General features: G+C 37.2%; 126 protein-coding genes and 1 tRNA gene. 51 read left to right on the forward strand and 76 right to left on the reverse strand.

Going from position 1 to position 111,422, the window contains the following annotated elements; genetic code table 11:
* The first annotated feature begins 530 nt into the window (after window positions 1–530).
* The 5 genes from fmt to ACYIAJ_RS04920 all read left to right on the forward strand — a co-directional run bounded on the left by fmt (window position 531) and on the right by ACYIAJ_RS04920 (window position 4,343).
* Entirely contained in the window at window positions 531–1,508 is a 978-nt protein-coding gene (gene fmt / locus ACYIAJ_RS04900; RefSeq protein WP_483564416.1) for a methionyl-tRNA formyltransferase, read from the forward strand.
* A 175-nt stretch (window positions 1,509–1,683) separates the two neighbouring features.
* Complete coding sequence (fabI, locus tag ACYIAJ_RS04905; RefSeq protein WP_091347759.1) at window positions 1,684–2,472, forward strand: enoyl-ACP reductase FabI; 789 nt, start codon at window positions 1,684–1,686, stop codon at window positions 2,470–2,472.
* A gap of 201 nt (window positions 2,473–2,673) precedes the next feature.
* Complete coding sequence (slyD, locus tag ACYIAJ_RS04910) at window positions 2,674–3,246, forward strand: peptidylprolyl isomerase (RefSeq protein WP_483564417.1); 573 nt, start codon at window positions 2,674–2,676, stop codon at window positions 3,244–3,246.
* A gap of 167 nt (window positions 3,247–3,413) precedes the next feature.
* On the forward strand, window positions 3,414–4,085 hold the full coding sequence (gene radC, locus ACYIAJ_RS04915; RefSeq protein WP_483564418.1) for a RadC family protein: 672 nt from the start codon (window positions 3,414–3,416) through the stop codon (window positions 4,083–4,085).
* 54 nt (window positions 4,086–4,139) lie between these two features.
* Window positions 4,140–4,343, forward strand: a complete 204-nt coding sequence (locus ACYIAJ_RS04920; RefSeq protein WP_091347767.1) for a SlyX family protein — start codon at window positions 4,140–4,142, stop codon at window positions 4,341–4,343.
* Window positions 4,344–4,555: 212 nt separating this feature from the next.
* On the opposite strand, the gene rplQ is transcribed toward ACYIAJ_RS04920, so the two are convergent.
* The 35 genes from rplQ to iscR form a co-directional block, all read right to left on the reverse strand.
* Complete coding sequence (gene rplQ / locus ACYIAJ_RS04925; RefSeq protein WP_483564419.1) at window positions 4,556–4,942, reverse strand: 50S ribosomal protein L17; 387 nt, start codon at window positions 4,940–4,942, stop codon at window positions 4,556–4,558.
* 29 nt (window positions 4,943–4,971) lie between these two features.
* The gene (locus tag ACYIAJ_RS04930) at window positions 4,972–5,961 is read right to left on the reverse strand and encodes a DNA-directed RNA polymerase subunit alpha (RefSeq protein WP_091347769.1); all 990 of its coding nucleotides are present in this window, start codon (window positions 5,959–5,961) and stop codon (window positions 4,972–4,974) included.
* Between the two features lie 25 nt (window positions 5,962–5,986).
* Window positions 5,987–6,607, reverse strand: coding sequence for a 30S ribosomal protein S4 (gene rpsD / locus ACYIAJ_RS04935; RefSeq protein ID WP_034911134.1), 621 nt, complete (start codon window positions 6,605–6,607; stop codon window positions 5,987–5,989).
* A 44-nt stretch (window positions 6,608–6,651) separates the two neighbouring features.
* On the reverse strand, window positions 6,652–7,041 hold the full coding sequence (rpsK, locus tag ACYIAJ_RS04940) for a 30S ribosomal protein S11 (protein WP_025314405.1): 390 nt from the start codon (window positions 7,039–7,041) through the stop codon (window positions 6,652–6,654).
* Window positions 7,042–7,056: 15 nt separating this feature from the next.
* Window positions 7,057–7,413, reverse strand: coding sequence for a 30S ribosomal protein S13 (gene rpsM / locus ACYIAJ_RS04945; protein ID WP_091347772.1), 357 nt, complete (start codon window positions 7,411–7,413; stop codon window positions 7,057–7,059).
* 169 nt (window positions 7,414–7,582) lie between these two features.
* Complete coding sequence (rpmJ, locus tag ACYIAJ_RS04950) at window positions 7,583–7,696, reverse strand: 50S ribosomal protein L36 (protein ID WP_025314403.1); 114 nt, start codon at window positions 7,694–7,696, stop codon at window positions 7,583–7,585.
* A gap of 26 nt (window positions 7,697–7,722) precedes the next feature.
* The gene (gene secY / locus ACYIAJ_RS04955; protein WP_483559691.1) at window positions 7,723–9,063 is read right to left on the reverse strand and encodes a preprotein translocase subunit SecY; all 1,341 of its coding nucleotides are present in this window, start codon (window positions 9,061–9,063) and stop codon (window positions 7,723–7,725) included.
* Between the two features lie 8 nt (window positions 9,064–9,071).
* Complete coding sequence (gene rplO / locus ACYIAJ_RS04960) at window positions 9,072–9,506, reverse strand: 50S ribosomal protein L15 (RefSeq protein ID WP_483559693.1); 435 nt, start codon at window positions 9,504–9,506, stop codon at window positions 9,072–9,074.
* A 5-nt stretch (window positions 9,507–9,511) separates the two neighbouring features.
* Window positions 9,512–9,691 (reverse strand): 50S ribosomal protein L30, encoded by a 180-nt coding sequence (rpmD, locus tag ACYIAJ_RS04965; protein WP_025314400.1) that lies wholly within the window; start codon window positions 9,689–9,691, stop codon window positions 9,512–9,514.
* 6 nt (window positions 9,692–9,697) lie between these two features.
* The gene (rpsE, locus tag ACYIAJ_RS04970) at window positions 9,698–10,198 is read right to left on the reverse strand and encodes a 30S ribosomal protein S5 (protein ID WP_025314399.1); all 501 of its coding nucleotides are present in this window, start codon (window positions 10,196–10,198) and stop codon (window positions 9,698–9,700) included.
* A gap of 14 nt (window positions 10,199–10,212) precedes the next feature.
* Window positions 10,213–10,566 (reverse strand): 50S ribosomal protein L18, encoded by a 354-nt coding sequence (gene rplR / locus ACYIAJ_RS04975; RefSeq protein WP_025314398.1) that lies wholly within the window; start codon window positions 10,564–10,566, stop codon window positions 10,213–10,215.
* A 9-nt stretch (window positions 10,567–10,575) separates the two neighbouring features.
* On the reverse strand, window positions 10,576–11,109 hold the full coding sequence (gene rplF, locus ACYIAJ_RS04980) for a 50S ribosomal protein L6 (protein ID WP_065638311.1): 534 nt from the start codon (window positions 11,107–11,109) through the stop codon (window positions 10,576–10,578).
* 11 nt (window positions 11,110–11,120) lie between these two features.
* Window positions 11,121–11,513: a 30S ribosomal protein S8 gene (gene rpsH, locus ACYIAJ_RS04985; RefSeq protein WP_065567155.1), complete on the reverse strand. Its 393-nt coding sequence runs from the start codon at window positions 11,511–11,513 to the stop codon at window positions 11,121–11,123.
* Between the two features lie 17 nt (window positions 11,514–11,530).
* Complete coding sequence (rpsN, locus tag ACYIAJ_RS04990; RefSeq protein ID WP_025314395.1) at window positions 11,531–11,836, reverse strand: 30S ribosomal protein S14; 306 nt, start codon at window positions 11,834–11,836, stop codon at window positions 11,531–11,533.
* An 11-nt stretch (window positions 11,837–11,847) separates the two neighbouring features.
* A complete protein-coding gene (gene rplE / locus ACYIAJ_RS04995; protein WP_065558584.1) occupies window positions 11,848–12,387 on the reverse strand; it encodes a 50S ribosomal protein L5 in 540 nt (179 codons plus the stop codon).
* A gap of 17 nt (window positions 12,388–12,404) precedes the next feature.
* Window positions 12,405–12,719 (reverse strand): 50S ribosomal protein L24, encoded by a 315-nt coding sequence (rplX, locus tag ACYIAJ_RS05000; RefSeq protein WP_065561017.1) that lies wholly within the window; start codon window positions 12,717–12,719, stop codon window positions 12,405–12,407.
* 10 nt (window positions 12,720–12,729) lie between these two features.
* Complete coding sequence (rplN, locus tag ACYIAJ_RS05005) at window positions 12,730–13,101, reverse strand: 50S ribosomal protein L14 (protein ID WP_025314392.1); 372 nt, start codon at window positions 13,099–13,101, stop codon at window positions 12,730–12,732.
* Between the two features lie 195 nt (window positions 13,102–13,296).
* Entirely contained in the window at window positions 13,297–13,557 is a 261-nt protein-coding gene (rpsQ, locus tag ACYIAJ_RS05010) for a 30S ribosomal protein S17 (protein ID WP_034911151.1), read from the reverse strand.
* Window position 13,558: 1 nt separating this feature from the next.
* On the reverse strand, window positions 13,559–13,750 hold the full coding sequence (gene rpmC, locus ACYIAJ_RS05015; protein ID WP_034902373.1) for a 50S ribosomal protein L29: 192 nt from the start codon (window positions 13,748–13,750) through the stop codon (window positions 13,559–13,561).
* Window positions 13,751–14,161 (reverse strand): 50S ribosomal protein L16, encoded by a 411-nt coding sequence (gene rplP / locus ACYIAJ_RS05020; RefSeq protein ID WP_034911153.1) that lies wholly within the window; start codon window positions 14,159–14,161, stop codon window positions 13,751–13,753.
* A gap of 12 nt (window positions 14,162–14,173) precedes the next feature.
* The gene (gene rpsC, locus ACYIAJ_RS05025; protein ID WP_025314388.1) at window positions 14,174–14,911 is read right to left on the reverse strand and encodes a 30S ribosomal protein S3; all 738 of its coding nucleotides are present in this window, start codon (window positions 14,909–14,911) and stop codon (window positions 14,174–14,176) included.
* 14 nt (window positions 14,912–14,925) lie between these two features.
* Window positions 14,926–15,258: a 50S ribosomal protein L22 gene (gene rplV, locus ACYIAJ_RS05030; RefSeq protein WP_034947997.1), complete on the reverse strand. Its 333-nt coding sequence runs from the start codon at window positions 15,256–15,258 to the stop codon at window positions 14,926–14,928.
* 13 nt (window positions 15,259–15,271) lie between these two features.
* Window positions 15,272–15,550: a 30S ribosomal protein S19 gene (gene rpsS / locus ACYIAJ_RS05035; RefSeq protein ID WP_024496505.1), complete on the reverse strand. Its 279-nt coding sequence runs from the start codon at window positions 15,548–15,550 to the stop codon at window positions 15,272–15,274.
* Between the two features lie 19 nt (window positions 15,551–15,569).
* Window positions 15,570–16,394, reverse strand: a complete 825-nt coding sequence (gene rplB, locus ACYIAJ_RS05040; RefSeq protein WP_091347782.1) for a 50S ribosomal protein L2 — start codon at window positions 16,392–16,394, stop codon at window positions 15,570–15,572.
* Window positions 16,395–16,412: 18 nt separating this feature from the next.
* Window positions 16,413–16,715: a 50S ribosomal protein L23 gene (rplW, locus tag ACYIAJ_RS05045; protein ID WP_034885052.1), complete on the reverse strand. Its 303-nt coding sequence runs from the start codon at window positions 16,713–16,715 to the stop codon at window positions 16,413–16,415.
* Window positions 16,712–17,314 carry a 50S ribosomal protein L4 gene (gene rplD / locus ACYIAJ_RS05050; RefSeq protein WP_065586696.1) on the reverse strand — a complete coding sequence of 201 codons (603 nt, stop codon included), beginning with the start codon at window positions 17,312–17,314 and terminating at the stop codon, window positions 16,712–16,714. The genes rplW and rplD overlap by 4 nt, the downstream gene beginning before the upstream one ends.
* Window positions 17,315–17,330: 16 nt before the next feature.
* A complete protein-coding gene (gene rplC, locus ACYIAJ_RS05055; protein WP_483559699.1) occupies window positions 17,331–17,957 on the reverse strand; it encodes a 50S ribosomal protein L3 in 627 nt (208 codons plus the stop codon).
* A 31-nt stretch (window positions 17,958–17,988) separates the two neighbouring features.
* Complete coding sequence (rpsJ, locus tag ACYIAJ_RS05060) at window positions 17,989–18,300, reverse strand: 30S ribosomal protein S10 (protein ID WP_006120582.1); 312 nt, start codon at window positions 18,298–18,300, stop codon at window positions 17,989–17,991.
* 367 nt (window positions 18,301–18,667) lie between these two features.
* Complete coding sequence (gene fdx / locus ACYIAJ_RS05065; protein ID WP_065638308.1) at window positions 18,668–19,006, reverse strand: ISC system 2Fe-2S type ferredoxin; 339 nt, start codon at window positions 19,004–19,006, stop codon at window positions 18,668–18,670.
* 14 nt (window positions 19,007–19,020) lie between these two features.
* On the reverse strand, window positions 19,021–20,880 hold the full coding sequence (gene hscA, locus ACYIAJ_RS05070) for a Fe-S protein assembly chaperone HscA (RefSeq protein ID WP_483559700.1): 1,860 nt from the start codon (window positions 20,878–20,880) through the stop codon (window positions 19,021–19,023).
* 36 nt (window positions 20,881–20,916) lie between these two features.
* The gene (gene hscB / locus ACYIAJ_RS05075) at window positions 20,917–21,435 is read right to left on the reverse strand and encodes a Fe-S protein assembly co-chaperone HscB (RefSeq protein ID WP_483559702.1); all 519 of its coding nucleotides are present in this window, start codon (window positions 21,433–21,435) and stop codon (window positions 20,917–20,919) included.
* A gap of 15 nt (window positions 21,436–21,450) precedes the next feature.
* On the reverse strand, window positions 21,451–21,774 hold the full coding sequence (gene iscA / locus ACYIAJ_RS05080) for an iron-sulfur cluster assembly protein IscA (RefSeq protein ID WP_483559704.1): 324 nt from the start codon (window positions 21,772–21,774) through the stop codon (window positions 21,451–21,453).
* Complete coding sequence (iscU, locus tag ACYIAJ_RS05085) at window positions 21,774–22,160, reverse strand: Fe-S cluster assembly scaffold IscU (RefSeq protein ID WP_065586702.1); 387 nt, start codon at window positions 22,158–22,160, stop codon at window positions 21,774–21,776. Before iscU ends, iscA begins: the two co-directional genes overlap by 1 nt.
* 15 nt (window positions 22,161–22,175) lie before the next feature.
* Complete coding sequence (locus ACYIAJ_RS05090) at window positions 22,176–23,390, reverse strand: IscS subfamily cysteine desulfurase (RefSeq protein ID WP_483559707.1); 1,215 nt, start codon at window positions 23,388–23,390, stop codon at window positions 22,176–22,178.
* 44 nt (window positions 23,391–23,434) lie between these two features.
* Window positions 23,435–23,890, reverse strand: a complete 456-nt coding sequence (gene iscR, locus ACYIAJ_RS05095; RefSeq protein ID WP_160403052.1) for a Fe-S cluster assembly transcriptional regulator IscR — start codon at window positions 23,888–23,890, stop codon at window positions 23,435–23,437.
* Between the two features lie 162 nt (window positions 23,891–24,052).
* Between iscR and sltY the strand changes: the two genes are divergently transcribed.
* Both sltY and trpR read left to right on the forward strand, forming a co-directional pair.
* On the forward strand, window positions 24,053–25,993 hold the full coding sequence (sltY, locus tag ACYIAJ_RS05100) for a murein transglycosylase (protein ID WP_483559709.1): 1,941 nt from the start codon (window positions 24,053–24,055) through the stop codon (window positions 25,991–25,993).
* 11 nt (window positions 25,994–26,004) lie between these two features.
* Window positions 26,005–26,295 carry a trp operon repressor gene (trpR, locus tag ACYIAJ_RS05105; protein ID WP_483559711.1) on the forward strand — a complete coding sequence of 97 codons (291 nt, stop codon included), beginning with the start codon at window positions 26,005–26,007 and terminating at the stop codon, window positions 26,293–26,295.
* Window positions 26,296–26,336: 41 nt separating this feature from the next.
* Here trpR and robA read toward each other — a convergent pair whose 3' ends face one another.
* The 3 genes from robA to ACYIAJ_RS05120 all read right to left on the reverse strand — a co-directional run bounded on the left by robA (window position 26,337) and on the right by ACYIAJ_RS05120 (window position 28,710).
* Complete coding sequence (robA, locus tag ACYIAJ_RS05110; protein ID WP_483559713.1) at window positions 26,337–27,260, reverse strand: MDR efflux pump AcrAB transcriptional activator RobA; 924 nt, start codon at window positions 27,258–27,260, stop codon at window positions 26,337–26,339.
* A 96-nt stretch (window positions 27,261–27,356) separates the two neighbouring features.
* On the reverse strand, window positions 27,357–27,938 hold the full coding sequence (nfuA, locus tag ACYIAJ_RS05115; RefSeq protein ID WP_180214359.1) for a Fe-S biogenesis protein NfuA: 582 nt from the start codon (window positions 27,936–27,938) through the stop codon (window positions 27,357–27,359).
* 100 nt (window positions 27,939–28,038) lie between these two features.
* Window positions 28,039–28,710, reverse strand: a complete 672-nt coding sequence (locus tag ACYIAJ_RS05120) for a phosphoribosyltransferase family protein (protein WP_483559714.1) — start codon at window positions 28,708–28,710, stop codon at window positions 28,039–28,041.
* A gap of 277 nt (window positions 28,711–28,987) precedes the next feature.
* On the opposite strand from ACYIAJ_RS05120, the gene ACYIAJ_RS05125 reads away from it, so the two are divergent.
* Window positions 28,988–29,554, forward strand: coding sequence for a peptidylprolyl isomerase (locus ACYIAJ_RS05125; RefSeq protein ID WP_483559716.1), 567 nt, complete (start codon window positions 28,988–28,990; stop codon window positions 29,552–29,554).
* Window positions 29,555–29,610: 56 nt separating this feature from the next.
* On the opposite strand, the gene pepB is transcribed toward ACYIAJ_RS05125, so the two are convergent.
* Window positions 29,611–30,891: an aminopeptidase PepB gene (gene pepB / locus ACYIAJ_RS05130; protein WP_483564420.1), complete on the reverse strand. Its 1,281-nt coding sequence runs from the start codon at window positions 30,889–30,891 to the stop codon at window positions 29,611–29,613.
* A gap of 101 nt (window positions 30,892–30,992) precedes the next feature.
* Between pepB and ACYIAJ_RS05135 the strand changes: the two genes are divergently transcribed.
* Window positions 30,993–31,766 (forward strand): tyrosine-protein phosphatase, encoded by a 774-nt coding sequence (locus tag ACYIAJ_RS05135; RefSeq protein ID WP_483559719.1) that lies wholly within the window; start codon window positions 30,993–30,995, stop codon window positions 31,764–31,766.
* A 50-nt stretch (window positions 31,767–31,816) separates the two neighbouring features.
* Here ACYIAJ_RS05135 and ACYIAJ_RS05140 read toward each other — a convergent pair whose 3' ends face one another.
* Window positions 31,817–32,437: a 4'-phosphopantetheinyl transferase family protein gene (locus ACYIAJ_RS05140; RefSeq protein ID WP_483559721.1), complete on the reverse strand. Its 621-nt coding sequence runs from the start codon at window positions 32,435–32,437 to the stop codon at window positions 31,817–31,819.
* Window positions 32,438–32,541: 104 nt separating this feature from the next.
* Between ACYIAJ_RS05140 and metC the strand changes: the two genes are divergently transcribed.
* Both metC and tilS read left to right on the forward strand, forming a co-directional pair.
* Window positions 32,542–33,759: a cystathionine beta-lyase gene (gene metC / locus ACYIAJ_RS05145; RefSeq protein ID WP_483559722.1), complete on the forward strand. Its 1,218-nt coding sequence runs from the start codon at window positions 32,542–32,544 to the stop codon at window positions 33,757–33,759.
* A 32-nt stretch (window positions 33,760–33,791) separates the two neighbouring features.
* A complete protein-coding gene (gene tilS, locus ACYIAJ_RS05150) occupies window positions 33,792–35,078 on the forward strand; it encodes a tRNA lysidine(34) synthetase TilS (protein WP_483559815.1) in 1,287 nt (428 codons plus the stop codon).
* A gap of 89 nt (window positions 35,079–35,167) precedes the next feature.
* Here the strand turns inward: tilS and ACYIAJ_RS05155 are convergent, their stop codons facing one another.
* The 4 genes from ACYIAJ_RS05155 to ACYIAJ_RS05170 form a co-directional block, all read right to left on the reverse strand.
* Entirely contained in the window at window positions 35,168–37,348 is a 2,181-nt protein-coding gene (locus ACYIAJ_RS05155; protein WP_483564421.1) for a heavy metal translocating P-type ATPase, read from the reverse strand.
* Window positions 37,349–37,469: 121 nt separating this feature from the next.
* Window positions 37,470–38,273 carry an inositol-1-monophosphatase gene (gene suhB, locus ACYIAJ_RS05160; RefSeq protein ID WP_174787092.1) on the reverse strand — a complete coding sequence of 268 codons (804 nt, stop codon included), beginning with the start codon at window positions 38,271–38,273 and terminating at the stop codon, window positions 37,470–37,472.
* A 1,119-nt stretch (window positions 38,274–39,392) separates the two neighbouring features.
* Window positions 39,393–41,081, reverse strand: coding sequence for a hypothetical protein (locus ACYIAJ_RS05165; protein ID WP_483564422.1), 1,689 nt, complete (start codon window positions 41,079–41,081; stop codon window positions 39,393–39,395).
* Between the two features lie 390 nt (window positions 41,082–41,471).
* Window positions 41,472–42,821: a hypothetical protein gene (locus ACYIAJ_RS05170; RefSeq protein WP_483564423.1), complete on the reverse strand. Its 1,350-nt coding sequence runs from the start codon at window positions 42,819–42,821 to the stop codon at window positions 41,472–41,474.
* A 658-nt stretch (window positions 42,822–43,479) separates the two neighbouring features.
* On the opposite strand from ACYIAJ_RS05170, the gene ACYIAJ_RS05175 reads away from it, so the two are divergent.
* Window positions 43,480–43,815 (forward strand): zinc ribbon domain-containing protein YjdM, encoded by a 336-nt coding sequence (locus ACYIAJ_RS05175; RefSeq protein WP_483559727.1) that lies wholly within the window; start codon window positions 43,480–43,482, stop codon window positions 43,813–43,815.
* Between the two features lie 175 nt (window positions 43,816–43,990).
* On the opposite strand, the gene fliR is transcribed toward ACYIAJ_RS05175, so the two are convergent.
* The 13 genes from fliR to fliF all read right to left on the reverse strand — a co-directional run bounded on the left by fliR (window position 43,991) and on the right by fliF (window position 54,849).
* Window positions 43,991–44,785, reverse strand: coding sequence for a flagellar biosynthetic protein FliR (gene fliR / locus ACYIAJ_RS05180; RefSeq protein WP_483559729.1), 795 nt, complete (start codon window positions 44,783–44,785; stop codon window positions 43,991–43,993).
* Window positions 44,786–44,790: 5 nt separating this feature from the next.
* Window positions 44,791–45,060: a flagellar biosynthesis protein FliQ gene (gene fliQ, locus ACYIAJ_RS05185; RefSeq protein WP_091347846.1), complete on the reverse strand. Its 270-nt coding sequence runs from the start codon at window positions 45,058–45,060 to the stop codon at window positions 44,791–44,793.
* Window positions 45,061–45,068: 8 nt separating this feature from the next.
* Window positions 45,069–45,791, reverse strand: coding sequence for a flagellar type III secretion system pore protein FliP (fliP, locus tag ACYIAJ_RS05190; protein ID WP_483559817.1), 723 nt, complete (start codon window positions 45,789–45,791; stop codon window positions 45,069–45,071).
* A 21-nt stretch (window positions 45,792–45,812) separates the two neighbouring features.
* Window positions 45,813–46,250, reverse strand: coding sequence for a flagellar biosynthetic protein FliO (gene fliO, locus ACYIAJ_RS05195; protein ID WP_483559731.1), 438 nt, complete (start codon window positions 46,248–46,250; stop codon window positions 45,813–45,815).
* Window positions 46,250–46,630 carry a flagellar motor switch protein FliN gene (gene fliN / locus ACYIAJ_RS05200; RefSeq protein WP_483559733.1) on the reverse strand — a complete coding sequence of 127 codons (381 nt, stop codon included), beginning with the start codon at window positions 46,628–46,630 and terminating at the stop codon, window positions 46,250–46,252. The genes fliO and fliN overlap by 1 nt, the downstream gene beginning before the upstream one ends.
* Window positions 46,623–47,684 carry a flagellar motor switch protein FliM gene (gene fliM, locus ACYIAJ_RS05205; RefSeq protein WP_483559734.1) on the reverse strand — a complete coding sequence of 354 codons (1,062 nt, stop codon included), beginning with the start codon at window positions 47,682–47,684 and terminating at the stop codon, window positions 46,623–46,625. The genes fliN and fliM overlap by 8 nt, the downstream gene beginning before the upstream one ends.
* A gap of 5 nt (window positions 47,685–47,689) precedes the next feature.
* The gene (locus ACYIAJ_RS05210; RefSeq protein WP_483559736.1) at window positions 47,690–48,157 is read right to left on the reverse strand and encodes a flagellar basal body-associated FliL family protein; all 468 of its coding nucleotides are present in this window, start codon (window positions 48,155–48,157) and stop codon (window positions 47,690–47,692) included.
* Window positions 48,158–48,337: 180 nt separating this feature from the next.
* Entirely contained in the window at window positions 48,338–49,522 is a 1,185-nt protein-coding gene (locus ACYIAJ_RS05215; RefSeq protein ID WP_483559737.1) for a flagellar hook-length control protein FliK, read from the reverse strand.
* Window positions 49,512–49,973: a flagellar export protein FliJ gene (gene fliJ / locus ACYIAJ_RS05220; RefSeq protein ID WP_091347862.1), complete on the reverse strand. Its 462-nt coding sequence runs from the start codon at window positions 49,971–49,973 to the stop codon at window positions 49,512–49,514. The genes ACYIAJ_RS05215 and fliJ overlap by 11 nt, the downstream gene beginning before the upstream one ends.
* A gap of 12 nt (window positions 49,974–49,985) precedes the next feature.
* Window positions 49,986–51,329: a flagellar protein export ATPase FliI gene (gene fliI / locus ACYIAJ_RS05225; protein ID WP_483559819.1), complete on the reverse strand. Its 1,344-nt coding sequence runs from the start codon at window positions 51,327–51,329 to the stop codon at window positions 49,986–49,988.
* A 31-nt stretch (window positions 51,330–51,360) separates the two neighbouring features.
* Window positions 51,361–52,149, reverse strand: a complete 789-nt coding sequence (locus tag ACYIAJ_RS05230; protein ID WP_483559739.1) for a flagellar assembly protein FliH — start codon at window positions 52,147–52,149, stop codon at window positions 51,361–51,363.
* The gene (gene fliG / locus ACYIAJ_RS05235; protein WP_483559741.1) at window positions 52,136–53,134 is read right to left on the reverse strand and encodes a flagellar motor switch protein FliG; all 999 of its coding nucleotides are present in this window, start codon (window positions 53,132–53,134) and stop codon (window positions 52,136–52,138) included. The genes ACYIAJ_RS05230 and fliG overlap by 14 nt, the downstream gene beginning before the upstream one ends.
* Window positions 53,131–54,849 carry a flagellar basal-body MS-ring/collar protein FliF gene (gene fliF, locus ACYIAJ_RS05240; RefSeq protein ID WP_483559742.1) on the reverse strand — a complete coding sequence of 573 codons (1,719 nt, stop codon included), beginning with the start codon at window positions 54,847–54,849 and terminating at the stop codon, window positions 53,131–53,133. Before fliF ends, fliG begins: the two co-directional genes overlap by 4 nt.
* Before the next feature lie 174 nt (window positions 54,850–55,023).
* On the opposite strand from fliF, the gene fliE reads away from it, so the two are divergent.
* The gene (gene fliE / locus ACYIAJ_RS05245; protein WP_483559744.1) at window positions 55,024–55,335 is read left to right on the forward strand and encodes a flagellar hook-basal body complex protein FliE; all 312 of its coding nucleotides are present in this window, start codon (window positions 55,024–55,026) and stop codon (window positions 55,333–55,335) included.
* 138 nt (window positions 55,336–55,473) lie between these two features.
* Here the strand turns inward: fliE and fliT are convergent, their stop codons facing one another.
* Genes fliT through fliD form a run of 3 tightly spaced genes read right to left on the reverse strand, consistent with a single transcriptional unit; the run spans window position 55,474 to window position 57,657 of the window.
* Complete coding sequence (fliT, locus tag ACYIAJ_RS05250; protein ID WP_483559746.1) at window positions 55,474–55,821, reverse strand: flagellar protein FliT; 348 nt, start codon at window positions 55,819–55,821, stop codon at window positions 55,474–55,476.
* A gap of 12 nt (window positions 55,822–55,833) precedes the next feature.
* Window positions 55,834–56,217: a flagellar export chaperone FliS gene (gene fliS / locus ACYIAJ_RS05255; RefSeq protein ID WP_483559748.1), complete on the reverse strand. Its 384-nt coding sequence runs from the start codon at window positions 56,215–56,217 to the stop codon at window positions 55,834–55,836.
* Window positions 56,218–56,223: 6 nt separating this feature from the next.
* Window positions 56,224–57,657 carry a flagellar filament capping protein FliD gene (gene fliD / locus ACYIAJ_RS05260; RefSeq protein WP_483559750.1) on the reverse strand — a complete coding sequence of 478 codons (1,434 nt, stop codon included), beginning with the start codon at window positions 57,655–57,657 and terminating at the stop codon, window positions 56,224–56,226.
* Window positions 57,658–57,994: 337 nt separating this feature from the next.
* On the opposite strand from fliD, the gene ACYIAJ_RS05265 reads away from it, so the two are divergent.
* The 8 genes from ACYIAJ_RS05265 to flgL all read left to right on the forward strand — a co-directional run bounded on the left by ACYIAJ_RS05265 (window position 57,995) and on the right by flgL (window position 65,444).
* Window positions 57,995–58,807 carry a flagellin N-terminal helical domain-containing protein gene (locus ACYIAJ_RS05265; RefSeq protein WP_483559752.1) on the forward strand — a complete coding sequence of 271 codons (813 nt, stop codon included), beginning with the start codon at window positions 57,995–57,997 and terminating at the stop codon, window positions 58,805–58,807.
* 177 nt (window positions 58,808–58,984) lie between these two features.
* Window positions 58,985–59,701, forward strand: coding sequence for an RNA polymerase sigma factor FliA (locus tag ACYIAJ_RS05270; RefSeq protein WP_483559754.1), 717 nt, complete (start codon window positions 58,985–58,987; stop codon window positions 59,699–59,701).
* A gap of 190 nt (window positions 59,702–59,891) precedes the next feature.
* Entirely contained in the window at window positions 59,892–60,212 is a 321-nt protein-coding gene (gene flhD / locus ACYIAJ_RS05275) for a flagellar transcriptional regulator FlhD (RefSeq protein WP_483559821.1), read from the forward strand.
* Window positions 60,213–60,225: 13 nt separating this feature from the next.
* Window positions 60,226–60,831: a flagellar transcriptional regulator FlhC gene (gene flhC / locus ACYIAJ_RS05280; RefSeq protein WP_483559755.1), complete on the forward strand. Its 606-nt coding sequence runs from the start codon at window positions 60,226–60,228 to the stop codon at window positions 60,829–60,831.
* Between the two features lie 60 nt (window positions 60,832–60,891).
* Window positions 60,892–61,779, forward strand: coding sequence for a flagellar motor stator protein MotA (gene motA, locus ACYIAJ_RS05285; protein WP_483559757.1), 888 nt, complete (start codon window positions 60,892–60,894; stop codon window positions 61,777–61,779).
* Complete coding sequence (gene motB / locus ACYIAJ_RS05290) at window positions 61,779–62,672, forward strand: flagellar motor protein MotB (protein WP_091347911.1); 894 nt, start codon at window positions 61,779–61,781, stop codon at window positions 62,670–62,672. Before motA ends, motB begins: the two co-directional genes overlap by 1 nt.
* 149 nt (window positions 62,673–62,821) lie before the next feature.
* The gene (flgK, locus tag ACYIAJ_RS05295; RefSeq protein WP_483559759.1) at window positions 62,822–64,465 is read left to right on the forward strand and encodes a flagellar hook-associated protein FlgK; all 1,644 of its coding nucleotides are present in this window, start codon (window positions 62,822–62,824) and stop codon (window positions 64,463–64,465) included.
* A gap of 22 nt (window positions 64,466–64,487) precedes the next feature.
* The gene (flgL, locus tag ACYIAJ_RS05300; protein WP_091347916.1) at window positions 64,488–65,444 is read left to right on the forward strand and encodes a flagellar hook-associated protein FlgL; all 957 of its coding nucleotides are present in this window, start codon (window positions 64,488–64,490) and stop codon (window positions 65,442–65,444) included.
* 54 nt (window positions 65,445–65,498) lie between these two features.
* Here flgL and ACYIAJ_RS05305 read toward each other — a convergent pair whose 3' ends face one another.
* Window positions 65,499–65,708 carry a hypothetical protein gene (locus tag ACYIAJ_RS05305; RefSeq protein ID WP_483564424.1) on the reverse strand — a complete coding sequence of 70 codons (210 nt, stop codon included), beginning with the start codon at window positions 65,706–65,708 and terminating at the stop codon, window positions 65,499–65,501.
* A 313-nt stretch (window positions 65,709–66,021) separates the two neighbouring features.
* On the opposite strand from ACYIAJ_RS05305, the gene ubiU reads away from it, so the two are divergent.
* The 4 genes from ubiU to csdE all read left to right on the forward strand — a co-directional run bounded on the left by ubiU (window position 66,022) and on the right by csdE (window position 69,697).
* Window positions 66,022–67,017, forward strand: coding sequence for a ubiquinone anaerobic biosynthesis protein UbiU (gene ubiU, locus ACYIAJ_RS05310; protein ID WP_483559761.1), 996 nt, complete (start codon window positions 66,022–66,024; stop codon window positions 67,015–67,017).
* Between the two features lie 156 nt (window positions 67,018–67,173).
* Window positions 67,174–68,052 carry a U32 family peptidase gene (locus ACYIAJ_RS05315; RefSeq protein ID WP_483559763.1) on the forward strand — a complete coding sequence of 293 codons (879 nt, stop codon included), beginning with the start codon at window positions 67,174–67,176 and terminating at the stop codon, window positions 68,050–68,052.
* Entirely contained in the window at window positions 68,009–69,232 is a 1,224-nt protein-coding gene (gene csdA / locus ACYIAJ_RS05320; protein WP_483564425.1) for a cysteine desulfurase CsdA, read from the forward strand. The genes ACYIAJ_RS05315 and csdA overlap by 44 nt, the downstream gene beginning before the upstream one ends.
* A gap of 69 nt (window positions 69,233–69,301) precedes the next feature.
* Entirely contained in the window at window positions 69,302–69,697 is a 396-nt protein-coding gene (csdE, locus tag ACYIAJ_RS05325; RefSeq protein ID WP_483559766.1) for a cysteine desulfurase sulfur acceptor subunit CsdE, read from the forward strand.
* A gap of 48 nt (window positions 69,698–69,745) precedes the next feature.
* On the opposite strand, the gene dolP is transcribed toward csdE, so the two are convergent.
* Window positions 69,746–70,324 (reverse strand): division/outer membrane stress-associated lipid-binding lipoprotein, encoded by a 579-nt coding sequence (gene dolP, locus ACYIAJ_RS05330; RefSeq protein WP_091350478.1) that lies wholly within the window; start codon window positions 70,322–70,324, stop codon window positions 69,746–69,748.
* A 242-nt stretch (window positions 70,325–70,566) separates the two neighbouring features.
* Between dolP and ACYIAJ_RS05335 the strand changes: the two genes are divergently transcribed.
* Together ACYIAJ_RS05335 and ACYIAJ_RS05340 are read left to right on the forward strand one after the other, a co-directional pair.
* Window positions 70,567–71,265, forward strand: coding sequence for a DUF1266 domain-containing protein (locus tag ACYIAJ_RS05335; protein WP_483559768.1), 699 nt, complete (start codon window positions 70,567–70,569; stop codon window positions 71,263–71,265).
* Window positions 71,262–73,970, forward strand: coding sequence for a J domain-containing protein (locus ACYIAJ_RS05340; protein ID WP_483559770.1), 2,709 nt, complete (start codon window positions 71,262–71,264; stop codon window positions 73,968–73,970). The genes ACYIAJ_RS05335 and ACYIAJ_RS05340 overlap by 4 nt, the downstream gene beginning before the upstream one ends.
* A gap of 67 nt (window positions 73,971–74,037) precedes the next feature.
* Here ACYIAJ_RS05340 and ACYIAJ_RS05345 read toward each other — a convergent pair whose 3' ends face one another.
* The 3 genes from ACYIAJ_RS05345 to xthA all read right to left on the reverse strand — a co-directional run bounded on the left by ACYIAJ_RS05345 (window position 74,038) and on the right by xthA (window position 78,004).
* Complete coding sequence (locus ACYIAJ_RS05345) at window positions 74,038–75,708, reverse strand: Hsp70 family protein (protein WP_483559772.1); 1,671 nt, start codon at window positions 75,706–75,708, stop codon at window positions 74,038–74,040.
* 124 nt (window positions 75,709–75,832) lie between these two features.
* Window positions 75,833–77,167 (reverse strand): exodeoxyribonuclease VII large subunit, encoded by a 1,335-nt coding sequence (gene xseA, locus ACYIAJ_RS05350; RefSeq protein ID WP_483559773.1) that lies wholly within the window; start codon window positions 77,165–77,167, stop codon window positions 75,833–75,835.
* 30 nt (window positions 77,168–77,197) lie between these two features.
* Window positions 77,198–78,004, reverse strand: a complete 807-nt coding sequence (gene xthA, locus ACYIAJ_RS05355; RefSeq protein ID WP_160402382.1) for an exodeoxyribonuclease III — start codon at window positions 78,002–78,004, stop codon at window positions 77,198–77,200.
* Window positions 78,005–78,117: 113 nt separating this feature from the next.
* On the opposite strand from xthA, the gene tyrA reads away from it, so the two are divergent.
* The 10 genes from tyrA to ACYIAJ_RS05405 all read left to right on the forward strand — a co-directional run bounded on the left by tyrA (window position 78,118) and on the right by ACYIAJ_RS05405 (window position 87,354).
* On the forward strand, window positions 78,118–79,239 hold the full coding sequence (gene tyrA, locus ACYIAJ_RS05360) for a bifunctional chorismate mutase/prephenate dehydrogenase (RefSeq protein WP_483559775.1): 1,122 nt from the start codon (window positions 78,118–78,120) through the stop codon (window positions 79,237–79,239).
* A gap of 87 nt (window positions 79,240–79,326) precedes the next feature.
* Entirely contained in the window at window positions 79,327–80,658 is a 1,332-nt protein-coding gene (gene glmM / locus ACYIAJ_RS05365) for a phosphoglucosamine mutase (RefSeq protein WP_483559777.1), read from the forward strand.
* Between the two features lie 269 nt (window positions 80,659–80,927).
* The gene (gene atpB, locus ACYIAJ_RS05370; RefSeq protein ID WP_483559779.1) at window positions 80,928–81,710 is read left to right on the forward strand and encodes a F0F1 ATP synthase subunit A; all 783 of its coding nucleotides are present in this window, start codon (window positions 80,928–80,930) and stop codon (window positions 81,708–81,710) included.
* A 36-nt stretch (window positions 81,711–81,746) separates the two neighbouring features.
* Complete coding sequence (gene atpE, locus ACYIAJ_RS05375) at window positions 81,747–81,977, forward strand: F0F1 ATP synthase subunit C (protein ID WP_034901511.1); 231 nt, start codon at window positions 81,747–81,749, stop codon at window positions 81,975–81,977.
* Between the two features lie 24 nt (window positions 81,978–82,001).
* A complete protein-coding gene (gene atpF, locus ACYIAJ_RS05380; RefSeq protein WP_085247556.1) occupies window positions 82,002–82,472 on the forward strand; it encodes a F0F1 ATP synthase subunit B in 471 nt (156 codons plus the stop codon).
* 13 nt (window positions 82,473–82,485) lie between these two features.
* Window positions 82,486–83,019, forward strand: coding sequence for a F0F1 ATP synthase subunit delta (gene atpH, locus ACYIAJ_RS05385; protein ID WP_483559782.1), 534 nt, complete (start codon window positions 82,486–82,488; stop codon window positions 83,017–83,019).
* 11 nt (window positions 83,020–83,030) lie between these two features.
* Complete coding sequence (atpA, locus tag ACYIAJ_RS05390) at window positions 83,031–84,572, forward strand: F0F1 ATP synthase subunit alpha (protein ID WP_483559783.1); 1,542 nt, start codon at window positions 83,031–83,033, stop codon at window positions 84,570–84,572.
* A gap of 14 nt (window positions 84,573–84,586) precedes the next feature.
* A complete protein-coding gene (gene atpG, locus ACYIAJ_RS05395; protein WP_483564426.1) occupies window positions 84,587–85,456 on the forward strand; it encodes a F0F1 ATP synthase subunit gamma in 870 nt (289 codons plus the stop codon).
* A gap of 47 nt (window positions 85,457–85,503) precedes the next feature.
* Window positions 85,504–86,886, forward strand: coding sequence for a F0F1 ATP synthase subunit beta (gene atpD, locus ACYIAJ_RS05400; protein WP_065635973.1), 1,383 nt, complete (start codon window positions 85,504–85,506; stop codon window positions 86,884–86,886).
* Between the two features lie 42 nt (window positions 86,887–86,928).
* The gene (locus ACYIAJ_RS05405) at window positions 86,929–87,354 is read left to right on the forward strand and encodes a F0F1 ATP synthase subunit epsilon (protein WP_091350461.1); all 426 of its coding nucleotides are present in this window, start codon (window positions 86,929–86,931) and stop codon (window positions 87,352–87,354) included.
* Between the two features lie 413 nt (window positions 87,355–87,767).
* Here ACYIAJ_RS05405 and ACYIAJ_RS05410 read toward each other — a convergent pair whose 3' ends face one another.
* The 4 genes from ACYIAJ_RS05410 to ACYIAJ_RS05425 all read right to left on the reverse strand — a co-directional run bounded on the left by ACYIAJ_RS05410 (window position 87,768) and on the right by ACYIAJ_RS05425 (window position 89,614).
* Window positions 87,768–88,229 carry an SMI1/KNR4 family protein gene (locus ACYIAJ_RS05410; protein WP_483559787.1) on the reverse strand — a complete coding sequence of 154 codons (462 nt, stop codon included), beginning with the start codon at window positions 88,227–88,229 and terminating at the stop codon, window positions 87,768–87,770.
* A gap of 175 nt (window positions 88,230–88,404) precedes the next feature.
* Window positions 88,405–88,896 carry a hypothetical protein gene (locus ACYIAJ_RS05415; RefSeq protein WP_483559789.1) on the reverse strand — a complete coding sequence of 164 codons (492 nt, stop codon included), beginning with the start codon at window positions 88,894–88,896 and terminating at the stop codon, window positions 88,405–88,407.
* Entirely contained in the window at window positions 88,897–89,175 is a 279-nt protein-coding gene (locus ACYIAJ_RS05420; RefSeq protein WP_483559791.1) for an EndoU domain-containing protein, read from the reverse strand. It abuts the gene before it with no gap.
* Entirely contained in the window at window positions 89,099–89,614 is a 516-nt protein-coding gene (locus ACYIAJ_RS05425) for a hypothetical protein (protein ID WP_483559792.1), read from the reverse strand. The genes ACYIAJ_RS05420 and ACYIAJ_RS05425 overlap by 77 nt, the downstream gene beginning before the upstream one ends.
* 553 nt (window positions 89,615–90,167) lie before the next feature.
* On the opposite strand from ACYIAJ_RS05425, the gene recC reads away from it, so the two are divergent.
* The 13 genes from recC to lysS all read left to right on the forward strand — a co-directional run bounded on the left by recC (window position 90,168) and on the right by lysS (window position 104,234).
* A complete protein-coding gene (gene recC / locus ACYIAJ_RS05430; protein WP_483559794.1) occupies window positions 90,168–93,377 on the forward strand; it encodes an exodeoxyribonuclease V subunit gamma in 3,210 nt (1,069 codons plus the stop codon).
* A 10-nt stretch (window positions 93,378–93,387) separates the two neighbouring features.
* Window positions 93,388–94,179: a TatD family hydrolase gene (locus ACYIAJ_RS05435; protein WP_483559796.1), complete on the forward strand. Its 792-nt coding sequence runs from the start codon at window positions 93,388–93,390 to the stop codon at window positions 94,177–94,179.
* 53 nt (window positions 94,180–94,232) lie between these two features.
* The gene (gene panS, locus ACYIAJ_RS05440) at window positions 94,233–95,198 is read left to right on the forward strand and encodes a ketopantoate/pantoate/pantothenate transporter PanS (RefSeq protein ID WP_091350450.1); all 966 of its coding nucleotides are present in this window, start codon (window positions 94,233–94,235) and stop codon (window positions 95,196–95,198) included.
* A 129-nt stretch (window positions 95,199–95,327) separates the two neighbouring features.
* Window positions 95,328–96,731, forward strand: a complete 1,404-nt coding sequence (locus tag ACYIAJ_RS05445; protein ID WP_483559797.1) for a DHA2 family efflux MFS transporter permease subunit — start codon at window positions 95,328–95,330, stop codon at window positions 96,729–96,731.
* A 4-nt stretch (window positions 96,732–96,735) separates the two neighbouring features.
* Complete coding sequence (locus tag ACYIAJ_RS05450; protein WP_483559798.1) at window positions 96,736–97,368, forward strand: MBL fold metallo-hydrolase; 633 nt, start codon at window positions 96,736–96,738, stop codon at window positions 97,366–97,368.
* A 153-nt stretch (window positions 97,369–97,521) separates the two neighbouring features.
* Window positions 97,522–98,109, forward strand: coding sequence for a biotin transporter BioY (locus tag ACYIAJ_RS05455; RefSeq protein ID WP_483559799.1), 588 nt, complete (start codon window positions 97,522–97,524; stop codon window positions 98,107–98,109).
* Window positions 98,093–98,668 carry a YiiX/YebB-like N1pC/P60 family cysteine hydrolase gene (locus ACYIAJ_RS05460; RefSeq protein WP_483559800.1) on the forward strand — a complete coding sequence of 192 codons (576 nt, stop codon included), beginning with the start codon at window positions 98,093–98,095 and terminating at the stop codon, window positions 98,666–98,668. Before ACYIAJ_RS05455 ends, ACYIAJ_RS05460 begins: the two co-directional genes overlap by 17 nt.
* Window positions 98,669–98,754: 86 nt before the next feature.
* A tRNA-Asn gene (locus ACYIAJ_RS05465) sits at window positions 98,755–98,830 on the forward strand.
* A gap of 215 nt (window positions 98,831–99,045) precedes the next feature.
* Complete coding sequence (locus ACYIAJ_RS05470; protein WP_483559802.1) at window positions 99,046–99,774, forward strand: type 1 glutamine amidotransferase; 729 nt, start codon at window positions 99,046–99,048, stop codon at window positions 99,772–99,774.
* A 35-nt stretch (window positions 99,775–99,809) separates the two neighbouring features.
* Window positions 99,810–100,637 carry a VanW family protein gene (locus ACYIAJ_RS05475; RefSeq protein ID WP_483559803.1) on the forward strand — a complete coding sequence of 276 codons (828 nt, stop codon included), beginning with the start codon at window positions 99,810–99,812 and terminating at the stop codon, window positions 100,635–100,637.
* 136 nt (window positions 100,638–100,773) lie between these two features.
* Entirely contained in the window at window positions 100,774–101,400 is a 627-nt protein-coding gene (locus ACYIAJ_RS05480; protein ID WP_091350432.1) for a Fe-Mn family superoxide dismutase, read from the forward strand.
* Between the two features lie 187 nt (window positions 101,401–101,587).
* Window positions 101,588–102,686, forward strand: a protein-coding gene (prfB, locus tag ACYIAJ_RS05485; protein ID WP_483564427.1) for a peptide chain release factor 2 whose coding sequence is annotated in 2 segments (ribosomal slippage) — window positions 101,588–101,662 and window positions 101,664–102,686 — 1,098 coding nt in all. Because the reading frame shifts where the segments join, the coding sequence is not laid out codon by codon here.
* 30 nt (window positions 102,687–102,716) lie between these two features.
* Complete coding sequence (gene lysS, locus ACYIAJ_RS05490) at window positions 102,717–104,234, forward strand: lysine--tRNA ligase (protein ID WP_483559806.1); 1,518 nt, start codon at window positions 102,717–102,719, stop codon at window positions 104,232–104,234.
* Window positions 104,235–104,686: 452 nt separating this feature from the next.
* Here lysS and ACYIAJ_RS05495 read toward each other — a convergent pair whose 3' ends face one another.
* The 4 genes from ACYIAJ_RS05495 to ung form a co-directional block, all read right to left on the reverse strand.
* The gene (locus tag ACYIAJ_RS05495) at window positions 104,687–105,922 is read right to left on the reverse strand and encodes a uracil-xanthine permease family protein (RefSeq protein ID WP_483559823.1); all 1,236 of its coding nucleotides are present in this window, start codon (window positions 105,920–105,922) and stop codon (window positions 104,687–104,689) included.
* 126 nt (window positions 105,923–106,048) lie between these two features.
* The gene (upp, locus tag ACYIAJ_RS05500; RefSeq protein WP_091350428.1) at window positions 106,049–106,675 is read right to left on the reverse strand and encodes a uracil phosphoribosyltransferase; all 627 of its coding nucleotides are present in this window, start codon (window positions 106,673–106,675) and stop codon (window positions 106,049–106,051) included.
* Between the two features lie 163 nt (window positions 106,676–106,838).
* Entirely contained in the window at window positions 106,839–107,843 is a 1,005-nt protein-coding gene (gene gntR / locus ACYIAJ_RS05505; RefSeq protein WP_483559808.1) for a gluconate operon transcriptional repressor GntR, read from the reverse strand.
* The gene (gene ung, locus ACYIAJ_RS05510; RefSeq protein ID WP_483564428.1) at window positions 107,840–108,529 is read right to left on the reverse strand and encodes a uracil-DNA glycosylase; all 690 of its coding nucleotides are present in this window, start codon (window positions 108,527–108,529) and stop codon (window positions 107,840–107,842) included. The genes gntR and ung overlap by 4 nt, the downstream gene beginning before the upstream one ends.
* A 203-nt stretch (window positions 108,530–108,732) precedes the next feature.
* Between ung and grcA the strand changes: the two genes are divergently transcribed.
* Window positions 108,733–109,116, forward strand: coding sequence for an autonomous glycyl radical cofactor GrcA (grcA, locus tag ACYIAJ_RS05515; protein ID WP_483559810.1), 384 nt, complete (start codon window positions 108,733–108,735; stop codon window positions 109,114–109,116).
* Between the two features lie 143 nt (window positions 109,117–109,259).
* Here grcA and darG read toward each other — a convergent pair whose 3' ends face one another.
* The 3 genes from darG to ACYIAJ_RS05530 all read right to left on the reverse strand — a co-directional run.
* The gene (darG, locus tag ACYIAJ_RS05520; protein ID WP_483564429.1) at window positions 109,260–110,327 is read right to left on the reverse strand and encodes a type II toxin-antitoxin system antitoxin DNA ADP-ribosyl glycohydrolase DarG; all 1,068 of its coding nucleotides are present in this window, start codon (window positions 110,325–110,327) and stop codon (window positions 109,260–109,262) included.
* The gene (gene darT / locus ACYIAJ_RS05525) at window positions 110,327–110,977 is read right to left on the reverse strand and encodes a type II toxin-antitoxin system toxin DNA ADP-ribosyl transferase DarT (protein WP_160402356.1); all 651 of its coding nucleotides are present in this window, start codon (window positions 110,975–110,977) and stop codon (window positions 110,327–110,329) included. The genes darG and darT overlap by 1 nt, the downstream gene beginning before the upstream one ends.
* Window positions 110,978–111,311: 334 nt before the next feature.
* Window positions 111,312–111,422: IS3 family transposase (locus ACYIAJ_RS05530; RefSeq protein WP_483564297.1), on the reverse strand; the 111-nt coding region annotated here is incomplete at its 5' end.

Genomic DNA, 111,422 nt, shown 5'->3' on the forward strand with positions numbered 1-111,422 from the left:
ACTGCTCGACTAATGAGCACTCCCTTGCTTTGAAAGCGCTTAAATTATAACCGATTGAGTAATTATGCGCTAGGTTTTTTGTTAAAAATTTGTAAAGTTTTGTTAATTGCGGGCGGTTAAGCTTTTGTTGGCGTGTTTTGGGAAATGGTTTTGGTGAGTTTTTTTTGAATAAAAAACATTAAATAAAAACTTGAATAAAATCAATACCTTTTCTGACCGATTTTTGGGTGGTAATTGTGTTGTTTTTTAACAAAAAAACTCACCAAAAAACACCCCAAGGTTATGTTGTTTGCCTTGCTCCGGCGTCAGAATATGCCAACAGCAAAGTGAGTTTGGCCATTGGCCACATTTGCAACCCAAGCATGGGCGTTAGGATGTTCGTTTTAATTCCCTGATTCGGTCAGGCCTTTGTCGCCATTTTGATCACTTAATCATAAACCTCCGAAACCATTCCCCCTAAACTAAACCGTCCCCTTTTGCTTAAAGATTCTTAATTAAGTTTCGGGTATAATTAGTGTTATTTTTCGATTATGGATACAATACTTATGCCTAATGCCGCTAAACCATTAAATATTATTTTTGCCGGTACCCCCGATTTTGCCGCCACTCATTTAAAGGCGCTTGTTGGTTCTGAACATAATGTGATTGCCGTTTTTACCCAACCCGATCGTCCAGCGGGGCGTGGCAATAAGCTGACGGCTAGCCCTGTTAAGCAACTCGCAATGGAATATAATCTGCCCGTTTATCAACCTGTAACCCTTAAAAAAGAAGAAAATCAAAAAATCATTGCTGATCTCAATGCCGATATTATGATTGTGGTTGCCTATGGGTTGATTTTGCCACAAGCGGTATTGGATATGCCTAGATTAGGCTGTCTAAATGTGCACGGTTCGTTATTACCCCGTTGGCGTGGTGCGGCACCAATTCAGCGTGCATGTTGGGCAGGCGATGAGCAAACAGGTATTACCATTATGCAGATGGATGCAGGGCTTGATACGGGTGATATGTTATATAAGCTGACCTGTCCAATCGAGCAAACCGATACCAGTGCATCACTATACGATAAACTGGCACAATTAGGACCGCAAGCGTTGCTCGATACGTTGGCGCTCATTACTGAACAAAAAATCCAACCCGAAAAGCAAGATCCGTCACAAGCAACTTATGCCGAAAAATTATCAAAGCAAGAAGCTAAACTCGATTGGAATTTGCCTGCCGAGCAACTTGAGCGTTGCGTTCGGGCTTTTAACCCATGGCCTGTTAGTTTTTTTGATGTTAACGGTGAATCGGTTAAGGTGTGGCAAGCTCATGTTGTGAAAATGGACTCAAAACAGCCGGCGGGGACGATTTTGCAAGCCAATAAAAATGGTATTTGTATTGCCACTAGCCAACATGCTTTGAATATGACGCTTTTACAACCTGCAGGGAAAAAGCCGATGTCGGCACAAGATTTGTTAAACTCACGTCAATCTTGGTTTTCTGTTGGCGAAAAACTTAATACCGATTAGGCACAGCAATCTAACGGTGATGGTTGGTTATTAAGGTTGTAAACCATCGTTGATCACTTTGTTTTCAATTGAAAGCAATTTGCTAAAAATGAATTTATTGTGGCGAAGTTGACTTGATCAACATATAATCGTCACCATCCTAGACTATATAGTGAAAACATTAGAGGAATAATTTATGGGATTTTTAACAGGTAAACGTATACTCGTTACTGGTGTTGCAAGTAACCGTTCAATTGCTTACGGTATTGCACAAGCAATGCATCGTGAAGGTGCTGAACTTGCTTTTACTTACCAAAACGATAAATTAAAAGGTCGTGTTGAGGAGTTTGCCGCTGATTTTGGTTCAAAAATCGTGCTACCTTGTGATGTCGCGCACGATGAAAGCATTACTGAACTATTTACTGAACTTGCAAAAACATGGGATAAATTCGATGGTTTTGTTCATGCTATCGCTTTCGCACCAGGTGATCAATTAGATGGCGATTATGTTAATGCCGTTACCCGTGAAGGTTTTGCTATTGCTCACGATATTAGCTCTTATAGCTTTGTGGCTATGGCTAAGGCATGTCGTTCAATGCTAAATCCAAATTCAGCGTTAGTGACACTTTCTTACCTTGGTGCTGAACGTGCAATCCCTAATTATAATGTGATGGGTCTTGCTAAAGCATCATTAGAAGCCAATGTGCGCTATATGGCAAATGCAATGGGGCCTGAGGGTGTTCGTGTTAATGGTATTTCTGCTGGTCCAATCCGTACGCTTGCAGCATCTGGCATTAAGGACTTTAAAAAGATGCTATCTCACTGCGAATCAGTCACGCCAATTCGTCGTACTGTGACAACCGAAGATGTGGGTAATTCAGCGGCATTTTTATGTTCTAATTTAGCTTCAGGTATTACCGGTGAAGTCATTCATGTCGACGGTGGATTTAGCATTGCGGCAATGAATGAGTTAGAACTTAAATAAGATTAATTTTTAAAACTCAAAAAAGGCATCAACCATTATTTTGATGCCTTTTTTAATGATAGTAAATAACCAATTATTATCTTACTGCGTTATGTTATTCTTTTGTTAGTTTTGGGCGAAATAGAAAATTTAGAATACATAACTTCTTTTTTCCGCTAAAATCTAAAGTAATTTGCTCAATACAAGTCTGTTGGAGAAAAAATGAAAATAGCAAAAAATAAAGTAGTCAGTTTAGCATACCAAGTGCGCACTAAAGATGGTGTGTTAGTTGATGAAGCTACAGCTGCTGCACCACTTGAATATTTACAAGGTGCCGGTAATTTATTACAAGATTTAGAAAAAGCATTAGAAGGCCATCAAGTTGGCGATAAATTTGATGTCGAAATCATTAACGCTTATGGCGATTTTAATGATGCACTGGTCCAAAATGTTCCACGCGATGTGTTTGTTGGTGTTGATGAGCTAGAAGTCGGTATGCGATTTTTTGCTGATACCGATCACGGCTCTTTACCCGTTGAAATCACGGCCATTGATGGTGATACGGTGACGGTTGACGGTAATCATATGTTAGCAGGACAAGATTTGCAGTTTAATGTTGAAGTTCTCGCTATTCGTGATGCAACAGAAGAAGAAATCGCACACGGTCATATTCATGGTGCTCACGGTCACGATCATGGGCACGGTGGTTGCGGTTGTGGCGGTCATGATCACGATGATGATGATGAAGCTCACGGTTGCTGTGGTGGTGGCCATGGCGGATGTGGCTGTCACTAGTTTTTATCACTTATTGATATTAAAAAGCGCTATACAGCGCTTTTTCTTTTTGTGCAAAACTGGTTAGTTTTTTGTGAAATAAGTCGTAATATTTTCTTTATTGAGTTTATCTAATTAGCCAATCTATTAATAATTTACTTTTAGTCATTAAATAAAATAAAAGTACAATGTCCTTAGAACATTCCCAATTAATGCCGCGTGAAAAGCTGTTGAAGTTTGGTGTCGAAACATTAAGTGATGCTGAACTGTTGGCTTTATTTTTACGGACAGGCACTCATAATTCGCCTGTTTTGGAATTATCACAAAATCTATTAAATGATTTTGGCTCTTTGTATAATTTAATTAATGCAAGTCATCGTGATTTTTGCCAAAAACATGGCCTAGGCACGGCTAAATATACGCAGCTAAAAGCAGTTGTTGAACTCTCATCCCGTTATTTGAAAGTGAAAATGACGCACGAAAATTCACTTTCTTCACCATCTGTCACACACCACTATTTAGCAAGTCGATTAGCCAATAAAGATCGTGAAATTTTTATGGTGATTTTTTTAGATAATCAACATCATGTCATTTCGTCAGAAGAGATGTTTGTCGGTACCTATAATTGTGTAGAAGTACACCCACGCGAAGTAGCAAGACGAGCATTACAACATAATGCAGCCGCATTAATTTTAGCCCATAATCATCCCTCAGGTATGGCGGAGCCCAGTCAAGCAGATCGTCATCTTACTCAAAAAATAGAAGAAGTTTGTGAATTAATTGATGTTCGAGTTATAGATCATATTGTTATTGGTAAGGGCGAATATGTCTCTTTTGCTGAACGCGGATGGATTTCGTAGCTGTTTTTACTTACAATGTAACTTGATCGACTAACTTATATATGAATCTATGCTATGAATAAACAATTAGAATTACTTGAAACCAAAGTCGCTTTTCAAGAAGTCACCATTGAAGAACTTAATCAGATGGTTACCAATCTTCAAGCTGATGTGAGTAAATTAAAAGAACAGTTGGTTTTATTGTCCCAAAAGCTACAAGCAACGCAACCATCAAATATTGCTAATTTATCTGAAGAAACACCACCACCTCATTATTAATAACATTTGAATCGTCCATCAATCACTGCTATTTAATAATTTGACTATCCAACAGGTAATCATGCATGGTATTGCCATTGATAGTAGCAAGTGGATGGATTGATAGCCTATCTTATATAAGCTTATCAATTAGTCAATCAAGGTATAATGAATATAAATTTAGAAAATAAAAAACCGGCACAAAGCCGGTTTTAGTTCACAATGATTTAAAACTATTCAGCTGTTGCTTCTGCTTCTACTGCAGGACGATCAACTAACTCGATATAAGCCATTGGAGCATTATCTCCATCACGGAAACCACATTTTAAAATACGTACATAACCACCAGAACGGGTAGCAAAACGTGGACCTAAATCTGAAAATAATTTTTTAACTGTATCTTTATCACGGATACGAGCAAAAGCCAAACGGCGATTAGCTACGCTATCGCTTTTGGCTAGCGTAATTAACGGTTCAACAACACGACGCAACTCTTTTGCTTTAGGCAATGTAGTTTTGATGATTTCATGTTCAACAAGTGAACTAGTCATGTTACGAAACATTGCTTGACGATGGCTGCTATTTCGGTTCAGTTGACGACCACTTTTACGATGGCGCATAACTTTATCCTTCTTATATAAATTTTATCTTAGTCTTCAACAATACTTGCTGGTGGCCAGTTCTCAAGACGCATGCCTAAAGATAAACCACGAGATGCGAGTACGTCCTTAATTTCAGTAAGTGATTTCTTACCAAGATTAGGGGTTTTAAGTAACTCAACTTCAGTACGTTGTACTAAATCACCAATATAATGAACTGCTTCTGCTTTTAAGCAATTAGCAGACCGAACAGTTAATTCCAAATCATCTACTGGACGTAATAGAATTGGATCAAATTCCGGTTTATCTTCTTTAACTTCTGGTTGACGTACATCACGTAAATCAACGAAAGCTTCAAGTTGTTCAGCCAAAATAGTCGATGCACGACGAATAGATTCTTCAGGATCGATAGTACCATTGGTTTCCATATCGATAACTAGTTTATCTAAATCCGTACGTTGTTCCACACGAGCAGCATCAACAGAATATGCAATGCGCTCTACAGGACTATAACATGCATCAACTAACAGACGACCAATTGGTCGATCTTCATCTTCTGACTTAACGCGAGCAGAAGCAGGGACATAACCACGTCCTCGTTGTACACGAATACGCATACTAATTGAAGCATTGGCATCAGTAAGATGACAAATTACTAAATCAGGATTAACAATTTCAACATCACCATCATGAGTGATATCTGATGCGGTTACTGCACCAATACCTGATTTATTTAAAGTCAGCATAACATCATCTTTAGTATGTACACGTACTGCTAATTTTTTCAAATTAAGCAGGATATCAAGTACATCTTCTTGAACGCCTTCTTTAGTACTGTACTCATGCAGAACACCGTCAATTTCAACTTCGGTTACTGCATATCCCGGCATAGATGATAATAAAATGCGGCGTAGTGCATTACCTAAAGTATGGCCAAAACCACGCTCAAGCGGCTCTAAAGTCACTTTGGCATGTGTCTGACTGTATTGAACAACATCAACTAGGTGAGGTTTTAAAAACTCTGTTACAGAACCCTGCATTATGTCCTCTCTTAAGTGCTAAACTTTACTTAGAGTAAAGTTCGACGATCAAATGTTCGTTGATGTCAGCTGATAAATCTGAACGTTCTGGTAAGCGTTTAAACACACCTTCCATTTTGCTAGCATCAACTTCTAACCATGTTGGTTTTTCACGTTGTTCAGCTAGCTCTAAAGCGGCTTTAATACGTGCTTGTTTTTTTGATTTTTCGCGAACACTAATCACATCTTCAGGTGATACTTGATAAGATGCAATGTTCACAACGCGACCATTAACAAGAACAGCTTTATGACTAACTAATTGACGAGCTTCAGCGCGAGTTGCACCAAATCCCATGCGATAAACAACGTTATCTAAGCGACGTTCTAAAAGACCAAGTAGGTTTTCACCAGTGTTGCCTTTAATACGCGCTGCACTTTTGTAGTAATTACGGAATTGACGTTCTAAAATTCCATAAATACGTCTAACTTTTTGTTTTTCACGTAACTGAACACCATAATCGGATAAACGCGGTTTACGCGCACCATGCTGTCCAGGAGCTTGTTCTAATTTACATTTACTATCAATCGCTCGGACGCCAGACTTAAGGAATAAATCTGTACCTTCACGGCGACTTAATTTGAGTTTTGGTCCCAAATATCTTGCCATTTTATTTCTCCAATAATCCTAAACATTCAATGTTTAATAAAAAATTAAACACGACGTTTCTTTGGTGGACGACAACCGTTATGAGGAATCGGAGTAACATCAGTAATGTTAGTGATGCGATAACCCGCTGCATTTAATGCACGAATTGTTGACTCACGACCAGGACCAGGTCCTTTAACCATAACTTCTAGATTCTTAATTCCGTAATCTTTGACGGCTTCAGCACAACGTTCTGCGGCCACTTGAGCTGCAAAAGGTGTTGATTTACGAGAGCCACGGAAACCAGAACCACCAGCGGTTGCCCAACCTAACGCATTACCTTGACGATCGGTAATAGTTACGATTGTATTGTTGAATGATGCATGAATATGAGCTATACCATCAGAAACTTGCTTTTTTACACGTTTACGTGTACGAACAGGTGTCTTTGCCATTTAATTATACCTCAATTATTTCTTGATTGGCTTACGCGGTCCCTTACGGGTACGAGCGTTAGTCTTTGTGCGTTGACCACGGACTGGAAGTCCACGACGGTGACGCATGCCACGATAACAACCAAGGTCTAATAAACGCTTGATACTCATAGTTACTTCACGACGTAAATCACCTTCAACTGTGAATTTAGCGACTTGTTCACGTAACTTTTCAATCTGATCTTCAGATAGTTCTCTGATCTTCACATGTTCAGCAATACCAGCTTCAGCACAAATTGTCTTAGCGCGGGTACTTCCGATACCATAAATAGCTTGTAAAGCAATTACAGCATGTTGTTGATCAGGAATGTTAATGCCTGCTATACGGGCCACTATGCACTCCTTTATTGTTAATGTTTAGTGAATTCACCATACTGAAAAGCCCGTTTTCAGGATACTCAAACAGTGAATTCACAAATAAATCTAGGCTGGCTATTCTAGCCAGCTTTACTATACTTTGGCAAGTAAAATATGCAAAAGCACAACTTTCCAGTTAAATAAATTAACCTTGACGTTGTTTATGTTTACCTTCAACGCAAATAACACGAACAATGCCATTACGTTTGATGATTTTACAATTTCTGCATAATTTCTTGACTGAAGCACGAACTTTCATGTTTTTCTCCGTAACTTCTGGCTAACTTATCGGCCGTAGCCTTTAAGGTTCGCTTTCTTTAACACTGACTCATAACGATTTGGCATCATTAAAGTCTGTACTTGTGCCATAAAATCCATGATTACAACAACAACGATTAATAAAGATGTTCCGCCAAACTGAACAGGAACTTTCATCGCGCTTGTCATAAACATTGGAACCAAACATACAAAAGTAATGTAGATTGCGCCAATTAGCGTTAAACGAGTCATTACTTTGTCAATATACTTAGATGTTTGTTCACCTGGACGAATACCTGGAATAAATGCACCAGATTTTTTAAGCTGATCTGCTGTTTCTCTAGGATTGAAAACCAATGCTGTATAGAAGAAACAGAAGAAAATAATCGCTACTGCAAAAAAGATTATGTATAACGGTTGATCATGAGAGAAATATTGATTGATAAGTACCATAATATATCTCCATCCTTCACCATCTCCTTGGAACCAAGCAGCCATCATTGATGGTAACATAGCAATTGTTGAAGCAAATATTGCAGGAATAACGCCTGCCATATTAATCTTTAATGGTAAATGCGTACTTTGCGCAGCGTAAACACGACGACCTTGTTGTCGTTGTGCATAATTAACAACAATTCGTCGTTGACCACGCTCAACAAACACAACAAAATAAGTTACACCGACCACTAATGCAGCAACAACTAATAATAAAATCGGATGCAATGAACCAGAGCGAGCTTGTTCAATTGTTTCATAAATAGCATGAGGAAGACTTGCCACGATACCTGCAAAGATAATGATTGAAATACCATTACCTACACCTCGTTCAGTAATCTGCTCACCCAACCACATAAGAAACATAGTGCCAGTAACTAAGCTAACCGATGCAATAAAATAGAAAGAAAATCCTGGATTAATCACAACGTGACCATAATCAGGAATATTCGGTAAACCAGTCGCAATACCAACAGCCTGTATAATCGCTAAAGCTAATGTGCCATAACGAGTGTACTGACTAATTTTTTTACGACCAGATTCACCTTCTTTCTTTAATTCTGCTAATTTAGGGCTAATTGCCGTTAATAACTGTACAATAATTGATGCAGAAATATAAGGCATTATCCCTAAAGCAAAAATTGAAGCACGGCTTAAAGCACCACCAGAGAACATATTGAACATACCCACAAGACCATTTGATGATGCTCGTGTTAGTAAGTCCGATAACGCTTTAGTATCAATACCAGGAACAGGAATGTAAGAACCAAGACGAAAAACAATAAGCGCTAAAAGCACAAACATCAAACGCCTTTTGAGTTCACCACTGCCACCTCGTGCACTTTGAAAATCTAATCCTGGTTGCTTTGCCATCTTTCTACTTATTCCTCAATTTTTCCGCCAGCAGCTTCAATTGCAGCTTTAGCACCTTTAGTTACACGAATACCACGAACAGTTACTGGTTTAGTTACTTCACCAGATAACATGATTTTTGCATATTCAATTTGTGAGTTAATCACATTTGCAACTTTTAAGCTATTTAGGTCAACAATATCGCCTTCAACTTTCATTAGATCTGAAAGACGAACTTGAGCTGTAACTTGAGCTTTACGAGAGGTAAAACCAAATTTAGGTAAGCGACGATATAAAGGCATTTGACCACCCTCAAAACCGCGACGAACGCCACCGCCTGAACGAGATTTTTGACCTTTAATACCACGAGTACCTGTTTTACCTAAACCAGAACCGATTCCTCGGCCTAGACGTTTTGGTGCATGCTTTGAACCTTCAGCAGGAGATAAAGTATTTAAACGCATTACTATTACTCCTCTACTTTAACCATGTAATAAACTTGGTTTACCATACCGCGAATCGCAGGTGTATCTTCACGCTCAACAGTATGACCAATACGACGTAATCCAAGACCAACTAACGTCGCTTTATGCTTCGGTAGACGACCAATAGAACTACGGGTTTGTGTAATTTTAATTGTTTTTGCCATGGCTAATTACCCCAAAATTTCTTCGACGGTTTTACCACGCTTAGCAGCAACCATTTCAGGTGATTTCATATTTTCTAAGCCATCAATTGTTGCACGAACCACATTAATTGGGTTAGTAGAACCATATGCCTTAGCTAAAACGTTACGAACACCTGCAACTTCTAAAACAGCACGCATTGCACCACCGGCGATAATACCAGTACCTTCTGACGCTGGTTGCATATAAACACGAGAACCTGTGTGAGCACCTTTAACAGGATGCTGTAAAGTATCGTTATTTAAAGCAACGTTAATCATGTTACGACGTGCTTTTTCCATTGCTTTTTGAATTGCTGCTGGCACTTCACGTGCTTTACCATATCCAAAACCTACGCGGCCATTACCGTCACCAACAACTGTTAGTGCAGAAAAACTAAAAATACGACCACCTTTTACGGTTTTAGAAACTCGGTTAACTGCGATTAGTTTTTCCTGCAGTTCACCAGCTTGTTTTTCGATGTTTGACATCTTTAACTCCTACCTTAGAACTGTAGGCCAGCTTCGCGAGCAGCATCTGCTAGCGCCTGAACTCGACCATGATATTGGAAACCCGAACGATCAAATGAAACTTCTTTGATATCTTTCGCTAATGCACGTTCAGCAATTGCTTTACCAACCGCTGCTGCTGCATCTTTGTTTCCGGTGTATTTTAAACTTTCACTGATAGCTTTTTCTAATGTAGAAGCGGCTGCCAGTACTTCTGATCCGTTTGGTGCGATAATCTGCGCATAAATATGACGCGGAGTGCGATGAACCACTAAGCGAGTTGCAAGTAGTTCATGCATCTTGCGACGCGCTTTAGTTGCACGACGGATACGAGCTGATTTCTTATCCATAGTGTTACCTTACTTTTTCTTAGCTTCTTTAGTACGCACAACTTCATCTGCGTAACGAACACCTTTACCTTTATAAGGCTCAGGACGACGATAAGCACGGATATCAGCAGCTACTTGTCCAATTAACTGTTTATCAGCACTTTTTAGTACGATTTCAGTTTGAGAAGGACATTCAGCTGTTACACCTGCAGGTAATTGATGTTCAATTGGATGTGAATATCCAAGAGATAAACCAATTGCATTACCTTTTACTTGTGCACGATAACCGACACCAACTAGCTGAAGTTTTTTAGTAAAACCTTCAGTAACACCAATAACCATTGCGTTAATCAATGCACGAGCAGTACCAGCTTGAGCCCAAGCATCTGCAAATCCATCACGAGGAGCAAATTTAATTTGACCTTCTTCTTGATTAATCACAACAGCATTATTTATTGTGCGAGATAACTCGCCATTTTTACCTTTAATCGTAATTACCTGACCATTGAGTTTTACCTCTACGCCAGCAGGAACAACGACAGGTGCTTTTGCAACACGAGACATCTTTTTCTCCCTTACGCTACGTAGCAGATAATTTCACCACCAAGACCTGCTTGGCGTGCTGCACGATCAGTCATAACACCTTTAGAAGTAGAAACAACCGCAATACCTAGTCCAGCCATAACTTTTGGTAATTCATCTTTACGTTTATAAATACGTAAACCTGGACGGCTAACACGTTTGATACTTTCTACAACAGCTTTGCCTTGGAAATATTTTAAAGTGATTTCCAATTCTGGCTTAGTGTCACCAACAACTTTATAGTCCCCAATATAACCTTCTTCTTTTAGCACATTGGCAATTGCCACTTTTAGCTTAGAGGAAGGCATGGTGACTGCAACTTTATTCGCAGATTGACCGTTACGAATACGGGTCAACATATCTGCTATAGGATCTTGCATGCTCATCTATAACACTCCCCTGATTACCAACTTGCCTTTTTAAGACCAGGAATCTCACCACGCATGGCTGACTCACGAACCTTAATACGGCTTAAACCAAACTTACGAAGGACGCCATGAGGACGACCAGTTTGACGACAACGACGACGTTGACGTGATGGACTAGAATCACGAGGAAGCGTTTGCAATTTAAGCACTGCATTCCAACGATCTTCATCTGATGCATTAAGATCAGAGATAATCGCTTTTAATTCTTGACGCTTTGCAAAATATTTTTCTGCTAGCTTTACGCGTTTCTTGTCGCGTTCAATCATTGATTGTTTAGCCATTATGCCCTACCTTACTTACGAAATGGGAAGTTAAAGGCAGATAATAAAGCTCGGCCTTCTTCATCTGATTGTGCACTTGTTGTGATAGTAATATCTAAACCACGAACACGATCAACTTTATCATAATCGATTTCAGGGAAAACGATTTGCTCACGAACACCCATGCTATAGTTACCACGACCATCAAAAGATTTTGCGCTTAAACCACGAAAATCTCGAGTACGAGGAAGAGCAATATAAACTAGACGTTCAAAAAATTCCCACATACGTTCGCCACGTAAAGTGACTTTACAACCAATAGGATACCCTTGACGGATTTTAAAACCAGCAACTGATTTGCGTGCTTTTGTGACAAGTGGTTTTTGACCACTGATTGCAGCTAAATCTGCAACCGCATTATCTAATAATTTCTTATCAGTAATTGCTTCACCCACACCCATATTCAAGGTGATCTTTTCGATCCGAGGGACTTGCATGACAGATTTGTAGCCAAACTGTTCTTGCAGTTTATTTACTACCTGTGCTTTGTAGTAATCATGCAGTTTCGCCATCGTACACTCCAAATTACTTAATTGATTAATTCATTAGTAGACTTATAAAAACGGACTTTTTTGCCGTCTTCAATACGAAAGCCTACGCGATCTGCTTTGCCTGTAGCTGGGTTGAAAATTGCTACGTTAGAAACATTAATTGCTGCTTCTTTTTCAACAATTCCACCTTCTTGATTTAATGCAGGTACTGGTTTTTGATGTTTTTTCACCAAATTAATACCTTCAACAATCACTTTGCCTGTAGACAAAACGCTTTTTACTTTACCGCGTTTACCTTTATCTTTACCGGTTAACACGATAACTTCATCTTCTCGACGGATTTTCGCTGCCATTACCCGCTCCTTACAGTACTTCTGGTGCTAATGAAATGATCTTCATAAACTTCTCAGAACGAAGTTCACGAGTGACCGGTCCAAAAATACGCGTACCAATCGGTTGCTCACTGTTATTGTTTAAAATAACACAAGCGTTACGATCGAAACGAATGACAGATCCATCAGGACGACGAACACCTTTTCTAGTGCGCACTACAACAGCTTTAAGCACATCACCTTTTTTAACTTTACCACGTGGAATTGCTTCTTTAATGGTAACTTTGATGATATCACCAACCGCTGCATAACGACGGTGCGATCCACCGAGAACTTTGATACACATTACACTACGTGCGCCAGAGTTATCGGCAACATCTAGCCTTGTCTGTTCTTGGATCATTTTAATGCTCCGTATAAATAAATTATTGTCTAATCTACCTTCATCCACCTCAACTACCATGGATAAGAATAGACAACCAAAAACCCACTTACGTGAGGGCGCATAGTATAACACCACTCAAATAAAATGGATAGCATAAAATAAACGGCCACTCAGCCGTTTATTATATTATGTACAGTTTTTAATCAAAAAAGATTAGATAACTGCTTTTTCAACGATTCGAACAAGAGTCCAAGATTTGGTTTTTGATAATGGACGACACTCTTTAATTTCTACAGTATCACCAATACCACACTCGTTGTTTTCATCATGTACATGCAATTTAGTCGTACGTTTAATGAACTTACCATATAACGGATGCTTCACTTTACGTTCAATAGCAACAGTAATAGATTTATCCATTTTGTCGCTAATAACACGACCTTGCTGAGTACGAATTTTTACTTCAGTAGTCATATTACGCACCCGCCTTCTCAGTTAATAACGTTTTAACACGTGCAATATTACGACGCACTTGTTTTAACATATGAGTCTGTGTTAACTGACCTCCAGCTAATTGCATACGTAAGTTAAATTGCTCACGTAATAAATTAAGAAGTTCAGTATTTAACTCTTCAACGCTTTTTTCGCGTAGCTCTTTTGCTTTCATTTACATCACCGTCTTAATCACAAAGGTGGTTTTAATTGGCAGTTTTGCAGCTGCCAACGCAAATGCTTCACGAGCAACTTCTTCCGGTACACCGTCCATTTCATAAAGGACTTTACCTGGTTGAATCTGAGCAACCCAGTATTCAACGTTACCCTTACCTTTACCCATACGCACTGCAAGTGGTTTTTCGGTAATTGGTTTATCAGGGAAAACTCGAATCCAGATTTTACCTTGACGCTTAACTGCACGAGTCATTGCACGACGTGCTGCTTCGATCTGGCGCGCAGTCAAACGACCACGACCTACAGCCTTAAGACCGAATGTACCGAAACTAACATCAGTACTTACAGCAAGACCACGATTGCGGCCCTTGTGCACTTTACGGAATTTTGTACGCTTTGGTTGTAACATCAGCGACGCTCCTTATTGTTTTCGGCCTTTTCGCTGCTTTTTCGGTTGAGCAGCAGGTTGTTTTTCTGCTTGTTCAACGGCAGCCATACCACCAAGGATCTCACCTTTGAAGATCCACACTTTAACACCAATAATACCATAGGTAGTTAATGCTTCAGACAAACCATAGTCGATGTCCGCTCGTAATGTGTGTAAAGGTACACGACCTTCACGATACCATTCGCTACGAGCAATTTCAGCGCCGCCTAAACGACCACTTACTTCAACTTTGATACCTTTAGCACCCGCCTTCATTGCATTTTGAACCGCACGTTTCATAGCACGACGGAACATAACACGGCGTTCTAATTGAGAAGTGATACTATCAGCAACTAATTTTGCATCAAGTTCTGGTTTACGAACTTCAGCAATATTAATTTGTACTGCAACATCACGTTTTTCTCTTTTGTCTTTATATTTATTGACAATAGAAGCTACGGCATTACGTAATTTTTCAACGTCCTCGCCTTTTTTACCAATCACAATACCCGGACGAGCAGTGTGGATAGTAATACGAACGTTAGTTTCTGCTGAACGGTCGATCACAATCTTAGAGATTGACGCTTGTGCTAATTCTTTGTTCAAGAATTCACGCACTCTAAAATCACTTTCTAAATTATCAGCGAATGTCTTTGTACCCGAATACCATGTAGATGTCCAAGGCTTGACGATGCCTAAACGGATACCATTTGGATTTACTTTTTGACCCATTGCTATTCTCCAGCCTAGCGATCTGAAACGATCACGGTGATGTGACTCGTACGCTTCAAAATTCGATCTGCACGACCTTTCGCACGAGGCATAATACGCTTCATGGTTGGGCCTTCATCTACGAAAATTTTCGCAACTTTTAGATCATCAATATCAGCACCATCGTTATGCTCTGCATTAGCAATAGCAGACTCTAATACTTTTTTAACAAGTACAGCCGCTTTTTTATTGGTGTACGTTAAAATATCTAGTGCCTGAGACACATTCTTACCGCGAACAAGATCTGCAACTAAGCGAACTTTTTGTGCAGAAGAACGAGCGTGGCGGTACTTTGCAATTGTTTCCATCTCTTTCTCCTACTTATTTCTTCTTAGCTTTCTTATCGGCTGCGTGACCGCGATAAGTACGAGTCGGCGCGAATTCACCCAATTTATGACCAACCATTTCGTCGGAAACATAAACTGGAACGTGCTGACGACCATTATGGACAGCGATGGTCAATCCGATCATATTAGGAAAGATCGTTGAACGACGGGACCAAGTACGAATTGGTTTCTTGTCCCCGCTTTCCACCGCTTTCTCTACCTTCTTCAGCAAGTGTAGGTCAATGAAAGGACCCTTCTTGAGAGAACGTGGCATAGCTAATCCTCTATATTAATTATTTCTTATTGCGACGGCGAACAATATACTTATCAGTACGTTTGTTGCTACGCGTTTTCAATCCTTTGGCTTTTTGACCCCATGGAGACACAGGATGTTTACCAAAGTTACGACCTTCACCACCACCATGTGGATGGTCTACCGGGTTCATTGCTGTACCACGAACAGTAGGACGAATACCACGCCAACGCGATGCACCCGCTTTACCTAATACGCGAAGCATATGCTCTGAATTACCCACTTCACCAACAGTGGCGCGGCAATCAGATAATACTTTACGCATTTCACCTGAACGTAGACGTAATGTTACATAAGCACCATCACGCGCAACGATTTGAACATAACTACCAGCAGAGCGAGCAAGTTGTCCGCCTTTACCTGGTTTCATTTCAATATTATGCACGGTAGAACCTACTGGAATATTGCGCATTGGTAAACAGTTACCTGTTTTAATCGATGCATCAACACCAGATTGGATCTGATCACCTGCTTTTAAGCCTTTAGGCGCTAAAATATAACGACGTTCACCGTCTTTATATAAAACCAATGCAATATTTGCACTACGGTTTGGATCATATTCCAAACGCTCAACAACTGCTGGAATACCATCTTTATTACGCTTAAAATCGACAATACGATAATGTTGTTTATGACCACCACCAATATGACGGGTAGTGATACGACCATTATTATTGCGACCACCAGTTTTGCTTTTTGAATCAAGCAACGGTGCATAAGGCTTACCTTTATGCAACTCTGGGTTAACCACTTTAACAACGTGGCGACGACCCGGAGATGTAGGTTTACACTTAACAACTGCCATTGTTCTTACTCCTCCGAATTACTCAGCGACGCCAGCAAGGTCTAAATTTTGACCTTCTGCTAAAGTAACGTAAGCTTTTTTCCAGTCGCTACGGCGACCGATTTGTTGACCACGACGTTTAACTTTACCTTTAACAACAAGAGTATTAACGTCATCTACTTTAACTTCAAATAGTTGTTCAACTGCGGCTTTAATCTCTCTCTTAGTAGCATCTTTAGCAACTTTCAATACTAATGTATTTGTTTTTTCCATTGAAATAGATGCTTTTTCAGAAACATGTGGTGCTCGCAGGACTTTAAGCAGACGCTCTTCACGAATCATGCTAACATCTCCTCTACTTGTTTAACAGCATCAACAGTGATAACCACTTTGTCAAATGCAATCAAACTAACTGGATCAATACCTGCCACATCACGCACATCAACTTTATGTAAGTTGCGTGCTGCTAAGAAAAGATTTTCATCAACTTCAGAAGCGATAATAAGAACATCATTAAGGTTCATATCATTTAATTTCTGAGTTAATAATTTAGTCTTAGGTGCTTCAACAGTAAATGTTTCAACCACAACTAAACGTTCTTGACGCACTAATTCAGAGAAAATACTCTTTAATGCACCACGATACATTTTACGGTTAACTTTTTGGCTATGATCTTGTGGTTTTGCTGCAAATGTCACACCACCACTACGCCAAATTGGGCTCTTAACAGAACCTGCACGAGCACGACCTGTGCCTTTTTGACGCCATGGTTTTTTGCCTGAACCAGCGATTTCTGCACGAGTTTTTTGTGCGCGAGAGCCCTGACGAGCAGCAGATGCATAAGCAACAACTACTTGATGAACTAACGCTTCATTAAACTCACGTCCGAAGGTAGTTTCGGAAACAGAAAGCGCTTGCGCGTCTTTTACTACTAATTCCATCTCTATCTCCTCGACGTTAAGCCTTGATTGCCGGTTTAACAATTACGTCACTATTGATTGCGCCAGGAACTGCACCTTTAATTAATAAAAGATTGCGTTCAGCATCAACACGTACAATATCTAAGTTTTGAACGGTTACACGTTCATTACCTAAGTGACCTGCCATTTTACGACCTTTGAACACTTTACCTGGAGTTTGGTTTTGACCGATAGAGCCATGACCACGGTGTGCCAAAGAGTTACCATGAGTTGCATCTTGAGTACGGAAATTCCAACGTTTAGTTACGCCAGCAAAACCTTTACCTTTAGATGTTCCAGTAACATCAACTTTTTTAACGTCTGTGAAAATATCAACGTTAATACTTTGACCTACAGTAAATTCGCCTTCTTCAAAACGAAACTCCCATAGACCACGACCAGCTTCAACGCCAGCCTTAGCGAAATGACCTGCTTCAGGCTTGTTTACGCGACTTGCTTTTTTGCTGCCAGTAGTAACCTGAATAGCTTGATAACCATCATTATCAAGTGTTTTAACTTGAGTAACACGGTTGCTTTGAACTTCAACTACGGTGACAGGAATAGAAACACCTTCTTCAGTGAAGATACGTGTCATTCCTACTTTACGACCGATTAAACCAATCATTGTTTCGACCTCTCAATCATTCAGCTTAGGATTAACCTAAACTGATCTGCACATCAACACCGGCAGCAAGATCTAGACGCATTAAAGCATCAACTGTTTTTTCAGTTGGCTCAACAATATCAACTAGACGTTTATGAGTGCGAATCTCGTATTGATCACGCGCATCTTTATTAACGTGCGGAGAAATCAATACAGTAAAACGCTCTTTGCGTGTCGGTAATGGAATAGGACCACGAACTTGCGCACCAGTGCGCTTCGCAGTTTCTACAATTTCAGCAGTTGATTGATCAATCAAACGATGATCAAACGCTTTTAACCGGATACGGATTCTTTGGTTCGACATGAGACCAGAGCTCCATTATTTAAAAGTTATAACAAAAGACTACTCCTCTTGCCCTGTTTCGATTGACAGGAGAGTGTAATCCGTTCTTTTTCGTAACCCCCAGATCGGGAGTATTGTTGATATAATTAGCTATTTTCTACATAACGATTATATCTTTTTATCATTTGCTTATATAAAGGCAATAAACAAAGTGGATAGATTATACTCCTTTAGTTAACTAACGGCAAGAAATAAATACAGATATTTAGATTTAAAGATAAAGCGATTTTTCTGGTTATTGATTTATCGGTATCAAATTTCAATCAACTAACCAGATTTAATATTTATTTTTATATAGTGGGTAATCATTCGTTATTATGATAACGAGTTAATGATCTTCTTTGGCATGATTAAGGCTATATCTAGGAATTTCGACCTCTAGATCTTGATTCGTGACACGAGCTTGACAACTTAAACGGCTATGAGGTTCAACACCCCACGCTTTGTCTAGCATGTCATCTTCTTGCTCATCACTTTCTTCTAAAGAATCGAACCCTTTGCGAACAATACAATGGCATGTAGAACAAGCACATGACATTTCACACGCATGCTCAATTTCAATATCATTGCGCAATGCCACTTCTAAAATAGATTCGCCTTCTTGTGCCTCAACAGTTTTTCCATCTGGGCAAAGATCGGCATTCGGTAAAAAAGTAATTTTTGGCATAATAATCTCGTTAGTTAAATATCATCAATTTTATGACCAGTTAAAGCATGACGAATAGACCTATCCATTCGCTTGGCAGCAAAATCTTGTGTCACGTTATCTACAATTTTTATTTGCTTTTCAATTGCGTAACTATTATCTGATTCACTCGCTACTTGTAATTGATGCTTAGCTGCTAAAATCAGGTTCAGTTCCTTTTCATTTAATAAGTCAGCATCTTTATCTAAGGCACTTTGTAAGCTTTCAAGCACTCTAGCAGCCTCAACTTTTTGTTCAGCAAGCATTCGAATCTGTTTATCTTGCTCTGCATTACTGATGGAATCTTGAATCATATCAGCAATTTCATTATCAGTTAATCCATATGAAGGTTTTACTTGGATAGTGGCTTCAATACCCGTCGATTTTTCCATTGCTGTAACATTTAATAAACCATCGGCATCAACTTGAAAAGTCACCCTAATGTGCGCGCCGCCGGCTGGCATTGGTGGGATACCTTGCAATGTAAAACGAGCCAACGATCGACAGTCAGCAACACTTTCACGTTCTCCTTGTAAAACATGAATCATCATCGCAGTTTGACCATCTTTAAAAGTGGTAAATTCTTGAGCCCTTGCACACGGGATCGTACTATTACGTGGAATAATTTTTTCAACCAATTCGCCCATGATTTCAATGCCTAACGACAATGGGATCACATCAAGCAATAACATATCCGAATCAGGTTTATTTCCAACTAAAATATCAGCTTGAATAGCTGCACCAATAGCAACTACTTTATCCGGATCAATAGATGTTAACGGATGTGTTTTAAAATAATTCGCGACTGATTGTCGTACTAACGGCACGCGAGTTGAGCCACCAACCATAACAACTTCAACCACTTCATCCACACTAATCTCGGCATCTTTTAACGCTCGGCGACAAACAGCCAAAGTACGTTTAACCAATGGCTCAATTAATTGTTCAAATTGCTGGCGGGTAATAGTCAATGACTGATTATCAAGCGACAATACAGCCGAATCTTGACGACTCAGTAAAATCTTTATTTCAGTCGCTTGGTTACTGATTTTTTGATTAATATAAGGGTCTATATTATTAACTAACCCTAATTCCCTCTTTATATAGTCAGCTAGTAACCGATCAAAATCATCACCACCAAGTGCAGAATCACCACCGGTTGCTAGGACTTCAAAAACACCTTTATTTAAGCGCAAAATAGAAATATCAAAAGTACCACCACCTAAATCATAAACAGCGATAACACCTTCCTTTCCTGAATCTAAACCATAGGCAATAGCAGCAGCTGTAGGCTCATTAAGTAAACGCAATACATGCAAGCCAGCTAATTTTGCAGCATCTTTCGTTGCTTGCCGTTGTGCATCATCAAAATAGGCAGGCACAGTAATAACTACACCATCAATTTCACCTTGCAAGCTCTCTTTTGCTCGCTCAGCTAAAGCTGTCAGAATTTCTGATGAAACTTGTATTGGATTGACTTGATCATTAGGCAAATTTAATAAAGGAACACCATTTTCAGTTTGTGAAAAAGTATAAGGAAAATGTGATAAGTCTATATCAGATAAACTTCGCCCCATTAATCGTTTAATAGAGCTGACTGTATTTTGCGGATCATTAACGGCGTTGTCTTTGGCATTTTTTCCAATCGTAATAATGGGGTTATCATCATGATCAACACCATAATGCACAACAGATGGCAACAGTGAATTACCTTCTAAATCAGGCAATACCTCTGCTTGTCCACTTCTAACCGTTGCTACTAATGAATTCGTTGTGCCAAGATCAATCCCCACCGCAAGGCGACGCTGATGTGGTAGTGGAGTTTGTCCTGGTTCACTGATCTGTAATAATACCATTTAATCTATCTCTATCGATACGTTACTTATTTTAAATTATAAATCAAATTGCTTTTCTTGTAACTTTTCGATTTGTTCAATCAACCTAGCAAGATAGCGGATTTTATAGATCTGATTAAGTGCAGCTGACCAATTTTGATTAGTAATAAATTGTAATAATTCGTTATAAACTGTATTTTGACGCGCAACAATTTCATCATGAAAATCATCTAATAATTCAAAATTCCCTTTGCTCTCGATTTCATCAAGCTTTTCACGTAAAACAAATTGCTCCATTAAAAAATCGGCATCATGAATAATATTTTGTTCAGTTGCCACATCAAAACCTTGTAGAGATAAAAAATACTCGGCAGCTTTGATTGGATTTTTTAACGTATGGTAACCATCATTAATGGTTGCTGATTTTTGAACAATTGCCACTTTATCATTATCGGTTGCAACAGCAAAATTATCTGGGTGATATTGCCTTTGCAATTGCTGATAATGAGTTGTTAGCTCAGCTATATTCACAGGTAATTGAACCGGCAAATTAAATAGCTCAAAGTAATTAACCATAATTATTGTGTCCAATTACACATTAAAGCTTTCACCGCAACCACATTCGTGTTGCACATTGGGATTATTAAACTTGAAACCTTCGTTTAATCCTTCTTTAACAAAATCAAGTTCAGTACCATCAATATAGACTAAACTCTTTTTATCCACGATAACTTTGACTTGTTTATCTTCAAAGACACTATCATCATCATTAATCACATCGGCAAACTCTAAAACATACGCCATACCAGAACAACCTGATGTTTTAACACCTAATCGTAACCCAACACCTTTTCCTCGATTAGCAAGGAAAGCTTGGACACGATTAGCTGCGCTATTAGTCAATGTGATTGCCATTAGCGTTGTCCTTTTTTCGTTTTATAGTCTTCAATAGCTGCTTTAATTGCATCTTCCGCTAAAATCGAACAATGAATTTTTACTGGAGGTAAAGCAAGTTCCTTAGCAATATCCGTATTTTTGATCGCTCCTGCTTCGTCTAATGATTTACCTTTTATCCACTCTGTAACCAAGGAACTTGATGCAATTGCACTACCACAACCATAAGTTTTAAACTTAGCATCTTCAATAATCCCATTATCATTCACTTTGATTTGTAAACGCATCACATCCCCACACGCTGGCGCGCCAACCATACCGCTACCGACATTAGGATCATTTTGATCAAATGAACCAACATTACGTGGGTTTTCATAATGATCAACAACTTTTTCACTATATGCCATAATTTACTCCTAATTTTAATGTGCTGACCATTTAATTTTTGTTAAATCAACGCCATCTTTAAACATTTCCCAAAGTGGCGATAAATCTCTTAGTTTATCTATAGAATCTTTAATTAATTTAATGACGTAATCAACTTCTTCTTCAGTACTAAATCGCCCAAATGAAAAACGAATTGAACTATGTGCAAGCTCATCATTAAGACCCAATGCTCGAAGTACATAAGAAGGTTCCAAACTTGCAGATGTACAAGCTGAACCTGATGATACGGCTAAATCTTTTAAAGCCATCATCAATGATTCACCTTCAACATAAGCGAAGCTTACATTCAAGATATTTGGCACTCCATGTTCTAAAGATCCATTAAGATAGACTTCTTCAATATCTTTTAAACCATCCCATAAACGATTTTTTAAAGCTAATAAGCGTGGCATTTCGGTCGCCATCTCTTCTTTTGCAATACGGTATGCTTCGCCCATACCCACGATTTGGTGTACAGGTAAAGTACCTGAGCGCATCCCACGTTCATGACCACCGCCGTGCATTTGTGCTTCAATGCGCACACGTGGTTTACGTCTTACATAAAGCCCACCAATACCTTTTGGTCCATAAATCTTATGGCCCGAAAATGACATCAAATCAACTTTTAAGTTGGCTACATCAATGGGTAATTTACCAACAGATTGTGTTGCATCAACATGAAAAACAATACCTCGTTCACGACACATCTCGCCAATTTTTTCAATGTTTTGTATTACACCTGTTTCGTTATTAACATGCATAATTGATACAACAGTTGTATCACTGCGCATTGCTGCTGCAAGTTTATCTAAATCGAGTATACCATTAGATTCTGGTGCTAAATAAGTCACTTCATAACCTTCTCGCTCAAGTTGGCGACAAGTGTCAAGCACAGCCTTGTGCTCAGTTTTACAAGTAATAATGTGCTTACCTTTGGCTTGATTAAAATGAGCAGCACCTTTGATTGCTAAATTATCGGCTTCAGTTGCACCTGATGTAAAAACGATTTCGCGAGAATCAGCTCCAATAAGATCAGCTATTTGATTACGTGCAATATCAACCGCTTCTTCAGCTTGCCAACCAAATTTGTGGGAACGAGATGCCGGATTACCAAATATACCGTCTGGCGTTAAATATTGCATCATTTTTTCAGCAACTCTAGGATCTACAGGCGTTGTCGCTGCATAATCCATATAAATAGGTAGTTTCATTAATTACTCCCAATGACAAATTCTGTATTGTATATTGTATTTTATTAATTAATTTGAAGGTGTTGTATATTACTTTGTCGATTAGCTACGGCTTTAACTTCTTTATTATTGACCAATTCGCTCAGTGTAATACTAGTTAAAAAGTCCTCAATTCGTTCACTTAAATCATTCCATAGTGTATGAGTTAAACACCTAACACCGCCTTGGCATCCGTCTTGCCCATGGCATTTTGTTGCATGCACTGTCTCATCGACAGCTTTAACAATTGAACTAATAGCAATTTGATCCATAGAACGACTCAGAATATAACCACCGCCAGGACCTCTGACACTTAGAACCAAACCATTTTTTCGTAATCGAGCAAACAATTGTTCCAGATAAGAAAGTGAAATTTCTTGACGCTCTGAAATATCAGCAAGTGATACCGGTCCTGAATCAGCGTGTAGAGCAACATCAAGCATTGCCGTCACCGCATATCGTCCTTTTGATGTCAGTTTCATTGATTATTCCCCTATATTTATTAACACTTATTGTATATATCCTTTTAATTTAGTCAAGTATTTAGTTGAGTGTTTTAGTAGGAATTAAGGTGTAGTTCATCATCGACGAATCATAGCTTAATATGCTAATCTAATAAAATGAATTCTTATAAGGATTAAAGAATGAAATTAGTTTTACGTTATTTTTTAGTAATAGGCCTACTGTTCACCAGCAATACTTACGCCGCTGATTCTCAAAAGACTCTACGAGAAAATTATCAAAAATGGCTTGATTCTTATCAATCACTGACTTTTGAAGAACAGCAAACATTGCTCACCGCCATAAAAGATTATCCTTTATACCCTTATGCTGCCATTCAGTTTTTTCAGAATAATATTAGATTAGTTCCACCGCAAATGGTAAGTGATTTTGTCAACCAATATAAAGACTTTCCGTTAACGGCTTCATTAACACAATCTTATCTAACGGAATTAAGCAATCGTCAAGATTGGAATGCAATCATTGCATTCCCCAAAGATAATTCCACACTATCTAATTGTCGCTATCAATATGCATTACTACAGCAAGGAAATAACGAGGCGGCCTTTAACGCTATTGAATCCCTTTGGGTGACCGGTAAAGAACTTCCTTCTGCGTGCGATCCATTACTCGATGCATGGGATCAAGCAGGTAAGCTAACAGCCAATTTAGTATTATCACGTATTGAACTAGCTATTGAAGCAAATAATTTAAAATTAGCCAAATATCTAGCTAACTTACTTGATGACAAGTACAAAACAATCAAAAGTAATTTACTCGCTGTACTTGATAATCCTAAAAAATTAGAAGCTTTTTCAAAAAATATTAAAGCTAGCTCTTTCACTAAAAAGATTGTCTTAGCATCATTTTCTCGCTTAGTAAAAGCAGATATGAACTTAGCTGCATCATTATTGCCAAAATTGGTTAAACAGCAGGCTTTAAATGAAGTGGAGCAAGTTGCGTTACAAAAAAGTTTGGCCAACAGCTACTTTAATGATTCTGCAACTGATGAACAAATTAAATGGCGTGATAACTATATTGCCAAATATCATGATACAACATTAGTCGAAAAACGTATTCGCCTTGCTATCGATAACTATAACTTTACTGATATTGCTTATTGGATAGCACAATTATCGCCAGAAGATCAATTAAAAGAAGAATGGCAATATTGGCAAGCTCGAGTATTACTCAGTAAAAATCAAAAAAATGAAGCTAACCAAATTTTACAAACACTAACAACTAAACGTGGATTTTATGGCATGATAAGTGCACAAACACTTAACCAGCCTTATTCGCTCAACAACCAATCTGAAAAGATTACACCATCTGAAATATCAACACTAAAAGCTAAATATGATAATCAACCCTATGTAAAAAGGATTAACGAATTATACTATTTTGGTATGGCATCAGAATCAAGCAACGAATGGCGATATATGCTAAATAAGCAAACCAATAAAAATGAATATTTAACATTAGCTCAATATGCCTTACAAAAAGGCTGGGGTGATCTTAGTATTCAAGCAACTATTGTTGGCAAGCTTTGGAATAACTGGACTGAACGTTTACCAATTATGTACAAAGACTTATATAACAACGCATTAAAAGACAAAGCGATTGCGTTATCTTATGCTTTAGCTATTTCTCGTCAAGAAAGTGCACTTGACACTACAGTCAAATCACCTGCAGGTGCTCGAGGATTAATGCAATTAATGCCGGCTACAGCTAAAGAAACAGCCAAAAAAGTTAATTCAGTCACTTATGTTTCGTCTACACAATTGTTTGATCCTAAAACAAATATAGAATTAGGTACTTCCTATTTAAACACTGTTTATCTACAAAATGAAAATAATCGTATATTGTCTTCAGCAGCTTATAATGCAGGCCCTAATCGTGTAAAAAGATGGCTTAATAATAGTCATGGAAAACTGGATGCTGTTGCATTTATTGATAGCATACCGTTTACTGAAACGCGTAATTATGTGAAAAATGTATTGGTATATGATTATATTTATCAAATAATTTTAGGGCAAAAAGATGTCAATATTCTTAATTCAAATGAATTTAATAAACAATATTAATGGTGATTATAATGAAAACTAACGAATGGAAAGACACAGTTGAAATATTACACCAAGCATTTAACGATGGCTATTCACTTGATATATTAAAGCTATTAATGACCGCTGATGAACGCAATGCTTTAATTACTCGTGTCAAAATTGTACATTCACTACTTGATGGTTCAATCAATCAGCGACAACTTAAAGAGCAACTGAAAATTGGTATTGCAACAGTCACTAGAGGATCTAATAGTCTTAAAGAAGCGACGCCTGAATTCAAAAAATGGTTAGAAAATATTTTGTTAAAATCAGTAAATTAAACCGACCAGTCAATATCTATCAACAAATTGTATACTTCTGGTTATAACGATAAATTTGATTGGATATTGACGTTACTCTCTGCCACAACCGGCACACAATAATCACACTCCATACTTGTAATATCCTTAACCGATTCGGCGGTGCCATCATGATGGTTATGATGAATTTCAATTACACAACTAGAGCTACGCAAACGTACTTTTAATGCTGGCATGGCGGCTAAATGCACTTGCGAAATAAAATCACTAAACTCATCAGGAGAACCAATATATTTAAAACAAAGATACAAGCCACCTTCACTCACAACCTGTTCAATATTTTCAAGATTATTATTATGATCTAAAGCAATGGTATAAAAAAGCTCTTGTTCATTAGCATTATCTTTGCTTTTCAATATACGACTAAAAGCATAAATTTTGTCTGGTAGATTTTCACTTTTATGGTTACAGCGAGATATATAATTATAAAAAAATTGCGATCTTAGCTTATTTTCTTCATCTAATAATTGACTCAAATTACAATTATTCTTAAAAGTGATACCCCAAAAAGTTTTTTGAGGCATATTCACAAATTTTGGCTCGGGCAATGAAAGCCGGTTTTTATTAAGCTCAATAGCCGGTGTTAACCCTGTAGGATCCCAAAATTCCCCCCTACGGTAACTTGCTGGAGTTTCATTGAATTGTTTTTTAAAAGATCGGGTAAAAGTTTGCTGGGAATCAAAACGATATTGCATCGCAATATCTAAAATTGGTTTACTTGTCATACGCAAAGCGAGTGCGGCATAAGTTAAACGACGATGACGAATATAAGTACCAAGAACTTGACCTGTTACATCTTTAAACATACGTTGTAAATGCCACTTAGAATAACCTGATTTTTGTGCAACATGATCAATAGATAATGGTTGTTCCAAATTTTTTTCAATCCAAACGATAAGATCTGAAATAATACTAACTTGATTCATAAAACTCCATCACAATATCAAATGGCAAACGTTTATCGATTATGACTTAATCTTAGTAATAAGCAAGGTTTAAATAAAAATTATTTTCAGCTATTTCTAACAAAAAGAATGCGCTCCGGCTTGATGTTCAGTGATGTCTTTTACACCAGCCAGTTCAGGAAACTCTGCCATTAATTGTTTTTCAATACCTTCTTTCAAAGTATAATCGACCATTGAACAACCATTACAACCACCACCAAATTGTAATATAACATAATTATCTTCGGTCAACTCAACTAAACTCACATGCCCACCGTGGCTAGCCAATTGTGGGTTAACCTGCGCTTGAATTGCATAATTAACACGCTCAATGAGTGGGGCATCGTCTGCCACTTTTTTCATTTTTGAATTTGGTGCTTTTAATGTTAACTGCGAACCTAATTCATCTGTTACATAATCGATAACAGTTTCTTCTAGAAATGGTGCACTAATTTCATCTATATAAACTGAAAAATCAGCATACTTTTCTTCTATGTCGCCATCTTCTACTGTATCAGCCGGACAATACGAAACACCACATTCTGCGCTTGGCGTACCGGGATTAATAACAAATACCCGAATTTGAGTTCCATCGGGTTGATTAGCTAGCAATTTTTTAAAGTGCTGTTGAGCTGATTCAGAAATAGTGATAATAGACATAATCCCTCACTTCAATGTAATTAGGCAATAAACAGACCTAACATCATTTATAATAATAGTTGACTAACTTTCTTGGTTATTATAGAGGGTGTTTAAGATTTTACAATACTGTACGGCATAAACAAACGACATAAACACGTATTGCACCGCATTTTTTCAGTTGCTGGCTAATGGCATTAATTGTATTACCAGTTGTTACAATATCATCAATAAGCATGACCGATTTGTGTGAAAGATCTTGATTGCACATAAAAAGCGTTTCGACATTAGAGATTCGTTCAGTAAGAGTCAGCTTTTTTTGATCTAATCCTCTTTTCTTTCGAGACAACAAATGAGGATAAAAGTCACGATTTAACCATCTAGCAATAGGCTTGGCTAATAACTCAGCTTGATTAAAACCACGAGACCAATAACGAATATGATGTAACGGCACACAAGTGACCAAATCAGGTTTAATTAAAGCATCCATTTCTCGCCGTTGATACCAAGCCAAAAACATTAATCTTGCTAATGCCATATTTAGTTCAATTTTGTTATAAAATTTTAAATGATGAATCAACTTTTTCAGCGGATTAATATATTCAGAAACAGCAATAAGCTCATCCCAGTACGGTTTTTTTGTACGGCAACGATAACATATATCAGTCGACAAAGAATGCGGCAAACAGCACTGATGACAGACCTTATTAAATTTAGGTAGATTTTTAACACATTGGCTACAAATACCCTGATGGGGCAAAGATAAAGGCATATCACATAAAATGCATCGCATAGTATCACATACTTATTTGTAAAAATAATTTCAGGTAATATGACATTTCAATATAAAAACTGAAGTCATAAAAAAACATTTTTTATAAACCACTGACTTTTGTTTTTCTTATCAAGAAATACAAATATAATAGGGCAAACTAATTTTGTAACTGCATACAATTAAATACTTCTACGATCTACAACACAAAAAATTATCTGATTTTTCATAATAATTATTCAAAATAATTAAATATTCGGTATAATCAGCCTCACACCTAGATTCAAGGAATTAATATATGAAAAAAATCAAACTATTATTTATTACAATATTACTAACTTTGCTTTCTACTGTTGCGTTAGCAGATACTAAGGTGTTATTACAAACTAGCATGGGCGATATTGAAATTGAACTAGATAGCGAACATGCCCCAATTACCACTAAAAACTTTCTTGATTACGTTAATAGTGGATTTTATGAAAATTTAACTTTCCATCGCGTCATTCCTGGATTTATGGTTCAAGGTGGTGGTGCTGATGATCAACTAAAATTCAAAGATAATAACCCACCCATCAAAAATGAAGCGGATAACGGTTTAAAAAATGATCGCGGCACCATTGCAATGGCAAGAACCAGTGAAGTAAATAGTGCTACTAGCCAATTCTTTATCAATGTCGTTAACAATGATTTTCTTAATTACCAATCTCCAGAGCAATATGGTTATGCTGTATTTGGTAAAGTGATTAAAGGAATGGAAGTCGTTGACAAAATTGTTAATGTGCCAACTAAACGCGTAGGGCCACATAAAAATGTACCCGTTGAGCCAATTTACATTAAAAAAGCGACTGTTATTGAAAGCAATTAACTAATTGATAATATCGAAATAAAAAAACCACTTTTTCAAGTGGTTTTTTTTCGGTCTTATTTAAGTTTGCTAAGTAAATTAGCAATTGTTCTAATCCCAACGCCTGTTGCACCTGTTGCCCATAATGCTGTAGCGCTTTTGCGGAATGTTGCAGAGCAATCAATATGTAACCAATTTTGCTGATAATTTTTAATAAAATGTGATAAAAAAGCCGCTGCAGTACTTGCTCCTGCGGTATTAGGTAACCCTGAATTTGCCATATCAGCAAACGATGACGGAAATTGAGAACGGTGAAATTCTGCCAAAGGTAATCGCCAGAACGCTTCATGTTCCAAGTTGCTACTTGCTAACAATTGATTAGCAAAATTATCATCAAAAGAGAGCAGGGATTGATAATCGTTTCCCACTGCAATTTTAGCAGCACCAGTGAGCGTTGCGCAGTCAATAATATAATGAGGTTTGTCATTATCGGCACAAATCAAACCATCAGCTAAAACAAGGCGTCCTTCGGCATCGGTGTTATCAACTTCAACCGTCTTGCCATTACGATAACGAATAATATCGCCAAGTTTAAATGCATTGCCACTGACTAAATTATCGGCACAACATAAATAGAGTTTGATGCGATGATGTAGCCCTCGTGCAATCGCTAGCGCTAAAGCCCCTGTTACTAATGCTGCACCGCCCATATCTGAACGCATAGACTCCATAAAGCTACTTGGTTTTAAGCTATAACCACCCGAATCAAATGTAATTCCCTTGCCGACTAAACAAGCGATAATAGGTGCGTTAGGATCTTTAGTAGGATTATAATCAAGCTCAAGTAACGTAGCCGGCCTATCTGACCCCTTACCTACCGTATAAATCCCCATATAATCGTGCTCTTTTAAAGCCTCGCCTGAAATGATGTTATAAGTGATATCAGATGAATAAGCACTAACCAATTTTGCACTTTGGGTTGCTAGTGCTAACGGACTTAATGTTTCGGCTTGCTCATTAACAATATCCCGACACCAATCAATAATCGCTAAGCGATTTTTTAGTTCTTGCTTATCTTTGCTATTGAGTTTTGGCCAAGTTACCTTGGTACTTTTTTTGGCATTACGATAACCTAACCAAAAATGCCAACAAGCTTCAAGATCCCAATTTTCACCACTTAATTTAACTGAACTTATCCCTTGGTTATCTAGCTTTCTTCCTGCGCGTTGAATTGCACCTAAGCGATGTTCCGACTTATAGTGAATAGTAATAATATTATCGGAAAAACTCAGAAGAGCATCCTTTCCCCATTGCGTTGGAGCTGATTGATCAGAAAGTAAAATAGATAACGTCGACATAATAAATACCTTAATTATGAGTTAAGCCAAAACAGTGGCTTAATTCTAATCAGAAACATGTTAATATAGCAAGCGAAGTTAAGAATAAATAAGGGTGAATGATGACAACCGTTGTACAAATAAAAAATGGGATTAATTTTCGCGATTTAGGTGGAATCAAAACAACTGATGGTCGTCATATTCGCTCTGGCATGCTATACCGTTCTGGTGCATTTTCACTGATCACGCCAGAAGAACAGACTTTTTTATCTAATGAGTTAAACCTGCATTATATTTTAGACTATCGCGATCCTGATGAAATTGCCCGAAATCCAGATAAATTATGGCAAAACACTCATTATATTAATGTACCTGCTAACCCTTTGAGCGATACAGTCACCGCAAGTTTAACAAGCGATCTAGGCAATACCCACCAAACACTTAAAAAAAATGCGCCATTTGATTTTATGGTTAAGCTTTATCAACTACTCCCATTTAATAATCCAGCTTACCAACAACTTTCATCAATCCTACTAAACTCACAAGGTAAACCACTAGTGCAACATTGTGCGGTGGGGAAAGATCGTACGGGTGTTGGCGTCGCATTAACGCTGTTTGCTTTAGGTGTGAGTGAAGAAGCTATCATGCAAGATTATTTATTGACTGAACAACTATTGTCAGATTATCGTGAAAATCTATTACGCCAATACCAACATAAGATTACTCCTGAGGAATTTGAAAACCGCAAATTAATTTTTGCCGCCAAAAAAGAGTATTTAACGGCCGCATTTGACGCAATTAAAACACGTTACGATACCATTGACAATTGGTTATCACAGGAATATCAATTAAACGCACGCAATAGAAAAATAATCCAAGATATCTATTTAGTTTAATAAATAGCAATGATTTATTTTACCCTAATAGATAATAGCAAAAGGCTATATTAAGATAACAAAATCAATTTAGAAATCGGTTGATTACTGTTCACAGAAAGATGAACATCGCCCACTTGACGATATTGATAATAAAAATCTTGCCCAAAAGGCGCTGTAATCATCTGCTGTTTTAAGTTAACTTTAACCGATTTTATTTGCCAAACCCCTTTAGCATACAGTTTTAATGCTGACTCTTTCAACGTCCATAATTGCCAAAAAGCCGCTAATGTATCGTCTTGCTTAAGCATCCATTGATATTCATCATCCGCAAAAAAATTTTTAGCCACGTTTAAATAATTTTTGCGCGGGCGTGCCACTTCAATATCGAGCCCAATCATCCCCGTTAATGAAATCGCCACCGCCACAGCATCTTGGCTATGACTAATATTAAAGTCAGGTAAATGACGTTCTAAAAAACAAGGGCGACTATTATCGCCAATGACCATTTCCGGTAAAGTTGGAATATGACAGTACTGCTTAAGCAAATTGGCCAATATTGAGCGACACACTAAAAACTGTTTTTTGCGTTCATCATTGAATTTATCAGCTTCAGCAACAATTTGTGGAGGCAATAATGAAAAGTCAATTTCGGTATGATTCAAATTAGCAAGTTGAATTATTAGTGTCATCGGTCAGTGAGCATTCACAAAAATTATTTTTTACTATTTTAGCAGCATGCTATTCTAACTGTTATAAAAATATAAAAATTTATAAAATTGCAAAAGGAATCATTATGTCATTACCAACAAAATTAGTTCACGCAGGACGCAAAAAGCGTTATACACAAGGTGCGGTTAATTCGGTTATTCAACGTGCATCATCACTCGTTTTTGATTCTATTGAAACCAAAAAAGAAGCCACAAAAAACCGTGCTAATGGCGCATTATTCTACGGTCGCCGCGGCACATTGACTCATTTTGCACTACAAGATGCGATGGTTGAAATTGAAGGCGGTGCCGGTTGTTACCTTTATCCATGTGGTGCAGCAGCTATTACTAATGCTATTTTGGCTTTTGTGAAAACGGGTGATCATATTTTAGTATCAGAAGCCGTTTACGAACCCACTCAAGATTTTTGCCAACACATTTTAAAAGATTTTGGTGTTCAAACTGATTACTTCTCACCATTAATTGGTCGCTATATCGCAAATCACATTAAGCCAAATACTAAAGTCGTGTTTCTTGAATCGCCAAGTTCAATAACCATGGAAGTTCAAGACATCCCCGCCATTGTTAAAGCCATTCGAAGTGTTAATCCTGAAATCATCATTATGATAGATAACACATGGGGCGCGGGTATTTTATTTAAAGCGTTAGAGCATGATATTGATATCTCAATACAAGCCGGTACCAAATATCTTATCGGCCATTCTGATGCCATGATAGGCACGGCGGTTGCTAACGAGCGCTGTTGGGAAACATTGCGCGAACGTTCTTACTTAATGGGACAAATGTGTGATGCGGACACCGCCTATATGGCTGCGCGTGGTTTACGCACATTAGCAATAAGATTAAAACAACATCACGAAAGCGGTTTAAAAGTAGCAAAATGGCTAGCAAGTCATCCAAAAGTGGCAACCGTCAATCACCCAGCATTAGAAAGCTGTAAAGGACACGAATTTTTTAAACGTGACTTTTCAGGCGCAAGTGGCTTATTTTCATTTATACTCAAAGATCGATTAACCGACGTGCAATTGTCTGATTTTCTTGATAACTTAACTTATTTCTCAATGGCTTATTCATGGGGTGGATTTGAGTCATTAATTTTAGCCAATCAACCTGAAGAACTCGCAAATATTAGACCTGTATCTGGCATAGACTTTACAGGAACACTTATTCGACTACATATAGGTCTTGAAGATCCTGATGATTTAATTGCCGATCTTGCTGCTGGTTTAGATAGAATCAAACAACATAAAAATAAAGCCAATGCATTACAAAGCTTAGTGTAATTAAATAGAAGATGAATAACCCACACCCAACAATGTTTGATGAAAGCATCAAACAAACAATTATGCATAAAATAACACACCACAAAGCACTACTGGTTGCTTATAGTGGTGGTGTTGATTCAACCGTATTAATGGATGCGCTAGTTGCACTCAAACAGCAATTGTTACCTGATTTAAAGCTAAGAGCGATCTATATTCACCATGGTTTAAGCAACAATGCTGACAACTGGGCAATGCATTGCCAAAAACAATGCCAAGCATGGCAAGTGCCGCTAATCATTGAAAAAGTCAAACTCGACCCTAGCGCAGGAAACATCGAAGAACAAGCCAGAAACGCACGTTACCAAGCTATCTATCGTCACTTAACAGATGATGAAACGTTATGCACTGCACAACACCTTGATGATCAATGCGAAACATTCCTTTTAGCATTAAAACGCGGGAGTGGTCCAGCGGGGCTAGCTGCCATGCCACAGGAAAATCAGCAACATCTTCGCCCTTTATTAACCATTTCACGCGCACAAATTGAAACTTATGCTAATCAGCATCAACTCAACTGGATAGAAGATGAAAGTAACCAAGATGATCGTTATGACCGCAATTTTTTACGCTTAAAGGTCTTACCAACATTGAATCAACGTTGGCCACATTTTTCGCAAATGGTGGCACGCAGTGCTGAATTATGTCAGCAGCAAGAAGCGTTAATTAATGAATTATTATTGGCTGATTTTCAACAGATGGTTAGCCAACAAGGACAGCTAAATCTAGCGCCTTTAATGGCGTGTTCAGAATATAAACGCAATGCTATAATGCGCATGTGGCTACGATCCCAACAAATCACTATGCCAAGCCAAAAACAATTAGCACTCATTTGGCAAACGGTTGTGCTAGCAAAAGAAGATGCCAATCCTAAATTCATACTACACGACAAGCAAATTCGTCGCTATCAAAATCAACTCTATTTATTACCGTTATATCAAGATATTGAACAACAAATCCTTAATTGGGATTTGGCTTTGCCCTTAATTCTTCCTGATAGTATTGGTCAATTACAGGCTAATTATCAAACTGATTTATCTTGCCGTTTACCCCATGCAGATGAACAAGTCACTGTACGATTTCATGCTCAAGGACAATTTCAAATTATCAATCGCCATGGTTCACGATCAATAAAAAAGCTATGGCAAGAACATAACATTCCACCGTGGATGCGTACACGAATCCCATTGATTTACTATAATGAACAACTGATCTGCGCGGTTGGCGTGTTTATTACCGAACAAGGGAAAGGCACACAAATCAGTTTTAGCCTAATTTAATTATCTATACAGTCAAACGCACAAATAACTAAGGCGGTAATTAGCCGCCTTAGTGTAAAAATTAAAATCCTAACGATTACCCTACAAGATTAAGCTCTTGCTTTCCAACGTTTAAGTAACAACGCATTAGTAACCACACTCACGCTACTTAATGCCATAGCGGCACCAGCTATCATTGGATTTAAAAAACCGAATGCCGCTAGCGGAATGCCAATCAAATTATAGAAAAATGCCCAAAATAGATTTTGTTTGATTTTATTATAGGTTCGGCGCGAAATATCGATTGCATCAGCAATTAAAAACAGATTACCACGCATAAGGGTAATACTTGCTGCATGCATAGCCACATCGGTACCCGTGCCCATCGCAATACCAATATCCGCAGCCGCCAATGCTGGCGCATCATTAATCCCATCCCCCACCATTGCCACTCGATGATGGGTATTAACATGACTTTCTTTTTGTAATTGATAAACATAATTGGCTTTATCTTGCGGTAACACTTCAGCAATGACTTTATCCAAGCCTAACTGCTGCCCAACGTAATTCGCCGCTTTCTGGTTATCCCCAGTTAACATAACGTTTTTTACATTTAACTGATGCAACGCTTCAATGGCGGTTTTCGCTTCTGGCTTGATTACATCAGCAAAACCAAATAGCGCTAATATCACCACATTACCTTCTAATTGCTGTTTAGCTAAAAATGAAATGGTGTAACCTTTACTGGCTAACTCATTAATCTTATCGTCCATGCCAACAAAATAGGCATTTAATGATTTCATCCATCGCAAGCTACCTAAATAATACTGCGTATTATCAACAGTTGCCATCACCCCCGATCCCGCTACCGAGGTAATATTTTGAGCATAACCATACTCTTTAGCCTTACTTAAAATGGCTTTAGCAAGTGGATGCTCACTACCGGCTTGTAATGATGCGGCTAGCGATAAAATTTGATCGGGCGTCTCACTACCTATAATATCCATTTCGACTAATTCAGGCTTACCTATGGTGAGAGTACCGGTTTTATCAAATGCGACCGTATTAACATTGTGCAACGTTTCTAACGCTTCGGCATCTTTAATTAAAATACCATGGCGAGCAGCCACCCCAGTCCCCACCATAATCGCGGTTGGTGTTGCCAAGCCTAACGCACATGGGCAAGCAATCACTAACACCGCAACGGCATAAAGTAATGCTTGCTGCCAATCATGCAATATCACTCCCCAAGCCAATAGCGTAACTAGTGCAATCAATAAAATCACCGGCACAAAAATCGCACTAATGCGATCAACAATTCGTTGAATCGGTGCTTTCTTGGCCTGAGCCGATTCAACCATTGCAATGATTTTGGATAACGTAGAATCGGCCTGAATAGCTGTAGTTTGAACAAGCAATAAGCCTTCACCATTAATCGTACCACCTGTCACCACATCGTTAACGGATTTATTTACAGGAAAGCTCTCACCGGTTAACATTGACTCATCGCTACTTGATGCGCCTTCAATCACAATACCATCAACCGCAATACGCTCGCCGGGCTTAACAATAACAATATCCCCGACATTCACTTGGCTAATGGGTAAACTCACTTCTTGATCACCTTGCTTAACTAACGCAACATCAGGCCGTAGCGCACCAAGCGCTGCAATTGCTTGGGTGGTTTGATGTTTAGCGCTTGATTCTAGCCATTTACCGATCAAAATTAAGGTAATAATAATAACTGACGATTCAAAATAAAGATGTTCACCCTTGCCAGTCATCACCTGATAAACTGATAATCCATACGCAGCACTTGTGCCGATAGCAACCAATAAATCCATATTGCCAGCCCCTGCTTTAACCGCACTAAAGCCACTTCGATAAAATTTAGCCCCCAAGCCAAATTGTACAACCGATGCAATCCCCCATTGCAACCAAGCCGGCATCATCCAATTTATCCCAAACGGCGCTAATAACATAGGCAGCACAAAAGGAACAGCCAGTATTACAGCGGTGACAATAGTCCAGTGAGGTGATGGTTTTTTCGATTTTTGTGGATCACCTGCTGACTCAGTAATTTTAACCGCATGATAACCCGCTTTATCAACCGCAGACATCAATTTTTCGAGCTTTACATGTGCATCAGCGTCAACCGTTGCTTTTTCAGTCGCCAGATTAACGCTAACATCAATCACCCCATCGACTTTTTTGAGTGCTTTTTCAACGCGCCCAACACAAGATGCGCAGCTCATATCTTCAACAATAAAATGATATTGGACCGTTTTCATGATATATACCTTATATGGTTTATCGAGTTTAAAGTTAGTATATACTGAATATTAAAGGTTATGCACAAAAATAAAGCGGTGATCACAGGGCTTATATAACCCTGTGAAAAAAGAAAGGAAATTAGTTACGTAATTTTTCTGGCCAATCGTTTTGGGTAGAAACTAATAAATCTTTTACAATTCTAGGATTACCAGCCACAACATTGCCCGAAACCATATAATTATTACCACCAGCAAAATCGGTAATAACGCCACCAGCCTCACGCAAAATCAGCTCACCAGCAGCGATATCCCATGGTTTTAAGCCAATTTCAAAAAAGCCATCTAAACGACCTGCGGCAACATAAGCCAAATCTAAAGCAGCCGAACCTGCGCGACGAAAATCGCCACACTTAACAAACAACTTTTGCAAAACGGCAAAATAGCTGTCGCTGTATTGTTTAGCTTTAAACGGGAAAGCTGTTGCCAGTACGCTGCCGTCTAAATCTTTGGCATTACTCACACGAATGCGGTAACCATTAAGTTGAGCACCTTTACCACGAGCAGCCGTAAACAGCTCATTACTCATTGGATTATAAACCACAGCGATTTCGGTTTTACCTTTAACTCGCGCCGCGATTGACACAGCAAAATGAGGGATATTTTTGATAAAATTGGTCGTACCATCAATTGGGTCGATTATCCATTGTGTATCCGCATCATTACCTTTAACAAGGCCACTTTCTTCGGCAATAATAGTGTGGTCAGGATGAGCTTTTTTGATTGTTTCCACAATTAAAGCCTCGGCCGCACGGTCCACATTAGTGGCAAAATCATTAGCGCCTTTGGCTTCGATCTCGATTGAACTAGGGTTTTCATAAGCCTTAATGGCCACATTGCCTGCTTTACGAGCAGCGCGAATAGCAATATTAAGCATCGGATGCATAATTTTCTTCCAATTGATGATGTTAAAGAACGGGTTGATTTAGTAAGACTAATTTAGAGATACTAAAAATTACCGCATAGTATAAAGGTTTTGCTACTTTATTGCCAGAGTATAAGGGAATTGATAGGTAAAATAGTTTTGGCGGGGCGTTTTTTACAAAAATCACCTTATAAAACACGATACCACTCCGCAAAAAACGAAAGCTATGCGGTTTGTCTTGTTCCGGCGGCAGAATGTACCGACAACAGAGCGAGGTCAGCACGCCAAACAGGGATGTTTGGCGAGGCTATTCTCCGTCTGGAACGGATAATAGCCGGTGCGTTAAGACTGAGCGACGGCGTCGGGTAGCCGTAGACCACATTCTGCAGCCAAGCGTGGGATTGCAAAGGGAATTCGCTCTAATTCCCTTTGCTCGGACGTGGTCACTGTAGCTATTTTGTTCACCTAAGGTCAAAACGTCCGAAACCTACGCACCCAATTTATTCTATTCACCAACCCAAAAGGCCTGATTTTCCGCCCAAAAATCGGTCAGAAAAGGTATTAATTTTATTAAAGTTTTTCCGGATGTTTTTTAACAAAAACTGCCTTATAAAAACACAATAACCTATTCCAAAAACGATGGTTATGTTGTTGTCTTATTCCGGCGTCAGAATGTGCCGACAACAGAGCGAGGTTAGCACGCCAAACAAGGATGTTTGGCGAGTTTGTGGTGCGCTTGGAGCGCGTCCACAAACGGTGCGTTAAGACCGAGCGACGGCGGAGGGTAGCCGTAGGCCACATTCTGTAGCCAAAGCGTGGGATTGCAAAGGGAATTCGCTTTAATTCCCTTTGCTCGGACGTGGTCACTGTAGCTATTTTATTCACCAAAGGTCAAAACGTCCGAAACCTTGCCGTACTATAAATAGACCACGAATTTAAACCGCCACAGCGTAATCACTAGAATTGCCAACCACGCTTTCAGCGTCGGCGGCGGGGGCGGCGCGATTGTGGCTTTGCCACAACTGCGCAACCCTAAGGGAATACCCCACTTACGCGGGGGCTTTATTCTTTGATAAATTCTCCGCTATTGGCACCATAACCGCCCCCGCGGCCTAAGGATTGAGGACTAAGAAATAAAAGTTAAGGTGTGGTGCAAAAAGCGAAGTAGTCGACGTTCCCAGGCCAATCGTAGATGATGCCTTCTTCCCAGCCGACATAGAAGCCATTTCCACCTGATGCATCGCTGGTCCAGTACTCAAGGCTGCCACTAGCGCCCCACTCCGTGAAAAATCCTGCACCTATATGACGCATGTAATTATTAGCAGATGAGTTAGGCGCTGCGCCAGAAATAGAATTACCATTTGTTTTCACCGCGTTAGTTAAATCCCTAACCCTAGCAAGACGATAACCCAAACGTCTACACCAAGATATTTGATTAGATTGAGTATCCTGCCTTCCTCGCGAGACGAACCACTGCTTTAACACAAATCCATATTTAACCATCACATTACCCCCACTATCCCTACCCACTACCTCAAATGTCTGTGGTAAAGATGGTACAGCTAGAGGACTAGGATTACGTGAATCTCTCTGAGTACTATCAGTCCTAGGACCGCTTAGCTTAACACGTGCGACAACTTTTCCTCTATCAGCACGAGGAATCCATAACATATTAGCTGTTACACTTGTCACCGTAGCTGTTATACTACTACCATTCGTGACAACAGACCACGTCAACTGACGTGCATCGACTCCACCTATGTTTAAATCAAAATACAAACCATCAGCACCCGTTGTCGGAAAATTTCGGTCGTAAGATGATGAATCATTAGACTGAGCTAAAAAACCCTTTGTAGGAGACCATATGTTAGATGGACCTGCGTACTTGGAATCGTCACGGACACCATCAACACTATCACCAGTACCACCAAAGTACAATTTCGGCCTTGCGTAACAAACACGAGGAACAGTGTTATACGGATTGATATAATAATCCACCGTAGCTCCACTAAAACTACTAATCCTTGGCACACCATACTGGGTAGTTAAACTTCCTCCTGTACTTCTTAATGTTACCTTATAAGGAGCACCACAAATACTTAATGTATCACTACGACTAACGGTATTGCCATTTTTATCCCTAAACGATACCGATATACTCCCTGTAGCCGTTACTCCATTAGCTCCCTGTCCATCCCCATCATCATCTCCCCAATAATTATACCTAGTGACTAAATCACTTAAACTCACTGAATTCACTGATGATGGGATTAACATATCTATATCTCCCAAAGTACTTCCTGCATAAGGTAAAACTATTGGATTTGTAGCACTTGATGGATTGGTTGCCGGTGTGTACCTTCTACCATCCCGCAACTTAATAGACAATAAACTATCTGTTGAAGTTGCCTTTGTCCGACCTCTATCAAACGTCAAATACGGCGCACTACCCACTATTTCCCTTGATGTATGTGCCGTTAATGCCACAGAACTCTGCGAATACGACAACAAGAGCAGCAGCGCAAATAATAACGACAATTTAGGTAATCTAAATAAGCTAGGTAACTCAAGCAAGCTAAAGAAGCTAGAGATGTTAGAAAGGTTAAGTAAGCTAAGTAAAAAACTTAACCCCGACGAACACCACAACGATAACCTTGGCAATAATGCCAAGCCCGAAGACCGCGATAAATTCGGCGACTTCGTCAAACGCGATGAGCTCGATAACCTCGGTGATGAAAATAAGAACTGTGTCTGATTTAGACTACGGTGAAATTGAAAAAGATTTAAGGCATAGGTTTGGCAGGCCATGTGCCATACATGGTAACGCATTTCGATTACCCTGTCAAGTAATTTTTTGTTTTATTTACACTTTTTATAATTAACCGCTCGGCTAACGAGCTTTCCCTTGCTTTAAAAGCGATTAAATTATAACCGGTTGAGTAATTATGCGCTAGTTTTTTTGTTAAATATTTGTAAAGTTTTGTTAACTAAATAGGGTTGAGCTTTTGTTGGAGTATTCTGGAGAATGGAATAGATTGGGTGCAGAGGTTTCGTACGTTTGTAGTTTAGTGTTCAAAATAAACCTCGGATTTAATCTGCAACAGCGCTCCCAATAAAGCCCCCCCCTGCTAAGTGGGGGCGCTGTTCTTTGCGATATTACTCTCTATTGGCACCATAACCGCCTTGCAGCCCAAAGGATTAAGGACTCAGCAATAAAAACTAAGGTGCGGTACAAATAGCAGAGAATCTGAAGCTGGCACTGTAGTTGTAGACATCGCCGCTGTCCGTGTAGACATGGAAGCCCTCCGCGGCATTTGCCACGTCGTTTGTCCAGTAGCTGATGCCGACGAAGCCTGCATCGACGTAATCGTTCAGTTCGCCCCACTCAGTGAAAAAACCTGCACCTATGTGACGCATGTAACGATTACCAAATGAATTAGGCGTGGCGCCAGAAATAGAAGGACGAGCTGTTTTGACTGCATTGGTTAAATCTCTTACCCTAGCAAGACGATAACCCAAACGACTACACCAAGAGGATTGGCTAGATTGAGTATCCCGTTTATCACCCCGATGGACGAACCACTGCTTTAACACAAATCCATACCTCACCTCATTACCACCACTATCCCTGCCCACCAATTCAAAGGTCTGCGGCAAAGATGGCAACGGGGTAAGCGGACTAGGATTATCTGATTGTATTTGAGAGTTATCCGTCTTAGGACCACTTAACTTAACACGTGTGACAACTTTTCTTCTATCAGCACTAGGAATCCACCCATCACTAGGTGTAACACTTGTCACCGTAGCTGTTATATCGCCACTCGTGACCAAAGACCACGTCAACTGACTTCCATCTCCCCCTTCTATGAGTAAATCAAAATATAAGCCATCAGAACCCGTAGTGGGAAAATTACGATCGTAAGAGGATGAATTTGTAGACTGAACTAAAAAACCCTTAGCAGGATCCCATATGTTAGCTGGGCCGGCGTAATAGCCTGTGCCGGCATAAAGATTCGGCCTTATCGAACAAATACGAGCAACACTGTCATACGGATTGATATAATATGTCACTGTCTGACCACTAAAATAATTTGTATTAGGTAAACCGTACTGTGTAGTTAAACTACCTCCTGTACTACTTAATGTTACCCTATAAGGAGCCTTACATATATCTAATGCATCACTACGACTTACTGTATTACCATTCCTATCAGTAAAACTCACCGATATATTCCCTGATGCCGTTACACTACCATCTCCATCATCATCCCCCCAATAATGATACCTATTGACTAAATCACTAAAACTCATTGAATTAGCTGATGATGGGATTAACATATCTATATTATCCAAAGTATTTCCCGCATAAGGCAACTTTATCGGATTTGTCGCACTTGATGTATTTGTCGACGGTGTGATAACTCGTCCATCCAACAACTTAATAAACAATAACATGTCTGTGCTTGTTACCTTAGTCTGACCACCATCAAAGGTAAAATATGGCGCACTCCCCTCAATTACCTTTGATGTATACGCTGTTAATGCCTGTGAACCTTGCGAATATGACAATAACAACAACGACACAAAGAACAACAAGAATTTAGGTAATTTAGACAGCCTAAAGAACTTCGAAAACTTTGGTGATAAAAATAAGAAATGAGTCTGATTTTGACTATGGTGAAAATGAAAAAGATTTAGGGCGTAGGTTTGGCATGCCAGATGCCAGATGCCAGATGCCGATTATGGTAGCGCATTTTGATTAACCTGTCAAGTAAATTTTTGTTTTATTTCAATTTTTTATAATTATCCGCTCAACTAATGAGCTTTTCCTTGCTTGAAAAGCGCTCAAATTGTAACCTATTGGTTAATAATACGCTAGTTTTTTTTAAATTTGTAAAGTTTTGTTGAGTGAATAAGATTAAGATTTTTGTTAGCGTGTTTTGATGGAGTGTTTTTTTGTTTAAAAGCAATAAAATAAAAACTTTAATAAAATCAATACCTTTCCTGACCGATTTTTGGGCTCTTTAAATAGTGGTCATTAAATAAGTTCTGTTGATTAAATGTAATGTTTGAAAATAAGCTAGCGTAACTTTATTTTGGGTTTGATGCTGGTGTTAGGGTTGTGTATAAAAACGTTTAATGGAAACTTGACGGTGAGTGCTATGACTTAATAGCATTTTTTGCTATAGTAAACGCCATTTTATTTAATTTGGAAGAATAATAACCCATGGAATCTATACCTAATTGCCCTGCTTGCCAATCAGAACATACTTATCACGATGGCACCTTTTATGTTTGCCCTGAATGCGCACACGAGTGGGATCCAAACGAAGTTGTGGCTTCTGACGATGGATTACAAGTTAAAGACAGTAACGGTAATTTACTGACTGATGGTGATGATATTATTTTGATCAAAGATCTTAAATTAAAAGGCTCATCAACTGTCCTAAAAAAAGGTGCCAAAGCTAAAGGTATCCGTTTAGTCGAAGGCGATCACGAAATCGATTGTAAAGTTGACGGCATGAAAATTATGCTAAAAGCCTGCTTTGTTAAAAAGGCTTAATAAAAACAACAAGTTAAATACTGTATCAATGTGGATTTATCGGCATTGATATAAGTATTTTTAGACATAACAACTTAATATGATTTATTACCAATAAAAAACGGTCAGGAAAGGCATTGATTTTATTGAAGTTTTTATTTTTAGCTTTTTCTTTTAATTCAATACGTTATCAACATCATCCCTTCAAATACCACAGCACGCTCGAAACCCTTTCAAACATTTGTTCAAAAACAAACTCGGCAAATGCCGGTAGAGTTGTCATTAAGTAAGTAAGCATAAATAACCCTAATAATAAGGTTGCTGGATAGCCGACAACAAATATTGATAGCTGTGGTGTCATTCGGTTAAGTAGCCCTAGTGATATATTGACAATTAATAGTAAGGTCATTAAAGGCAAGGCTAGCATAATGCCGTTGATAAATAGTAGTTTGCTGACATCAAGCACTACCAAATAACCATTTGCCTGTAATGACATTAGCCCTATGGGAATAATTTCGAAGCTGTTTGATATGCCATATAACAACCATAAATGGCCATCAAAATGCAAAAACATTAATAACGCAATGACGTTGATTAGGCGCGATAATACCGATGTCGCTGGCCCACCGATGGGGTCAAAAAAGGTCGCCATCCCTAGCCCCATTTGCATTCCAATTAATTCACCTGCAAACCGCATCGCCATAAATGCCAACTGCATGGTAAATCCAATCACTGCGCCGATCATAATTTGTTGAGCGATGATCACAATTCCCATTAAGGAGTAAATTTTGATGTTGTCATCAAGAGGGGAAGATGGCAATAAAATAGTAATCAGTAATGCTAGACCAATTTTGACACGGTTGGGGATTTCTTTTTCGCCCAAGAGGGGAGCGGTCATGATGAGTGCTAAAATACGAACAAAGGGGAAAAACCCATCCCGAATCAAAGAAAAGAAGTCAATATTAAGTAAAACGTTAATGTCAAAATCCATTATCTTTAACGCGTTAAATTAGGTATATCGGTAATGACGATTTGGAGATAGTCAATCATGGTCGATAGCATTGTTGGCCCCCATAGGATTAACACGACAATTACTGCGATGATTTTGGGTATAAACGATAATGTCATTTCGTTTATTTGTGTTGCTGCTTGTAATAAGCTAATAATGAGCCCAGTGACTAACGCTGCTAGCAGTATTGGCCCTGCTAGCGAAGCGGCAACTTTTATGGCTTGTATTGCTAAGGTACTTATGTATTCTGGCGACATGATATGACTCAACTAAAAAAGCTTTGCGCTAGCGATCCGAGCAATAGATGCCATCCATCGGCCAATACAAATAGCATTAATTTAAATGGTAGAGATACGGTTGCTGGTGGTACCATCATCATACCTAATGCCATAAGTGTGCTGGCAACCACAAGGTCGATCACTAAAAAGGGAATAAAAATAGTAAAGCCAATTTGAAATGCTGTTTTTAATTCACTGACAACAAAAGCGGGGACAAGAACTTTTAAGGGAATGTCGTCACGTGTTTGGATGTCATTGATGTGGGACATATTAACAAATAGTGCTAGGTCGTTTTCTCGCGTTTGGGTGAGCATAAATTGTTGTAATGGTTTGCTTGCTTTGCTTAAACCTTCTTGCATGGTGATTTGGTTTTGTGAATAGGGGATATACGCATCTTGATAAATGTTGTCAATAACGGGCGACATAATAAAAAAGGTCATAAAAAGCGCTATCCCTAAAATGACTTGATTAGGCGGCGCCGATTGTGTGCCAAGCGCGTTGCGTAGCAGTCCTAATACTATAATGATGCGCGTAAAGCTGGTCATCAAGAGTAATATAGCAGGGATAAAAGTAAGTAAGGTTAAAAAGACAAGTGTTTCAACTGGCAATGACCAAGCTTGTCCACTGCTGAGCGGTTGTGCTATGTCTGGTAATACCGGTGTTTGAGCATAACTTGGTAAGCTAAACAACAATAAGCTTAGCACAATCATTAAATTTGACCGCACTTGGTGTTACTCCTTTTTGGTTTTTAGCGCAGATTGTAATATCTGTTGAAATGTGTTACTTGATGGCAATTTTTTACTTACCTCACTTTGCGAAAATAGCTTTTGAGTGCGCTGTTCATCAATGGTGTGAAGTAATGTCATTTGTTGTGGCGTCACCCCAACCACTAATAGCTGGTTATCAACGTGAACCACTATAATGCGTTCTTTTGGCGTAATGTTGTATGTGGCTTTGACATCGATCCATTGATGGGTCTTTTTTTTCCAACCCATTCGTTTAGCTAACCAAGCTAGCAACAATATAAAACCGATGACAACAATGAGCATTAGCCCCATGGATGTCCCCACTTCAGTATAAATATTCAATTCAGAAGAAGGAGACGATAAAGTGTTGGTGCTGGTTGCACCAATTACAGGTTGAGCTAAATGGGGGGGTTCGATTGCCATTAGCGACTCAATCTTCTTACACGTTCTGCTGGAGTAATAATGTCGGTAATGCGTACACCATAATTATCAGCAACAACCACAATTTCGCCCTGAGCAATTAAGTAGCCGTTAATTAATATATCTAATGGCTCACCAACCTGACCATCTAAGGCAATAACCGATCCTTGCGTTAAATTTAATAAATCTTTAATGGCCATTTTTGTTCGGCCTAGTTCAACGCTCAAATTTACGGGGATATCAAGAATCAGGTTAATATCGTTTTTTTTATCTTCTGTTTGTTGTGGCGATAGCGTTTCAAAAATAGCGTTTTGGGCAATAAGTTCGTCGCTATTTAGGCTAGTAGATTGTTTGTCGTCACTATTTTGTTTGATATCAGTCATTAAAAACTCCTTCATTCAATTGCTCTAATACAGGGTTAATGACCTGTTCGACTTGAATTGCATATTGTTTGTTCGTTTTACCATAATGTCCTGTTACTATCGGCACTCCACCTACAGTAACATCAAGATTTGTAGGTTTTTCGATCATTAAGACATCATTGGTCTTTAGGGCTAATAATTTATCTACGGTTGTATGAATAGTGGCAAAATTAGCCACTAATTCGACCTCTGATTGCTTGATTCCGCTGGTTAGTGAGCTCATCCAAACTTTATCATCTTGATAAGTTTGTTGCTCAATCGGCGGCTTGATAAGAAGCTCTTTGATGGGTTCGACCATAGAATAAGGAATACAAACGCAGAAGGTTGCTTTGCTATTACCAACTTCGACTTTAAAGTTACTTGTTAAGACAATATCATCAGGTGAATTAGTAATATTGGTAAATTTACTTTGTATTTCAGATCGAACATATTCGGTTTCAATCGCATAGACATCCACCCATGATTTTTGGTAAATGATTAATGCTAATTCTAAGACTTTTTTAATGATCTGTTGTTCAGTGTGGGTAAATTCTCGCCCTTCTGTTTCGATTTGAGTTGAATGCCCATCACCACCAAATAAAGAATCCACAATAATAAAAACCAATTCTGGCGAAAATGAAAACAAGCTTGTGCCTCTTAATGGGTTAAGGTGCACGAGATTTAAATAAGTTGCCGATGACATATCCGAAAAATCTTTAAACGTAAGCGGCTCAATGGGTGAAGCAATCACGTCGGTATTGCGGCGTAATCGGTTAAATAAACCAATTCGAAATTGCCGAGCAAAACGTTCATTAATGATTTCTAACGCAGTTAAACGCTCAGGAATAAAGCGATGTTTGACAGATAGATCATAAGGTTTTACATCGGGAGATTTTTCCAATGTAGGTACATTAAATGAAGAATCAAAATTTGAATTCTTTTTAGGATTTTCTTTTGTTGTTGATGAATAATCTAAGATTTGTTCCTTGTTATCATACTCATCAACACTCGCTGTTGATTCATGCTTATCAGACATGTTAATCACCGTATAATAAAATCAGTAAATAGCACTTCATCAATCTTTACAAAATGCTTTGCATTATATTGTCGTGATAAGGCATTTTTTATCTGTTCTTGTAAATCAATTTTACCTATTTCTTGCTTCAGAGTATTAACATACTGTTTTGAAGTTAAAAGCAGAACGTTATTTCTTACTTCGGGTAAATAATCTAATAGTACTGTTTTTTGATTTTCATTCGCTACGCGCAAAACGACACCAATATAAAGGGTTTTGTTGATGTCTAGATGTTCTTCCGAAGCGGGTAATGAAATAGTAAATGGTTTTAATGTTATAAATACAGGGGATGTGACTTCGGGCTCTTCAGGCTCTTTAGTTGTGTTTTGTGAACTATTTTGAAACCATAAATAAGCTGCGACGCCTATCGCTAATAGCGTAATAAGAATAAGAACTAAATTTACAATACTTGATTTTTTTTTTGTTGTTGGCATATTTATTCTTGTCTCTATAATATTTTAAAGGATCTATAATCCATTTAGTTGCTATAGTGGCAAGAATGATAGATCATATTTTTAAAATCGATTTGAAGAATAGGCAATAAAACATCACCTATTTAAGCGCTTTACTTTATTTAGATTTAAAAATTGACCAATAAATAACGATTTTAATCGTTAAGCAAGAATACTAAGCCCTGATCTAAGTGAGCGATGTTCTAATAAGATTGGTTCCATATGCTCATCGGTTGCATCAAGCGATATCACCTTCTGTGATTGGTTATTTTGGGATTGTTGGTGCATGGCTGATTGCTGCGAATCGTTCATCATTGAAAAATCACCAATATTAGCTTGTTCTAGTGTGATGCCTTGATCTTCTAATGATACCTTTAAAAAAGGCAATGCTGATTCTAACATACCTTTAACAACATGATGAGCTGCCATCATGTGGAGGTTCATTTTATCATCATTCATTTCAAGTTTAATGTGCAATGCACCTAATTCTTGTGGATGTAATTTTATTTCGGCAGTTTGAATGCTTTGGCGGTTAAACATAATAATTTGTTCAGCTAATGATGTTTGCCATTGTGTGATATTTACTTGCGTTGGCAAGTGTATTGACGTTGTAGCTAATGTTGTACTCGCATGCGTTGGCGATAATAACAGGCTTTGTCCATTATTGGTATTATTTGTCAAAAATGAGTCTTGATTTGTGTTCATGATGGCATCTTTATTGCGATTAGTGGTAATAAATTGACTTTGAAAAGTCGCCATTTTGTGCATCATATTATTAGCATATTGCTTATGGCTTGTTGGATTTGCATTAAAATTAATGTCATCGTCAATTGTTGATACTTGTTGATGAGCAAGTCCCGATTTTGCTTCTTTTTTATTTGTTAATGATATAACGTCGTTTTGCGAGGTTACGTTATTAATTAAGTTTTCGCTGTCATAAATAGAAGAAAGTAACTGGGTTGCCTGCTCATTGATTGGTTTTTCTGGTAATAAATTATCCAATAAATCACTATGTAAATCGGTCGTTACCAATGGAGTTTGTTCGATTGATGTATCGCTATGTTGTGCACCACCAATCAAAGCTAAATTTGTTTGTTCTGGCGTTGCTATATTAAAAGGGTGAATAGCTGTGATAACTATATCGACATCGTTGCCGTTTTCTTCGTGTGCATCATCAGTTCTACCTAATTTTGTGTTAAGGGTTTGTTTGCCTTGTTCTGTTTGATTTTCACTGAGTCGCAATAATTGTTGAAAGCCATCATTATCGTTAGCCATCACATCTGTTTCAACAAGTTCTGACTGACGTGAAGAGGTCAGGTTCAAATCATTAATCAGATTAATATTCATTTAATATTCTCCTTGCTAATTGTAGCTGTGCAAATTCATCTGTCAGTTTTTGTTGTAAACGATTTTGTTGACGTAAATACTGGTTATGCTGTTTATTTAGTAAAGTGCTATAAGTGTTTAAGCTCTTTTGTGATTGATTAAGATTTTTTATAATTTGCTTTTGTTTGATATCTAACGATAACAACAACTTTTTTTGTTGTTCGATTCCTTGCTCAATAGAAGCAATAAACAATGTAAAATTGTTTAACTCACTGCCTTTTATACCTTCAGATAAGGCTGAGTTTAATTTTTGTTGATATTCAGCATAATAATTAGTTAAGACATTAAGTTGTGATTGTGCATTTTGCTGATTTTCATTCGCTTTTTTGAGCTTTATTAAGTAATCGTCGACCGACTTTTGTGCCAGTTTTTTTAATGTGGTAAAAGCAATTTTTGATGAATTTTTATTCATTGCGCAGTGTTCCTAACGAGCTAATTGCGGTTCAACAATGGCCGCTAATTGTTGATAGGCATCTTGGTAACTGCAGTGTTCGTCAATACCTTGTTGTAAAAATTTTTGCATAGTGGGGTATAGGGTTATCGCTTTATCCAATAATGGATCAGTACCTGCTACATAAGCACCAACATTGATTAAATCGCGGTTTCGTTGAAAGCTTGAAAACAGTTGTTTAAATAATCGCGATTTTTTTTCGTCTTCTGGTGCAGTAAGTTCAGTCATTACTCGACTAATTGAGGCTTCAATATCAATGGCCGGATAGTGTCCTGACTCGGCAAGTGCTCGTGATAATACAATATGCCCATCTAAAATGGCGCGAGCAGAATCGGCAATCGGATCTTGTTGATCGTCACCTTCAGTCAATACAGTGTAAAAGGCAGTAATAGCGCCTTTGCCGCTATCATCATTGCCGGCTCTTTCAACGAGCGCAGGCAATTTTGCAAATACTGAGGGTGGATAGCCTTTAGTTGCTGGAGGCTCGCCGATTGCTAAGGCGATTTCTCGTTGTGCCATTGCATAACGTGTTAATGAGTCCATAATCAATAAAACGTTAAAACCTTGATCACGAAAGCTTTCGGCAATTCTAGTAGCATAGGCTGCGCCTTGTAAGCGCAATAAAGGAGATACATCGGCAGGAGCAGCAACAACAACAGCTCGGGCTAAGCCTTCTTCGCCTAAAATATTTTCGATAAAGTCTTTCACTTCTCGCCCCCGTTCACCAATCAAGCCAACGACGATAATGTCTGCCTGTGTGTAACGCGCCATCATACCAAGTAAAACACTTTTACCCACGCCCGATCCGGCAAATAACCCCATCCGTTGCCCTTGCCCTATGGTTAACAAAGCATTTATCGCTCTTACACCAACATCTAATACTTGGTGAATCGGTGTGCGTTGCAATGGATTAAGTGATTTGCTGGCTAACCCTGCATGTTCAATATGTTCTGGTAGTGGTTTGCCATCTAGTGGTTTACCCATGGCATCAACCACTCGCCCTAATAACCCCATGCCTACAGGCAATACTTTATGGCTAAAGTGTGTTAGATCATATTGTTCGGTGTAAACTCGTGCGCCTAATAAAATGCCGTCCGTTGATTCAAAGGGCATTAAATAAAGCGTTTGGTCGTTAAAACCAACTACTTCACATTCAACAGGCTCAATTCGCCCTTCTGTTTGCCGTTCGACCAAGCAGTTAGATCCTAATGGTAATTTTAATCCTATCGCTTCAAGAACTAATCCAGATGCTTTGACTAAACGTCCATATTGGCGAATTAAAGATAAGGACTCAAGCTTCTGTGTTGCTTGGTTAATTTTATCCGACCATGAAGAGGAGTATTTCACGTTAATGATTATCCCTTTGTAAACAGTCAGACATAATTTGCCAATGGTTATTGACACTAGCATCGATTTCATTGGTATTAGTCAAAATTTTGCACCCCCCTATTTCAATATTGGGGTCAGCAATAAGTTGCCAGCGATATTGTTGGTTTTCTTCATTTAGCATGGGTTCTAACCATTGTAAATCGGTTGGGTTAAGGTGTAACGACATAGGTTCGGACAAAATTGAACACTGTTCAACTAATGTTTGTATCGTATGAATTAACTGTTTTTGTTTTACTTTAGCAATACTGCCTACTGTTTTTTGTGCAGCAATTAACGCTAAATCAAATAATTTAGGTACGATTAACTCATCAATATCATTAATTGATTGCTGAAAATTACTGATTAAATTGGTGATAGCATGAACAGCTTTGCATTTTTCATCATTAAGTTGTTGTTCAATTTGCTTTCGCCCTTCTTGTTGCCCAAGAAGATACCCTTGTTCATAGCCCGCTCGTTTGCCTTCCTCAAAACCTGCTTCACGACCTAAATTAAACCCCTCCTGATAGGCTTGTGCTTCAACTTCTTGCTTTAGTTGTTCCAATGTTTGTTGAGTTTCAGCAAGCTCTGAGCTTACGGTGTTTAGTTCTGGTTGTGAATCCAACTCAGGTTCAAGATCAGGCTGTGATTCGTTAACCTCGGTCTGTACTATTTCGTTACTTTCGCTCTGGTTTGCTAGCGTACTTGCAGCCAAGTCACGAAAGTCTAGCGGTTTCCAGTTTAATCCATCCGGTTGGTTATACGTATTCATCATCACCACTAGTTAAAATCATTTCGCCACTTTCTGCTAATCGACGCGCAATAACCAAAATTTTCTTCTGCTCTGTTTCAACTTGTGATAAGCGCACTGGTGGTCTATTTTCAAGATCTTCGCGTAAAATCGACGCAGCACGTTGGGACATGTTGCTTAATAGTTTGTCACGTAGTGCCGTCGATGCGCCTTTTAATGCAATGATTAATACTTCATTATCGACTTCTTTAAGTAGACGTTGGATACTTCTATCATCAACTTCAACAAGATTTTCAAACAAGAACATTTCATCAATAATTTTCTGTGCAAGTTCGCCATCATAATCACGTAATGCACTGATAACCAACTCTTCTTGTTGCGATTTCATTAAGTTAATAATTTCAGCCGCTGTGCGGATTCCACCCATATTATTCAATTTGATATTTTGACCATGTAATAACGTTGATAATGACGCCGACAAGACTTTAAGTGCCGATGGCTCAACACCTCCAAAAGTGGCAATTCGCAACATAACATCATTACGTAATTCGTCATCAAATAGGTTGAGAATTTCGGCCGCTAGATCACGGTTTAAATGTACCAATATCGTTGCAATAATTTGTGGGTGCTCTTTTTTAACAAGATCAACCGCTCGTGCGGCATCAACAAAGTTTAGCATTTCAAGACCATCCGTTGCTTCTTCGCGATCAGTATTTAATAGATCATCAAGTAAGCGTTCGGTTTTTTCGCTACCAATGGATTTTTCAAGTATTGAACGTAAATATCCATCGGTATCGGTATTTAAGGTAGCACAATCATCAAGCGTGCCTTGGCACTCATTAAGTATATTTTTCAACTGTTCTTGAGACAATTGGGGCAACGACATCATTGCGCTACTAATTTGTTGTACTTCTTTCGAACTTAAATACTGCATCACTTTTGCGGCAAGTTCTTCGCCTAATACCATTAATACTGTGGCGGCTTTTTGAGATTCACTTAAATTCATTTTTCTGTGTCCTCCTTACTCATCCAACCACGAATTATCAATGCCATAACACGAGGATCTTTTTCGACAATTTTGCGGATGTATTGCTGTTGCTGCATGTTATCTTCAAATATTTTTTGTTGCTGCTTGCTGTGCGCTTTATAATCTAATTTTTCTTCAACACTAGTTGATGCATTAGTGGTTTTATCACTAAAAATGTGGTACTGCCGTTGTACTTTTATCCACAGTGAATGGAACACTTTGCGCCACAAGAACCAGATAACTAAAATGTAAATCAAGTACTTACCAGCAGTTTTAACCCCTTCGAAAAACTCATGAGTTTGCCAAAACGCTAAGCCGTTGCTTTCGTCCAATTCTTGATCGGTAAATTTTAAGTTGGCGACAGTGAGTGAATCACCTCGCAAATCCGAAAATCCCATTGCTTGGCGGGCTAATAGTTCAATATTTTTAAGTTCATCATTATCTAGCTTTACCCACTGCTCAGTGCTGGCTGGTCGTTTGTTGTCGTCAGATTCAGACTCTGCATTATCTGGCTCGATTGTGACAAATTTATAATTCACCAAAACAGCGACAGATAAGCGTTTAATTCGTCCTTCAGGTATTTTACTGTGTATAACTTGTCGGTTTACTTCAAAGTTCACAGTATTATTTGATTGTAAATTGTAAGGTTGTTGTTTATCTGCCTTTTCAGTCGATGCGGTTTTTGTTTCGTTTTCATCAATGGGTGCGCTAGATGTCGGTACAGGTTGATTAGATAGTGCACCAGGCACTCCGCCAATACCGTAGCTTTTAGTTGATTGATGGTTTTCCATTTGTTGCTTACTACGAATTGTTTGATTCGCAATATCACTATTAGGATCATAAGTTTCTGATGTCGATTCTTGTCGGCTAAAGTCGACATCGGCATTGACTTGTACTTTAACATTATTTTTACCTAAAATAGGTGTGATAATTTTTTCTACTCGCTGACGAATACTGTTTTCAATCCGCTCACTAAATTCGAGTTGAGCCACATTGGTATTTCTATCTCGGTAGCCTTCTCCGGTTAATAGGTGACCATGCTGATCAATAATGGTTACTTTATCTGCTTGTAATTCTGGCACACTACTTGAAATTAAGTGAATAATGGCATCGATTTGGCCTTGTGATAAAGTTCGCCCTGGTAGTAATGTTAATGCGACCGAAGCTGAGGGAAATTTTCGCTCGCGAACAAATAACGACGGTTTAGGCATTGCTAAGTGCACTCTCGCATCATCAATACTACTGATAATAGATATTGTTCGGGATAATTCGCCTTCTAATGCTCGCTGATAATTGATTTGTTCATTGAATTGGCTCATACCAAAGCTTTCTTTATCAAGCAATTCAAAACCGACTGATCCGCCTTTAGGTAATCCCTGTTGTGCAATACGTAAACGCGTGTCATAAACTTTGTCTTGTGGAATTAAGATAGCTGAGCCAGAAGCAGAAAATTGATAAGGAATATTCATCTTATCAAGCTGACTAATAATTTCGCCACCATCTTTATCACTTAAATTACTGAATAAAACACTATATGATTCATCTTTAGCCCATAAATAGATAAAACTAATCATCGCTATCATAATGACACCAGCAATTAACAATGCCATTTTTGTGTTTTGTTTTAACTGATTTGCAAAGGGTAACTTATTGAATAGTGATTCACCTTTGTTATTGACTGTTTGACTAGTCATAGACATCCTAATTCTAAACTATTTAGATTAACTCGGTGGTTATTATCCATGTATTTAAAAAATTCAATGGCGAGAAAAGCGTGCAGTTTTTCCCTTACTTAACCTCTTTGCTTTTTTATTTTTATGATAAATTTAACAATACATTGACAAAAAACAAAAGAAACAACTATCAAAATGAATACAATCAATATGTTAAATTCAGTTGAGCTAACACATTTAAATCAATCGGCATCCACTTCAAAAAAAACGCATGTTGCGGATAACACAAGCTTTGGTTCAGAACTAAAAACGGCTTTAGACAAGATCAGCCAACTGCAAATACAAGCAAACCAGCAATCCAAAGCATTTGAAATGGGCGATGCGGATGTTTCATTAAATGAGGTAATGGTTAATATGCAAAAATCATCGGTTTCATTGCAGTTTGGTATTCAAGTACGCAATAAACTGGTTGCAGCTTATCAAGAAATTATGAATATGAATGTCTAATTAATTGAACTCACTCGTATTAATAATACGGATGCTAAAAATTAATTACGTATTAATTGAAGTCATTGAACAGAAACCTTAGCTTGAACCTAATATAATTTACAGGGTTCAAGCCAAGCAATCCACAAACTTACATTGTTACATTAAGTTGGCTATTTTTTGATAGTTATCGATTTTATTTTGATGATCGACATGTTTACCAATCCACTCTCGAAGCTGTGAATGACGTGTCATAATCAATTGGGTTAATTGTTGTTGATAACTAAGTATGTTTTTTATATACATTCGCACAATATCTTGATGTTTCAAGGGCATGTTTTCAATTGCTGTAAAATCATCGACCAGCATAATACCTTTTGATAATTGAAGATATTTATTTTGCCAACTCAACAATAAATCCCAGTTTTCATCCCTTGCGTTAATCAACATTTGTTCAACAACATAATTAAATTGTTCGTATTGTTCTAATAATTTACTTCCTTTCATAATCACCCTTTTTTATTTTGCAATTTCTCGCCAAGATTCGGCAATATTGTTTAACAAATCGTAACAAGATTGCAGTTTTTCTTTATCGTTATGTAAATTGGCTAAAACTAACTGTTGACTAATATAGTGATAAAGACGATCTAAATTTTCTGCGATTTCCCCCCCCTTTTCTAAATCTAAACAGCCTTTAAGACCATTATCAACAATGTTAATTGCTTTAGAAATTGCTGTGCCTTTACCAGCAATATTACCTTTTTGAAGATATAAGCTCGCTAAGCGAATTGCCTGTAATGCACCATCAAATAATAATACAATCAATTGATGGGGCGAAGCTTGGCTAACACGTGTTTCTAAATTTACTTGCTCATAGGCTTTAGAACCTAACTGATACATCATTCCCCTCTATTTTTTTAAGTTTGCCATCATGTCAAATTGTGTTGTTAAATAATTACTCATACTATCTAATGAGTTAATTAAGATATCTAATTTAGTAAATTGAACTCGGTAACGTTCAACAGTTTGCTCAATAGAGCTACTTACTTGTTCATGACGTTTATCTAATGACTTTAACGTAGAATTTAAGCCATTGGTTGCCGAATCAATCATGCCATCGCTATCAATAAATCCACTCACTTTGGTAAAAACCTCATTAGCTATCCCCGTCGTTTTACCATCACCAATAAATAATGTTGCAACAGCGTCACTATTTTCATTAAGTGCCTTTTTTAGCTCATTTTCTTTGACCGTTAGCTGACCACTTTTATCCATGGTAATACCAATTTGCGACAATACTGAAAACTCGCCCGCTTGTCCTTTGGCAAAGATTGAACGAATACTCTGGTCAATATTACGTAGCGTTGAATCACCAATCAAAGGGCCATTACTACTGTTTAATTCGTTAGAGTTAGTCTCTCCTGCGGTGAATTTGGTTAGCGTTGACATGGTTGTTTGCAGTTGATTAAAGGCTTCAACCCATTCTTTAATGGCCTCTTCTGCCTTTTCGTTATCTGCACTTATGGTAAGGTTTTGGCTGGTTGTTGTGGTTGCTTTTAATGTTATATCAACACCGGCAACAACCTCTTTGACGGTATTAGAACTACTTGTGATGGCAATACCATTAAACGTCAATTTAGCATCTTGCGCTTTTGCCACTTCAGTCATATGACTATTACTAGGCTGATTAATATCAAATCCAATGATATTATTTAATTTATCATCGTCTGACGAAATTGATGTAATGGTTTGCTTTTCACCCGTTTCTTTCGAGGTAATCACTAATTGGTAATTATCTGATCCAGAACGAACAACAGCGGCATTCATTGTTGAAGGGATTTTTTTGCCATCCTCATTAATCACTTCGGCATTATTAATGGCGTTAGCTATTGCTTCTAACGATGTTTCATCTTTAGATAACGTTACATTAAGCTTGTCACCATTCGCCTGTTCAATAGTGATGGTTCGTGTTTCATTATCATTACCTAATGGCGCATTTTTGTCGTTGATTACCGATGTTGAAACACTATGCGATGTCGCCAATTGATCAACCGTCACAGCATAATCGCCTAAAACCGCTTTGCTATTTGTCTTTACTGAAAAATAATCGTTATTACCTGTCGCTATACGGCTTTGAAATAACTCTTTTTTTTGAAGTTTTGCCGTTGCTGTATTAAATGTTGTCAATGCACTTTTTAATTTACCAAAACCACTAATTTTTGCATTAATCGCTTTTTGTTGTGTGGTAATGGGTGTTAAGCGTGTTTTTTCAGCCGCTTCTAATTGCTTTAAAATTTCACCAAGATCGATTCCCGAACCTATTCCTAATGCGCTCATTGCCATGATTTAGTCTGCCTATAACAAATTATTTAATAGTTTGTATATCGGCTAACCTTGCTAAAAGTTTAGTTATCATTTCAATATTTATTTAATAAGCAATAAAGTTACTATTTTTTGCGCAAAAACAATTATTAAAAAATTAATTAATAAAATTTATAATCAAATGATTTATTTGAATATAATTGTTTTATTTTTACTAAATGGCTTTATTTTTTAAAATATAATCATTAAAAATATTAAAGTTCCTAATTTTTCTACCGATAAGTTATTCATCAGCAAAAATGTTGAAACAAATTTCAATATCTAGTTGATTTTAATGTTTATATTATCGGAGATAAAAATGGCACAAGTAATTAATACTAATACAATGTCTTTAATGGCAAAAAACAACCTAAACAATTCTCAAAGCGTTCTTAGCACATCTATCGAGCGCCTTTCATCAGGTATGCGTATTAACAGCGCAAAAGACGATGCAGCAGGTCAAGCAATCGCTAACCGTTTTTCATCAAACATCAAAGGGTTAACGCAAGCTGCTCGTAATGCAAATGATGGTATTTCACTTGCACAAACAACAGAAGGTGCATTAAACGAAATCAACAACAACGTACAACGTATTCGTGAATTAACCGTTCAAGCAGCAAATGGCACTAACTCTGAAAGCGATCTAGTATCAATTCAAAACGAAATCGATCAACGTTTAGATGAAATCGATCGTGTTTCTAAACAAACTGATTTCAATGGTTCTAAAGTATTATCTGAAGATAAAACCCTTAAAATTCAAGTAGGCGCAAACGACGGCGAAACCATTGAAATCAATTTGAAAAAAATTGATAGCACTGAACTTGGTTTAAATGCATTTAATGTATCAAGTTCACCAACAGCAGATCCATTAAAAACAATTGATGCTGCATTATCAAAAATTGATGCATTACGAGGACAACTTGGTGCGGTGCAAAACCGTTTCGAATCAACAGTAACCAACATTAACAATACTGTAAATAACCTAAGTTCTGCACGTAGCCGTATTGAAGATGCGGATTATGCAACAGAAGTATCAAACATGACTCGTGGTCAAATTTTACAACAAGCAGGTACATCTGTATTAGCACAAGCTAACCAAGTACCACAATCAGTACTTTCTTTATTACAATAATTCTGATTATCTATTTTTGATCATTCTACCTTTGTCATATAGCTATAACGGTATTTTTATAATGCCGTTATGGCTAATAATGATAATTAACTATTTTTTATCCCGTTATTCTGCCCATTAAATTCACCAACTATCGTCATAATACTGTGAAGCATTTTTATAGCATTGGTTCAAAAAATGGATAATAGCTTATATAACTCACAGGGTGTAATAAACCAAATCGATTGGAAACAATATATTCATTTGGTTCGCAATGAAGCGTTAAAATTAGCGGTTCGTTTACCTGCAACGGTTGAACTTGATGATTTATTACAAGTTGGCTATATCGGTTTATTAGACTCAATAAAACGTTATGACATCTCTCAAGGTAATACGTTTGCCACCTTTGCCATACCAAGAATTAAAGGCGCCATGCTTGATGAACTACGCAGCCGTGATTGGTTACCAAGGCAAACTCGAAAAAAAATAAAAGATGTCACAACTGCAATGAATGAATTAGAACAGAAGTTAGGTACACCACCTAATGATGAGCAAATTGCCCAATATTTACAATTGCCTATTAGTGAATACCACAAAATTTTATTAGATTCAAATACTAGCCAAATATGCTCATACGATGAAATTCATAAGAAATTGGGTGATAACATTGATTCCATTATTGAATATGAAGAAGATAATAATCCTTTTTTGACCATAATAGATGAGGAAATTCGTAATACCATTATCCGCCAAATTGAAAACTTACCAGAAAAGGAAAAACTTGTTTTATCACTTTATTACCAAGAAGATCTCAATTTAAAAGAGATCGGTAATGTAATGAATATTAGTGAATCAAGAGTGAGCCAATTGCATAGCCAAGCAATAAAAAGAATACAAAGTAAGGTTACTTTTTAGAAACAATAAAAAAAGAAATTAAATAAAGTGTAATCAATCGAAAATAAATTGAAATGATTTTTTTATTGACCTTTTCAATTTAAAAATGTAATTTTAAGCGAAAAAAAATAATTTCTTTTTTAATTTTACCTGTTTTTCGTTTTTTTACACGAAAAATAATAAAGATAAATTGGTGACTAAATTGGGCAATATATTAGATGACGATGTTCTTAAGTGTATACATCATTTGAATCTGTCAACTTTACTGTTAAGTCAGAAAATGATTGAAAAAGATAAAGTGATGGCAATGTATCGATTGGGAATTGATGAAGAAACGGCAGATATACTTAGCGGTTTAAGTACCTCTCAAATGTTGGTTTTATCAGAAACAAATCAATTAATATTTCGACTACGATTTGAAAATGCAGAAATGATGAAAAAACTAACAGAAGAATCCCGCGTTAGAGATATAAAACAGATGCATACAGGCATTCTTTTATCAAGTTTGCTATTAGATTCAATCAATAAATAGCTAAGGAACTAACATGACAGGTACAAGTATTATTCAGAAATATCAAGAAACCCAACTTGCTATCAAATTAATTTCTCTTGGTGGAAGAATCCAAATGTTGGAAAGTGAAACTAATTTGAGTCGAAATAAATTAATAAAACTTTATAAAGAGATTCAAGGTTGTCCACCACCTAAAGGTTTATTGCCTTTTTCAACCTCATGGTTTATGACATGGGAACCGAATATTCATGCTAGCATTTTCTATAATGCTTACTCTTTTTTAGTTAGAAATGGCTTAAAGTCAGGCATTCAAACGATCTTAAAAGCCTATCAACTTTATTTAGAACAATGCCAAGTTTCACATAAAGATGAACCTATTTTAGGCTTAACCAGAGCTTGGATTTTAGTCAAATTTGTCGAAAAAAATATCATGCAACAATCATGTTGTACGGTATGTGGTGGGCTTTTTATTACGCACGCTTATCACCCACAAAATACGTTTACATGCAGTTTATGTCAACCGCCGTCAAGAGCAGATAAGAATAATAAAACCAAAAAAGAAAATGACGAAAAATGCCTGAAAGTATTATCAAAACAAAGTCATTTAAACTCATCAGTTTCACACCAGATAACTGCTTGAATAAATATTAAAAATAGTAAATCAATTTAACTGTTATTTTATAGATAAAGAAGAAAGTCAATGCTAATAATTATAGGGTATATTGTCGTTATCGCCTCTGCACTACTGGGTTATGTACTAAGTGGCGGTTATTTAGCCGTGCTGTTTCAACCACTTGAATTGTTAATTATTGGTGGTGCTGCTATTGGTGCTTTTATTGTCAGTAATGAACAAAAAACAATAAAAGCCACACTCAAAGCGTTAGGGCAATTATTTAAAACATCTAAATATAATAAAAACCTGTATCTAACACTGATCAATTTAATGTATAGCATTTTGACAAAGATCCGCCAAAGTGGAGGGTTATCTATTGAAGCAGATATTGATAATCCGCAGGAAAGTGAATTGTTTAAACAGTATCCATTAATTTTAGCTAATCCGAGAATCTGCGATTTTATTACTGATTACTTACGACTGATGATTAGTGGCAATATGGATGTATTTGAAATTGAAACACTAATGAGTGAAGAAATTGAAACATTCGTCCATGAACTTGAAAAGCCTGTTGATGCTATTTCGGGAATTGGTGATGGCTTACCGGCGTTTGGGATTGTTGCAGCTGTAATGGGCGTTATAAATACACTTGCGCAAGCGGATAGGCCAGCAAGTGAACTTGGAGAGCTTATTGCCCATGCGATGGTCGGAACTTTTTTAGGGATCTTACTTGCTTATGGATTTGTTTCGCCACTAGCCGCCTTATTAAAGCAAAGAAATGCTGATATGGTCAAAATCCTAGAGTGTACAAAAGTGATACTTATTGCCAGTATGCATGATTATTCACCGCAAATTTGTATTGAATTTGGACGAAAAACGCTATTTTCTCATGAAAGACCATCATTCTTTGAATTGGAAAAATATATCCAAGAAATTAAAGATAAAAATCTCAATAAAAACGAAAATAATCAGTAATGAAAGATAAATCTGTAAGAATAATTATTAAGAAAAAATCAGGTCATGGCGGTGGTCATCATGGTGGTTCTTGGAAAATTGCTTATGCCGACTTTATGACGGCAATGATGGCTTTATTTTTAGTTATGTGGCTGATTTCGACATCTACACCACAAGAATTAAAAGGTATTGCCGAATATTTTAGAACACCATTAATCCTTGGTCAAAATGGTGGGAAGAATATTAGTGATAGTGAAAGTCCTATTCCCGGTGGTGGCGATGATGTAAGCCAACAAATAGGTGAAGAAAAAAACAGTGTTTCAAACTCATTACACAATGAATTAGAAAAACAACAACTTGAAAAAATACAGCTAATCGAAACAGCAAAAAAAATCTTTGAAATGTTTGAAATCGACCCTCGCTTAAAAAAGTTAGCACCGAATTTGATTGTTGAATTAACTCAAATGGGATTACGAATTCAAATTTTAGCCTCTGACGATAAACCTATGTTTGACGTTGGTAGCACAACGATTGATCCCGATATGCAAGAAATTTTACATGCTTTAGCGCCGATTTTAAATTCATTACCTAATAAAATCACTTTGTCTGGTCATACCGATGAACGCCAATACACAACGGGTGATCGTGGCTACAGTAACTGGGAATTATCAGCAGATAGAGCTAACGCCTCAAGGAGGGAACTCATTGTCGGAGGGTTAGATTCCAACAAAATTATTCGTATTATAGCCTTAGCCGATACCGTTAGTTTAAACAATCCTAACTACAGCAAAGATGCCAACCGACGTATCAGTATCTTAATTTTAAATAAAACTGCACAACAGTATATTGAAGAAGAAAATAACATGACTGGTATCGATTTTTTAAGGCAATCACAACAGCTAAAACCAGAATAACAACCATTTTTAAAAATAGAAATGACATTATTTAAAAATTTTTCGAAATACTCGTAAAAATAATTAAATTTTTGAGAATTTAAGCCGATATAAAAAATAACTTATTTTTAAGTGATGTTATTAACTAAAACGATATTGAGGGGATTTTTATGGCGAATTCATTAATGAATACAGGTATTAGTGGATTGAATGCAGCACAAAATATGCTTAATGTAATTAGCAATAATATCAGTAATGCTCATACAAAAGGCTACAATCGCCAGCAACAAGTTTTAAGCCAAGCCAATGGCACTCAACATAGTTTTGGTTTTGTGGGTAATGGTGTTACTGTCTCATCAGTGAATCGTGCCTTTAACCATTTTGTGGTCGGGCAACTGCGTCAATCACAATCACAAAATGGCGCTATTAAAACGTATTATAACGAATTATCAAAAGTCGATAACCTACTGGCAGAAAACGATAACAGCGTTTCATCACAACTTAACAACCTTTTTGCCAGCTTAAATAAGTTAGCTTCAAATGCTGGCGATGCTTCAACAAAACAAACGGTTATTAGTGATCTTACTTCGTTAACAAATCAATTTAATAAAACAGAAACAAATTTAAAAAATCAAATCGCCAATATTAATACCGAATTAAACACGAATGTCGACAAAGTTAATGCTTACATTCAGCAAATTGCCGAACTCAACCAAAAAATATCAAAACTACAGACAGTAGATGGCGGTAATGAACCCAATGCATTACTTGATCAACGAGATCAACTGGTTAATGATTTAAGTGAAATCATTGGTATTACCGTCACAGAGCAAAATGGGCAATATAATTTGTCGTTAGAAAATGGTTTAAATTTAGTGCAAGGCTCATGTGCTAACGTATTAACCGTACAACCTTCGGCAGATGATCCAGCACTCAATACCATTATTTATACACACCCTTCTGGCGCAACTCAAGAACTGACTAGTCAGAACATCACATCAGGCTCATTAAATGGACTATTAACGTTTCGTGATGGCCCACTAACTGAATCGCGTAATCAACTGGGATTAATTGCTCTCAATTTAGCGGAACGTTTTAATGAAGTGCATATGTCAGGAGTGGATATTCATGGTAATCAGGGCGAAAAACTATTTGATTACAACAAACCAAGTTGTATAACTAACACTAAAAACCAAGGAAATGCCACGGCTAAAATTGAGTTTACATCAGTGACCGAAGTCAAAGCCTCGGATTATAAAATAGAATTCGATGGCAACAATTGGGTTGTAACAAGATTATCTGATCACAAACAAATCACACCTCAAATTGAAGAAGGTAAATTGGTTTTTGATGGCTTATCTATCGAGATAAATGGTAATGCTATGGCAGGCGATTCTTTTATGATTAAACCCGTTGCTGATATTGCCTCATCATTACAGTTATTAGTCAAAGATGTGAATAAACTGGCAACAGGTATTAATGATGATGAAAACGGTGCTGGTGATAACCGTAATGTAGCAAAATTATTAGCTATTCAAAATGAAAAACTAGTGAATGGTACAACGACCTTAAAAAGTGCTTACACAACGTTAGTTAGTTACATCGGCAGTGAAACCCAAACAGCAAAAATTTCTGCACAATCAACAAAAAATATAACCCAACAAATTTACGAACAAAATCAATCAATATCTGGGGTTAATATTGAAGAAGAATATATCTCAATGCAGGTCTATATGCAGTATTACCAAGCCAATGCAAAAGTGATTGATGCCGCCACAACACTATTTGATACCATTTTAGGTTTAACCAAATAATAAAAGGATAAAGGAATAAAAAATGCGCCTTAGCACCAATTCGCTATATCAAAAAAATTTACAAAGTATTTTAAACACCAATAGCAAATGGCAAAAATCGGGTTTACATTTAGCCACTGGCAAGAAGATTTTAACGCCTTCTGATGATCCAATGGGCGTATCACAATCATTAATATTAAAACAAGCCCAAGCACAAAATCAACAGTATCAAGCTACGCGTGAAAGCACCGAAAAAACACTAAGTCGCCAAGATACGCTCTTGTCAGAAGTAAATACCGTTATCCAAACGATCCAAGAAACTTTAGTTTATGCAGCCAATGAAACGTTAAATGAAGAAAACAGACTTGATCTTGCCAATAAATTACAAGGCTTAAAAGATCAACTGCTCGCATTAGCTAACTCAAAAGATACCAATGGCAACTATATTTTTGCCGGTCAAAAAAATGACACACCACCTTTTGTGGTAAGCGAATCTGGAGAAGTGAATTACATCGGCGGAACAACATCAGTAAATGTATTTATTGATGACTCAAGAGAAGTCGCAGCAAGCTTTACTGGTATAAAAGTCTTTATGACTGGGGCAAATGTCAAAAATGCTGATGGTTCACCTGCAGAAAGTAATATTTTTGCAAGCATTGATTATGCGCTTGAAGCGTTAAAAACAGACTTAGATTATGATAATGAAAAAAGCGTTGAAGAATTTAGAACTGGATTATCAAAAGCTCGCAATGGCATCGATAATTCGTTTAGCAATATCTCGACCGTAAGGGCTGAGGGCGGTTCGGTATTAGCCGAAATCGATCGGTTAACCGCACTAGGTGAAACACTAGATATTGAATTTCAAACTCAAATAAGCCAGCTTGAAGATGTCGATTGGTACGATGCTATTTCAGAATATGCGTTACTGCAAGCCAATTTACAAGCGGCACAATATACCTTTATGACAATGCAAAGTATGTCGCTGTTTCAAATGAAATAAAGCGTTGTTATTTTGATTGTGTAATGTGATTTTACCCAAAATCGTCAAAGCGATTCATCCCATCCAAGGAGGCGTAATGCCTCCTTTTTTCTCCTTTTTATGTAAAGTTTGATGAGTGGGGTTATCTTGGATTTTGGGGATGTTTGTTTTTTTATAAAAATATTGCTTACCTTGCGTTGTGGAATAACAAAACCACTCACTGTGATGAATGGTTTTGTTGGTAGTGAATTGCAATGATGTTGCAATAATTAATGCCCGACGCATGACCTATGGTAATGTTGTGTTGGGTTTGGATATTCACCTGTATCAATAACAGTTGGTTCGCCTTTTTTATTGAAGATGGATACGAGTACGATTTCGTCATCAAGTCGTTGGAATTGATCAAAAAATTAATTAAATACAATATTTAACCACCAAAATATATCGTGTCAGCATCATGGGATTTTTTGTTATTACTTGCCATTAATTCGAAGTTTTTAGCTATTTAGCTAATACTATCTCTTTCCATTCGCATTACTTTCAGAATTATTGCATAATACACAGCGTATAAAAGACCAAACTTAAGTTAGGAATAATTATGGAACTTCTTTGTCCAGCAGGATCTTTACCATCACTAAAAGTGGCCATTGATAATGGCGCTGATGCTGTTTATATTGGTTTGAAAGATGATACTAATGCCCGTCATTTTGCTGGTTTAAATTTTAATGAGAAGCGATTGCTAGAAGCTTCTGATTATGTACATAAACGCGGTAAAAAGTTACATATTGCAATTAATACCTTTGCCCACCCTGAAAATTTTCAGCGTTGGCAACACGCTGTTGATACCGCAGCTAATATAGGTGCTGATGCGTTAATTATTGCTGATCTGGCAATGCTTGATTATGCGGCTGAAAAGTACCCTGATCTTGAACGCCATGTTTCTGTGCAAGCGTCGTCGACTAATGAAGAATCAATTAAGTTTTATCATAATAACTTTCAAGTACATCGTATTGTGTTACCGCGTGTACTTTCGATGCATCAAGTCAAACAATTATCTCAAGTTTCTCCTGTTCCGCTTGAAGTATTTGCTTTCGGTAGCTTGTGCATTATGGCGGAAGGACGCTGTTATTTATCATCGTATTTAACTGGTGAATCACCCAATACCGTTGGGGCTTGTTCGCCAGCTAAATTTGTTCGCTGGGAAGAGACCGAAAAAGGACTTGAGTCACGACTCAATAATGTGTTAATTGATTGTCATAAAAAAGGCGAAAATGCAGGTTATCCAACGCTATGTAAAGGGCGATATTTTGTTGGCGACGAGCTTTACCATCCTATTGAAGAGCCAACCAGCTTAAATACAATTGAACTATTACCTGAGCTATTTGCTGCTAATATTGCCTCGGTTAAAATTGAGGGTCGTCAACGTAGCCCTGCTTATGTCGAGCAAGTGACAAAAGTGTGGCGCCAAGCCATTGATCGTTATAAAGCCAATCCTGAGTCATTCCAAGCGGAAAAAAGCTGGATGGATACACTTGGTTCTGTTTCAGAAGGGACACAGACAACATTAGGTGCTTATCACCGTAAATGGCAATAACGTAATTTATCTACCTAAATAAATAATTAAAAAATATATGTTTTAAGGTAATATTTCGCTTTTTATATCTTCTGTTTTTTGTCAATACATACAGGTGATAAGGTATTATCTTAATGATTTAATTGATCTGATATAAAAAATATTGTGAGCAAAACTATGAAATACGCATTAGGACCGGTGCTCTATTATTGGCCTAAAACTGAAACAGAAGCTTTTTATTATGCCGCTAAAGATAGTCAAGCGGATATTATTTATATGGGCGAAACCGTTTGCACCAAACGTCGTGAAATGAAAGTTGCCAATTGGCTTGAACTGGCAAAAGAAATTGCTAAATCGGGTAAACAAGTGGTACTTTCAACCCTAGCGTTACTTGAAGCACCATCAGAATTAAACGATTTACGACAATTGGTCAATAATGGTGATTTTTTAGTAGAAGCAAATGATTTAGCTGCCATTAATATTGCGCAAGAGCATAAATTACCGTTTGTTGCAGGTCCTGCCATTAACTGTTATAACGCGTTAACTTTAAAATTATTACAAAAACAAGGAATGGTACGTTGGTGTATGCCGGTTGAGCTTTCTCGTGAGTGGTTAACCAATGTGCTTAATCAATTTGAAAATTTAAATATTAAGCGAAATTTTGAAGTTGAAGTATTCAGTTATGGTTATTTACCTTTAGCTTATTCAGCGCGTTGTTTTACCGCTCGATCAGAAGACAAGCCTAAAGATAAATGTGAAACATGTTGCATTAACTATCCTGTTGGGCGCGAAGTGTTTTCGCAAGAACAGCAAAAAGTATTTGTGCTAAATGGTATTCAGACCCAAAGTGGTTATTGTTATAACTTGGGCAATAATCTCAAAGAGATGAAAGGATTAGTGGATATTGTTAGAATTTCACCCCTTGGTCTTGAAACGCTCGATATTGTCAAACAGTTCAAAGCTAATGAAGATGGATTAAATCCACTACAAATTGAACATAAACGGGATTGTAATGGTTACTGGAATGGTATTGCCGGACTTGAACTTACCCAATAAGCATTTTGTGCCTGAGCAATTTAGAAGAGATTTTCCTGCGCTTAATAGTAAAAGCGTATATCTGGATTCGGCTGCAACTGCACTTAAACCACAAGTGATGATTGATGCAACACTTGCGTATTATGCACAAAATACAGCCACCGCAAAACGTAGTTTGTACCAAGATGCTTTGCAAGTCACAACAACAATTGATAAGGCAAGGCAAAATGTTGCAGATTTGATTCATGCCAACAACAGTGCTGAAATTATCTGGACACGGGGTGCAACCGAATCAATTAATTTAATCGCGCAAAGCTATGCTCGCCCGTTGCTACAACCTGATGATGAAATTATTGTGAGTGAGTTAGAGCATCATAGCAATTTATTACCTTGGCAAATTGTTGCTAAGCAAACAGGTGCTAAAGTCATAAAATGGTCATCAGACATTGATCAATTGTCATCGCTACTGTCAACAAAAACCAAAATTGTTGCCATCACCCAAATGTCAAACGTCACTGGATTTTGCCCTGATTTAGCGACAATTAGCCACATTGTTCATCAACATAATGCCATTTTAGTTGTTGATGGTGCTCAAGGTATTGTTCACCATGCGCTTGATATTCAGCAATTAAATATCGATTTTTATGCTTTTTCTGCCCATAAATTGTATGGACCAACGGGTCTTGGTGTTTTATATGGTAAGCAGGTTTTACTTGAGCAAATGTCAGTTTGGCATGGTGGTGGTAAAATGCTAAAAAGTGCCTCATTTGATGATTTTATTCAAGAAGATCTCCCCTATAAATTTGAAGCAGGCACGCCCAATATTGCAGGCATTCTTGGCTTTAACGCAGTACTTGAATGGTTAAAAAGTTGGGATAATAAGCAAGCAGAGAACTACACAAAGCAGCTGGCTTTCTATACTAAATCACAATTAAACCAACTGACCGATATTCAATTTTATAGTGTGGATAATAGCCCAATCATCACGTTTAATATCAACAATATTCATCATAATGATATTGCTATTTTGTTAAGTGAACAAAATATTGCCATCCGCACTGGTGAGCTTTGTGCTCAGCCTTTAATGAATAAATTAGGTTGCCATGGTGCGATTCGTCTATCATTAATGCCATATAATAATCAGCAAGATGTGAATAAATTTATTTCAGAGTTGCAAAGTGCGATTGGAATATTGATGTAGTTTTATATTAAACGATATAAACTCCTGAAAATTTTTTACAAAATAGTCAACCATAAATAGGTCAATATTATGCTATCACAGCAAAATTTAACCGAGTTATTTGCAAAGCATCATAATTGGCAAGATCGTTATCGACAGTTAGTGTTGTTAGCAAAGCAATTGCCTGATTTTCCTGACGAGCAAAAAACAGAGCAGAACCAAGTCAATGGCTGCGAAAATCGAGTATGGCTTAGTTATCAAAAGCAGGCCGATAATACCTATATTTTTAGCGGCGATAGCGAAGGGCGAATTGTGAAAGGGTTATTGGCAATTTTAATCATTATTGCTAATCACAAAACAGCACAGCAAGTTGCTGCTATTGATTTTCAATCTATTTTGCATGAATTAAAAATTACTGACGAACTCAGTCAATCCCGTTTGCAAGGACTTGCAAAATTAATTGAGCGTATTAAATCGATCACATAAAAAAAGGGGGCTAATTAGCCCCTATTTTTAGTATATTTTCGGTATTGGTTAGTTTTCAATATAAGTAAATAGTGTGATGACTTTTTTCACACCATTGACTTTACTTGCCAATTCAGCCGCTGCTTTGCCTTCTTCTGATGTGACAATACCAATTAAAAATACTTCGCTATTTTCAGTAACAACTTTAATATTGCGTGCTTTTGTTTGCGCATTTAAAATTAATTGAGATTTAACTTGTGTTGTTATCCAAGCATCATTGGTAATTGTACCGGCTCCAACGGGTTCACCAATACGAATTTGATTATAGACTTTTTTTATCCCGTCAACTTGATAAGCAAGACTTTCAGCTTTTTCAGCTTGTTCATTATTTGCTTGCCCAGTTAAAAGAATGTTGCCATTATAAGTACTCGAAATAACACGCGATCCAATAAAGAAAGGTCCATTGTCTTTAATTTTCATACTCATACGTGAATTGAGTGTTGTATCATCCACTTGAGTACCTGCTGTACGAGGATCTGTGGCGACTTTTGCCGTGGCCCCTGCTCCTACCCCGATAACGGCAGCAACGCAGCCTTGTAATATTAATGTACAAGATATTAACATTACCATTAAGGTCACTTTTTTCATTATCACTCCTTATGATTTATTACTTGGTAATAATCAAATTCCAATAAATTTGTCTTTATTATGCCTTGTAGAGGTTGATTTGCAAAATAATTTTATGATTTATGCAGGTTTATAGCGTTATTTATATGTCATTAATCTTAGCCGCACTATAAATTTCCACTTTGGATTTGAATTTTATTTTAGTGTAAAATCTGCTATCTTTTGATAAGAAATAAAATAAATCAGATGATTGGAATAAAAATATGAATCAAGATTGTGTCGATTGGCTATATGGTTTATCTGCACCAATGGTTGCTTTAAATAAAGGATATGGTGCAAGTTATACTTCGCCATTTTTTTTCCCCGACAGAACTTTTGTTGATATGGCTGATGATTGGGGAATAAGTTCTCGACAAACATTACTAAACCGTGTGTTTGATATGGTTGATGATGGGCATGCGCCAATATTATCTAGATATTATTCAATGTATTATAGATTTTCTGAATCTGAATGGCGTGATTATTGCCAAGCACAGAATGATTATCAAAAAGTATTACTGGCGTTCGTTGAACAAACTTTTTGCGTATGTGGCTATGGTGGCATTCGTAGTTGGGATTATGCTCGTATGGGATATTTACTACGCAATGGCACGACCAATAAATATATTACCGAAGAAGAAGCGCTATGGATTTTTTCAAGAATTGCTGCTCGTTCTCAATATTTTTATGAATCTTGGCATAACTACTTTGCGGGTTGGTCGGTTGGTTTTCAATTTTGGGAATCACTCAACAATAAAGAAGATCTTGAAGTATTACGCTGTGAATTAACCCAATCATCACAAACATATACCATGAAATTATTAATTAGCGACGAGGATTCACCTTGCAATCGCCTACCTTGGTATATTGAGTTAGACGAACTAGAAAAACCGGAATCACTAATGGAGTATGACTGGTTATGAGTACAAATTTTTGGCAATTATTGGGCATCGAAAAAACAACAGATATCACGGTTATTCGTCAAGCCTATCGTACAAAATTACCATCATATCATCCAGAAACAGATCCTGACGGGTTTAAAGCATTGCGCGAAGCTTACGAATTAGCAATGAATTATGCCAAATTCTCCGAAATAACTGTTGATGAAACCGAACAGACATTAGAAGAAGAAAAAGCAACGCCACAACTAACAGAAGAGCAAATTAAAGCAAATGAAATTTGCGATTCTTATCAAGCCCTATTAGAAGATCCACTCCGTTGCTATAACATTGATGAATGGCAAAAATTTATAGGCTCATTCTATGACTATCCCATGGCAGTTATCGATTTGGTAAAATGGCGGCTATTAGAGTTAAGTTACGAAACAACAAATATATCCGAATCATGTGTCAAACTTTTAGCCGATAATCTGCGCTGGCGTCAGCAATTAATGACACAATTCACTGATGAATTTGAAAAATATGATAATTATTTAAATCATATCGATCGTGGTGATTTATTTGATTACACATGCTTACCGACAACAAATAAAATACTACAAAATACAACTATCGATTATATACATTATGCCAAATGGTTATTTTGGGAACGTAGATCGGAAGATGTTTGTGCATTTTTAGCTCAAGATACAGTTATTTATCTTCCTGATGATAAGAAATTTATGCTTGAGTTTTCTCATTGGTATAGTACTGCGAGCCTAAAAAATCAATCTATTTTGGATTATGCTTTAAAATGTATTGCCGAAGGCGATGAAGACGAAAATATTATTATCGAGTGGAAATATATTGCCGCTATCCAATATACTTTGCTCGAATATAAACAAAATGCCTTACAAGCTTGGTTAGAGTTGTATTATTCAGGTCATTATCAGCAACAAGCCGAAAGTTGGATAGCGGGGTGGTGTGTTTATTTTGAAAAAAATTACTTCCCATTATTAGTTATGGCGTTGAATAATAGTTATTGTGTAGCTGTCGATAAAACGGAAAATTATTTGCATACTATTCCACAAATAACGGTAACCACAACAGCACGATTAGCCGCATTAGAGAATATAGACGAGTACCCAAAAGAAATTATCGATTTTGTTAATTGGGTTTTAAATACAAACTGGGATTACAAACAGGTCATACCAATATTGTTACTGGATGACGGCAATAATCGATTATATCGTTTATACCGACATGCCATTATGTTGCGCCACGGTAATGAAAGATTATTACAAGAAATTTTAGACGATCAAAGCGATGATCCATTTGAACAATTTATTTTGCAACATTTACAACGCCAAGCACGACAACATCTTGCATGGCTTACAGAACTTCCACCCGTGCAAGAATTTAAAACATGGTTATTTGATAATAATGAAAATGCCCAACTTCCACCCCAATTTGATCCCGATGAGAATGGCAAGCTAGCTTTATATGCCAGTTTATGGCTAGATAGATTCAACTATATTCCTGATATTGCTAAATCACATTTATTTCAAAGTTTTTCTTATTCAAATATGAAAATGTTTGATTGGATTACGTTTTTAAAATTTAATAATTATTATCAACTACCAAAATCTCCAGATCCTTCAGTTATTGCTAATAAGAAAGAAGCTTATTGGCAATGGTATCGTCGTTACTTATTAGTAATCGAAATTGTTCGTGAACCAATAAAAACTGCAAATTATCTTCAACAAGAAAATAATACCTTTGTCCTCGAGGAGGATGACCCATTTAAACCGTTAATAGAGATATTTAAATATGGAAATTGGGAAAATGAAACAGAGTTATATAATCTGATTAATAATGATAGCAGACTAATTAATTGTGTTTTAAACAATTATCAAAATTCGATTGAATGGTTTATTGATGCACCTCACCTTATTGATTTTGACGATATTGAGCAAAAAATGGAGCACACATGGACACAAAAACTGGCGAATAGAAATCCAATTTATTTAATGCTGTTATACATAATTGTATTAAATAAACCTGAGCAAAAAAACAAATTAGATACAATTTTACAAGATATTACTGGTGATAATAAAGAGTTAATAAAAATAGCCAAAAATTTGCAAGATAAGTGGATTACACCATCTTCTGATAGCAAAAAAAAATACAATTATACTAAACAAGTTTATAGCATAATGACACTTGCTGCACGTTGTTTATCTAACTATTACGGTATATGTGATAACAATGAACTTGAAATGTTAGACAAGTTTAAAAACAGCAGTGACAATGATTTAGTCTTACGGCTTTGTGCGGCATTGCTTATGGCAAAAAATCGTGAAAATCAACAAAAACTGGAATCACAGCCATTACCTAAAAATAAATGGTGGCAGTTTTGGCGTTGGAAAGGACGAACTAATATAAAAGGTTTTATCATACAATTATGTTGTAGCTTCATTGTGCTAGGATTGATGACCGTACTTAACAACAATTTTGAATTGAATAGTTCTACTTTTTCTATGATTTGTTATTCTATTGCTGTAACCAACACGGTTTTTGCATTAAAACGACGTTTTAATGATATCGATAAAGGTGAACCACTCATCGGTTTTTTGGCCGAAATATTAGTTTTTTTCTTATTTTTTGTGCCATTTTGGGTTTCTGGTATCAAACACACTAACCGTTTTGGACCGCCAGTAGAAAAAACAACCAAAGAAAAGGAAAAGTAAACAAAATAAAGTCCTCTTTTTTATCTCTAAAAAAAGAGGACTTTTTATATTTTTTAAACTTTATTGGTTATCGATTTAGATCTTGTAGATTAGATTCAATTTCACAACGAATTTCGTTAATTTCTTCAGAATTTTGTCTATTTAGTACTTCCATAAAAACTTCGATATATGATCCAATTAATAGTCGTTCATCACCCAATGATTGGGCCCATGCTCGTTCTAGCCTTGCCAATAAGGTACGATTCGGCATTTCGTCACGAGGGTGAATTTTAAGTGCTTTCAAGCGATCATGACTGTCTTGTTTTTGTTTGTCTGTTAATCCAACTGGACTATGATCAATCACTTTGCCATGTTGTTCACCTGTTTCAAGCAAAACCACATCAACTTCTAATAAACCATTTAGATCATAACTAAAGCGGACATCAATTCCTTGTGTTCTTTCCATTGGTGTTATGGGTACTTCAAACTCATCAATTAAAACATTATTTTCAACGCGAGGGTTTTCACCTTGATAAACTGAAATACATATCACTTTTTGCTGAGGATACGTTGTATAAAATGTTTTTACTTTTGATGTTGGTACAATGGTGTTACGTTCAATAATGGGTGAAAACACTCCACTGACATTATTTGAACAGCTTTCAATACCTAGAGTATAAGGACACACATCAGTAAGAATAACTTCTTCAACATCAACATTACGTAATCGACAAGCAGCTTGAACTGCGGCACCTTGAGCTACGATAGTAGTCGGATTGATATGGCGATACGGTAATTTACCAAATAATTTGGTCACCAGCTCACGTACAATACCTAATTGCGATGACCCACCGACTAATACGATATGTTCAAGCTGATTAGGTTTTAATCGTGCATCACTTAATGCCTGTTCAATTGGTGCTCGTAGTCGATTAAGTAGTGGTAACCATAACGTTTTAGCTCGGCTTTCGTTCAAGGAAAATTGCCACTGCCTATCTTGCCAAAACCAAGTTAAAGTGTGTGATTCTTCGCCATTTAATTTACATTTTAATTGTTCAGCTAAATCTAATAGGCGAGCATAATCATCAGTTGGAATATCCTGCTTTTTAAGGTCCCATTCACTTAAACAAGCTTTAACAAGTTCTTGAGTAAAATCTTCACCACCTAAATAGTTATCACCAGCAGAAGCGTGCACTTCAATAATTGGCATAGCATATTCAAGCACTGTCACATCGAATGTACCACCACCTAAATCAAATACTAATGTATTACCCGATTGTTCTTCGTGTAATCCATATGCCATGGCAGCGGCTGTTGGCTCATTAATTAAACGCACAGCATTTAATCCCGCTAACTCAGCAGCAAAACGAGTTTGCTTACGCTGTTCATCATTAAAATAAGCAGGAACAGAAATGACAACATCACGAACTTCTTGGTTTAAAAAAGCCTCTGCATCTGCTTTCAATGATTTTAAAATTATGGCTGAAAGTTCAGTTGGCGTAAATTTTTTGCCATCTAATTCAAAAACTTTATTTGAGCCTAAAAAGCGTTTAAATGCTGCTACACTGCGATTTGGATGAGTGGTTAAACGAGACAATGCCGCATGTCCGACTAAAATAGAATCGTCTTCATCAACACTAACTGCAGATGGTGTAACAACTTCACCAATTGAATTCGGAATAAGGACTGGTTGACCGTCTTGCCAAACACAAATTAAACTGTTTGTAGTGCCTAAATCAATACCGATTGGATAATGCATAAATTCTCTGAATAATATAACAACTTTTTATTGTTTAGATTATATACTAGCGATTACCTAAATTGCAAAAGAGGTCAAATTTTCAGTAACAAAATGTTTATAAATCATTTTTAATGATATAACTTTATTCATCAACTTTGGTAACTTGGCTAATAATGTTGCCCTTTTTTAACTTTGTTACAATAAAATCACCCACAGTAACTTGCTCAGAAAAACGAACCACTTCTTTGTTTTGGTTGGTCGTAACTGAATAACCTCTTTCAAGTGTCGCCAGTGGGCTAACGCTGTTAAGTTGTGAGGTTTGTAACACAAATTGATGTTGAGATTGAGTCAGTTTTTGTTGTGCTAAATGAGTAATTTGTTGTTGCTTTTGGCCAACAAGCTGCTGTAAATAATGGATCTTATTTTGCGGTGAGACGCGCGATAATCGTTTATCTAATTGATTATGGCGGTTTGACTGTCTGAGCAAATATTGCTGAATGTTATCGTATAATGTGTGGCGATAAGTTAGCAATGTATTTAGCTGTTTTGATAGTTTTGCTTGTGGATGTTGAGTTTGTAATTGATGACGCCATTTGTTGAGTTTTTCACGACACTGAATTAAATAGTAATCCATTGCCATGGATAGGTGTTGTTCTTGAACTTGTAGGCGTTTTATTTGCGCTAAGCTATCTTGGCTAACTAATTCAGCCGCAGCAGATGGCGTTGCTGCTCTAACATCAGCCACAAAATCGGCAATGGTAAAATCAATTTCATGCCCAACCGCACTGACAATAGGTAATTGGCTTGCAAAAATAGCCCTTGCCACCACTTCTTCATTAAATGACCATAAATCTTCAAGCGAGCCACCGCCTCGCCCAACGATTAATACATCACATTCTTGACGAATGTTGGCAATTTGAATCATTTTAGCAATTTGCTCTGCCGCTTCACTGCCTTGTACTTGTGTTGGGTAGATGATCAAATGCAAACTTGGATCACGACGTTTTAATATCTGGCAAATATCATGCAACGCTGCTCCCGTTGAGGAGGTAATAATCCCAACGGTGCGGATATTTTCGGGTAGTGGCTTTTTATAAATGGCATCAAATAACCCTTCATCAGAAAGCCTTTTCTTTAACTGTTCAAATTTTTGTTGTAATAGCCCTGCACCTGCGGGTTGAATTTTATCAATCACCAGTTGATATTCACCACGCGCTTCATACAGCGTTACCGTTGCTTTAACCAAAACTTGTTGCCCATTTTGTGGAGTAAAACCTGCACGAAAATTACTATTGCGAAACATGGCACAACGCACTTGTGCGCTATCATCCTTTAACGAAAAGTACCAATGTCCCGATGAAGGGCGCGAAAAGTTAGAAACCTCTCCCACTAACCAAACCTGTCCGATCGCATCAGAAAGTAAATCTTTAACTATTTGATTAAGATCTTTGACCGATAAAACGGAGCTGTTTTGCATTTAATGATCCTTTGTTATAACGAGTTAGGTTTATACTAAATCAAATTTAGCCCAAATTGGTGCATGATCAGAGGGTTTTTCCATTGCGCGAATATCATAATCAATCCCCGTTTGTTGACAATGTGCTAGTAATTTGGCGCTGGCTAAGATCAAGTCAATCCTAAGCCCTGTATCCGTTTCAAAACCTTTTGAGCGATAATCAAACCAAGAATACTCTTGTGCAGTTGGGTGGTCGTGGCGGTAAGTATCAACAAAACCCAGCGACATTAAACTGTTCATCCATTCGCGTTCTTCGGGCAAAAATGAACATTTACCGGTGTGTAGCCAACGCTTACGGCTCTCTTGCGAAATGCCAATATCTAAATCGGTTGGGCAAATATTCATATCACCTATAATTAAAGATAACTGATTATTTAATTGATTTTCCTGTAAATAATTATTCAAATCTTGATAAAATTTACGCTTTGCAGGGTATTTAATTTCATGATGTAAACTTTCGCCTTGAGGAAAATAACCATTAATTACCGTTAAATTGCCTTTACTTGTGGGTAGTTCAACCATAATTAAGCGACATTGCGCATCATCACCATCAGTTGGAAAGCCATATTGCACTGACAACGGTTTTTGTTTTGTTAGCAACGCAACACCATAATGTCCTTTTTGCCCATGGTAGTTGAGGTAATAACCAAATTGTTCGAGTTCGGCAACGGGGAACTGATCATTATGCACTTTAGTTTCTTGCAAACCAATTACATCGGGCTGATATTTATCAATAATAGCGGATAATTGGTGGATGCGAGCACGAAGGCTGTTAATATTAAAAGAGATAATCTTCATACTGATTTATTGTCTTTGATTTGATGTTCTAAATACGCATCGTATCAAAAATACGTTATACTGTTAAGCTATTACAGAAAAGCAACCTTTGTGATAATAAGGAATCACCGCATATGTCTACGGAATTACTTGCCTTACGCGATAAAATTGATGAAGTTGATAAATCTATTTTATCTTTAATTAGCAAACGATTAGCATTAGTTGCCGAAGTTGGCGAGGTAAAAAGCAAGCATGGTATTCCCATTTATGCTCCTCAGCGTGAAGCCGATATGCTAGCTAAAAGACGGCAAGAGGCTGAAGCTCAAGGTGTATCTCCTGCTTTAATTGAAGATATTTTACGTCGTTTAATGCGTGAATCTTATATTAGTGAAAACAACAAAGGTTTCAAAAAAGTCTATACTGGTGAAGATTCAGTCGTGATTATTGGCGGTAATGGGCAAATGGGGCGGTTGTTTGCTCGATTATTTACTTTATCTGGCTATCAGGTTAAAACCTTGGGATCAAAAACTATGCATCAAGCCGCCGAGGTAGTTGCCGATGCAGCGGCAGTGGTTGTGACTGTGCCAATAAACAAAACCTGCGAAATCATCAAACAATTACCACCATTACCTAAAGATTGTATTTTAACAGATTTCACATCCATAAAAGTCAAGCCACTCCAAGCCATGCTTGATAAACATCAAGGTCCAGTAGTCGGGTTACACCCAATGTTTGGTCCCGACGTTCCTAATTTAGCTAAACAAATCATTGTTTATTGCGATGGGCGCGATCAAACAAAATATCAATGGCTAATTGAGCAAATGCGTATATGGGGCGCTAATTTATGCGCAATTGATGCCAAAGAGCATGATAAATGCATGTCATTTATTCAAGCATTACGTCATTTTACTTCTTTTTCATATGGCGTTAATTTGCAACGTGAACAAGCTGATTTAGAACAACTCATTGCACTATCTTCACCAATCTATAGACTTGAACTGATGATGGTTGGGCGCTTGTTTGCTCAAGATCCCGAGCTTTATGCCGATATCATCATGGCATCGGATGATAATATCGAATTAATTAAACGCTATTACGAACGCTTTGGACAAATGGTTAAATTAATTGAACAGCGAGACAAAGCAAAATTTATCAAAAATTTTAATGAAGTAACTACTTGGTTTGGATCTTACGCAGAACGCTTTATTAAAGAGAGCCAAGTATTATTAAAATTTGCCAATGATAATCGAGAGTAACTTTATACAAATAGGTATACTTTCCTGAAAGTTTTTTACAAATTAAAATATGCGTTTATCAAAAATAATTTAGTGTGAGGAAATAAAATGTCTAATCGAAAATATTTTGGTACAGATGGGATTCGCGGTAAAGTTGGAGAATATCCTATCACACCAGATTTTGCGCTCAAATTAGGCTGGGCAGCAGGTCGTGTGCTTGCCAAAGATGGCGTGAAAAAAGTATTAATCGGTAAAGATACTCGCATTTCAGGCTATATGCTTGAATCGGCACTCGAAGCAGGATTTGCCTCGGCAGGTGTTGCTGCGGCCTTTACAGGCCCAATGCCAACCCCAGCGATTGCCTATTTAACCCGTACTTTCCGGGCCGATGCCGGCGTTGTTATTTCTGCCTCACACAACCCTTTTTATGATAATGGTATTAAGTTCTTTTCAACTGAAGGGAAAAAGCTTGATGACACTATCGAATTAGAAATTGAAGCTGAACTTGAAAAAGAGATCGATTGCGTAGAGTCCAAACAACTTGGTCGAGCAAGCCGTATTACTGACGCCGCAGGCCGCTACATTGAATTCTGTAAAAGTACATTCGATCATGATTTAAGTTTGGCAGGATTAAAAATTGTCGTCGATTGCGCTAACGGTGCCACCTATCACATTGCCCCTAAAGTATTACGAGAGCTTGGTGCGCAAGTGATTAAAATTGGCTGTGAGCCAGATGGAGTAAATATTAATGAAAATTGTGGAGCAACTGACGTAAAAGCACTAGCCAAATGTGTTATTGATGAAAAAGCCAATCTAGGCTTTGCATTAGATGGTGATGGCGATCGCATCATCATGGTTGATCATGAAGGTCGCAAAGTTGATGGTGATTTAATTATCTATATCATTGCACGCGAAGCATTAAGACAAGGTCAACTTAAAGGCGGCGTTGTCGGCACATTAATGAGCAATATGGGGCTTGAGATAGCGCTTAAAAAGCTTGGTATTCCTTTTGTTCGTGCCAAAGTTGGAGATCGTTATGTGCTTGAAAAACTGGTCGAAAAAGATTGGCGCTTAGGCGCTGAAAATTCGGGTCATGTTTTATTATTAGATAAAACAACAACAGGAGATGGTATTGTTGCTGGCCTACAAGTACTAGCTGCAATGGTACGCAATGACATGTCATTAGCTGATTTATGTAGCGGTATGACAATGTTGCCACAAGTGTTGATTAATGTTAGATTTTCGGGTGAGCATGATCCACTAAATAGCACTACAGTAAAATCGGCAATTGAGCAAGCAGAAAAACAACTTGGTCATCATGGTCGAGTGTTGATTCGTAAATCAGGAACCGAACCGTTAATTCGTGTCATGGTGGAAGGAAGTAATCAACACGAAGTGCAAAAATTGGCCCAAAATATCGCAGCAGCACTTACATCTTAAAGTTAACGTTTGAAATAGCACAATTTATACCCATTAATTAAGCCATTAATAGGCTAATATTTAGATTAAAATAATAAAAGAAGTTATACATATTTGCGTAAAATTAGTAAAAAGTGTTTAAATTCTTAATTTAGCTAATCAAAGGTTGACTTGGTATAGGCTATTAGGTTTAAAATAGTAACTTCAATTTATTACAGCGATTGCTTATACCTTTTTGAATGAAACTATAAGCAATATTTTATTTTTAGAAAATAGGTTAAGAGGGTTATATGTCAGTTTCCTCTCCAGCTTCACCACAAGCTTATATCAAGCACCATCTTGAGAACTTGCAAGTAGGTTCCGGTTTTTGGACCTTTAATCTTGACTCATTGTTCTTTTCGATTCTACTTGGTGTTATCTTTTTGTGGATTTTTCATCGTGTTGCCCAAAAAGCAACCAGTGGCGTACCAAGTAAGCTACAATGTGCAGTAGAAATGATCTTTGAGTTTGTCAACAATACTGTTAAAGACATGTTCACCGGTCAAAATAAACTCATTGCACCTTTAGCATTAACGGTATTTATTTGGGTTTTCTTGATGAATTTAATGGATCTTATCCCGGTTGATTTTCTCCCTTATGCCGGTCAATATTTAGGTCTATCACATTTAAGAGTAGTGCCAACTGCAGATGTTAGCATTACCATGTCAATGTCTTTAGGTGTGTTTGCACTTATCATCATTTATTCAATTAAGTACAAAGGGGTTTCAGGGTTTATCAAAGAATATACCTTACACCCATTTAACCACTGGGCATTTGCGCCTATCAATTTAGTACTTGAATTAGTTAGTCTATTAGCGAAGCCTGTTTCTTTAGGACTTCGACTTTTTGGAAATATGTACGCAGGTGAACTTATCTTCATCCTAATTGCTGCATTATTACCTTGGTGGTCACAGTGGGTATTATCGTTACCATGGGCCATTTTCCATATTTTAATAATTACGTTACAAGCTTTTATTTTTATGGTGTTGACGATCGTCTATTTAGCTATGGCGTCGGCAACGGAAGATCATTAATTTTAATATTTTTTTGATAATAAACTGGAGTATATAATGGATAGTATGTTATTTGTAGCCGCAGGCATCATGATGGGATTAGCTGCAATTGGTGGTGCAGTTGGTATTGGTTTATTAGGTGGCAAATTTTTAGAAGGTGCTGCTCGTCAACCAGAATTGATGCCTATGTTACGTACTCAATTCTTTATCGTTATGGGCCTAGTTGATGCGATCCCAATGATCTGTGTGGGTATTGCACTTTATGTTATTTTTGCTGTCGCAGGTTAATAAAAATTTAAGAGGAATCGTGTCATGAATATGAACGCAACTCTCCTCGGCCAAGCAATTACATTTGTATTGTTTGTTTGGTTCTGTATGAAGTTTGTTTGGCCTCCTGTTATTGGCGCAATTGAAAAACGCCAAAAAGAGATCGCCGAAGGACTTGCTTCAGCAGAAACAGCAAAAAAAGATTTGGAATTAGCCAAAGCAAATACATCTGACATAATGCAACAGGCTAAGGTTGAGGCTAATGCAATTATTGAGCAAGCCAACAAACGTAAAGCAGCCATTCTTGAAGAAGCAAAACAAGAAGCTTCTCGTGAAAAAGAACGAATTGTTGCGCAAGGACTTGCCGAAGTAGAGGCCGAGCGCAAACGAGTTAAAGAAGAGCTCAAACAACAAGTCGCTACACTTGCTATTGCTGGTGCAGAAAAAATTATTCAACGTTCTGTTAATGAAGCCGCAAATAGCGACATCATTGATAAACTCGTAGCTGAACTATAAGGAGAATAGAGCAATGGCTGACTTAATTACAATTGCTCGCCCTTATGCTAAAGCCGCTTTCGATTTTGCAGTAGAAAGAAACAGCATCGAATCATGGCATAACATGTTAGTGTTAACATCTGAAGTGAGTAAAGATGCTCAAATAAGAAGTGTTTTAACATCAGACATGAAAACCGATTCGGTGGCTAATTTACTCATCAACATCTGTAAAGATATGTTAGATGAGTTTAGCACTAACTTTATTAAGATTATGGCTGAAAACAAGCGGTTATCACTTCTTCCTGAAGTCTTAACCTTGTTTGAACAATATTGTTTAGATAGAGAAGCACAAGCAGATGTAGATGTTATTTCTGCCAATGAGCTAACTAATGAACAACTTAATAAAATTTCTGTCGCTGTCGAAAAACGTTTATCACGAAAAGTAAAACTAAAATGTCATATAGATAAATCGCTCATTTCTGGTTTTATTATTCGTACGGGCGATATGGTTATTGATAGTAGTATCAGAGGGCGTTTAAATCGTTTAAATGACGCTCTACAGTCTTAAGGGGACTGATAATGCAGCTAAATTCAACTGAAATAAGTGAACTAATTAAAGAGCGGATAGCTCAGTTCAATATTGTGAGTGATGCTCACAATGAAGGAACTATCATATCTGTAAGTGATGGTATTCTTCGAATCCACGGATTAACTGATGTAATGCAAGGTGAGATGATTGCATTACCAGGCAACCGATATGCAATGGCATTAAACCTTGAAAGAGACTCTGTCGGTGCGGTAGTTATGGGACCATACGAAGACTTGTCTGAAGGTATGAAGGTACAATGTACTGGTCGTATTTTACAAGTACCAGTTGGTGAAGGTTTATTAGGTCGCGTTATTAATACACTAGGCGAACCAATTGACGGTAAAGGCTCACTTCAACATGATGGCTTTTCACCTGTCGAAGTTGTTGCTCCAGGTGTTATCGATCGTAAATCCGTTGACCAAGCATTACAAACCGGTTATAAAGCCGTTGACTCAATGATTCCAATTGGACGAGGTCAACGTGAGCTTATCATTGGTGACCGTCAAACAGGTAAAACAGCGCTTGCTGTCGATGCCATCATCAACCAACGCGACTCAGGGGTAAAATGTATTTATGTTGCCATTGGTCAAAAACAATCAACTATTGCAAATGTTGTGCGTAAACTAGAAGATCATGGTGCACTTAAAAACACAATTGTCGTTGTAGCATCAGCATCTGAATCAGCTGCGTTACAATACTTAGCTCCTTATGCTGGTTGTGCAATGGGTGAATACTTCCGCGACCGTGGTCAAGATGCATTAATTGTTTATGATGATTTATCTAAACAAGCCGTTGCTTATCGTCAAATTTCATTACTACTTCGTCGTCCACCTGGACGTGAAGCTTATCCAGGTGATGTATTTTATCTTCACTCTCGTTTACTTGAACGTGCAGCGCGCGTGAACGAAGCTTATGTTGAAGAGTACACAAAAGGCGAAGTTAAAGGTAAAACAGGTTCATTAACAGCATTACCAATTATTGAAACTCAAGCAGGTGACGTTTCGGCATTCGTACCAACTAACGTAATTTCGATTACTGATGGTCAGATATTCCTTGAAACTAGCTTATTTAACTCAGGTATCCGTCCTGCGGTTAACCCGGGTATTTCGGTTTCACGTGTGGGTGGTGCTGCGCAAACGAAGATAATGAAAAAATTATCAGGTGGTATTCGTACCGCACTGGCGCAGTATCGTGAGTTAGCTGCGTTCTCTCAATTTGCATCTGACTTAGATGAAGCAACAAGAAATCAATTAAGTCACGGCGAAAAAGTAACCGAATTGTTAAAACAAAAGCAATACTCACCAATGACTGTTGCTGAACAATCAATTGTACTTTACGCTGCTGAGCGTGGTTATCTTGAAGATGTAGAACTGGCTAAAGTATTATCATTTGAAACAGCGCTACTTGCTTATGCCCATAGTCAATATGCCGATTTTGTCAAATTAATCGACGAGACGGGTAATTACAATGATGAGATTGAAAGTAAGCTAAAAGCATTACTTGAAAGCTTTAAATCAACTCAAACTTGGTAAGGGTGAGGTAACAAATGGCTAATGCAAAAGAGATTAGAACAAAAATTGCCAGTATCCAAAGTACGCAAAAGATCACTAAAGCAATGGAAATGGTTGCCAATTCTAAAATGCGTAAAACGCAAGATAGAATGGCAGCTAGTCGACCTTATGCTGAAATGATCCGTGAAGTAATTGGACATTTAGCGTTAGCTCAAATAGGCGCCAAACATCCTTATTTAGAAGAAAGAGATGTAAAGCGAGTTGGCTACCTTATTATTTCAACCGATCGTGGTTTATGTGGTGGTTTAAATATCAATCTTTTTAAAACTGTCATTGCTGACATGTCAGCATGGCAGGAAAAAGGTGTTGAAGCTGATGTTGCTTTAGTTGGTTCTCGTGGTGTTTCGTTTTTCTCATCAGTAAAAGCAAACATCTTAACCCAAGTGACTAACTTGGGGGATGAACCAAATTTATCCGATTTAATTGGTCCGGTAAAAACAATGCTTGAGGCATATGACAATGGTAAAATTGATAAATTATATATTGTGACGAATAAATTTATTAATACCATGTCACAAAAGCCAACAATTCAGCAATTATTACCTTTACCGCCATCAGAAGATAAAAAGCTCAAAGCTTCATCATGGGATTATATTTATGAGCCTGATGCTAAATCGCTATTAGACGTGATTTTACGTCGCTATATTGAATCACAGGTCTATCAAGCAGTGGTTGATAATTTAGCGAGTGAACAAGCAGCAAGAATGGTGGCCATGAAAGCGGCAACAGATAACGGTGCAAACCTAATTAATGAATTACAAATTGTGTATAACAAAGCACGTCAAGGTGCTATCACGAATGAATTGATTGATATTGTATCCGGTGCAGCCGCTGTTTCAGGTTAGTGCTAAATATTGGCTTATAGTTAAGAAAAAGACGTAGAGGATTAAAAATGGCTACTGGAAAGATTGTCCAGATCATCGGTGCGGTGGTTGATGTCGAATTCCCAGAAGATGCAGTACCAAAGGTATATGATGCATTAGAAGTGGAAACTGGCACTGAAAAATTAGTTCTGGAAGTTCAGCAACAATTAGGTGGTGGCGTTGTTTGTTGTATCGCAATGGGATCATCTGATGGCTTAAGACGCGGACTTAAAGTTGTAAATACAGGTCACGGTATCGAAGTACCAGTGGGAACTAAAACACTGGGTCGTATTATGAACGTGCTCGGCGATCCTGTTGATAAAGCAGGTCCAATTGGTGAAGAAGAGCGTTGGGCGATTCACCGTGCAGCGCCAACCTATGAAGAGCTCGCAAACTCAACTGAATTGCTTGAAACAGGTATTAAAGTTATCGACTTAATTTGTCCATTTGCTAAAGGTGGTAAAGTGGGTCTATTCGGTGGTGCGGGTGTCGGTAAAACCGTTAATATGATGGAGTTAATCCGTAATATCGCTATCGAACACTCAGGCTACTCTGTGTTTACTGGTGTGGGTGAACGTACTCGTGAAGGTAATGACTTTTACCACGAAATGAAAGAATCAAACGTACTTGATAAAGTATCGTTAGTTTATGGTCAGATGAATGAGCCACCTGGAAACCGTTTACGTGTTGCGTTAACGGGTTTAACCATGGCTGAAAAATTCCGTGATGAAGGTAAAGACGTTTTATTATTTATTGATAATATTTACCGTTATACCTTAGCCGGTACTGAAGTATCTGCACTATTAGGTCGTATGCCATCGGCGGTAGGTTATCAACCAACACTAGCCGAAGAAATGGGCTTACTACAAGAACGTATCACATCTACTAAAACAGGTTCGATAACGTCAATCCAAGCCGTATACGTACCAGCAGATGACTTAACTGACCCATCACCAGCAACAACCTTTGCTCACTTAGATGCAACAATCGTATTAAGTCGACAAATTGCTTCTTTAGGTATCTATCCGGCCGTAGATCCATTAGATTCCACCAGCCGTCAATTAGATCCTTTAGTTGTTGGTCAAGAGCACTATGATTGTGCCCGTGGCGTTCAATCAATTCTACAACGTTATCAAGAGTTGAAAGATATTATTGCCATTCTTGGTATGGATGAGTTATCAGAAGATGATAAATTGATCGTTGCTCGTGCTCGTAAAATTCAACGCTTCTTATCTCAACCATTCTTTGTTGCAGAAGTATTTACTGGTTCACCAGGAAAATATGTACCTTTGAAAGACACGATCAGTGCATTTAAAGGAATCATGAACGGTGATTATGACCACATCCCTGAACAAGCATTCTATATGGTTGGTTCAATCGATGAAGCGATTGAGAAGGCAAAATCTCTCTAAGAGATTCATTGAGCGAAGATCGTATTTAATGGAGATCGTATTATGGCACTAACTTCCTATCAATTAGAAGTTGTTAGTGCTGAATCTCACTTGTTTTCAGGTGATGTTCAGCGAATCAGAATCACGGGTAAAGAAGGTGAACTTGGAATTTATCCTGGGCACACCCCTTTACTGACAACCATAAAACCCGGTATGGTTGGCATTGTGAAAGCGGATGGTAAAGAAGAGTTTATCTACCTATCTGGTGGCATATTAGAAGTACAACCTAACATCGTAACCATCTTAGCGGATACCGCTATCCGTGGCGAAGATCTAGATGAAGCAAGAGCACAAGAAGCAGTAAGACAAGCGCAAGAACATATTAATCACCCAAGCGATGATATGTCATTTGCTCAAGCTTCTGCAGAACTATCAAAAGCGTTGGCAAAAATTCGTGTTATCGAATTGACTCGCCGCATGGGTCAATAGTTTGCTTTTTAGTATCTTATCAAAATAATAAAGGTTACTAAAATATCTAGTAACCTTTTTTATTTTTAGGTTAGTCATTAATAATTTAAAATTTTAAAGTGGCTTGAACTGCACCCCAAAATTAAAAGTAAAAAATCCAATTTTTTATACGCTATATTTATTGGGTTAAATTTGAGCTACTACAGATAAAACAACAAGTAACACAGCAGTAACAGCCGGCAACCTGCTACCACTTCTAACCTCTACTAACTATCAAGGAGTTAACTATAGCTAAAACACATTCTTAGCTAAAAATAAACCACAGACAAAGCCCCAGACCACAACTGACCATTAGTGGGCAACCCTGTTATCATTAAGATTGAACAGGGCAAGTTGATTGTGGAGATTGATTTACCAGTTTAAAAAACTATAATTTATAAATAATCTTTAATTCTTTTATATAAAAATTCATAAAAATTAGTAGCATAAAACTTACATTCAGCAGATGAGAACATAATGTATATTGGACATTCCCCATTATCAAATTTAGTATAATCAAAATAATACACATCACCAAAATCTGTTTGGCTAACAACAAGTTGTGTGTTTTTTATAATGTTATTTTTCATATCAATGATATGATGATAAACAATATCCCCACCATTAACCGATTCAAAATCTAATCCGTAAATGCTGTATATTTCCTCTCCACATATTTCACCACCACGGTATTCACGTAAAAACCATTTATAAGAATTAGTTAAAGGAAAACCTAAATATTTTTCAGCTTTTAAAATCCATGATTCATCAACCGCATCTTCTGGAGTACCGAAATTAACTATATTTTCATTTTTATTGATGAATTCAATTAGTACATTTTTTGTTATTTCATTCATAATTTTTACCTATATGTTTTTGCTCTCTCGATCCAATATTGAGTTTTCCATTTATTGAACTTTCATCACCATTTCAGTACTAAATTCTTCACCATTATTCAATCTTTTATTGAGTTTGAACTACTACAGCTCTAGAAAGTAATCAAAGATCCCCGTTCTGGGGATCTGGGTTTTGTTAACATGCGTAAGGAACCAGATGAGAGTTTGGCAATCCATTATAGATATCAATTGCTTCTTGACCTTCAGCAATAAACTCAACATCAATAGGTTCGGGCGGATTATTAGGATCTTTATAATCCCCTTCTAAAAAAGTTTTATATTGCTCTAACACATATAAAAGCTGCTCTCTGGTCATGATAACTTGTTGCTCTTCAACATATTCAGTACCAATAAAAACAAAATCCCCAGTAATCAATACCCAGTGAGCATTACCAATGCCAAACATGCCATCTGGTGCTCGGCTATGTTCTAAATCTGTCAGATTGTTAATCCAGATATTGACTGAGTTTATTGAATATTGAATATCGTTACCTAACCAAGCAGCAATTTCACAAACTCCATATCCTTGTTTAGGCGCATATCTGATATTTTCATCAAATAACAATCCTGTCGGGCAAAATTCTTTATATTCATTTAACCAAGATAAGAATATTTTTTTACTCTTCATTTATCTTTTACCTTTATAAATTGGCCATGCTGTTGCTCCGGTTCCATTTGGTTTTTTATAATAACCTTCCATTTTTATTCCACTTGAAGACATTCCCTGCCACATGTTTTTGTATTTTTGATGTGGTTTCGAGTTTTCAAAAGCACTTTTAATTTCCATTTCTGTTTGGCGCTTAGACCAATGCTCAGGGAAGAAGGTTGTTTCAGCTTGTTTTTTTATACCATTTACCAGTTGCAGGATCTCTAACTGATATATAACCTTTTGTGACACCATTAGCATCTGCAGCACCTGTCCATGTATCTACTCTAATATTCGGATCTTTTAAATAATGCCCTCCTGTACCAACCTTGGTACCATTTGCATAAGTTTTTATCTCACCATTTAAAATATGTTCAGTATTGATCGTTACCTGAGTACCTTTACCGGCCTGTTGTTGAACTAATTCTGCCGGTGTGGAAGATGGTTTAAAGTCCTCAAGGTATTCTCCTGCTTTATTTCCTGTATGCGGATCTACTGTTAATTTACTTTCACGATCAACCTGACGTTTTATCGTTTCTAGTTCCTTTTCCGATAACTTCTGCCCTGTAGCTCTAGCTTTCCAGGCTAAATCGCTCAAACCTTTTGCAGTAACTCCACCTGTTGAGAGCGAAAATAACAATTCAGCATCTGATGTTGACACGCCTAAAAACAATAAATAATTATTTTTTACATTAGTCAAATAATATATTTTTATAATTTATTAATCTTTGATTATGGATTTAGTTAAATTTAAGTATCCATATTGGGATAAATTTTAAACAATTTTAAGATATTGCTGAATTGGCATTATAAATTTATAGCATGCTAGATATAACGTTGATTTTAATGGTTTTTTAACTCATAAAATCACTCATTATTCGCATGCTGACACTTCATAACCTCCGAGGTTTGTTGGATCATTTAATTTTTAAATAAAGGTAAACGCTAGGTTTCGATATCTAGCACTCCACTCGAATAAGTTTTGTTATCACATTTAACTTACCGTTTTAATTTATCTTTAATAGATTTTTATCACGTTGGGAGCTGACCATAAGATCTTTACCCAAATTGGTGAAGGCTATTTTTTTATTCATATTCATTACATCAGCTCATAAAATTAGAATAAAAAAAGCAAGTCACATAACCGCTAATTACTCTTTTTATTATAAAATTGATACTATAATAGCAACTAGATTTATGAGTAACGATCAGCGATAATCTTAACTCACTCTTATTCAATAATGAGTTTTGTTATGTTTACCATTTATCATTCAAACCAAGTCGATCTACTTAAGTCTATTGTAAGTGAATTGATGCGCAGGCAACCATTAGAGGATGTGTTTACACCTGATATAGTCATGGTGCAAAGCCAAGGTATGGCACAATGGTTGCAAATTGCGTTAGCGGATGAGCTTGGTATTGTGGCTAATGTTGATTTTCTTTTTCCAACGCAGTTTATTTGGCAACTTTATCAAACCTTGTTACCCGAGGCGCCAATTGAAAATAGTTATAACGTTGAATCAATGAGTTGGCGTTTGTATTATTTGTTGCCCCAAGTTATTCAACAGCCTGAGTTTAGCGCACTTAAACATTATCTTGATATTGATAAGCAAGATAGAAAGCAGTATCAACTTGCAACACGAATTGCCCATTTATTTGACCAATATTTAGTTTATCGCCCCGATTGGTTAGCCAAATGGGAAGCCAATCAGACGGTTAGTGAATTAAATCATCATTCCGATGAAAAATGGCAAGCTGAGTTATGGCGAAAGCTAATATCGATCAGTCAACCTTATCATCGCGCTAATATTTATCAACAAATGCTTGAAATTTTGTTAGATAATAACTTTGATCGTTCACGTTTAGATTCGTTACCTAGCCGTATTTTTATTTTCGGTATTACCTCGCTACCACCAATTTATCTTTCACTACTTTCAGCACTTGGACAACATATTGATGTCCATTTGATGTTTAATAATCCGTGTAAATGGTATTGGGGCGATATTGTTGAAAAGCAGTTATCAGATATCTTCAATACCCCTGAAAAAAGTCCCAATCCACTTTTAACTTCGTGGGGAAAGCTTGGGCGTGATAATCTGTTTTTATTACAGGAGTTCAATAATAAGCAAGATATTGATGTGTTTGCCGATCAAAACCGAGATTGTTTATTACATGCGATTCAACAAGATATCCTTGATCTTTATCCAATGGTAGAGGCTCAACAACACGTTCAACTCGCAGATAAATCTGTATCTTTTCATGCTTGCCATAGCGAACAACGTGAAGTTGAAGTGTTATATGATTATCTTTTATCTGTTTTTGATGCTGATCCTACATTAGAATTACGTGATTGCATTGTAATGGTGTCGGATATTGATAAATATGTTCCTTATATTCGTGCTGTTTTTGGCAATGCTTATGAAAAGCGCTATTTGCCTTTTACGATTTCTGATCAAAAAGCGCGTAACATTGATCCAATAGTGCAAGGTTTTTTCACTATATTAAATTTTCCACAAAGTCGATTTACTGCTGAAGAACTGTTTAATTTATTAGAGATCCCAGCTATTTCAGAAAAATTTGCAATTAGTGAATCCCAGTTAACTTTATTACGTACTTGGATTATTGAATCGGGCATTCGTTTTGGTCTTGAAAGTGCGCATAGCTGGTTATTTGGACTTGAACGGTTATTACTAGGCTATACCATGAGTAGTGAACAAGGTGGTTGGCAACAGATCTTGCCGTATGATGGCGCGACAGGCTTAGATGCCGAATTAATCGGCCAATTAGCTGAGTTTATTAAAATTGTAAGTAAATGGTTTACAACCTTAAGTGAAGAAAAACCACTAATTGAATGGCAAAGTTGCTGTCTTGAACTGATTAACGATTTTTTTGTCAACAACCCACAACGTGAATCAATTTTATTAATGATCGAAGAAGAATGGCAAAAATTAATTAATAGTGGTTTAGCTGCTAATTATCCTGATAATATTTCTATCACAATTTTGCATGATGCGATGCAATCGCGCTTAGAGCAAAATCATCTAGCACATCGTTTTTTAGTTGGCAAAATAAACTTTTGTACCATGATGCCAATGCGCTCCATTCCATTTAAAGTGGTCTGTTTGCTGGGTATGAATGACGGCGATTATCCGAGAACATCGCTTCCACTTGACTTTGATCTTATTGCACATCACCCAAGACGAGGCGATCGCAGCCGTCGTAATGATGACCGCTATCTATTTTTAGAAGCTATTTTATCAGCGCAAAACCAACTATATATTAGCTATATTGGGCGAGATATGAAAGATGATAGTGAGCGTTATCCATCAATACTAGTTGATGAACTTTGGGAGTATATTGCACAATATTATAACAAGCCTGCTAATCCAGTTGATAGCTTGACAAATAACTTGGATTTTTTACGTGTAAACCATACACGAACACCATTTAACCCCCAAAACTTTTTGCAAGATCCCAAAAGTTATGCTGATGAATGGTTACCCGCTGCATTACAACAAGGAAAAAATCAAGAATTTATTAGTGAAATAGCCACTATTAGCGTCGATAATATCAATCTTGACGAACTAAAACGATTTTACCAGCACTCAATTAGGCTGTTTTTACAAAAACGTTTTAATTTTTATATTAACTATCTTGATGATACATTACCCGATGCGGAAAACTTTAATCTTGATAGCTTACAGCGTTATCAATTGAACTTGCAGATTTTAAATCAACTTATCACTAAAGAATCGCAACAACCCGATGATTTTTATCGCCACTTAGCGCTAACTGGTGACTTACCAGACGGCGCATTTGGCCAGATTATTTATCATGAACAAACTAAAACAATGCAATCATTAGCCAATAAAATCTGCCAAGAACGCCTAGAGATAACAACGCAAGAAGTGAACTTAACCATTTCACTGAATCAACAATATTACCAATTACAAGGTTGGTTAACCCATATTCAAGATGATGGTATTTTAACATGGCGCCCTGCAAAACTTTCGATTCGAGATGGTATTTCGTTGTGGATCGATCATTTGGTTTATTGCATCTTAAATCCAGATAAAGTGGAAAGTCAAAGCCGTATCTATGGCAGAGAAGAAAACGAATGGCGTTTTTTACACTTTCCAAGTAATGAGGCTATGACAATTTTAACCACGTTAGTTGAAGGCTATGTACAAGGTATCAATCAACCTTTATTACTACCTGTGCAATGCGCATGGAATTGGTTAATGGCAGCCTATAACAAAAAAACAGGTGAGATTATCGCAAGTGAAAAAGCGATTAATCAACTGTTAAATACTTGGCAAGGTGGATTATACCAATCAGCTGAATGTGATAGCTACTACGCTAGACTTTATCCTGAATTAACGGATGAATTAATTGAACAAATTATTTTTGCTGCCCAACGATTTTTACTGCCAATTTTATTACATCAAGCAACCGTAAAATAAGGGGGGAATTATGTTTATTGATACACACTGTCATTTTGATTTTCCGCCTTTTACTGATCATCTTGCGGATTCAATAGATAAGATTCGCCAAGCGGATATTGTTGGGTTAATCATACCCGCAGTTAGCGCTAATTCTTTTGATACTGTGTTACAACTTGCTGATAATTATAACGAAATCTATGCAGCTTTGGGGTTGCATCCTATTTATAAACATACCATAGCTGATTTAGATCTGTTAACCAATATTGTTAAAGCCAAACCTAAAAAATTAATTGCCATTGGTGAGATTGGGCTCGATCGCTATGATTTAAGTATTGATTGGCAACAGCAGTTATCATTTTTTAGGTCACAATTAGCGCTTGCTAAACAGTTTGATTTACCTGTTTTGATTCATTCACGCAAAGCACACGATATTATGTACCACGAATTACACCGCGCCAACTTACCTTGTCGCGGTATAATACATGGATTTTCAGGTAGCTATCAGCAAGCTATGCAATTTGTTAAGCTGGGCTATTATATTGGTGTAGGTGGCGTAATAAGTTATGAACGAGCGAATAAAACGCGCAATACGATTGCTCAATTACCGCTCGAGAGCCTTGTGCTCGAAACGGATGCTCCCGATATGCCATTAAGTGGCCGTCAAGGTCAAATAAATCGCCCTGAATATATCGCCGAAGTCTTTAAAATATTAACCCAATTACGCAATGAATCAGCAGAACACATACGCAGCACGATTTTAATAAATACCTTGACGCTATTTAGTAGAATAAATAGAATGAAAATCACACAAAACAAATAAAATAACCCTATCATTATTCTAGAATTATTTTATTAAACCCATAGCAGGTTTATATGACCAGACAATTTAATCAGCTATTGATTCGATCTATTATCTCTCTTACCCGATTATTTCCTTTGTGGGCAATACTGTGCGCCGGTGTTGCCTATTTCTTTCCTTATACCTTTATTCCTATACGCCCCCACACCGCACATTTACTTATGTTTGTAATGTTTACCATGGGAGTTACATTAAGTATTGATGACTTTAAACGTGTGGTAACCAAGCCTAAAGCAGTGATAATTTGCACTTTACTACATTATATTGTAATGCCACTAACTGCTTTAATCTTAGCCAAACTGTTTACAATGAGACCAGAATTATTAGTTGGAATGGTGTTAGTCGGTAGCGTTGCCAGCGGTACGGCTTCCAATGTGATGATTTATCTAGCTAAAGGCGATGTTGCGTTATCGGTGACAATTTCATCAGTGTCAACACTAGTAGGCGTGGTTGTAACACCTCTACTCACATTATTATTAGTAGGAACAACTGTTGAAGTCCCTGTTTGGGACATGCTTTTGCATATTGTACAGATCGTTTTAATACCGATTATATTAGGTTTAATTGTTCACCATTTTTTATATCCTATCGTCAAAAAATGTGAACAATTTTTACCACTTTTATCAATGCTCTGTATCTTATTAATTCTGTGCATTGTCGTAGCAGGTAGCCATACGCAAATTGGTCAAGTGGGGGGCACCGTTATTTTTGCAGTTGTGATTCACAATGCATTAGGTTTACTTGGCGGTTACTGGGGGGGGCGTTTATTTGGTTTTGATGAATCAACTTGCCGAACCATGTCACTTGAAGTGGGAATGCAAAATTCCGCTCTTGCCGCTACCTTAGGTACTACCTACTTTTCGGCCTTATCTGCGCTGCCCGCGGCAGTATTTTCGGTTTGGCACAATATCTCCGGTTCATTACTAGCTGGCTATTGGCAAGATAAATCTGTTAAGAATAAGAAAAAAGCCAATAATTAATAAATAATATTGTAAAATGGCATTCATCTGCTCTCTTTCTTAATAAAATAATTAGTAAGAGAGCTTAATTTTCAGTACTTATAGCCAACCGCTCACCCAGCATTTAAATTAATTTTAGGCAAAATTAAAATGAATAGCGAATTACAGTTACCACCCTTTGTTTATCGAATATTACCATGGATTGCGGCATTTGCATTTTTCATGCAATCGCTTGATACCTCGATATTAAACACTGCGCTTCCCACAATGGCTAAAGATCTTAATGAATCACCCTTAAATATGCAATCGGCAGTAATAAGTTATGCTTTAACCTTGGCATTATTTATTCCAGTCAGTGGTTTTTTATCGGATAAATTTGGCACCAGAAATATTTTTGTGATGGCAGTTTCACTATTCACGCTTGGCTCATTGCTTTGTGCCTTATCCAATTCATTAATTTTTTTAGATATCTCACGTGTTATTCAAGGTATTGGTGGCTCAATGATGGTACCGATATCACGTTTAGTATTAATTAAATCTTTTAAGCGTAGTGATTTTTTAGCCGCCTTAAATACAGCCACCATTCCGGGTTTAATTGGACCTGTTTTGGGACCAGTATTAGGGGGATATTTGGTTGATGTGGTGAGTTGGCATTGGGTGTTTTTTATTAATTTACCCATTGGTATTTTAGGTGTGATAATTAGTTGGAAATATATGCCTAATTTAAAGGGTGAACACATGCCATTTGATCTGTTTGGCTTTATATTTATTGTTATTGCCTTTATTAGTGCCACTTTAAGTGTAGAGGTTTTAAACCAAAATCAGACATATTATTTTCCATTACTACTCGCCGTAATCAGCCTCGTTTTTTTACTTATCTATTATGGGTATGCCAAAAAGAAACCAACACCCTTATTTCCCCTATCACTTTTTAAGATCCATACATTCAAAATTGGCATTATTGGCAATTTAATTTGCCGATTAGGTATATCTGGCGTACCCTTTCTAATTCCCTTGTTGTTACAGGTCGGTTTTGGCTACTCGGCTATTTTTGCTGGTGTGATGCTAATGCCAATGGCTATTGCTTCAATTTGTACTCGAATTGTTATTCCACGTATTTTAGCTCGTTTAGGTTATCGTTTTGTGCTCGTTGCTAATACCATTTTAGCGGGCGTGATGATTGTTTTAATGTCCTTGTTAAATTTATCAACACCACTTATATTAATCAGTTTATTGCTATTTTGTATTGGTGGTATCAATTCTATGCAATATACCGCGATGAATAGCATAACCTTAGCAAACTTAGAAAAGGAAAATACGAGTAGTGGCAATAGTTTAATGGCAGTTAATCAACAGCTTGCAATCAGTTTTGGTACAGGATTTGGTGCAGTTTTACTGCGATTAATTAGCAACTCTGCTAGTACTATTCACGCGTTTCAATTAACATTTGTTATACTCGGTGTGGTTACAGTGCTATCAAGCATTATTTTTGCGCAACTAAAAAATGAAGACGGCAAAAATCTAATCACCCATCGCCAAGAAATAAGGAGATAAGTATATGTTTCAATATCAAATCGTTCCTGTTACTGCTTTCCAAGAAAACTGTAGCATTATTTGGTGTGATCAAACCATGGAAGGCGCATTTATTGATCCTGGTGGTGAACCAGAACTACTGAAAAAAGCCGTTGAAAAACTAGGTGTAAATATTAAACAGATTTTATTAACCCATGGACATCTAGATCATGTTGGTGCGGCAACCACATTAGCTCAATATTATGATGTAAAGATTATTGGACCAAGCCAAGAAGATGAATTTTTGCTAACAAGTTTGCCACAGCAATGCATACAATTTGGTTTTCCCCATACTGACAGCTTTTTACCTGATCGTTGGTTAAAAGAAGGCGACCAAATTCAAGTAGGTAACATCACCCTTGATGTCCTTTTTTGCCCTGGTCATACTCCAGGACATATTGTTTTTATTAATCATTTGGATAAACTAGCTTTTGTCGGCGATGTATTATTTAAAGGCAGTATAGGGCGAACTGATTTTCCTCGAGGCAATCATACCGATTTAATTTCATCAATCACTAACAAATTATTACCTCTTGGTGATGACTTTATTTTTGTGCCAGGACACGGCCCAATGTCAAGTTTTGGTCATGAACGAATCAGCAATCCTTACTTAGTTTAAGCAAAACCTTATTTTTTGCTATCACGCTCTTTATCTTAGAGTGCGATAGCAACAATTTAACCTTATTGTAAACTTTTTATATAAAAAATAGTTTACAATAAAATGCGTTGCGTTATTATAGTTCTACTATTTATGTATCAAAGGTAGAAAATAATGAAACAACAACTTACTTCGTATTATCCAACATTTATCACGACACTGGTTAATTTATCTTCTTGGCAACGTAAATTACTGGCCACCACTAGTGCAGCATTACTTTTAGGATTAGCTGCTAATATTAGTATTCCGACATATCCTGTTCCATTTACATTACAATCATTGGCAGTATTACTAATTGGTGCTTTTTTAGGTCGTAAATTAGGTGCATTAGCAATAATTCAATACCTTTTTTTAGGCGCGATGGGATTACCGCTATTTGCTAATGGTAGTGGTGGGATTATGGCACTAGCGTCACCTTCTTCCGGTTACTTATATGGCTATGTATTTAGTGCTTATTTAGCTGGTTTTGCAGCAGAAAAGGGATATGATCGTCACTTTATTTTAGGCTTAATTGCATTTGCCTGTGCACATCAATTGTTATTTGTATTTGGTGTTGTCTATTTAATGGGTTATTTGCATATTACGCTTATTGATGCGTTAAAAGTGGGTTATTTTCCATTTGTTGGTATTGATGCACTTAAATTTATTATTGCAAGTTGTGTAATGTTTTCTCTATGGCGTTATCGTGCTAAAAATCAATAATATTCAAAGTGGCGATATCATCTTCCAAAGCCTTAACGAAGATAATGATTTTAGTGACGCTATAAACCGTTCTGGCGCAGTGCCTAACATGGATGAGATAACAAAAAATATCAATCATGTTGGTTTATATATTGGCAATAATAGCGTCATTGAAGCGACACAAAAATATGGCGTAATTGAACAATCTTTGGCTAACTTTGTTAGTGCTGCTAGACGTAACATCATTGGTAGAATCCATGATTTAACTGTTATTCAAAATGCATTAAAGCGAGCTAAACATTGCTTAGGTTCACCTTACAATCATAGCTTTCATCAAAATACGGATGGGTTTTATTGTAGTGAACTAATTACTTATGCCTTTAAAACTAAACAAGGTAGTGATTATTTCGCATTATATCCAATGAATTTTAAGGATATAACAACAAATCAAATTTTGCCTTATTGGCTTGATTATTATCGCGATCTAAAACAGAGCATACCACAACAAGAGCTCGGTTCGCATCCACAACAATTACTTAGACAAAAACATTTATTCAAGACAATCCTAACACTTGAATGATTATAAAGGAGGCAAGTTCATACAAAAAAGCATTTAACTATTGACATAGCGCCATAAAATCTATAATATGCGCGCTACATTTCGGTTCCTCCATAGTTCAGTCGGTAGAACGGCGGACTGTTAATCCGTATGTCACAGGTTCAAGTCCTGTTGGAGGAGCCAACTTCTAAATCCCAAACCCATCTGAGATAAATTACCTCCTATACCAAGCTTCTTTTCTTTTTCCAAATTTTTATCCTGTTGATATCAAAAGTCTATATTGTATTTGCGAAAAAATTATTCATAATAATTCAATAATAAATTTATCTTTAGATATATATAATGTCATTGAACCATGATTTTTGGTGATAATATTTATAGGCAAGGAACCTTTATTAATGCATATCCATTTTATTATCCATGAAGCTTTCGAAGCACCTGGAGCCTATGAACAATGGGCTAGGATGCATCATCACACCATAACCTATTCTCGCGTTTATCTTGGTGAACCACTTCCTAATGGCATTGATGATATCGACTTTCTTATTGTTATGGGTGGTCCACAATCGCCATCAACAACCAAACAAGAGTGTGCCCATTTTGATTCCATAGCAGAACAAACTGTGATCTTATCAATGATAAATGCAGGCAAAATAGTTATTGGCGTGTGTCTAGGTGCACAATTAATTGGCGAGGCGTTAGGCGCAAGTCATGCCCAAAGCCCAGAAAAAGAAATTGGAAAATTCCCAATTACATTAACGCAACTTGGTAAAACAAATCCTTTATTTGCTGATTTTGGCAATACATTAGAAGTCGGTCATTGGCACAATGATATGCCTGGTTTAACCAAAGATGCCCAAATTATAGCTTATAGTGCAGGGTGTCCGCGGCAAATCATTGCCTATAATAAATTCGTTTATGGGTTTCAATGCCATATGGAGTTCACGCCTGAAGTTGTTGAGTTGCTGATTGCCCATTCGCAAAAAGAGCTTAATCAAGCTGCCAATCACCGCTTTGTTGATACGCCTGAAACGCTTCGCTCGCATGATTACACGGCAATGAATCAAAAACTTTTTACTTTTCTCGATAAGTTGAGCCAGCACTATCAATCATCTTTAGAAAAATAATTGATTATATATTGTAGATAAGGAAATGGAAAATTATGAAGGATATCATTGTCGATAAACCGATAAAACGCAGTAAATTAAGGCTGAAATTAGGCAAAGAGTATTTTATCTTAAAACGAAAATTTGATTGGTGGCGACATCGTCATACCTATAGTACTGTCGACATAAATAATAATACCTGTTGTTATTCACACAAAAAACATCAGTCTGTTTTATTAAGACCACTAAAAGATGTTGATATGTATTTACAATATAATAAGATCACTAATCTTAGATTAGCCATTGAAAAACTTAATGGTTCAATCATTAAGCCCAATCAACGTTTTTCGATCTGGCAAAAAGTAGGACGCCCATCGAAAAAACGAGGATTTTTAGAAGGACTATCATTGCATAATGGACAGATAGGCAAAGATATTGGTGGTGGATTATGCCAATTAGGTAATTTGATTTATTGGATTGTGTTACATTCTGATCTCACCATTATAGAGCGTTGGCGGCATAGTTTTGATGTTTTCCCTGATATCAATCGTACAATTCCTTTTGCTTGTGGCGCAACCTTGTCTTATAACTATGTTGATTTACAATTAATCAATAAAACCAATACCACCTACCGGCTTAATCTTTGGCTTGATGATCAATATTTACATGGTGAATTACTTGCTAATATCCCATTAACTCATCATTATCAAATCCTAGAAACCGATCATCGCATTGAACAACAGTGGTGGGGAGGCTACACCAGACATAATAAAATATGGCAACGCAAAACACATTTAATTGATAACCATGTCGAAGAAAAGCTCATCAGCGAAAACCACGCAATTATGATGTATACCCCATTTATAGCAAGTAATGAAAACTAATTGAAAAAATAATCATCAGCCTAATCACAGATAGCCACTAACTATCTAAGTGATAGTTTGAGGGCTATTCTAATAGCCCGTATACTCATAAGATAAAGTAGTTAATAATACCTAATATATGAAAGGAGCAAATTTCATGGCTTATACTTTACCCCCTTTACCTTATGCTTATGATGCATTAGAACCTTATATCGATTCTGAAACAATGCATCTTCATCACGATAAACATCATCAAACCTATGTCAACAATGCCAATGCTATCATTGAAACTTTATCTGCTGAAATTAAAGAATTTAGCCCAAGCGATTTATTAAAAAATTTAGATAAAGTGCCCGCTGATAAACTTACCGGCATTAAAAATAACGTAGGTGGTCATGTTAATCACACCCTTTTCTGGGAATTATTAAAAGTCGGTACCGAGCTAAAAGGTGAACTTAAAGCTGCCATCGAAAAAGATTTTGGTTCAGTTGATGCATTTAAAGAAAAATTTGCAGCAGCGGCAGCCACTCGCTTTGGATCTGGTTGGGCTTGGTTAGTATTACAAAATGGTAAACTTGAAGTGGTTTCAACAGCTAACCAAGATTCACCATTGATGGGCGAAAAATTTGCTGGTGTTTCTGGTACACCTATCCTAACGCTTGATGTTTGGGAACATGCTTATTATTTGAAATACCAAAATCGTCGTGTTGATTACATCGGTGCATTTTGGAATGTGGTTAACTGGGATAAAGTTGCTGAGCTATACGCTGAAGCAAAAAAATAACCCAGCTTGCACTAAATATCTTCAACTAAAAAGATGGCGCTTTATGCGCTATCTTTGCTTTTCGCTGAGCACTTTATTCATCAAGTTCAAGTCAAAATGGCAATTGGCAATTGCTAAATTATGCCCAAATCCGCTACAATGAACGCTTGTTAAAAAAATCATAAAACTGAGCAAACCAATTTAAATCATGTTTGAAATTAATCCTGTTAAATCAAAGATAGCAGAACTTACCGAACGCACGGCTGTGATTCGGGGGTATCTTTGACTATGATGTCAAAAAGGAACGGCTAGAAGAAGTTAATGCCGAACTAGAACAATCCGAAGTTTGGGCCGATCCCGAAAAAGCGCAAGCGTTAGGTAAAGAGCGCGTTGCACTAGATGAAATTATTAATACTATCAACTCATTAACGCAAGGTCTTGACGATGTTGAAGGCTTACTTGAACTAGCTATCGAAGCGGAAGATCAAGAGACTTTCGATGAAGCAAATAGCGAACTTGAACAACTAGAAAAAAAACTGGCCGGACTTGAATTTCGGCGTATGTTTTCAGGCAATTACGATAGCGCAGACTGTTATTTGGATATCCAATCTGGATCAGGAGGCACTGAAGCACAAGATTGGGCTGAAATGCTACTGAGAATGTATTTGCGTTGGGCTGAATCAAAAGGCTTTGCAACCGACGTGATGGAAGTCTCTGATGGCGATGTTGCCGGTATTAAATCAGCAACGATTAAAGTATCGGGTGATTATGCTTACGGTTGGTTACGTACGGAAACTGGAGTGCATCGCCTGGTCCGTAAAAGCCCATTTGACTCAGGTAATCGACGCCACACCTCGTTTTCGTCAGTATTTGTTTATCCTGAAATTGATGACGATATTGATATCGACATTAACCCAGCCGATCTTCGCATTGATGTGTACCGTGCATCAGGTGCCGGTGGGCAGCATGTGAATAAAACCGAGTCTGCAGTACGTATTACCCACATTCCAACCGGTATTGTGACACAGTGTCAAAATAACCGTTCACAACATAGCAATAAAGATCAAGCCATGAAACAGTTAAAAGCAAAACTGTATGAGCTTGAGATGCAGAAAAAAAATGCCGAAAAACAACAGATGGAAGAAAACAAATCTGACATCGGCTGGGGCAGTCAAATTCGCTCTTACGTGCTTGATGATTCACGTATTAAAGATTTACGCACTGGTGTTGAAACGCGTAATACGCAGGCCGTATTAGATGGCGATTTAGATCAATTTATTGAAGAAAGCTTAAAAGCAGGCCTATAAACCGCTTGGCTATAAATAAAAGGTAAAATTATGTCAACAGAGCAGCAAGATCAACAAAACCAAATTGAAGAGTTAAACAACGAACTAAAAGTACGTCGCGAAAAGCTCGCTCATCTTCGCGAACAAGGTGTTGCGTTTCCTAATGATTTTCGCCGTGATGCGATTTCAAACGATCTCCACAAACAATATGGCGATAAAACTAACGAAGAACTCATTGAAAACAAAATTATCGTAACGGTCGCAGGACGTATGATGATGCGCCGTATTATGGGGAAAGCGTCGTTTGTTTCTTTGCAAGATGTTGCTGGACAGATCCAACTTTATGTTACCCGTGATGATCTTCCTGAAGGTTTTTATAACGAACAATTTAAAAAATGGGATTTAGGTGATATTGTCGGTGCGAAAGGTTACCTATTTAAAACCAAAACAGGCGAGCTTTCTATTCACTGTGAAGAAATTCGTTTACTAACCAAAGCGCTACGTCCATTGCCTGATAAGTTTCATGGACTTGCCGATCAAGAAATGCGCTATCGTCAACGTTACTTGGATCTTATCACCAATCAAGAATCAAGAGAGACGTTTAAAGCGCGTTCAAAAGTGGTTAGTGAAATCCGTAACTTTATGCTTGAAAATCACTTTATGGAAGTTGAAACCCCAATGATGCAAGTCATTCCTGGTGGTGCATCAGCGAAACCATTTATTACGCATCACAATGCGCTTGATTTAGATATGTATCTACGAATCGCGCCAGAGCTTTATTTAAAACGTTTAGTGGTGGGTGGCTTTGAACGTGTCTTTGAAATTAACCGTAACTTCCGTAACGAAGGGGTATCGCCAAGACACAATCCAGAATTCACCATGATGGAAATGTACATGGCTTATGCCGATTATAAAGATCTAATTATATTAACCGAAGCCTTATTCCGTCGTTTAGCAATTGCGGTAACAGGCGATGCTGTTGTGCAATATGGCGAGCATACTTTCGATTTTGGTAAACCATTTATTAAAATGACCATGCGTGAAGCAATTTGCCATTATCGCCCTGAAACCAATAATGCCGATTTAGATGATTTTGATAAAGCATGTGCCATTGCCCAATCTGTTGGCATCAAAATCGAAAAAGGCTGGGGACTTGGTCGTGTTGTGACTGAAATCTTTGAAGAAGTGGCTGAAGCAAATTTAATTCAACCAACGTTTATTACTGAATATCCAGCAGAAGTTTCACCGCTTGCTCGCCGTAACGATGAAAATCCATTTGTTACTGACCGATTCGAATTCTTTATTGGTGGTCGTGAAATTGGCAATGGATTCTCAGAACTTAATGATGCGGAAGATCAAGCTCAACGCTTTGCTGATCAAGTCACACAAAAAGATGCGGGTGATGATGAAGCTATGTTCTATGATGAAGATTATATCACCGCACTTGAACACGGCTTACCGCCTACAGCAGGATTGGGCATTGGGATTGACCGTACCGTGATGCTATTTACCAATAGTCACACTATTCGTGACGTGATTTTATTCCCGACTATGCGTCCAATCAAATAAAGTCAATTATTACTTAAAACTCACTTATTTTTGATAAGTGAGTTTTATGCTTAAGCACTCACTTCGCCCACAATTAAGATAAACAGATCCGCATCATTCTCCCCAAAGGCGCACCCATTAATATTACTTAAATCTAAATTACACCTTATTTAATACTTAATATATAAAAGCCATTATCAATTGTGAGTTTTTACTTACATACTCAAAAAACAATATACATTATGCTAATAGAACAACATAACTAAACGAAGGGAAAATTGGTTGAAATGGCTCATTATCAGGAAATAAAGATAGGTATTCTTAACTGTGTCCAATAAAAATAAAGAAGTAAGTAATTATTCACTTTTAACCATTCATGCAAGGCTAAAAATACAAAATACCGAAATAAATTAGCACGGTGGGTATCACTATCGTTGGCGCCATAATAGCGCCAACGATTATAAGAGAAAGACTTAATGAATATCAGTTGAGCTTCCTTGATGTGGTAGGATCTGATTTAACACAATGGCTAAAATCCCACACAAGCTTATACCTTGTAATGCATATGACCCAAAATCAAAAATCATTCCACCAATCCCAAAAACTAAGACTAATGAGACAATACACATATTTCGAGGCACAGAAAGATCCACTTTGTGTTTAACTAAAATATTAATGCCCACTGATGCAATTGAACCAAACAATAGCACCATAATTCCCCCCATGACTACAGTTGGAATTGATCCTAAAAGTGCACCGATTTTACCAATAAAAGACATTAAAATAGCCCAAATTGCCGCCCATGTCATAACGCGAGTTTTAAAATTACGCGTTAATGTAACAGCACCAATCACTTCGGCATAAGTAATACAAGGTGGTCCACCAAAAAATCCCGCTGCCGAAGTTGCTAGTCCATCACCGAGTAATGTGCGATGTAAACCAGGATCACGCGTATAATCTTTACCTGTAACAGTACTAATTGCCATAATATCACCAACATGTTCAATAGTTGGAGCAATCACAATTAGCAACATATACAAAATCGCTTGCCAGTGAAATTCAGGAAACGTGAAATCAGGCACTTTAAACCATGGCGCATCAATCACCGGTTGAAAATTGACAATACCAAACACACAAGAAAGCGCATAACCAACCACAATACCGGAAATAATTGGTAATAATTTTAAAAAACCTTTTGCCCAAATAGCCACCACTAGCGTTGTTAATAGTGAAGCCATTGAAATAAGAATCAATTGATAATTTTCAGCTTGTAGCCCACTATTTTTACCCATTGCCATCCCAACAGTAACTGGTGCAAGCGATAAACCAATAACCATAATAATTGGACCGGTCACAACCGGCGGTAAAATGAGGTCAATAACATGTCTACCATTCATTTTGACTGAAAAAGCAAAAAGCATAAATACAAAACCAGAGGCAACTAAACCACCTAAAGTAGCTGGGATCCCCCACTGCGCAACACCAAATGAGATAGGAGCAATAAACGCAAATGATGAAGCTAAAAATACTGGCACTTTACCTTTAGTGGTTAATTGAAATAGTAAAGTACCTACTCCAGCAGTAAAAAGCGCTACATTGGGATTTAACCCCGTTAACAACGGTACTAATACCAATGCTCCAAATGCGACAAACAACATTTGTGCGCCAGTAAAAATATCCTGCCAAGAATGCTTATGCTGTGATTTTATATTTTCTGTTTTGTCTGTTGTGATATTGCTCACATCGCGCCTCTCTTACTTAACTAAATTTGTTGTATAACTTGCCTGTTTGACAGGCATAAAAAAACCGGATTAACCGGTCTAAAATTTGAGATTTTATTTTGTGCCGAAGATTTTATCTCCAGCGTCCCCAAGTCCTGGTAATATGTAACCTTTTTCGTTCAACCGCTCATCAATTGATGCGGTATAAAGTTCAACGTCAGGATGAGCTTGTTCAAGCACTTTAATGCCTTCTGGTGCGGCAACCAAAACTAATACTTTAATATTTTTACAACCTGCTTTTTTAAGCAAATCGATCGTCGCAACCATAGAACCGCCTGTTGCCAGCATTGGATCAACAACTAAAGCCATTCGCTCTTCAATATCAGAGGTTAATTTTTGGAAATAAGGAACTGGTTCAAGTGTTTCTTCGTTACGGTAAAAACCGACAACACTAATACGAGCACTTGGAATATGCTCAAGCACACCATCCATCATACCTAAGCCTGCACGCAAAATAGGCACGACAGTAATTTTTTTACCTTTAATTTGCTCAACTTCAACCGGTCCACACCAACCATTTATGGTGACTTTTTCGGTAGGGAGATCAGCCGTTGCTTCATAGGTTAATAAACTACCAACTTCACTGGCAAGATCGCGAAAGTCCTTGGTACTGATATCGTGTTCACGCATTAAACCAATTTTATGGCGAACGAGAGGGTGTTTTACTTCAACTATTTTCATGGGAGGGAACCTCAGTGTTATTTCTATAATCTATTAGTAGGTATAAATAACCACTGAGCGATAATTCTAACATAGAACTCATTTTATGAAAACCTGAAATCAACGAGCTGGATAAAGTAAAATCGATTTTAATATTAACAGTTGTTTTATTAAAATTATTTGATCAGATACTTTCGCCGTCTAAATACTCAACCGGCAAATCAATCACTTTTTGATCGACTTTTTCACCATTAATTCGTTTTAATAACAGCTCGGCAGCAATTTGCCCCATTTCCACTCTTGGGGTATGGATAGACGCCAATTTTGGATTCATAAATTGACCAATTTGGTGTCCATGAAATCCGACAATCGCTATTTGTTTTGGCACTTCGATCCCGATTCTTTGGCATTCAAGCAATACCCCTAAAGCTAAGTCATCATTAGTACTAAAAATACCATCAACATCAGGAAAATCAGTTAAAGTTTGATGTAAAAATCTTGCACCCAATTCATAAGACGATGCTTCTTTAGTCGCTAGCGTTCGTGGATTTAATCCCGCATCTTCCATTGCTTTTTCATAACCTTGCTGACGAATAATACTACGCTGATCTTGTCTTGCACTAAAATAGACGATATTACGACGCCCTTTATTTATCATACGATGGATCATATTTCTAGTCGCAGTAAAATTATCAAATCCAACAGCCATATCAATACAAGGGGAAACGCTATCCATAATTTCAACCACAGGAACACCAGAAATTTCGATCATTTTTAATGTTGCAGGGGTATGTATTCTTTCGGTTAAAATTAGCCCATCGATATTATAAGAAAGCAGTGAACGTAATCGAGACTCTTCTTTTTCTGCATTATAGCCAGTATGGGTAATCATGGTTTGATAACCCCTAACATCGGTAACCTTTTCGATACCTTTTAAGATATCGGCAAAAACCTGATTAGTTAAAGAAGGGAACACAACGCCAATTGCATTACTTTTTGCATTAGACAGCATATCAGGCGCTTTATTCGGAATATAACCAAGCTTATCAATCGCAGCAGAAATTTGTAATTGAAGCGGCTTAGACACTAAATTAGGATCGCGCAAAAAACGACTCACTGTCATTTTACTAATCCCAATTAAATTGGCGATCTCTTGCAAACTTGTTCGACGTTTTTTATTCGTATTCATTTATGATCTTCCGGTAGCGTTGGTTGCCAATCAATTGGCGTTTTACCTTGCTGCATAATAATATCATTTGCTTTAGAGAAGTGCTTACAACCAAAAAAGCCACGATGAGCAGACAAAGGCGATGGGTGCACTGACGTTAATACATGGTGTTTTTGGCGATTAATAAACTGCCCTTTTTTTTGTGCTGGCGATCCCCACAATAAAAAAACCACACCCTCAAGATGTTTATCAATTGCAGCTATCACATGGTCAGTAAAAGTTTCCCAACCTATTTTGGCATGAGAATGCGCTTGCCCTGCTTCAACAGTGAGCACATTATTTAATAATAATACGCCTTGAGTCGCCCAAGAGGCTAAATAACCATGAGAAGGAATTATAAATCCCTCAATATCTGTTGATAGTTCTTTATAGATATTCATTAACGATGGTGGTGGCTTAATTCCCGGTAAAACAGAAAATGAAAGTCCGTGGGCTTGATTAGGACCATGATAAGGATCTTGCCCTAAAATCACGACTTTGATTTGGTCAAATGGCGTAAAACGAAACGCATTAAACACATCATGCTGGGGCGGATACACAATCTTACCATTAGCGCGCTCAGATGCCACAAATTGCATTATATGTTGAAAATAAGGCTTTTCTTTTTCTTCACCAATGACTTTATGCCAAGTTAATTGTGTTGTCATATTTTATACCACTCATTAATAATGCCAATGTGTTACTAGCAAAATTAGCTCTTTCTAACATAATAACCTATCATAAATAAAAATAAAAATTAAAGGTATTGCTTATTGAAGCAATAGCTTTTTTTGACTTTAATCAAATTTTCAAAGTGCTATATTAACCCTAATTATTTTAGGGCAATAAGGCCCCGTTAGGAGGATTTAAAATGATTACAGGTATCCAAATTACTAAAGCAGACAATGCAGCACTTCTTAACTCTTTCTGGTTATTAGACAACGCTACAAAAGAAGCACGTTGTGTAGCTGCTAAATCAGTTTATAAAGAAGATCAAGTGATCCCAACTGCAGAACTAGGTCAATTCGAATATCGTGAAGTCCCATTAGACGTTGCTCCAACTGTTAAAGTTGAAGGTGGTCAACATTTAAATGTGAACGTTCTTCGTCGTGAAACTTTAGAAGATGCCGTACAACATCCAGAAAAATACCCACAATTAACCATTCGTGTTTCTGGTTATGCGGTGCGTTTTAACTCACTAACTGCTGAACAACAACGCGACGTTATTGCTCGTACATTTACAACTAAAATTTAATTAGTTGATTGAAATAAAAAAACCCAGCCAAAGCTGGGTTTTTTTATGGCAAAATAGGTATAAACTCGTTTTGTAAATCGTAGTATAACAAAAAATACACTACAAAAATTTAACAATACAAAAAGCCTTATATAATAAAAATATCAATAAGCAAAGCCTTGTAATCGTTCTAAAGCATAATTGATATGTTTATCGCTAAATAAACGCAACTTTCTTTGCGCCCATCTTTCACCTGCAGGCCAATGAGCAATCTGCTCTTTTACATCACAAAGTGTCGGCTTACATTTTGTTTGCGAAATAACCCAATCAACGGTGGCTAACAACTCCATTCCAAATGGTGACTCAAAACCATCAATCAGCCTTGTTGTTTCATCCAAAGCGGATAAATAATGTTTACCTTCACTATTTAAATAGGTAGAAACCGTTAATTGCTCATCATTATTAAACCAAATTACATCAAACGCTTTACAATCAGGAATACGTTTATCTGATTTTAAATAACTACCATCTAAAGAATTTAACAAATAATTTAAATTACAGGCATAAGGCCCATAGTTATGAGCTTGGAATTGTAAATTAAAGTCATTTTTAAGACCTTGCTTATCGATAACTCGCTTTAAAAACCAAGTTAATTTTTGGATTTCGAGCAAACTACACTCCATACCTAAAATCCAATAACGTCGAATCAATTCCGCGACAAGCGCACGAGCAGGCGTTAACTTTTTAACACCCTGTCGCTTAGCAACATTTTGGTATTGTTGAGTTGGCTCATAAACAATGATATCAACACTATTGAGATCACCTAAAGCATGCTCTATTCTAAGTTTTACCTGTGCCCAATCTAATCCTCCATTACCTGCCCCTAAAGGAGGAATTGCGATTGATTTAACATGATTAGTCACAATAAAATGACGCAAATCGACTAAACCGTCTTCAATCCATTCTATTTGCGATAGTGACCGCCAATGCTGTTTTGTGGGAAAATTAACAATCCAACGGGGTCCTATCAGCTCACCTGTTTCAGTGACAAACATCTTACCCGTGGTAACTTGATTTAGGTTACATGCTCTAGCATATTCAAACATATTCTTTGGAAAACGTTCCTTAAACATCAAAGCAATACCTTTACCCATTACACCAACGGTATTAACGGTATTGACCAATGCCTCTACGTTTGCCTCAAGCAAGTTACCTTTTGTATATTTAATCATCAGAAATACCACCTAGGCCTTTTATGAACGGGGATTTTGAGTTGCCTTTGCTGTAACCAAGTATTAAGGTCTTCTTCTGCTTGCTCATTATAACAAATCATTCCAACTAATGCATTAATTGGACAGTGTTGATGGATCAGCGCCTCGGCTTGGTAACGTTCAAACTTAGCAGTATCATCTTCATCACGAGAAAAATCTCTGCTCTGCAAAATTTCCCAATCAATACGGTCTAAATCTTCAATAGCAGAATAAAACGACGCCCATTTATAATAAGCATGCATATCAGTAAAAACATACTTAAGTTGTAATTCTTGTATTCTATGCAATGACGAAACAAGAATTACAACTTCATCATTATTACGTTGCTTGACTCCTCGCCCCGATTTTATATTTAATAGCATAGGTGAAAACGGCGTAAAATAAAAAGGGACATAATCATTTAAATAACCATGAGGAAACACAGGTACTGGGTGTGATGATCTTTTATCAATGAGCTCGGTACTACCTATTGATACCCAATCTTCACATCGAATATTACTTTTACCACAATGTAGCCCATTATCTAAAATCCAAGGGATATTATTTATATGAACAATTCGCCATATTAGTGCTTTTTTGGGGTTTAGTGTTGCACTATAATCAAAAGCCATGTTATTCCATAAAATCTGTATCATCAAATAGGTTAAATTTATTCTAGCATTTTTAGTATTTTTTGGATCTAGAATTTATACTGGTTGTTTTTTTTGGGGTGAATTTAGTTTATATGGCGGTTTGTCAAAAACTGTCAAATAAAAACTTCAATAAAATCAATATCTTTTCTGACCGATTTTTGGGTGTAAAATCAGGCCTTTTTTGGGTTGGTAAATAGAATAAATTGGGTGTGGTGGTTTCGGACGTTTTAAGCTTTGATGTACAAAATAGCTACAGTGACCACGTCCGATTTAGGGGATTTTTGAACTGCACCCCAAAAGTTGTACAAAAAAACTAAGCTGCTGGAAAATAATACTCCCGATATTGAACAGGACTCTTTTTGTCCAAGCTTAATTTAATTCTTCTATGATTATAATAATGGATATATTCCTCAATATCCGCTTT

The organism is Gilliamella sp. X-46 (assembly GCF_057063525.1).

Bases quoted from the DNA above. Each gene is read 5' to 3' on its own strand.
- csdA (WP_483564425.1), top strand. From the start codon at position 68,009: ATGGTTACTGGAATGGTATTGCCGGACTTGAACTTACCCAATAAGCAT.
- fliO (WP_483559731.1), bottom strand. From the start codon at position 46,250: ATGGCAATCGAACCCCCCCATTTAGCTCAACCTGTAATTGGTGCAACC.
- rplF (WP_065638311.1), bottom strand. From the start codon at position 11,109: ATGTCTCGTGTTGCAAAAGCACCTGTCGTTGTTCCTGCTGGCGTAGAG.
- ung (WP_483564428.1), bottom strand. From the start codon at position 108,529: ATGACAACACAATTAACTTGGCATAAAGTCATTGGTGAAGAAAAAGAA.
- ACYIAJ_RS05155 (WP_483564421.1), bottom strand. From the start codon at position 37,348: ATGAAAACGGTCCAATATCATTTTATTGTTGAAGATATGAGCTGCGCA.
- rpmD (WP_025314400.1), bottom strand. From the start codon at position 9,691: ATGGCAAAAACAATTAAAATTACACAAACCCGTAGTTCTATTGGTCGT.
- iscA (WP_483559704.1), bottom strand. From the start codon at position 21,774: ATGGCAATCACATTGACTAATAGCGCAGCTAATCGTGTCCAAGCTTTC.
- rplN (WP_025314392.1), bottom strand. From the start codon at position 13,101: ATGATCCAAGAACAGACAAGGCTAGATGTTGCCGATAACTCTGGCGCA.
- rplE (WP_065558584.1), bottom strand. From the start codon at position 12,387: ATGGCGAAACTGCATGATTACTACAAAGCACAGGTAGTAAATAAACTG.
- ACYIAJ_RS05140 (WP_483559721.1), bottom strand. From the start codon at position 32,437: ATGACACTAATAATTCAACTTGCTAATTTGAATCATACCGAAATTGAC.
- rplO (WP_483559693.1), bottom strand. From the start codon at position 9,506: ATGCGTTTAAATACTTTATCTCCTGCTGAAGGTTCAAAGCATGCACCA.
- grcA (WP_483559810.1), top strand. From the start codon at position 108,733: ATGATTACAGGTATCCAAATTACTAAAGCAGACAATGCAGCACTTCTT.
- ACYIAJ_RS05420 (WP_483559791.1), bottom strand. From the start codon at position 89,175: ATGCTAATGGTGTCACAAAAGGTTATATATCAGTTAGAGATCCTGCAA.
- ACYIAJ_RS05475 (WP_483559803.1), top strand. From the start codon at position 99,810: ATGAAGGATATCATTGTCGATAAACCGATAAAACGCAGTAAATTAAGG.
- rpsJ (WP_006120582.1), bottom strand. From the start codon at position 18,300: ATGTCGAACCAAAGAATCCGTATCCGGTTAAAAGCGTTTGATCATCGT.
- ACYIAJ_RS05265 (WP_483559752.1), top strand. From the start codon at position 57,995: ATGGCACAAGTAATTAATACTAATACAATGTCTTTAATGGCAAAAAAC.
- ACYIAJ_RS05165 (WP_483564422.1), bottom strand. From the start codon at position 41,081: ATGCGTTACCATGTATGGCACATGGCCTGCCAAACCTATGCCTTAAAT.
- atpE (WP_034901511.1), top strand. From the start codon at position 81,747: ATGGATAGTATGTTATTTGTAGCCGCAGGCATCATGATGGGATTAGCT.
- rpmC (WP_034902373.1), bottom strand. From the start codon at position 13,750: ATGAAAGCAAAAGAGCTACGCGAAAAAAGCGTTGAAGAGTTAAATACT.
- fliT (WP_483559746.1), bottom strand. From the start codon at position 55,821: ATGAAAGGAAGTAAATTATTAGAACAATACGAACAATTTAATTATGTT.
- trpR (WP_483559711.1), top strand. From the start codon at position 26,005: ATGAAAACTAACGAATGGAAAGACACAGTTGAAATATTACACCAAGCA.
- rpsS (WP_024496505.1), bottom strand. From the start codon at position 15,550: ATGCCACGTTCTCTCAAGAAGGGTCCTTTCATTGACCTACACTTGCTG.
- fmt (WP_483564416.1), top strand. From the start codon at position 531: ATGGATACAATACTTATGCCTAATGCCGCTAAACCATTAAATATTATT.
- rplR (WP_025314398.1), bottom strand. From the start codon at position 10,566: ATGGATAAGAAATCAGCTCGTATCCGTCGTGCAACTAAAGCGCGTCGC.
- fliN (WP_483559733.1), bottom strand. From the start codon at position 46,630: ATGACTGATATCAAACAAAATAGTGACGACAAACAATCTACTAGCCTA.
- ACYIAJ_RS05090 (WP_483559707.1), bottom strand. From the start codon at position 23,390: ATGAAACTACCTATTTATATGGATTATGCAGCGACAACGCCTGTAGAT.
- iscR (WP_160403052.1), bottom strand. From the start codon at position 23,890: ATGAAACTGACATCAAAAGGACGATATGCGGTGACGGCAATGCTTGAT.
- metC (WP_483559722.1), top strand. From the start codon at position 32,542: ATGTCATTACCAACAAAATTAGTTCACGCAGGACGCAAAAAGCGTTAT.
- nfuA (WP_180214359.1), bottom strand. From the start codon at position 27,938: ATGTCTATTATCACTATTTCTGAATCAGCTCAACAGCACTTTAAAAAA.
- fliM (WP_483559734.1), bottom strand. From the start codon at position 47,684: ATGTCTGATAAGCATGAATCAACAGCGAGTGTTGATGAGTATGATAAC.
- ACYIAJ_RS05410 (WP_483559787.1), bottom strand. From the start codon at position 88,229: ATGAATGAAATAACAAAAAATGTACTAATTGAATTCATCAATAAAAAT.
- suhB (WP_174787092.1), bottom strand. From the start codon at position 38,273: ATGCATCCGATGCTTAATATTGCTATTCGCGCTGCTCGTAAAGCAGGC.
- ACYIAJ_RS05435 (WP_483559796.1), top strand. From the start codon at position 93,388: ATGTTTATTGATACACACTGTCATTTTGATTTTCCGCCTTTTACTGAT.
- dolP (WP_091350478.1), bottom strand. From the start codon at position 70,324: ATGAAAAAAGTGACCTTAATGGTAATGTTAATATCTTGTACATTAATA.
- ACYIAJ_RS05470 (WP_483559802.1), top strand. From the start codon at position 99,046: ATGCATATCCATTTTATTATCCATGAAGCTTTCGAAGCACCTGGAGCC.
- ACYIAJ_RS05445 (WP_483559797.1), top strand. From the start codon at position 95,328: ATGAATAGCGAATTACAGTTACCACCCTTTGTTTATCGAATATTACCA.
- motB (WP_091347911.1), top strand. From the start codon at position 61,779: ATGAAAGATAAATCTGTAAGAATAATTATTAAGAAAAAATCAGGTCAT.
- recC (WP_483559794.1), top strand. From the start codon at position 90,168: ATGTTTACCATTTATCATTCAAACCAAGTCGATCTACTTAAGTCTATT.
- hscA (WP_483559700.1), bottom strand. From the start codon at position 20,880: ATGGTATTATTACAGATCAGTGAACCAGGACAAACTCCACTACCACAT.
- ACYIAJ_RS04920 (WP_091347767.1), top strand. From the start codon at position 4,140: ATGAATAAACAATTAGAATTACTTGAAACCAAAGTCGCTTTTCAAGAA.
- rpsD (WP_034911134.1), bottom strand. From the start codon at position 6,607: ATGGCAAGATATTTGGGACCAAAACTCAAATTAAGTCGCCGTGAAGGT.
- ubiU (WP_483559761.1), top strand. From the start codon at position 66,022: ATGGAACTTCTTTGTCCAGCAGGATCTTTACCATCACTAAAAGTGGCC.
- ACYIAJ_RS05120 (WP_483559714.1), bottom strand. From the start codon at position 28,710: ATGCGATGCATTTTATGTGATATGCCTTTATCTTTGCCCCATCAGGGT.
- ACYIAJ_RS05135 (WP_483559719.1), top strand. From the start codon at position 30,993: ATGACAACCGTTGTACAAATAAAAAATGGGATTAATTTTCGCGATTTA.
- sltY (WP_483559709.1), top strand. From the start codon at position 24,053: ATGAAATTAGTTTTACGTTATTTTTTAGTAATAGGCCTACTGTTCACC.
- atpH (WP_483559782.1), top strand. From the start codon at position 82,486: ATGGCTGACTTAATTACAATTGCTCGCCCTTATGCTAAAGCCGCTTTC.
- fliS (WP_483559748.1), bottom strand. From the start codon at position 56,217: ATGATGTATCAGTTAGGTTCTAAAGCCTATGAGCAAGTAAATTTAGAA.
- rpsE (WP_025314399.1), bottom strand. From the start codon at position 10,198: ATGTCAAACATCGAAAAACAAGCTGGTGAACTGCAGGAAAAACTAATC.
- iscU (WP_065586702.1), bottom strand. From the start codon at position 22,160: ATGGCATATAGTGAAAAAGTTGTTGATCATTATGAAAACCCACGTAAT.
- upp (WP_091350428.1), bottom strand. From the start codon at position 106,675: ATGAAAATAGTTGAAGTAAAACACCCTCTCGTTCGCCATAAAATTGGT.
- secY (WP_483559691.1), bottom strand. From the start codon at position 9,063: ATGGCAAAGCAACCAGGATTAGATTTTCAAAGTGCACGAGGTGGCAGT.
- ACYIAJ_RS05345 (WP_483559772.1), bottom strand. From the start codon at position 75,708: ATGCATTATCCAATCGGTATTGATTTAGGCACTACAAACAGTTTAATT.
- ACYIAJ_RS05125 (WP_483559716.1), top strand. From the start codon at position 28,988: ATGAAAAAAATCAAACTATTATTTATTACAATATTACTAACTTTGCTT.
- rplW (WP_034885052.1), bottom strand. From the start codon at position 16,715: ATGATTCGTGAAGAGCGTCTGCTTAAAGTCCTGCGAGCACCACATGTT.
- ACYIAJ_RS05210 (WP_483559736.1), bottom strand. From the start codon at position 48,157: ATGCCAACAACAAAAAAAAAATCAAGTATTGTAAATTTAGTTCTTATT.
- hscB (WP_483559702.1), bottom strand. From the start codon at position 21,435: ATGGTTAATTACTTTGAGCTATTTAATTTGCCGGTTCAATTACCTGTG.
- rplQ (WP_483564419.1), bottom strand. From the start codon at position 4,942: ATGCGCCATCGTAAAAGTGGTCGTCAACTGAACCGAAATAGCAGCCAT.
- ACYIAJ_RS05405 (WP_091350461.1), top strand. From the start codon at position 86,929: ATGGCACTAACTTCCTATCAATTAGAAGTTGTTAGTGCTGAATCTCAC.
- ACYIAJ_RS05455 (WP_483559799.1), top strand. From the start codon at position 97,522: ATGAAACAACAACTTACTTCGTATTATCCAACATTTATCACGACACTG.
- atpA (WP_483559783.1), top strand. From the start codon at position 83,031: ATGCAGCTAAATTCAACTGAAATAAGTGAACTAATTAAAGAGCGGATA.
- ACYIAJ_RS04930 (WP_091347769.1), bottom strand. From the start codon at position 5,961: ATGCAGGGTTCTGTAACAGAGTTTTTAAAACCTCACCTAGTTGATGTT.
- rplB (WP_091347782.1), bottom strand. From the start codon at position 16,394: ATGGCAGTTGTTAAGTGTAAACCTACATCTCCGGGTCGTCGCCACGTT.
- tyrA (WP_483559775.1), top strand. From the start codon at position 78,118: ATGTCTACGGAATTACTTGCCTTACGCGATAAAATTGATGAAGTTGAT.
- slyD (WP_483564417.1), top strand. From the start codon at position 2,674: ATGAAAATAGCAAAAAATAAAGTAGTCAGTTTAGCATACCAAGTGCGC.
- csdE (WP_483559766.1), top strand. From the start codon at position 69,302: ATGCTATCACAGCAAAATTTAACCGAGTTATTTGCAAAGCATCATAAT.
- rplX (WP_065561017.1), bottom strand. From the start codon at position 12,719: ATGGCAGCGAAAATCCGTCGAGAAGATGAAGTTATCGTGTTAACCGGT.
- rplV (WP_034947997.1), bottom strand. From the start codon at position 15,258: ATGGAAACAATTGCAAAGTACCGCCACGCTCGTTCTTCTGCACAAAAA.
- gntR (WP_483559808.1), bottom strand. From the start codon at position 107,843: ATGAATACGAATAAAAAACGTCGAACAAGTTTGCAAGAGATCGCCAAT.
- flhC (WP_483559755.1), top strand. From the start codon at position 60,226: ATGACAGGTACAAGTATTATTCAGAAATATCAAGAAACCCAACTTGCT.
- atpB (WP_483559779.1), top strand. From the start codon at position 80,928: ATGTCAGTTTCCTCTCCAGCTTCACCACAAGCTTATATCAAGCACCAT.
- ACYIAJ_RS05450 (WP_483559798.1), top strand. From the start codon at position 96,736: ATGTTTCAATATCAAATCGTTCCTGTTACTGCTTTCCAAGAAAACTGT.
- motA (WP_483559757.1), top strand. From the start codon at position 60,892: ATGCTAATAATTATAGGGTATATTGTCGTTATCGCCTCTGCACTACTG.
- fliJ (WP_091347862.1), bottom strand. From the start codon at position 49,973: ATGAATAAAAATTCATCAAAAATTGCTTTTACCACATTAAAAAAACTG.
- panS (WP_091350450.1), top strand. From the start codon at position 94,233: ATGACCAGACAATTTAATCAGCTATTGATTCGATCTATTATCTCTCTT.
- tilS (WP_483559815.1), top strand. From the start codon at position 33,792: ATGTTTGATGAAAGCATCAAACAAACAATTATGCATAAAATAACACAC.
- rpsQ (WP_034911151.1), bottom strand. From the start codon at position 13,557: ATGACTACTGAAGTAAAAATTCGTACTCAGCAAGGTCGTGTTATTAGC.
- ACYIAJ_RS05215 (WP_483559737.1), bottom strand. From the start codon at position 49,522: ATGAATATTAATCTGATTAATGATTTGAACCTGACCTCTTCACGTCAG.
- fliQ (WP_091347846.1), bottom strand. From the start codon at position 45,060: ATGTCGCCAGAATACATAAGTACCTTAGCAATACAAGCCATAAAAGTT.
- ACYIAJ_RS05270 (WP_483559754.1), top strand. From the start codon at position 58,985: ATGGATAATAGCTTATATAACTCACAGGGTGTAATAAACCAAATCGAT.
- atpF (WP_085247556.1), top strand. From the start codon at position 82,002: ATGAATATGAACGCAACTCTCCTCGGCCAAGCAATTACATTTGTATTG.
- ACYIAJ_RS05315 (WP_483559763.1), top strand. From the start codon at position 67,174: ATGAAATACGCATTAGGACCGGTGCTCTATTATTGGCCTAAAACTGAA.
- glmM (WP_483559777.1), top strand. From the start codon at position 79,327: ATGTCTAATCGAAAATATTTTGGTACAGATGGGATTCGCGGTAAAGTT.
- radC (WP_483564418.1), top strand. From the start codon at position 3,414: ATGTCCTTAGAACATTCCCAATTAATGCCGCGTGAAAAGCTGTTGAAG.
- ACYIAJ_RS05305 (WP_483564424.1), bottom strand. From the start codon at position 65,708: ATGCGTCGGGCATTAATTATTGCAACATCATTGCAATTCACTACCAAC.
- lysS (WP_483559806.1), top strand. From the start codon at position 102,717: ATGTCAACAGAGCAGCAAGATCAACAAAACCAAATTGAAGAGTTAAAC.
- rpsH (WP_065567155.1), bottom strand. From the start codon at position 11,513: ATGAGCATGCAAGATCCTATAGCAGATATGTTGACCCGTATTCGTAAC.
- atpG (WP_483564426.1), top strand. From the start codon at position 84,587: ATGGCTAATGCAAAAGAGATTAGAACAAAAATTGCCAGTATCCAAAGT.
- pepB (WP_483564420.1), bottom strand. From the start codon at position 30,891: ATGTCGACGTTATCTATTTTACTTTCTGATCAATCAGCTCCAACGCAA.
- fliE (WP_483559744.1), top strand. From the start codon at position 55,024: ATGAATACAATCAATATGTTAAATTCAGTTGAGCTAACACATTTAAAT.
- fliR (WP_483559729.1), bottom strand. From the start codon at position 44,785: ATGGATTTTGACATTAACGTTTTACTTAATATTGACTTCTTTTCTTTG.
- ACYIAJ_RS05480 (WP_091350432.1), top strand. From the start codon at position 100,774: ATGGCTTATACTTTACCCCCTTTACCTTATGCTTATGATGCATTAGAA.
- flgK (WP_483559759.1), top strand. From the start codon at position 62,822: ATGGCGAATTCATTAATGAATACAGGTATTAGTGGATTGAATGCAGCA.
- rpsN (WP_025314395.1), bottom strand. From the start codon at position 11,836: ATGGCTAAACAATCAATGATTGAACGCGACAAGAAACGCGTAAAGCTA.
- flgL (WP_091347916.1), top strand. From the start codon at position 64,488: ATGCGCCTTAGCACCAATTCGCTATATCAAAAAAATTTACAAAGTATT.
- fliP (WP_483559817.1), bottom strand. From the start codon at position 45,791: ATGATTGTGCTAAGCTTATTGTTGTTTAGCTTACCAAGTTATGCTCAA.
- fliD (WP_483559750.1), bottom strand. From the start codon at position 57,657: ATGGCAATGAGCGCATTAGGAATAGGTTCGGGAATCGATCTTGGTGAA.
- fdx (WP_065638308.1), bottom strand. From the start codon at position 19,006: ATGCCAAAAATTACTTTTTTACCGAATGCCGATCTTTGCCCAGATGGA.
- rpsK (WP_025314405.1), bottom strand. From the start codon at position 7,041: ATGGCAAAGACACCTGTTCGTACACGTAAACGTGTAAAAAAGCAAGTT.
- fliF (WP_483559742.1), bottom strand. From the start codon at position 54,849: ATGACTAGTCAAACAGTCAATAACAAAGGTGAATCACTATTCAATAAG.
- rpsC (WP_025314388.1), bottom strand. From the start codon at position 14,911: ATGGGTCAAAAAGTAAATCCAAATGGTATCCGTTTAGGCATCGTCAAG.
- rplC (WP_483559699.1), bottom strand. From the start codon at position 17,957: ATGATTGGTTTAATCGGTCGTAAAGTAGGAATGACACGTATCTTCACT.
- ACYIAJ_RS05340 (WP_483559770.1), top strand. From the start codon at position 71,262: ATGAGTACAAATTTTTGGCAATTATTGGGCATCGAAAAAACAACAGAT.
- ACYIAJ_RS05415 (WP_483559789.1), bottom strand. From the start codon at position 88,896: ATGAAGAGTAAAAAAATATTCTTATCTTGGTTAAATGAATATAAAGAA.
- atpD (WP_065635973.1), top strand. From the start codon at position 85,504: ATGGCTACTGGAAAGATTGTCCAGATCATCGGTGCGGTGGTTGATGTC.
- ACYIAJ_RS05230 (WP_483559739.1), bottom strand. From the start codon at position 52,149: ATGAATACGTATAACCAACCGGATGGATTAAACTGGAAACCGCTAGAC.
- xthA (WP_160402382.1), bottom strand. From the start codon at position 78,004: ATGAAGATTATCTCTTTTAATATTAACAGCCTTCGTGCTCGCATCCAC.
- ACYIAJ_RS05175 (WP_483559727.1), top strand. From the start codon at position 43,480: ATGGAATCTATACCTAATTGCCCTGCTTGCCAATCAGAACATACTTAT.
- rplP (WP_034911153.1), bottom strand. From the start codon at position 14,161: ATGTTACAACCAAAGCGTACAAAATTCCGTAAAGTGCACAAGGGCCGC.
- fliG (WP_483559741.1), bottom strand. From the start codon at position 53,134: ATGAATTTAAGTGAATCTCAAAAAGCCGCCACAGTATTAATGGTATTA.
- ACYIAJ_RS05335 (WP_483559768.1), top strand. From the start codon at position 70,567: ATGAATCAAGATTGTGTCGATTGGCTATATGGTTTATCTGCACCAATG.
- rpmJ (WP_025314403.1), bottom strand. From the start codon at position 7,696: ATGAAAGTTCGTGCTTCAGTCAAGAAATTATGCAGAAATTGTAAAATC.
- rplD (WP_065586696.1), bottom strand. From the start codon at position 17,314: ATGGAATTAGTAGTAAAAGACGCGCAAGCGCTTTCTGTTTCCGAAACT.
- xseA (WP_483559773.1), bottom strand. From the start codon at position 77,167: ATGCAAAACAGCTCCGTTTTATCGGTCAAAGATCTTAATCAAATAGTT.
- darT (WP_160402356.1), bottom strand. From the start codon at position 110,977: ATGGCTTTTGATTATAGTGCAACACTAAACCCCAAAAAAGCACTAATA.
- darG (WP_483564429.1), bottom strand. From the start codon at position 110,327: ATGATTAAATATACAAAAGGTAACTTGCTTGAGGCAAACGTAGAGGCA.
- robA (WP_483559713.1), bottom strand. From the start codon at position 27,260: ATGAATCAAGTTAGTATTATTTCAGATCTTATCGTTTGGATTGAAAAA.
- fabI (WP_091347759.1), top strand. From the start codon at position 1,684: ATGGGATTTTTAACAGGTAAACGTATACTCGTTACTGGTGTTGCAAGT.